The sequence below is a fragment of the Prosthecobacter fluviatilis genome (genome assembly GCF_055388355.1).
In genome coordinates this window covers 4,362,601-4,477,943 of sequence record NZ_AP043782.1, presented here as the reverse complement: position 1 = coordinate 4,477,943, position 115,343 = coordinate 4,362,601, and the positions used below count along the sequence as shown (strand labels likewise).

Sequence of the window (115,343 nt, the reverse complement as noted above, 5' to 3'; positions counted from 1 at the left end):
GCTGGATCCTCCTTGGAAACAAAGATTTCGATCCAGGGCACCAGCCGTGAGAAGCGCGGCCAGCCGGCGCATTTTGAGGTGATGCGCGAGATCTCCCGCTTCACCAAAGGCGAGGTGCTTGATGCCAGCGCCCCTGATTTGGTCCTCGCTGCCATCTCCGCCATGCCGGAGCCCGCCGTCCAGGAGCGGAGGCTGCAGATCTGGTCACACCCTGCATGGGCCGGCCTCCTGGTGCTGCTGCTAGGTCTTTTCTGGGTCGGAAGAAAGGCCGCCGGAACGTTTTAAACTCCCAATCAAAAGCTCGTCAGAGACGTTCCATCAGGATAACATTCGCCCATTATGAAAACAGCACTGCCTGTCATCCTCGAATCGAAGCTCGCGGATTTCCGCAAGCGAGTCTGGATCGTCAAGCTCACCGAGGGCCTCCTGGCGGCGGCATTCGGGATCGTGTTTTCCTACATTCTGGTCTTCGCGCTAGATCGTGTGATGGAGACGCCGGTGTGGCTGCGTGCCAGTCTGCTGACTGCAGGTGCGGCGGTGCTGGGGCTGGGCCTGCCGTTGAAATGGCACCGTTGGGTATGGCGCCAGCGCAGCCTGGAGGACGCGGCACGGCTGCTGAAGCGGACCTTTCCACGACTGGGAGATCAGCTGCTCGGCATCGTGGAGCTGGCGCACGTGGAGGCGGGTTCGGCGGGCCGCAGCGAGCGCCTGGTCCAGGCGGCGATGGATCAGGCCGCCGAGGCGGTGAAGGACAAGGACTTCAAGCATGCGGTGCCGGAGGCGAAGCATTTCCAGTGGGGCTGGGCGGCGGGGGTGATGGCGCTGCTTGCCGTAGCGGCGCTGAGCTTGGTGCCGGATGCCGCGTGGAATGCCATGGCACGCTGGGCCATGCCCTGGCGCGCTGTGGAGCGCTTCACCTTTGCGAAGATTGAGGCGCTGCCAAACCGCCTCGTGGTGCCATATGCGGAGCCGTTTGATCTGAAGGTCCTGCTCAACAAGGACACTCTTTGGTCCCCTGCCTCTGCCAAGGCGCAGATCAGCGATCAGCCTGCGGTGGTGAGCGGATTGCAAGCAGGCGCCTATCCTCTGGCATTTCCGCCACAGAAGGAGGATGCGGCCCTGTCCCTGTCACTCGGCGACGTGCGAAAGACGGTGAACGTGCTGCCTCGCACGCGCCCGGAATTGACCGCCTTGTCCGTGCGCACACGGCTGCCGGACTATTTGAAGTACCAGACGGAGCCGATGACGGAAGTGCGCGGTGGTTCGGTGAGCGTGCTGAAAGGAGCGCAGGCTTCGCTGGAGGCCACGGCATCGCGTGAACTGGCCTCGGCGGAAGTGGACGGCGAAGCAGAGAAGGTTTCAGGGGCGAAGGTGACGACGCCCTTCCACAAGATCGAGGCGGATGCTGAAAAGCATGTGATGTGGAAGGACCGCGACGGCCTCACACCACGCGAGCCGCTGGTTTTGAAGATCAATGCGATCGAAGACGAAGCACCAAGGCTGGCCGCACGACGCGAAACACAGGAGCAGGTGGTGCTCGACTCTGAAGTCGTCACTTTTGACATGGATGTACAGGATGATTTTGGCATCCAGCGCGCGGGCCTCGAATGGCACAGCGTGAATGACGACAAAACCAGGGGTGACAAAATCACTGCAGCCGGAGAGCCGGAGAAAAAGACGCTGGTAGCGAAGGCCACCTTTTGCGCGAGCCGTGACGGCGTGGCCCCACAGACCCTGGAGATCCGCGCCTGGGCGGAGGATTACCTGCCCAGCCGAAAACGAGCTTATTCGACGGCGTTCCTGCTTCACGTGCTGAACAAGTCGGATCATGCTCTATGGCTCACGGAGCAGTTTGGCAAATGGCTCGAAGCGGCTCGCGAAAGCTATGAACGCGAGCAGCAGCTTCATGCCACAAACAAGGAGCTTCGTGCACTGAGCCCGGCGGAACTGGACCGTCCGGAGAACCGACGGAAGATCGCGCAGCAGGCGAGCGCGGAAAACGCCAATGCCACGCGCCTGGGAATGCTGAACCAAAGCGGACGCAGCCTGGTGGAGCAGGCGACGCGGAATGATGAGTTTGACGCGAAGCGCCTCGAATCCTGGGCCACGATGCTGAAGTCACTTCAGGACATTTCGGCCAAACGCATGCCCAGCGTGGCGGACTTGTTGAAGCAGAGCTCGAATGCGCAGGGTGGCAAGCCGAGCCCGTCCACGGCATCCAATCCGCCTTCAAATTCCACGCAGCAGCCACCGAAGGAAGGCAAGTCCGGTGAAGGCAAAGCCGGACAGAGCAAACCCAGCGCGCCCCAGATTGCGAATGGGCCGGACCTTCCTCCGGCATCGAAAGGCGGCAAGGCCTCCACCGAGGAGCAGAAGAAGGACAACATGCCGAGCATCAGCGACAAAGAGGGCTCCATGAGCAAGGCCGAGCCGCAGCCAGCAGACCCCAATGCCAAACCTTCGCCGCCCAAGCCCAGCACAATGAAACTGCCAACGACCCAGATGGCGGCGGCACCGGGCCAGAAGAAAGACGAGAAACCTGAAGAGAAGCCGCAGGAGCCGCCAGCCTCCCAGGCACAAAAGAAAATGCAGGATGCTCTCGATGAACAGAAGCTGCTGCTGGCAGAATTTGCGCGCGTCTCGGATGAGCTGGGCTCCATCCTGGCCAGCCTGGAGGCCAGCACCTTCGTCAAGCGGCTCAAGGCCGCTTCGCGCCAGCAGCTGGTCGTTGCCAAGGATCTGAACACCAAAACGCTCAGCGCCTTCGGCCTTGAGCGCAAGCCGGTGAAGGATGCCGCGGCGATCGCTGAACACGAGAAGACGCAGAGCGAAACTGTGCGCGTGATCCAGAGCGACCTGGAGGCCTACTTCGCCCGCAAGCCAGACATGCATTTCAAAAATATCATCGGTCAGATGAAGGAGACCCAGGTCGTGAAAATGCTGACCTACCTGGGAGATCAGGCGGCGGTGAACCTGAGCGGCAACAGCATGGCAGGCGCTGAATTCTGGGCAGACACCCTCGACCGCTGGGCAGAGGAGATGGTGGCGGCCAGCGAGTGCAAATCATGCAGCAGCTGCAGCGCAGACAGCCTGCCGCCGGAGATTGTGCTCAAGGTGATGAAATCCCTGCGTGACGAGATGAAGCTGCGTGACGAAACCCGCGAGCTGGAAAATGCCAAGCCCGCCCTCGGCAAGGGCGAACATGCCAGAAAGTCCGCCGTTCTCGCATCCAAACAGTTCGGCATTCAGGCCGGCACACGCGGAGCCTTTGATGACATCCAGCAGCTCCCTCAGGGCAGCGAAAAATTTGGCAGGGAGCTCAAGCTTCTCAGCGCCGTGATGACCGTGATGGATGAAGCGGCCGGCATTCTCGACAAGCAGGAAACAGGAGCGCCGGCCATAGCTGCAGAAACGGAAGCCATCGAGCTGCTGCTGCAGGCGAAACGCCAGGGCAAAGGTGGCGGCGGAGGCGGCAGCAATCCCGGTGGAGGGGGCGGCGGAGATGCCACCGGAGAAGCAGCGCTGGCAGATCTGGGGCCCGGAGCTGATGCAGGTGCCAGTGTAAACGCACGCCCAGTCGGCCAGGCCACCGGCAAGACCGGGCGTGAGCTGCCGGAAGAATTCAAAACGGGACTGGATGCGTATTTCAACAAACTCGAAGCAGGAGGCGGTGCCAAATGATCAAGCTGATGCTGCTGGCAATTGTTCTGACAGGCTCCGGAAGCGCCCAGGCGCAGACGCCTTCGAGGTCCGAGCTGAAGAAGCCGCTTTCTGAGGCCGTCGAGAAGGTCCTGGCAGACTTTGTGCAATCGTGCGTGCCGGAAAAAAAGAAGCAGCTCACCGCCCACATGGAGGAGGTGATCAACACCATCAGTGCCAAGGTCGGGCTTTCGCCAGATGAAAAACGGACGTTGCACGAGACGGCAGGCAAAGCTGTGGAGACGACACTGAAATCCTGGCAGCCGCAGGCCGTGCTGATGATGCGCACCTACCTGTCGCGCACCTCAGACTCGGCGGCGATCCGGCACATCGGCATGTGGAAACCAGAGATCGCAGGCCCCAATGAGCCTGTGGAAGACTGGACACCGCCAGATGAAACCCCGGAATGGCTGACTGCGGTGAAATCAACGCTCGGCGAAGCACGCTACACCACCTGGCACGAGGCGGACCTGAAGAACCGTCTGCAGGTGGACAAGGAAATCTCATCACATCTCGAACGCTGGCTGCGTGAATCGCGTGGACCGATGAACGAGGACTTGCGGGCTAAAATCGAGCTGATGAAGAAAAAGCTCACTCTCACAGACGCACAGGTCACAGCCCTGGACAAGGCGGCAGACACGCTGCTCGAGCAGCTCAGCGACGCGGAAAAAAAACGCGCCACCAGCATGCTGCGCACGCTGCCCTCCTCAGCTCGTGAGAACATCATGGGCCGCAACTATTTCTACATCCGTTTCGACCGTCCGCGCGGCGAGGCCTGGGAAAAGCTTTGGGAGAAGGCTGCCGCCACCGTGCTGCCAGGAGAACAGCTTGCGCAATGGGGCAAGGCTGACAGGGAGGAGCGCAGCAAAGCGGAGTCCGATGTGGCCGACATGATCAAGCCTTCCGAGCAGCAGGCGGAGCAGCAGATGGAGATCACCATGGGCGCGGAGATCGACGGCATGGTCATGGCGCTAAACTTGGACAAGGACCGGCAAAAGGCGCTGGAGCAGCTCTCCAAAGAAGCGATTCAGGAATCTTTGCAGCAGGCCCGCAAGGGCTGGCTCCAGCAGGTCCGCAATTACTCCGCCGCCGAGCGCAAGCGCATCCGAGGAAACATTTATTTCGGCGTTAATGAAGATATGCAGGCCATCAAACTGCCTGTCTGGACCGAGGGCATCAAGAAACTGCTCACGGAAGAGGAACGCACCCGCATTGCGTCCGAAAACAAGCAGCGTGAGCAGCGTGCCGGCATGGCGATCTCGCGCATCTGCCTGGCGGAAATGGACAAGATGCTGGCACTTTCCTCCGAGCAGCGCACTCATCTAGAGCCGCTGCTGATGGAGACTCTGCACTCGCTGACAGATCAGCGTCGCCAGCAGTACTGGAGTTACAACACCTCCCAGCTGCTGCAAAACGCGGGCAAGGTGAAGGACGAGATGACGCGGGCCATTCTCGATGATGTACAGTTAAAACACTGGAAGGAGCTTGTCGTCTCCGGCAGCAGCTCGTCGCGCAACACCATGCCAGACATCAACGGCACCTTCCCGGAGGTTCCGGACATGGAAGCGGCGATTTCGCAGCACCTTTACAAGATGTTCATCGCAGAACGGAGCAGGACACTGGCGTCGATGATGCCTCATGTCGAAGAAGCCTCGCGCCTACTGTCCCTCCCCGGACCTGCTGTGGCCAGACTCACCACAGCCGCGAAAGGGGCCGTGGAAATCAGCCTGGCCTACTGGCGACAGTTCACGGAAAACTTCGTGCGCCAGAGCGTGCAGAACACCAATTCCAAGAACCTCCTGCAGGCTCTGGCAGGCACCACGCGCGCGAATTTCAGCCGCAATGAAGTCAGGCCTCAAAATACCGAGCTGTGGCAGACAGCTCTGCAGACGACGCTGAACTCAGACCAGCTGAAAAAGCTTCAGCAAGCCGCAGATCAGCGGCACGAATACCGCCTCAGGGCCATGGCTGAGATGTGTGTCTCCGAACTGGACCGCCGCCGCAAGCTCTCAGCCGACCAGTGCGTAAAAATCGAGACCGCCGTGCGGCAGGTGCTGGCTGAATACCTGCCGGACATCGAGCGCTACATGTCCTTTCAGTGGTTTCTGCAGTACTACTACGCCCTGGTGCCCCTCGCGGGTGTGCCTGAAAAAGACTTGCAGGCCATTCTCACCCCTGAGCAGTGGAAGCTGTGCAAGGAGCGTGACCTGCCGGACGCGATGCAGTACTGGGAGGGCATCAAGAACAATCACGAGCAGCGCATGAAGCAGGGAGCTCAGGCCAACGCCCCCCAGATCCTGTTCAACGGCGGCATCATGATCGACCAATGAGTGACGAAGCATCCATGAAAAACACCGCCCATGCCGGCACGGCCCGCCACTGCGTGTCCGGATTTTTGGCATTCTTGACTCTCCTTTCATCCTGCATGCTGTTTCCTGCCGGCAGCTCCGCCCAGGATCCCTCACTCCGCTTCGGGGGCGCCATTCCGCAGGAAGTTGAAACCGTGTATGAACGGGGTCTTTCATGGCTGGCCTCCAAGCAGAGCGATGCGGGCGGCTGGCAGGGCGGCCATGATGGCGCCGGGATTGATGGCATATGCCTCATGGCTTTTCTCGCGAGCGGCGAAGACCCGAACTTTGGCCGCTACGCACCAAACGTCCGCAGAGCGCTGCGCGCGATCATCCGCAGCCAGGACTCGACCAGCGGCTACCTGCCTGGCAGCATGTATCACCACGGCTTTGCCATGCTCTCGCTCTCGGAAGCATATGGCGCTGTGGACGAATCCCTCCTGTGGGAAGGAGGCAAGCCTGTGCGCACCATAGGACAGGCGCTTGATCTCGCCATCCGCTGTGCCGGCACCGCTCAAAAGGCCAACCGCTGGGGCGGCTGGCGGTACATGCCGAACTCGACTGACGCGGACACCTCGGTGACAGGTGCTGTGCTCATGGGGCTGCTCGCAGCACGTAATGCCGGCATGGCGGTTCCCGACGAAGTCATCGACAACGCCCTGAACTACATGCGGCGCAGCACTGGCAAGGACGGCAGCGTGGCCTATGCCGGTGGTTTCGGAGGCTTCGGTGAATCCATGAACCGCAGCGCCATCGCCACTCTCGTGGCAGCCGTTTCAAAGCACAAGGACAGCGAGGAGTTCAAGGCCACCCTCAAGCACATCACAGAGCGTCTGGAGCACAACGAAGGCAGTTACAAGGAGTACTTCCGCTACTACATGGCGCAGGCCTTGTTCCAGGGCGACTACGCCTCCTGGCAAAAATGGAACGCAGCCACCGCCCGTGCCCTCGGGGAGACCCAGGCTGCGGACGGCAGTTTTGGCAGCGGTGCATATGAGACGGGCATGTCCCTGCTGGCCCTGGCTCTAAACTACCGTTTCCTGCCCATTTATGAACGCTAGACACCTCATCACTGCGTTGGTGCTGCTGGCTGGCGGCGGCCGCGCTTCCGAGCTCCACTGGCAGAATGGCGAATGGGTCGGCGGACACTTCGTCGGCTTCGAAGACGGTCAGGTCATCTGGCGTACGCCCATGTTCACTGAAGACTTCAGGGTGAGCATGGATGTCGTCAGGCGCGTGAACCGCTTCAAGACCGATGCCAAAACGAATGAAGCCTTCAGCATTCGTCTCGCCGACGGCAGCCTTCTTTATGGCTCGGTGACCGGACTTGATACAAAAACGCTTAGCGTCACTTCCGCACGCTTTGGCAGCATCCAGGTGCTGCGAGACTCTGTGGTAAGCATACAACGCCTGAAAGCCGCAGGCATGCCCCTCCCGGCGCTGACGGGCACCAGCGGCTGGATCGAGTCTGGCTCTGAGAGCGCCGCTCAGCCCAAGGAAAAGCTCTGGCGCATGGTGCCTGGTGCCGCTTTGCAGCAGGTGGGCTGGAACCACCGCGCCAACCTGCCGCTCGAAACGCCCGAACAGGTGGAAATGCAGTTCACCCTCAGTTCAACTGTCAGGCCTGAGTTCAGAATCGAGCTCAAATCCTCGGACACGGAACGCTTGATCGTGGAAACGTGGGTGGATGATGTCGTGCTGCAGGGCCGCGTGTTTGAAAGCGTGCAAAAGCTCGGCGACGACACACGGCGCATCACTCTCACCCTGTTCTGGGATCGCAAAACCGGCTTTTGCTCAATCTATGGCGCAGATGGCAGAAAGCTGGCGCAAACAACCAAGCCGCCGGTGGACACAGCCAGTCCAAAGCCAGACGCGAAAGCCAAAGATAAAAAACCGGCCGGGAGAGCTGGGGGCGGAGGCCTTTTTGGTGCGTTGATAGGCCTGGTCCAGGGACAGGCCGAAGCTGCTGCAAAGGCACGCTCTCACACCAATGAGCCAAATGCCGAAGACAGCCCCACCGGCCTGACTCTTCTGAACAAGGGCCCCGACCTGACATTGGAGAGACTGCGCATTCGTGAGTGGGATGGCACGCTGCCTGATGACATTACCGATGTGAGACCTCGCATCGAACTGACTGACGGGCGCTACCTCAAGGCAAAAGCCATGCGTGCAGACACCACCTCCCTGACCGTGCGTTCGCCAGATGGTGCGGAGACCAGCCTGCCGTGGGACAAGGTGCTGGCGGTAGAGATGCCCCCCGAAGTCTCGCCTTTTTTCCAGGCATCGCCCCCGCTCACAGAGATGTGGTTCACAGATGGCGAGTGGATCAACGGCACGCTCCAGCAGGTCCGCAATGAAGTGGCTTCTTTCAAAACCACGTTTTCCGAGACGCCAGTGAATTTCAAGATCACCACGCTGCATCACCTGGAGTTCAAAGGCTTCGAGCCCGCCGGCAGGAAAGCAGACATGGCAGCGCTCGACACCCTTACCATCAAGAAAAACGTGCTGCACGGCACACTCGACGCAGGTGGGGAGGCCCAGCCGCGCTGGAGGCCCGTAGGCGCTCTCAGACCTGTCGCCATGTCCAGCACTGCAGGGATGGAAATCACCCGTGCTGTGGTGGATCAGCCAACGGGCATGCACAGCGAAGCCTTGTTTTATCTGCAGGACGGCGACGTCCTCCCCGGCAGACTGCGGGCCATCGATGCACGGCATGCGGACCTGGAATCCGACGTGGCTGCGGTGAAACAGCTGCCCGCAGACAAGCTCCTGGCGATTCAGTTCGGAGGTGCCAGCTTGAACCTGGACGGCTTCGAAGATCCAGGCTGGCGGCGGCTGCGCGGCAGCGCAGAGCAAACCCAGCGCCATGGCAAGGCGGACATCGCTTTCAACGCTGGCGGCTCATGGGGCCACCCAGCCTTCATGCAGGTCAATGAAATCAAATTCACCCTGCTCAACAACGGATTCTCCGCTCTGCGTGTTCGCTTGTTCTGCGATGGTGTCAACCCTGCCGCTCCGAGCACGAACCTCCTTTTCGGCCACATGGGGAGCGAGATTTGTTTCGGCCTCGAATCCAGCAATGACCAGATGGACCGCCAGTTTCGCCTGCGCTCGAACGAATCCATGCCCGTGCAAATCTCCATCGAGGAAAACTCAGTCGAAGTTTTCTTCAAGGGTGTCTCGGCACGCAAAATCGCACTCACTCCGAAAATGCGCTCTGGCAGCGGCATCATCATCGAGCCTTTCAGCCTCTGGGGAAACGGCGAGCGCCCCGTTCGGATCAACGCCTTCAGTGCTCGCATCGCTCCCGGACGCGTGGCGGCACCCCTCGTGGATGCCCGTGCCAAGGAGCATGCGCTCACCGTCCCGCGGTTTCTCAAGGAAGATCCGCCACGGCACGCGCTGCTTGCCGCAAACGGCGACCTTCTGCGTGGCGTCATTGAGGCGGCCACGTCAGAGCATTTCGCCATTCGCTCGGGTCTGGAAAATGTGCAGGTGCCCCGTGATCGCGTCAAGGCAGCCATCTGGCTGGTCAAGCCTGCAGACGCTGTCAGCGCAGCCTTTGAAGCCCAGGATAAAGCAGACGTCCCGCCAGTCATCACACACTGGCTCCTGCTCAACAACGGCGGACGCCTAGGATTGAAGGTGGACCGTTTTGCCGATGATGCAGTGTTTGGCACCAGTCCTGTCCTCGGGAGCTGCCGCGTACCTCTGCCGCAGATCCATGTGATCCGCACCACCACGCCGCCAGACAGCACCGCCATGCTGGCCCTGCGTGAATGGAAGCTGAAGTCCGCACCCGAGCCCGTCCTGCCCAAGTCAGGCGGACAAAGCTCGCCTCTGCTCAATCAGGACGCCAAATCCTTCAAACTGCCGCTGCTCTCCGGCGGCGACTTTGATCTGGCAAAAGAGAAAGGCAAAGTCATTGTCCTCGACTTCTGGGCCACCTGGTGTGGCCCATGCATCAAATCACTGCCTCAAATGATGGACGAAATGTCTGTCTTTGATCCAAGCAAGGTGCGCTTTGTCGGCATCAATCAGGCCGAAGATAAGGAGACCGTGAAGACCTTCCTCGAAACTCGTGCCTGGAAATTCGAAGTCGCTCTGGACGCCAGTCAGCGCATCGGTCAGAACTTCGGTGTCGAAGGCATACCGCACACAGTGGTCATCGGACCTGACGGCAAGGTCGCCTACGTAAAGTCTGGCTATGAACCCGACGGGGCCAGGGAGGTGGCGGAGATGGTTAAGAAACTGCTGAAGGAGTAAATCCGGAAAGCGCATCACATCAGCGAGGCGCAGGCTCCGCCTTCCATACTCGGCAAGATAGCAATGCACTCACGGCACATGGAGCGCATGCTCCAGTCTTTGCAGGCGGTGGAGATGGCGTCTCTGACGTGGCTGAGCATCCGCACCAGTATGTCCGGCTCATGAACCACGAATGACAAGTCTCAGACATAGAACAGGCGCGACCCCCATGAAAAGATCGCGCCTGCGTGGATTTCAAGCTGCCAGCGGCTCACCAGCCGTCTGTTTTGACGGCTGGCTGCCTCCTTGCCGCTTAAAAGTTGATGCGGATTCCAGCCTTCGCATACTGCGTGCTCTGGTTCCCGAAGTGTCCTTCGTAGCCCAGGTAGCTCGTCACTGTTTTGAACAGTTCGAAGCCCGCGTTGAACTGGATCACCGCCTGCGTGTTGCCCATTTTGGCGAAGTTCACGCCGTAGCTCGCAGATGGCACCGAGGCCACGTTGACCCCCATCTGGCTCTTCGTGTTCTGGAAGTACTGCTGCACTGAGGCTGCGAGTTCCAGGTTCAACCCATGGCCCGCAACCTCCGTGCTCCACAGTGCGGAAAGGCCCGCCTCTCCCATGAACCGGTTGTTGTGGTAGCCGCCAACGTTGAGCGCATCAACCGCCCCCGTTTCATTGAAGCCCCCGACCTGCGAGTTCGCGTAGCTCAGTGACACACGAGGAGCGATGGAAACCCCTCCCACCCGCCAGCCTTTGTACTGCACACCCAGGAAGCCCACGTAGCTCGTCACATCCGTGGATCCCGTCACCGTTCCGTTCACCGTCTGCCGGCGAAGGTCCATGCTCTGCTGGTTGAGCCCAAAGCTGCCAAACAACGTGAAGCTCTTCGCCACCGTGTAGCGCCCAAACACCATCGCACCCCAGCCGTCAGACTGCGCGCTTCCCAGCGCCGCGCTGATGCTGCCCTGGCTCAGGCTGCCGGCAACACCAAACACATACTCCTCCGATGCCAGCAGGTTGACCCCGGCATAGTAGTCGTTGCGCGCAGCCCTGGCTGCATCGGCAGTGTTCAGGCTCGCATAGGTGTAGCCCATGAACACAGACATCGTCTCAGGCACCTGGCTCAGGCTGTCTTCGTCAATCTGGCTGGGGATGTAGTTCATGGGTGACACACGGTCCTGGATGCTGCGCGCCAGCACCTGGTTGCCCATGAAGGCATAGTCGGCCAGAGAGCCGTAGTAGTCAGGCACGTATTTGGCCAGATCGGCTGCGGAGCCACCGATGTCGTCAGTGATCTGCAGGGCGAGCCTGCCTGCCGTGGTATTGGTATCAATCTGATTCTGGCCCACGAAGGCTGCATTGAAGATCGACGCAGCTGCTGCGCGCTGATTGTCATTGCTGCCAAGATCAGCAAAGGTGCTGTTGGGGGCATTGAGACCAGTCGCAGTGAGGGCGCCGGTGTTCACATCAAAGACCACCGCAGCATTGATCACGGCGGGATTCACGCCCAGGATGCCATCGGCATCAAAGGTCACTTTCGAAAAGACACCGCTGAGGTGTTTGATCGGCACTGCGCCGCCAGGCCCGGAAATGAGCTGAAACTTGTTGCCTTGAACCGGCGTGAAACCTGAATACGTGGCCACGTTGAGCTCGTTGCTGATGGTGAGTGTTGCGAGCGGTGCCAGCTGCACTTGGTCAAAGTCCGTTCCGCCCACTCCGCCGAGTCCGGCAAGTTCAGCTTTGAACGCGCCGCCAAAGACGGGATTGACACCTGCACCTGTGAGGTCCGACACACCAGGAGAGAAGCCCGGCGCGATGGTGCCGAGAATGATGACGTTGCCGGTGCCGACGAATTTGATGTTGCCGGCAATCGTGGAACCGACCGGAACGATGAAATCGTTGCCGCCGATGTTGATGATGCCACCCGTGGCATCCTTGCTGGTCAGTGTGGTGAAGATGATCGTGCCACCGCCGCTGAGATCCAGCGTGCTGCCGTTGGCAATGGTGATCGTACCGCTGTTGAGCGTCGCGCCGCTGCCGATGGTGAGACCACTGTCAATGTTGGTGCTGTCAGTGGTTGTGGTGCCACCGTTCAGAGTCAAGCCGCCACCACCACCGCCACCGCCACTGCCGCCACCTGTCGTGAGAGAGGAGCCGGGGGCGTCCAGGGTGCCTGTGAAGCTGCCGCCATCGGCCACGACCAGCGCATTGCCATTGGTGTGGATGGTGCCTGAGCCCGACAGTGTCTGAAAGGTTACCCCGCCACCGTTGAGATTCAGAGTGCCATTGACAGTGACTGCCGCCGTGTGGGAGAGCAAGTCGGCTCCGCCGAGGTTCAATGTGCCACCGCTGTTCACCGTCACCAGGCTCGCTTCCGCAGACTGGTTCAGCGCGACTGTCCCATTAACGACGATGGTGCCCGTGCCCAGCTTGGCATCAAGAACACTGCCGTTGTTCAGATTGTAGGTCGTTGCCGTCAGCGTTGCCGTGCCTGTGATGTGGCCGGTGTTGTTCAGCGTGGTGATCGTGTCGTTGGTGGACCCCAGATTCAGCGTACCCGCGTTGGTCACGGTGGAAACACCCGCCAGACCACCATTGATGCTGTTCAGTGTGGCGGTCGAAGACACATTGACACTGCTGCTGGCCAGGCTGCCGTTCAGCACCACTGTTCCGGCATTGATGTTGGTGGTGCCGGTGTAGGTGCTGGCGCCATCAAGAACCACGGCACCGTCATGATTGGCATCGTTGATGTCCAAGGCGGCTCCACCCGCCGTATCCGAGATCTTGCCGCTCAGATAGACCGTGGATCCGGTGGGAGTGCCGTCGGCATTCGTGCCAGAAGCCGCGCTGGAGGTCGTCGACAGGACTGTCGCGTTGCTGCCTTTGAGATCCATGTTGTTCTGGAAGATGACATTGTTGGTCGCCTGATCAGCGCCAAAGACCAGCGCATTGCCGCTCGATACAAAGCCATTGACTCCCCACTTCAGGGTCTGGTTGTTGCTGAGGTTCACCGTGAGATCTCCACCAACAGCTGCAAAACCGCCGCTCCCGGTCCACTGCACACGATTGCTCTGGGGGCCAACGTAGCGGGTGAAGTCAGCAACAGTCCCGTCGGACATCAGCACTGCGTTGGAGGTCAGGCTGCCGCCGAAGTTGATATTGCTGTCCCAGTAGATGCCCTCGCTATCATTGGCCTGAAGCGTGCCACCTTCGATCTTCGTCTGGCCGGAATACAGGTTCGCACCCACAAACTGGACGAGACCGCTGCGGATGATCACGTCCGCTCCGCTGCCGGAAGGGGTGTCGGAGGGGCCGCCGGAAGGAATGATGGAAGCAGCGGAGTCATCGGCAATGCCGGTCCCGTACGGGTCACCGTTGAAGGTGATCACGTTGCCGCTGCTGTATTTGTCGGCGTCAAGAATGAGAGTGGCACCCTTCATCAAGAACAAGTCGGAACCTGCCCCAATGCCACTCTGGCCTAGGGTGGCACCATCCGAGCGTGGCTGGCCGTTGCCGCTGCGGATGCCGTTGCCATCAAACAAAGTGTTGCCCGTGATGGTGAGCGAGCCGCCGGTGCGGATGAAAATCGCGCCGCCAAAGCCATTGCCCCCCTCTCCGCCAGCCTGGGGTGTGAGATTGTCGAGACCGCTGGCCCCCATGCCGCCGCCGAAGCCGCCACTGCCACCACCACCTGCTCCGCCCTGGCCGCCACCACCGGCAAGACCGGCAAAAGAGCTGCCCGGGGCTCCGCCGGCCCCACCGTTGCCACCTTGGCCACCTCCTGCGCCAAAGCCACCGATGCCACCAGGCCCGCCATCACCGCCACCTCCTCCTGAAGCACCGCCGGCTCCATCACCGCCGCTACCGCCGTCACCGCCCCGGCCGCCTCCATTAAATTCGCCGCCGTTGCCACCGACCCCGCCATTGCCACCGTCACCACCAAAACCGACATAGCCCGCTTGGTTCATGGCGATGTAAGCCGCCGCCTGCAATCCATATGTCACCGCCTGGGCACTGCTCGAAGCCGCCTCCGCGCCCGATTTCGTGGCGCCAGCAGGTTCAGTCACAGGGTTGGCGGATCCCAAGGCTTCAATCACCGCCCTGGCCGTATAAAAGGCCGCCAGCGCCGTGTTGATCGGATCGATATCCCATCCATCACCGCCAGCGCCGCCATTGCCACCATTGCCACCAGCCACCAGGGGAGCACCATTGGCCCCGTTCGAGGCATGGAAGCCGTTGCCGCCATTGCCGTCATTCATGAAAATGCGGACGCCGAGAAAGGTGTCCAGAAACTCACGACCATCCGAGCCGCTTGCAGCCTTGGTGGTGTTGCTGAACAGATTGTTCAGCGAGCCGCCGGTCGTTCCCACCCCGCCGTTGCCGCCAGCCGCATTGTTGGAGAGAAAGTTCACGTTGTTAAGCTCGACGTTTGTACCCGAGTTAATGAACAACGCGCCGCCCATGCCCGCACCGCCGCCACTGCCATCACCGCCTTTAACGGCGAAGTTTTGCAAAGTGACGTTGCTTAGGTTCAGAGTTCCTGACTGCAGGAAATAGCCGTTGCTGCCGCTGCCATTGATGATGGTACCTGCTCCGTCGTAGGAGTAGTTTACACCTGCTCCACCGTTCATGATGTTGCCATAGGTGGCTTCCACTGCGTAGGCAGGTTTCATAAACAGTGACAGGGACGTGATTGCCACCAGCGCCGCTCGCGGCGCCTTTCGGAATACTTTTCGGTATATGGGATGTTGTGTTTTCATGGGTATGCACAGTTTTGTGCATCCGGCATCCACAGCTTCCCGGCCCCCGTGTTACCTCACAGCCAAAAAAAAATTTCACCTTCCGGGTTCTGCTGCTGCCGAAAGGCCCTTTTCCACCTGCAGCAGCCGTTGTTTTGCCTTGAGCAGTACCTGCTCCGCAGATTTTGGCTCATCCACTTGCCGCTCTTCGCAGGCAGCGACGATCCTTCGCAAGATTGCCCCGGCCTCCTGAGGCCGGTCATTCTGCAAAAGCTCGTCTGCCAGCGGCAGAAACCGGGAAAAAAGTGCAAGTTCGCCAGCTGTGCGGTTCAGCAACTCAGGCAGCTGCCGCAGCAGGGGGGCGGCATCTTCTCCTCGGCCCAGTTTTAGGAGCGTGAGCGAATGCTGCACCAGCAGCCCGGCCGCATCCGCAGGCAGCAGCCCATCAATCAAACGCACCCGCTCCAGCCAAGTGCCGCCGAGTTCACGCGCCTCTCCTGGCAGATTCATCTCACGCAGCGTGGCAATCAATGACTCAGCCCTGTACAGTGTGTAGGCATGTGCCGGTCCCAGCTGCTGGTCGCACACCTTCAGCTCATTGCGCAGCAACTCCAGATTTTCGGCAAGATCTCCACGCTTCACCAAAATCTGGCTCAGGGCTTTGAGTGTGGACTTTGCCTTCAAATAATCCGGCCCCACCGTGTGCCAGTAGATGTCCAGCGCCCTGTGACCGTACCGGATCGACTCTTCAGCCAGCCCCGCCTCGCGGCAGTGCTTCGCCAGCCGGCCATAGGCACGGCCGGTGATCGAATGCCTTTCTCCAAAACCCTCCATGGCATAGTCGCAGGTCTCGCGCCCCAGCTTCAGGGCTTCCTCCTTCCTGCCCAGACCAAAGATCGCCGTCATCAGTTCAATGCGGCCCACGATGATGTCAAATTTGTCCGCCTTCTTCTCGTAGTGAGCCAGGCAGGACCGCAGCAGCATCTCGGCCTCGTTCAAAGCCTGCCTTCCCTTCACTTCCTGGACCAGCTCTTCTGCCAGCGCATATTTGGTCTTGAAGATCTGCATGTCCCCGGCTGGCAGGTTCGCCGCCTGCCAGATCATGATCCTGCGCAGCTCATCGCGTATTTCACCGCCCTTCCTTCCGGTCGCGGAAGAAAAGTGCATCTCCTTCAGCACCACCCGGTAGCGCATGCTCCAGAGCAGAGGATCATTCGGGTCCAGCTGCGGTTCCACCTCAGCCAGCACTTCGCGGTACAACTTCAGGTCTGCCGGTTTGTTCAGCAGCGTGGACAGCTCCTCCAGCATGGATGCTTTGCGTCTTGGGTCACCTTGAAATTCACTCACCCGCCGCAGCAGCTCCCGCAGCATTTGCTCTGGATCCACTTCCCGTCCCACCAAATACTCATCCATGCCATGCACCGTCTCCAGGATGATGGAGGCAATCTCGTCCGACTCCTTCTTTTGCTGCAGCGCCACGCGTTCCGCTGCGCGCGCCTTAACCGCCAGATGGACTGACACCCCTGCGCCCACGATCAGCGACGCCGCGATGCCGACTATGCCGAGCGTCGTCGCCTTGTTGCGCTGCGCCAGCTTCCACAGCCGCTCTCGCGCGCCGACCGCTCTCGACTGAATCGGCTCACCTTGGAGAAACCGGTCCAGTTCGTCCGCCAGAAATCCAGCACTCGGGAGTCTTCTTGCAGGCAGCTTCTCAAGGCAGCGCAAGATCAGTGTGGCCAGATCAGGCTGCACCCGTTGCAGGGATGCAGCCGACAAATTCTCAGGGCTTCCCTTCGCCTCCTTCGGTTTCTTCCTCACCGTCAGCTTCCCTGATGAGCTGATCTCAGGCTCTTCCTGCGTGATCCGCCTCATCACCTCCACCGCACTCCCTCCCGTAAAGGGCAGCTTGTTCGTCAGCATCTGGAACAGCATCACCCCCAGCGCCCACACATCGCTCGCCGTCGTCACTTCCTTCGCTTTCCCCGCCGCCTGCTCCGGGCTCATGTAGTGGGGTGTCCCCACATAGGCGTTGCTGCGCGTCAGTTGAAACTCAGCATCCAGCAGTTTCGCCAGCCCAAAGTCAGACAGCATCGGCCTGCCCCCCACATCCAGCAGAATGTTCGCCGGCTTCAGGTCACGGTGCAGCACCCCACGCTCATGCGCATACTGCACCGCCCTCGCAATGCGCACCATGAACTTCGCCGCCTCGCGCTCAGGCATCACTCCACGCTTTTTGAGCCTCTCCGCCAGAGACCCCCGATCAGCCAGCTTCATCGTAAAATATGGCATCCCATCCTCCTCACCGCTCTCATAGATCGGCACGATGTCTGGGTGGTCCAGCTGCGCCACCGCCTGTGTCTCCGCACGGAACCTCGCCGCCTCCTCCCGTGTCGCAAAATGCGCATTGCGCACCACCTTCATCGCCACCGCCCGCTTCAGCCTCAAATCCTCCGCCTCGTACACAATCCCCATTCCCCCGCTCGCGATCTCCCTCACCAGACGGTAGCCGGCAAACTCACACGGCAGCGTCAGCGCACGCTCCGGCGGCGCTTTCGCCAGCCCACTCGCCGCCTCCAGTCCCTCCTGCAGCAGGCACACCAGACACACACCGTCCCTCTCCAGCTTTCCGGAGCACACAGGGCACTGAGGTGGTTCAGGGAGGACGTTGCTCATTGAAAGGGTTCACACGCACATCATGCCGACACCGACAGCAGGCTCACCAGATAGCGCAGCTCGTCGTCCACCTCTTCCTCCCTGGAAACAATGTTCCTCACCTCCGCTCGCAGCAAAATCCCAAACCTCTTGCGCAGGTCGGAGGCAGCCTTCCGCACCGCCCCATGGGCCATCCCATGTCGGCTCGCCATCTCCTCCCAGTCCGGTCCCTCGGCACCGTTCGCAAAGGTCTTCTGCCGAAGCTCCAGCAAAAAAGCACTCCTCTGACGCTGCTCCAGCTCCTCCACCAGACGCTTCATCGCCTGGTCCACCAACGCACGCGCCCACCCGTGGTCAAAGGCCTTGTCAGGCGTCTGTCCCTCGATCAGTCTCGGCTCATCTTCCCGCACGCTCATCACCTCCAGCGGCAGCAGCACCGCCCCTCCGCCCCGCTTCACAGCCAGCTGCCGCTCACGCTGATTGCTCAGCCAGTTCGTGAAGCACCTCAGCAGAAAGCTCCGGAACCTTACCTCCCCGCGCTGCACATTTCTCAGCATGTCGCTCGAGATCAGGTGCTCAAAGAATCCCTGCACCTCGTCACACGCCGCATCATGCCGCGATCCTCTCTGCCTCACAAACACATAAAGCGGCCGCCAATACGCACGCGCCAGCCTCTCCAGCCCCGTCAGCACATCCTCATCCCGCTTCGCCTCCTGGATCATCGACCACAGCGTTGCAGGAAAAAGAGCGCTGTTGCCCGACTGCAGATTTTGAGTGGGACTGGAAAGATCTATGTTGGACACGTGCGGACCCATCAGCCTCGGATGATTTAACTGTCTCGGAATTTGATAACCTAAATGTAGTAAAAACTTAAACAGCAGCAGCCAATCAAAAAAGGATGCTAATGTAAAAAGAAAGCAAACAATGCCCTCTTTCACAGACCTCGCCGCCCTCGACAAGCAACACCTCTGGCACCCCTTCACCCCCATGCGCCAGTGGTGCGCCCCGGACCATGTCCCGCTCATGCTCGTCGAGGGCCACCGCTGCACCCTCCGCGACCAGTTCGGCAAAGAATACCTCGACGGCAACGCCTCCATCTGGACCAACGTCCACGGCCACGCCCACCCCGTCATCAATGCTGCCATCATCCAGCAGCTCGGCAAAGTCGCCCACACCTCCTTCCTCGGCTTCACCAACGAGCCCGCCATCCGACTCGCCAAAGAGCTCATTGACCTGCTCCCCGGCGGCAAAATCACCCGCGCCTTCTTCACAGACAACGGCTCCACCGCCATCGAATCCGCCGTCCGCATGGCCCTCCAGTACTGGAAGCAAAACGGCGGCCCGCAGCGCGATACCCTCATAGCCTTCGACCGCGCCTACCATGGCGACACCCTTGGCGCCGCCAGCCTCGGCGGCATTCCCCTCTTCAAAGGCAGCGGCAACGACTTCGGCTACCGAGTCATCACCGTCCCCAGCCTCGACGCCCTCGCCTCCTTATCCGCCGACGATCTCAGCCGCACCGCCGCCGTCATCATTGAGCCCCTTATCCAAGGAGCCGCCGGCATGCGCCTCTGGCCCCAGGGCATGCTCGGCCAGCTCGAAGCTTGGTGCCATCAGCACGACATCTTCCTCATCCTCGACGAAGTCATGACCGGCTTCGGACGCACCGGCACCATGTTTGCCTGCCAGCAGGAAGGTGTCACCCCCGACTTCCTCTGCCTCGCCAAAGGTCTCACCGGCGGTTACCTCCCCCTCGCAGCCACCCTCACCACCGAGCGCGTTTTTGAAGGCTTTCTAGGCGACCCCGCTGAAGGCCGCACCTTCTTCTACGGCCACAGCTACGCTGGCAGCCAGCTCGGCTGCGCCGCCGCTCTCGCCAGCCTCCAGCTCTTCCGCGACGAGCGCATCCTCGAACACCTCCCCGCCAAGATCGACCGTTTCCGCCAGCTCATGGCCGACCTCCCCGGCTACCGCCAGTGTGGCATGATCTCCGCCATCACCCTCGACTCTCCGGACACCAGCCTCGGCGCACGCATCTGCATCGCCGCCCGTGCCCACGGCCTCCTCACCCGCCCTATCGGCAATACCATCGTCCTCATGCCACCTCTCTGCGTCACCTTGGAGGAAATCGACCGCATGGTCACCGCCCTCCGCGCCGCCCTTGCCGATCTCGGGGCTCACACCTAGTCTGGTGCTCTCGAAAGATTGGATCTCCAATTAAAACAGCTCTGCCTACTCCTGAAGGATCGACAGTCCAGCCAAGCTCATCCCTTTGCCAAAACAGGAGCCGCCTTCCCTTTCACACATCGCATCAGCCGCTCCCCCCTCATCGTCAGAGCGCCCCTGTCCCATGTTCATCACATTCTGCTTCGCATCCGGCCGTGTCAGCACCACCCGCACCCCTTCCTCCGCCACAATCCAGATCGGCGACTCCTCCGTACCACACACTCCGATGTCCCACATCCGCTCAAAACTGTAAACACCCGCCGCGATCACGAACCTGTCCCCCGGCTGCAGAGCCGCCACCGCCCCCTTCAGCGCATCCTTGCCCGTCTCCGCACGCTTGATCGTTCGCCTCTGCACCGCTTTTCCCCAGCCCGGCACATACCTCATCTCCTCAGCCTCAGCACAGGCCGTCATCATCAGCAAGACCGTCAAAATGCATTTCATGCGCAGAAAAATCCCGGATAGTCCGACCTCGCCCGCTCCACCGCAAACGCTCTTGTCATCCCGATTTTTGCAGCCCCTCTGCCGGATCACCCCATCAAAACCTCATGCCATGCAGAAGCCACGGTGCACGCATAGGCATTCTGCAAGAGCCAGTCATCTGGATCCCTCGCGCTGCCGAAGCACTCCGCATTTCCACCCAAAACTGAAGGAAAAAGCAGTCCTTCTAGATGTCGTGGTTCAGGCGGAGTGAATGGCCAGCATTCTCAGCCACAGCATGCCTTTCGGCCGTCCTTCATTCGACCATCCGCGCTTCATCCTGTCGTTAAACATTGCCGGCCAGGAATACTTTGCCCACTGTCGCTCACTGTCCGACATCACTTCAATGCGGTGTGTGAGGCGGAAGCGTTCAATCAATGTGTTGGTGATGCCAGGCTTTAAGAAGTCATGCGTCTCCACAATCATGTCCGTCTGCAGCAGGCTGGGCACGACAGCAGGGTTCAAAAGCTCCAGCTCCGCCCCTTCTGCATCACAAAAAACCAGAGCCCCCTTCCCTGCCAGTTCCTGCAGCTTCCCGGCATCACAGAGACCGTTGACGGTGACTTTGTCCCTCACGTTGTTTAAAGCCGCCAGACGTTCCAGCATTTTCCGGGCCTCTTCGGAGATGTCAAAGCCATGCACCACTCTGGCCATGTTTTTATAAGCAAAGCCGACCGTGTAGTAGCCTTCAGCAGCGCCCACATCTACAATCCGGTCATATTGCTTTTGCGGAATCTCAGCCACCCAGCCAGCAATAGGCTCCTCATACACCCCTACCAGCTTAGGCACAATGGAGGAGCCATGGGACTCAAAATGATATTTCATCCCGGCAAAAGGCCCGGCGAGAACTTCAAGCTTCTCGCCAAATGCGCTTTTGACCGCTTCGCTCCTGCGTTTTTTTCGCCAGGCCTTGATAGATTTCAGCAACTTCCTCATGTTAATGCAGCCAGAAAAGCCGCACAGCCAGCTTAGAGCAACACATAATCTGCGGATTAGCTGCCGAAGTGCCCCATCGCCCCACCTGGCTCCAACGCTTCGACGGCCCCAGTGGCGAACACAAGCTCTTCCAGCACCTCAGCATCCTCTACAGCAAGACTTACCTCGGTTTGCTTCGCGACGAACTCACCGACCTCCGCCAGCGTGGCATGGCCCTCCTGGCCGACCAGAAAATCGAGGCTCTCAAAAAGCGCTTCTGCGATCTCTCCCTCTTCGTCAAAGAAATCAAAGAGCGTTTCAGCCGCTGGTTCAACAAGCGCCGAGGCCGGCGCGGCACCCTCTGGATGGACCGCTTCAAAAGCGTCCTCGTCGAAGGCAAAGGCGAGCCCCTGCGCACCATGGCCGCCTACATCGACCTCAACCCCGTGCGTGCTGGTCTGGCGAAAGACCCGAAAGACTACCGCTGGTGCGGCTACGCCGAAGCCCTCAGCGGCAGCCGCCGGGCCCAGCGCGGCCTCTGCAAAGCCCTGGGCAAACCGGTGGACGGCTGGAAAAGCACCGCTGCCGCCGAAGCCTACCGCTGCTTGCTGCATGCCGACGGCCGCGAAATCAAAGACGTCCGGAACGAACACGTCGTGCGCTCCGGTGTCAGCGCAGACACCGCCCGTGCCGTGCTGGCTGCGAAAGGCAAACTCAGCACCGCCGAGCTGGTGCGCCTGCGGGTGCGCTACTTCACCGATGGCCTCGCACTGGGCAGCAAAGAGTTTGTGGAAAGCATCTTCGAGGCGCAGCGCGAGCTCTCCGGCCCAAAGAAAAGACGGGGTGCCAGACGCTTGAAAGAAGCCGCATCCCCCTTCTACACCTTGCGCAGCTTGAGATTGAGCCCGCTCGATTGAGGCGCTTGGACAGTCAAATACGACGCACCCGACACCATCACGCGCACAGGCCCGCCACCACGGTTCCCGCTGCGGTTGTTACTCAACGACCGCAGCTACGGCAATAATGCCGCAAAAAGCCATCAACAGCCTCTCCAGCCTCACTTCAATGGCGTACCAAACATCCAGAACAGCACATAACCCAGCAGACCCGTGACCGGGATCGTCAGCACCCAAGCCCAAATGATACGCGACACCACTCCCCATTTGATTGCGTTCAGCCGCTTCGCCGCCCCCACCCCCATGATGCTCGTCGTGATTGCATGCGTCGTCGAAACTGGCATGCCATAAACCGCCGCCACAGAAAGCACCGTCGCCGCAGTCGTCTCTGCCGCAAAACCATGCACCGGCTGCAGTTTCACCAGCTTGTGCCCCAGCGTCTTGATAATGCGCCAGCCCCCGGCCGCCGTTCCGGCCGCCATGACGAGAGCGCACGTCACCTTGATCCACACCGGGATCTGGTCACTCTTCGCCCCGAGGGACTCGATCCTCAGAAAGCTCAGCCACTCAGGCACCTGGGAAAGGTCGCCCGCCTTTGTTCCCGCCACCAGCGCCAGTGCGATGATGCCCATCGTCTTCTGTGCGTCATTCATCCCGTGGCTGAAGCCCATGTAGCCCGCGCTCAGGATCTGCAGCTTGCCAAACACCGCCGCCACCATGCGCGGTTTCAGCCAGCCAAAAAGCGCATTCAGGCCCGAGATCAGCAGGTACAGCAGCGACATAATCGCAAAACCCAGCAACAGGCCCGCCAGCGGGGAGCTCACCATCGGCACCACCACCTTGTAGAGAATTCCGCTGCCTTCATACCAGTGCTTCCCGGCTTCGGGAGCCTTGGACCAAATAAGCACCGACCACTTGCCGCTCGCAGTAGCCAGCGTCGCACCGGTCAGCCCGCCCACAAGCGCGTGGCTGGAGCTCGATGGCAGCCCAAACCACCACGTGATCAGGTTCCAGATGATCCCCCCCAGCAACGCGCAGATGATCGTCTGTGGCGTCACGTAGGCGGAATCCACCAGCCCGGATGAAATCGTCTTCGCCACCGCCGTGCCAAACAGTGCCCCCACCAGGTTAGTCAAAGCGGCCACAACGATCGCCATGCGCGGCGTCAGCACTTTCGTGGAGACCACCGTCGCGATGGAGTTGGCGGTGTCATGGAAGCCGTTGATGTACTCAAAAATCAACGCCACCAGAACCACGGAAAGGACAAGGGTCATGCGCGGCGGGCGGTCAGGAGTTCTTCAAAACAATATGGGCCACCACGTTTCCGGCGTCACGGCAGCGGTCCACCACCTTTTCCATCAGGTCGTAGAGGTCTTTCAGGATCACCACCATCACAGCATCCTTCTCCGTCGTGTACAGCGCCCGCAGGCAGTCGATCATGAGCTTGTCAGCCTCTCCCTCCACCTGCTGGATCTTCTCGTTCAGCACCTTCACACGCTCCAGGTGCAGCTTCTTGCGCAGTTCCACCACCATCGTCAGCACGACTTCCGCCGCAGCATCCATCAGCTTCACCTGCCGGGAAAAATCCGCGCCAGCCAGACGCTCCCGGCAGATCAGCAGCCGCTCCGCGATCTTCTCCACCGTCTTCGGAATCTTGTACAGCGCGTTCGCCAGTGCTTCGATGTCTTCCCGCTCCAGCTCCGTCACGAACGTCTTGCACAGGGCCTCGTCGATCTGCTGGGTGATTTTCTTGTCTTCCCGGCGCGTGGCCGTGAAGGCATCCAGGCTTTGAGGCGCAGTAGGGTTGGAGAGCAGGTTATGAAGGGACTGAACGCTCTGCCGGGCGTGGCTTGCACTGGATTCTAACAAATCATAAAAAACATCCGATTTGCCGAAAAGTTTTTGGAAGGAAATCATGTGGGATTACCCGCAGGTGGGCGGGCCGCCAGTTAGAGCGAGCGCCAGGGGGGCTGTCAAGACCACCCCATTCGCCTAATGTGACGAAAAAGTCACATTTGATGTTTTTGACCATGACAACAAAAAACCCATCAGCGGCTTGCCGCAGATGGGTTCATTGCAGATTTGCAGCTCTGCGGAAGGAAAACTAGCTGCTGGAAACCGCGTCGGCACCACGCTCGCCGGTTCGGATGCGAATGGCATCGAGCACGGCGCTCACGAAAACCTTGCCGTCGCCGATTTTGCCGGTGTTTGCTGCTTTGACGATGGCATCAACCACTGCGTCAGAACGGCTGTCGTCCACGACGACCTCAATCTTCACCTTCGGGAGGAAATCGACGGTGTATTCACTGCCACGGTAGATCTCAGTATGGCCCTTCTGGCGGCCAAATCCTTTGACCTCCACAACAGTCATGCCTTCGACTCCGACTTCGGAAAGGGCTTCTTTGACATCCTCCAGCTTGAACGGTTTGATGATCGCTTCGACTTTTTTCATGGTTACGGCAATTAGTAGTGTGGTTCACGAATTGCAACGATCAGAACCGTGGGAAGACGATTTTCCTGGCCCAATCTTTTGCGAATATGAGTCTAAGCCGGAAGCGTGCCAACTTGAATGCCGATTTCCCAACCCCTCTGAAAACCATCACTTCTTAGAGGAGAGCCGTATTGCAAACCCACTGGCTTTCGCTTACCTCGGACCATGCTCCGCACCGCCGCGCCTCTGGCCCTTTTCCTTTTCTGCCTCCCCGTCACCGGCACCTCCCAGGACTCCCCGGTGGAGCTGAAACTGCACTGGGAGCCCGGCATGGCTTACCTCCAGGAATCTGACACCGAAACGACCAACTTCCTGACCTCCCTGGGCAAAGCCACAGACCAGAAGCTTCGTCTGCACCAGACCACCTCCATCACCGTCAGCAAGACCTCCGCAGAAATGACCGAGGCCAAGGTCCTGATCACCGCCCTGCTCGGTGAAATGTCCTTTGAGGGAAAAAATTATGTTTTCGATTCCAGAAACCCAGCCTCCTCCAGTCCTCAGCTGCAGCAGGCTTTCGGTGGCTCTGCAGGCAAAGGGTTCACCCTTGTCTATGATGCCAAGGGCAATTTTGTCGATGCCAAGGACATCGGTTCCATGGTCACTGGAGATGTCGAACCCGACCTGACCTCGATTGCCACCGCCCGCCAGCTCGCCACGCTCTACCGCCGCTCTTTGGAAATGGGGCTGCCTAAAATACCCGTCAGCCCCGGAGACAAATGGATCTCTGACGAAATAGTCCCCTTCCCCCAGGCCGGCACGGTCCAGGTAAAGCTGAATGCCAAGTTCGACGGCATTGTGGACCGCGAAGGCCACCGCCAGGCCCAGATCGCCTTTGAAGGCACCATGAAATCCAAGCCCGACAAGGACAGCACCGGCCGCGATCTCGAAACCGAGCGTCCCGTGACCTTCGGCGAAAACTCCAAGGTCAACGGCCACGTCTTCTTTGACCTGGAACGCAAAACCATCTCTCTGGCTGTGTTCTCCGCGGCCATTCAGCTCAAGGTGGAAGGCAAGCCGATGCCGGTGCATCAGCAGGTCACGACACGGCTGATCTCCATGAAGCCGGTGACGGCGGCTCCCGAAACGGTCAAACCGTGATCAACTCCCCGGTGTGGCTCGCGTCATACCCCGGCAGTTCGTCAATCAGCCGCCGATGCGATCGGCTGCGCAGCAGTCGAATGAGCGCCTGCATGCGCGGATCCCGCTCCATGGCGGCTGAAAAACACAGATCTAGCGACTCATCGCGCACCGGCAGAAAGCGCAGCCCGGCATCCTCGGCGCAGAGCCGCACGCACACACCTGCCTCAGCCCAGCCGCCACGCACGGCCTCCACCACCGCCTGGTGGCTCATCATGATGCGCTTTGAGACGTGTGGTTTTCCAAGAAGTTCATCCAGGCACTCCCGCGCAGCAGAGCCCGGCTCACGCATGGCCCAGCGGCGCACTTGCCGGGCACAAGCCGCGACGCTGCGGGTATGATCCTGCGCAGGCAGAGCGATGCCCTCCTGCCACTCTGCACTGCGCAGCAGTCGGTAGCCGCCGCCAAGCTTCTCACGCACCGTCTCAGCATTCCGCCCCGGCTGCTCCGCCGTGGAGCGGTGCAGCGCAGCCACATGCACCACACCCTGCCTCAAAAGCTCCAGAGCAGCCGCCCCGCCACGCGGAAAAGCCAGCAGCCGGAAGCCTGACGCCGCCGCATATTCCGCCGCCAGCAGGCCCGCAGCCGGGTCACACCCCGCGAGCACCAGCGTCTGCGTGGCATCCCAGTCGCCGCGTTCATGCAGCACTTTTTCACGGCAAAGGCCGTCATGTGCCCATGCGCTGCCGGGCAGCGTTTCCACAGGGTACAGCCACTTTCTTCCCCCGACCTCGGCCTCCCAGTAGCGGCCCGCCACCGGCTCCTGCCCCCAGGCCCAGGTCACACCTTGGACCGCCTTTTCTCCTCCGGAGCCAAACATTTCCTCCACACTGCACTCGAGCGCCTGCGCCACCGCCAGCGCCGCCGTGACAGATGGCGTGAGCCGCCCGGCCTCAATGGCGCTCACAGAACTGCGCGGAATCCCCGCCTTGCTCGAGAGCTCGTCCTGCGACCAGCCTAGCGCCCTGCGCCTTGCCGCGACGGGATGCTGCTGTGAATGGGCTCGTGACATGATGCTGTCATGATGTGGCCGGATCGCAGCAGAGTCAATCCAGTGGCCGGACGGCTTTTAGACTCCGCGCAGAAACCACCACACTCTGTTTTGCAGCCGCACAGACCTCGCTTAAAAGGTCACACCCTCATGAAAGTCCACATTCTTCAGCATGTCCCTTTTGAAGGAATCGGCAGCATGGAGCCCTGGCTGCGGGGGCGGTCGGCTGACATCACCAGCACGCGTTTTTTTGAGCCCTGGACGCTGCCTGAGGTCAGCAGCCTGGACCTCATCATCGCCATGGGCGGGCCCATGAGCGTGAACGACGAGGCCGAACTGCCCTGGCTGGTCGCTGAAAAGCAGTTCATCCGCACCGCCATCCATCACGGCGTCCCGCTGCTGGGGATCTGCCTGGGCGCTCAGCTGATCGCCAGTGCTCTCGGCGCACGTGTCTACCCAGGCAGGCAGCGCGAGATCGGCTGGTTTGACATCGAGGCCATGCCTCATGTCTGCAGCACTTTTGCCTTTCCCAAAACCACCAAGGTCTTTCACTGGCACGGCGAAACTTTTGACCTGCCAGCCGGCGCGGTCCACCTCGCCCGCAGCGCCGCCTGCGAGCATCAGGCGTTTCAGATCGGCTCCCATGTCATCGGTTTGCAGTTCCATCTGGAGACCACCCCTGAAAGCGCGGCTGACATCATCACACATTGCCGGGACGAACTGGTGGAAGACGCCTACGTGCAATCTGAAGCCACCCTGCGCTCCCTGCCCCTGGCGGCCTACGAGCATGTCAATGTCCTGATGGCTCGTGTGCTGGACTACCTCGCCGGCACAGCTCTCCCCCCTTGAAAGCCGGTAGCTGCTTCCAAACCGCACTCCCGGCCATGCCTGCGGACGGATGCCGTGCGTGAAACAGACGGGCTTCTCGGAGCTACCGCAGGTGCTTTTTGACTTGTGGCACTATCATGTCTTCTTATGACATGATAATGTCACAAGCCAAACTGCCGACCGCCCTCATGTCTTCACGCATTGCTTTTTTACTGCTTCTGCCAGCCATCTTTTCGCCTTCACTCCAGGCTGCGGAGCCTCAGCCGTTTGAACTGGGAGAAATTGTGATCACCGCAGACGCGGAAACGGGGGCGGACGCGATGACCAGCCGCATCAGTGCAGACAGCATCCGCAAATTTGAGCGCAAGGATCTTTCCGAGGCGCTGCGGCTCAGCCCCGGTGTAGTCACCAACAACAACGGCCCCCGCAACGAAGCCGGGGCCTATGTCCGGGGCTTTGATCTGCGGCAGACACCGATCTTCATCGACGGCATTCCAGTTTACGTGCCGTATGACGGCTATGTGGACCTGCAGCGCTTTACCACGGCCGACGTGGCGGACATCAAGGTTTCCAAAGGTTTCAGCTCAGCCACCTACGGGGCCAACACCCTCGGCGGCGCGATCAACATCGTCACGCGCAAGCCGCAGAAGGCCTTTGAGGGAGACTTGCTCGGCGGCTGGATGCAGCAGGGCGGCTATCAGTCCGCGCTGAACACCGGCTTCCGCAGCGAGCACTGGTACCTTCAGCTTGGCGGCTCCTTTGTGTCCCAGCACAGCTACCCCATGTCGAAGAGCTTTGCCCCGACACCCAACGAGAACGGCGGCAACCGTGACAACGCCTACCGTCAGGACTGGCGGGTCAGCGCCAAAATCGGCTACATGCCAAACAAGACCGACGAATACGCACTGGGCTACATTCTTCAGCGCGGGGAAAAAGGAAACCCCGTGTATGCTGGCACCCTGCCGGCAGCACAGCAGCCCCGGCGGTACTGGCAGTGGCCGGAGTGGGACAAGCAGACGATTTATTTCATCGGCCACACGCAGATCAGCAAGAACAGCTACATCAAAGAGCGCCTCTACTTCGACCGGTTCATCAACTCGCTGTTTGCCTACAACAACGGCAACTACAACACGCAGAACCCGCCCTCGGGTTTCCAAAGCTACTACGATGACTACACGCTGGGAGGCAGCCTGGAGTTTGGAACCAAACTGACGGAAAAAAACACCCTGAAGGCCGCGCTGCACGGCAAGTATGACCGCCACAAGGAGCACAATGCCGGAGCACCATACTACACCTTCGAAGACGCCACTTATTCCCTCGGCCTGGAAGACACCCACCAGTTCACCAGCCGTTTCAGTGTCACCGCCGGCGCCAGCTATGACCGCCGTAGCGTGATCAAGGCGGTGGACACCAACACAGGCAAGTCCCTTGGCGGCAAGACCTTTTCGGCACTCAATCCTCAGATCGGCTTCTTCTACAAGCTCCGGGAGCATGGCACCTTCCACTTCACCGTGGCACGCAAGAGCCGCTTCCCCACCATCAAGGACCGCTACTCCTACCGGCTCGGTGCCGCCATCCCCAACCCCGACCTGCAGCCGGAGCACGCGGTTCATTACGACATCGGCTATGATGGAGATCTCACCAAAAAGCTGTCCATCCATGCCAGCCTCTTTGCCGCCATGGTGGACAACACCATCCAGACCGTGGCCAACGTCACCCCCGGCGTGTTTCAGTTTCAAAACGTGGGCAAATCACAGAACCTCGGCACCGAGCTTGGTTTCACCTGCAAACCCTGCAGCGCGATTGAGCTTGGCACGAACTACACCTATCTCGACCGCAAGAACATCAGCCAGCCGAATGTGAAGCTGGTCGATACGCCCAAGCACGCCCTTTTTACCTGGGCGGACATACGCCCGGTGGAATGGCTCAGCATCATTCCCAGCGCCGAGTACAACAGTTCCCGTTTTTCTCTCTCCACCGGAGCTGGCGTCGGGGCTTACGCCCTGCTCAATCTCAAGATCGCCATCCGCCTGCCCGGCCAAACCACACTGAGCTTCGGAGCCAACAACCTCTGCGACCGCAACTACGCCATCACCGAAGGCTATTACCTCGCCGGACGGACGCTGTATGCAAACGTGCAGGTCAAATTTTAATCCCAAAATGAACATGAGACTGCTGCTTCTACTTCTCCTGGCCACCCAGATCTCCGCGCAAACACTGGAAGTCTCCGGCGAGGTGGAAAAACCGCTCAAGCTGTCCGCCACGGATCTCGAACTCCTCCCGCATCTGACAGTGGATGCGACAGAGCATTCAGGGGAAAAAGCAAAGTTCACCGGCGTGCCCTTGTACCAGATTCTCAAAAGCGCCGGAGTGCCGATGGGCGAGCAGATGCGCGGACCGGCTTTGTCGCTCTACATCGTGGTCATCGCGGCAGACGGCTACCAGGCCGTGTATGCCCTGCCAGAGCTTGATCCGCTGGCGAACGAAGGCCCGGTCATCCTGGCAGACCAAAAAAACGGCCAGCCTCTGGATGCTGCAACCGGCCCGCTGCGCGTGGTCATTCCCAAAGAAAAACGCCACGCACGCTGGATTCGGCAGGTCATCAAGATTGACGTGCGCCGTGCCGCCAAACCATAAAACAGCGCCGCCGACCTCAGGCGGCGACGCGGCTTCCAGCCTGGTTAATAAAAGTTACTTTGTTCCCGCTGGATCACCGCCCGTCTCGGCAGGCAGTGATTTGCCATTGAGCCAGACGTATTCCTTCCAGGCACCTTCGTAGAGGCGGACGTTGGGGTAGCCTGCCACATGCTTGAGATAGAACTGCAGCAGGCTGCCTTCGCGGGACGTGCCGCAATAGGCGATGATGTTTTTGTCGGAGGTGATGCCGGCTTTTTCGAGCTCGTCCTTCACTTCGGCGAAGGGCTTGAACTTGTGGGTGTTGTCCTTCTCCATGAGGCGGGCCCAGTGGAAGCTGATGGCACCGGGGATGTGGCCTTTGCGGAGCCAGACATCGTCCTCACCACGAAACTCGTTCATGGGGCGGGCGTCGACAAGAATGTTGCCGGGCTTGCCGATGTGGGCCTGCACGTCACTGATGCTGGCGGTGATGGTAGTGATGCCTTTCTCCGGCAGGGTGCCTTTGGGATTGCCAAAGTAGTCCTGCACCGCCACAAAGCCCTGCTTCTTCCATTCGGCGAGCCCCCCATCAACGATCTTGATGTTCTGCACGCCGAATTTTTCCAGCACGTAGACAACCATGCTGCTGCTGAGAATTTCATCATTCGGCAGCACATCTCCTGTGGCATAGACGAGATGGAGACGGTCTTTGTCCACCCCGGCTCGAATGAGCAGCGCCTGCGTCAGGTCATCCGGCAGGTACTGCACGGGCACAGCTTCGTTGGTGCCACGCAGAGTGTCGAAATTGATGTGGTGGGCGGTGGGCAGGTGACCGCGGAAGTAGTCTTTGTAGCCGCCACGGGTGTCGAGAACGATAGGGCGTTTGGAAGCGTCCGGGTTTTCGATGAGGGCCTTGGCTTCGGCGCAGGTGATGAGGCCGATCTCGGCCTGGGCCGCTGAGCTCAGCAGGGCGACGATGACGAATGAGAGGATGGATTTCATGGGTTGGTGTTTGTGAGAAAATTAGAAGGTGAAGACGTAGTTGATCTTGGCGATCCAGCTGGCCCGGTCCTTGTCGGGAAAGTTGGCCCAGGTCTCGAGCACGATGTGCTTGTTGACGAAGTACTTGGCGCCGACAGCGGCGATGTGCCCCTGCTGGTCGCGCGACTGCACGAGGTCGGCGTTGAGATTGAAATTACGCTCGAAAAGCTTCCAGGTGCGGTCCACGCCAAAGAGGTAGCTGTTGCCGTTTGTCTGCAGGCCATACCCCGCATGTACACGCACCACGTGGAAGTCATGGTGCATCATGGCGTAGGTGAAAGGATCGCCCGCACGACGGGAGTCCGTGAGCGCCACACCTGCGACACCGACGGCGATCATGCCGTCCTGCCAGGGCTGGATGCGTGCCTTGGTCTGGAAGAGAAGAGGACCGGAGTAGCCGGTGCCGAGCGCGCTGTCGAGCCCCCATTCGAGGTGGAGAGGCTTGAAGTCCCAGCCGGTCTTGAAGCCAGCCCACTGCGTGCTTTTGCCAGGTCCGCTGGTGGCGAACTGGTTGGACCCGCCAAAGCTGGTGAAGAACTGAGCCGCGACTGTGCGATGGTCGATGGTTTCTGCCGTGGGGATGTTGTTGAGACCGGTCGGAGTACCGAACACGGAGGTGACCGCTGCAAAAGCAGCAAGAGTGAGGAGGCGGGTTTTATCTTTCATGTTATGTGCGGGCGTTCTCTTCAGGGGAAAATCAGAAGAAGCGGCGGCCCAGAGCGAAGATGAGGGCCGCAAGCAACGCCGAGCACGGCAGTGTGATGACCCACGCGGCGATCACCGGGATGACGGTGCGCCATTTCACCTGCCGGGTGGTGATGCCGATGCCCAGCAGCGCACCGACAGAGACGTGCGTGGTGGAAACCGGCAGACCGTGGATGCTGGCCGTGGTGACGAGCAATGCAGTTGCCAGATTGGCTGCAAAACCCTGACCGGGATTCATTCCGGTGATTTTGTGGGCGAGGGTTTCGGCAACCTGCCTGGCGCTGATCAGCCCCCCTGCGGCCATGGCCACGGCCACAAGGATCATGCCGGTGCTGCCGTGAAACCAGCCCACTCCGAGGAGCAGGGCCGCCATTTTAGGCGTGTCATTGAGACCCCGAGCAAAGCACACGGCGCCGGCACTGAGGAAATGCAGCGCGTCCAGCGTTCGGGTGCGGTGGTCGGGCACGAGACGCAGGGGTTTTAAAATCGCATACAAGAGCATGCCTGCCGCCACGGCCAGCACGGGGCTGACCAGGAGAGGCTTGATGAAGCCCTCCCAGAGCTTGTCCACATTCACGTCTCCGGCTATCCATCCTGCTCCGAGCAGGGCACCGGTGAGCATGTGAGTGGTGGAGACAGGAAAACCGAGCCACGTGGCAAAAAAGCCCGCCACACCGGCACCTGCCGCCACGGAGAAGAGGAAAAGCGGCTGCGTGATTAGGGCCTCCGGTACGAGACCTTTGCCGGTGAAGGTTTTCAAAAGACCGACAGCCACGAACATGGCCGCCACGCATCCGGCAAAGGTGGTGACGGCGGCCCAGTTCACCGCCGTTCTGTAGCTCGTCGTGCCACTGCCAAATAGGGAGGCCACACCTTTGAAGTTGGCATTCGCCCCATTGGCATAAGCCACAACGATGACGGCAAGGGTGATGAGGAGAAGCATGCGGAAACGGCCTTATTTGCTAATTATGGCAAATAAGCAATTAAAAGGTTCCTTCTCTCAAGAAATTTTCTCGATGAGGCAAATAACTGAACGGATGTAAGGCTCAGCTTGTGGCCAGCATCTTTCTTGCTCGCTCCTGGCAAAAATAAAAGGCCAGTCCCAGTCCGGCACCCATGCCGATGCCGTAGAAGACTCCCCAGCTGAGCATAGCGGTGGTTTTATGCACTTTCATGAGCGCAGCCTCGGACTCGCCACCGATGAAGTAGCCAAGCGTGTTGCACACGAACAGCGAGAGAAAAACTTTAACCACAGAGCGCAATGCATCAAAGGCGGCCACCAGCATGCAGGCCATCACCATCGTGCCGCCAAACAAGCCGGCCAGACTTCCCGGATGTCCACGCAGTTGCATCCAGCCCGCGATCCACGCGGCGGAATAGGCGGCAAAGGAGATGCCAAAAAGCTTGTAGAAACGGGAGATGGAATCCGGACCGATGATGAGGCGATGGAGAATCGGCGAAGTAAGGGCGATGAAGACGACAGCGCAGGCGGCATACATCACAGGCTCTCCACCATGCGTGTGGAACCAGCGTCCAAAGACGGCCCAGGGGACAAAGCCCGCGACGCTGACGGCGGTGAATCCGAGAGCGCCGCGAGTTACGGATGCAGCGAGCGATGGCGCACAGGCGCCGGCGGTGCGGGCGCGATCAGCAATGCTGTGGGGATCGAGTTGAAACCAGCTCATGAGAGGGAGTGCAGTGGGGGAAGGGTTTGTGTATAGCGGTGGTGCAACAACGTTTTCATGCGACAGGTTCGTTCGGCAGAATGTACCAGGCATCTTGCGACGTTTGAGTCGCTGGCATGCAAAGCCACCAGCCCGCTGGCTTTGATCCGCCCACCTCTTCTCTGACTTCCCATGACCTCTTCACACCTCTTCTGCTGTCTGCTGACCCTGAGCCTCTGTGCCTCTGCCGCAGAACCTGCCCCCCCCGGCGTGGTCAGTAGCACACCCAAGCTGGAAATCCTGAACCGCCAGATCAAAGAGAATGCGGAGGACGCACAGGCTTATTCCAACCGCGGCTACGTGCTGGCTTTGCTGGGGCGGAAGGAGGAAGCGCGGGCCGATGTGAAAAAATCCGTGGAGCTGCGTGACAAAGCGCCGACTCACAACCGCGCAGGCTGGGCGTATTTCAACATGGGCGACTTCGCCGACAGTGTGCGTGAGTTTGAACTGGCGGCAAAGATGAGCGACCATCAGGCCCATTACGACTACTACTCCCTGGTCCTGGGCTACTGGGGCACGGGAGACACGCAGAAGGCTCTGGAGAACTACCAGCTAGCCTCAGAGAAAGACCCGCGCTTTGGCAGCTACAAGACGCTGATGGAGCGCACGCTGGAATGGACTCCGCTGGAGCAGCGTGCCATCCATGAAATCTACGTGCTCTGGAGCAAGACGTGGAAACCGTGAGGCGAGGCGCCCCGCCTCAGCAGCAGCCGGAGCCGGGTTTGCAGCCGCCCTTGGTTTCCATGACGACTTCGCCGTCGCGGTGGGTGGGCGTGGGCTTGCCAGGGCGGAAATGCTCGTGGTGGTCCAGCGTGGCCTTCAGGCCAAAGAACTGGAGCGTGGTCTCAGCGAGGCCTTCTTTCACCGCCTCCATGAGCGCGGCGGGATCGGCCTCAGCGCGGAGATTGGCGATGAGCTGGCCGCCAGTGGTGGGCTCGTCGAGCTCCATGCCGAGCTCGGCCACGTAATCACTGCGCACGAGGTTGATGCTGGCGAGCTCGCCTGCGATGCCGTCGTCGGGGCTGAAGGTCATTTTAAAATGAGCGATCTCAGCACCATCGCGCAACAGGCGTGCCTGCACGGCGGAGGCGAGCTGCTTGAGAAAGGCATTGGCGTCGAACTCATCATCCGACTTCAGCGTCACCGTGGCATTCAGCCAGCCCAGCAGGGCCTCACCATCGGCATACACTTCATAATCGACGGCCATCGGGTTCCTCCGCGCCTGCTCGTTCGTCATCAGGCTCGCAAAAAGCTCGTCGAGCCCCGTTTCCTGACGCGGCGATGCGGTGACGATCTTCGCCAGAGGAAACTCCCTGGCCAGCACCTCCCTCAGCTCCTCGCGCTGGGCTTCCTCGATGAGATCGCTTTTGCTGATGACGATGATGTCCGCCTCCTCAAGCTGCTTCTTGAAGATGTACGCCACCTTGGTGGAAAAGCTGCCTCCTTGATCCAGGCCAAAGACACGCCGCGCCCGCACCGGGTCCACCAGCACGCTGAGCGGCGCGATGGTGAAGGCATCCCCATACATGCGACGCAGCGGATACGTCACGGTCGCCACGAGATCCGTGCAGCTCCCCACCGGCTCGGCGATGAAGACGTCCGGCTTCGCCTCATTCGCCAGCTTGCTCGCCGCATCGACGAGCGTGTTAAAACGGCAGCAGAAGCAGCCGCCGGCGATCTCCTCCGTCGCGTATCCCTGGCCGCGTAGCAGCTTGGTGTCCACCAGCCCTCCGGCCTGGTCATTGGTGATGAGGCCGACCTTGAGCCCCTGGGCACTGAGATGCCTGGCCAGGCGGCCGACGGTGGTGGTCTTTCCGGCGCCGAGGAAGCCGCCGATCATGATGTAACGTGCTTTGGAGGACATGGGGAGTGTGGAAGAAAGGAGGACGTGTGCAAAAGGCTGCAACAACTCTAACGATAACGCGGCGCATTATGTTATTTGCCCGGGTTAGCAATTATTATTTTATGCCATGGCAGCTCTTCGGGGGTCTTGCGAGAAGAAACCGATCTGCTAAAGATCAAGACATGCCATCACGCACCGTGACACGCTCCTTTGACTGCCTCACCGCCATGCGCGCACTGGGGGAGCCGACTCGGCTGCGGCTGGTGCGGCACCTGATCAGCGGGCCCAAGGCGGTGACTGAGCTGTGCGAGACACTGCAGGTGACGCCCTACAATGTCTCCAAGCACCTGCGCGTGCTCAAGGAAGCAGGGCTTCTGGAGGTGGAAAAGCAGGGGCAGCAGCGGATTTACGCCTTGGCGGAGGCTTTTAGCGAGAAGCTGGCGCGAAATGCCAACACGCTGGACCTGGGCTGCTGCCAGTTTCATTTCGACAAGCTGCCGGAGTAGGGAGCAAAGGCGATTCGGGCGCACTTTTCGACAGAACGCCGCAGTTCTGGCGTCTTGAGTGCCTGATTGTTTTCTCTCCCGCCATGATTCGCCCCCTCCTCTTTCTGTTTGTTTCCAGCGCGTCGCTTCTCGCCGCGGCCAAGCCCAATGTGCTGCTCATCTGCGTGGATGACCTCAAGCCGCTGCTCGGATGCTATGGGGACCAGGTGGTGAAGTCGCCCAACATCGACCGGCTGGCCGCGCGGGGCGTTTTGTTTGAAAAGGCCTACTGCAACCAGGCCGTGTGCTCGCCTTCGCGCAATGCGCTGCTGACGGGGCTGCGGCCCCAGGCACTGGGAATCTATGAGCTGGCGACGAATTTCCGCAAAGCCGCGCCGAATGCGGTGACGCTGCCGCAGCATTTCAAGGCAAACGGCTACCGTGCCGAGGCGCTGGGAAAGATCTTCCACGTGGGACATGGCAATGTGAATGACGTGGACTCATGGAGCGTGCCGCACTACACGCCCAAGACGATCAGCTACGCGCTGAAGCAAAACGACCTGCCGCAGTCCACCCGGGAGCAGGCTCTCTTTGAGAACAAAACGGAGGCCTGGAAGCTGCCGCGCGGAGCAGCCACGGAAGCGGCGGACGTGGCCGACAACAAATACGGGGACGGCATGATCGCCGACGAGGCGATCAAACGCCTGCAGGCCGCGAAGCAGAAGCCCGACGAGCCGTTTTTCCTGGCGGTGGGCTTTTTGAAGCCCCACCTGCCCTTTGTCGCACCCAAGAAGTACTGGGACCTCTACGATCCAGCTTCCTTCAAACTGCCTGCGCTGCAAACGCCCCCGGAAGGCGCACCTGAATTTGCCCCGACTACCTGGGGGGAGCTCCGGCAGTACATGGACGTGCCAGAAAAGGGCCCGTTGACGGAGAAACAGGCCCTGCACCTCATCCACGGCTACCATGCGGCAACGAGCTACATGGACGCACAGCTGGGCAAGGTGCTGGATGCGCTGGACGCGAGCGGTCTGGCCGGCAACACGATCATTGTCTTCTGGGGAGACCATGGCTGGCATCTGGGCGACCACGGCATGTGGTGCAAGCATACGAATTATGAACAGGCCGGACACATCCCGGTGATCGTCTCGGCACCAGGGATCAAAGCAGCCCGCACGCAGGCGCTGATCGAGTCCTGCGACATCTACCCCACTCTGGCGGAGATGGCACAGCTGCCCGCACCACCCCAGGGAGACGGGCGCAGCTTTGCCAGCGTGCTGCGCGCTCCGACCACCAGCACGCGCGATCATGCGATCCATGTTTATCCGCGAGGTGGCGGGCTGATCGGGCGTGCGATCCGCACACAGCGGCACCGTCTGGTGGAGTGGAAGAAGCCGGGAGACGCACCGGAGAATGCCGTGCTGGAGCTGTATGACTACGAGGCTGATCCTGCGGAAACGAAAAACCTGGCTGCGGCGCAGCCTGAAGTGGTGGCCGGCCTGCGAAAGCTGCTCGCGCAGCACCCTGAGGCAAAGCCGCAGATCTCCGCCAAATCTGAGGCAAAAGCAGCGCCAGCGAAGAAGCCGGTGCAGGACCGCGGCAAAATGTTTGACCAGCGCGACAAGGACAAGGACGGACAGCTCACGAAGGAGGAGTTTCTCATCAATCAGCCTGATCCTGATGAGGCACCCAAGCGCTGGACCAAGTTTGACACCGATGGCAGCGGCACGCTGAGCCGGGAGGAGTTTGTCAAAGGCGGCAGGAAATAACCCCTTTCTTCCACCTGGCCCTACGGTATCTGCCTCTTCCAGATCTGGCAAAGATACCAGGCCTTGAAGGCAGCCGCCAGCTCACGGTAGTTCGAGCAGCTCTTCAGCATCGTCCCCGCAATCCCCGCGGCCAGAAACTCCGATGCAAACTCGCTGCGGTGTGCGCGTGTGACGTTTCCCTTGCGCATCTTGCCAAGGAAATGCCCCATTTCACGCAGGAGCTGCTTTTGCAGGGCCTTTCGCACAGCTTGCGGCTGCTCCAGGGAGAACTCCTTCAAAAACGCAGCCACCTTGAGATAGCTCGAGATGCGGTGGTGCACTTTGTCTGCATCGCGTGACTGCGTCAGTGAGTCGGGGTTGCTCCTGTAGCCGTAGCGTGGCGGCTGTGAAAACCCCGTTCGTTTGGCGGCCAGCGCCATTTGCACGGTCCATGGGATGTCTTCATGGATCATGTCCTGCCTGAACCGCATCTTGGCCTCTTCCATGACGCTCCTCCGGCAAAACTGCAGCCACACATAGTGGGGCCATTCACGCCGTTGGACACACTGCACGATCCAGTCGGCGCCTGTCATCACTTCATCCCATGGCTGGTGGCTGAGAATGGCCGGCGGCTGAGAATCCAGCAGCGCCTTGGGCTCCGTCCTGAAGCTGAAGCCGTTGCACACCAGAAAATCCAGATCATCCTGCTCCGCCTTCCTTTGCCAGGCCGCCAGCGCTCCTGGAGCCAGCCAGTCATCCCCATCCAGGAAAGCCACCCATTTTCCAGATGCGCGGGCCAGGCCGGCATTCCGCGCCGCAGAGACGCCCTGGTTCTCCTGCTCAATCACAATGATCCTGGGATCAGCCTTCGCATGCTCTTTGATCAGGCTCAGTGAAGCGTCCTTCGAGCCGTCGTCGATGATGATAATCTCCAGCGCCAGCCCCTCCTGGGCACGCGCCGAGGCCAAAGACTCGTTCAAAAAGAGCTCGTTGTTAAAGACTGGGATGATGAGCGAGACGTCGGGATGCATGAATTCAATGCGCGTCGTTGAAAACTTTGGTTGGTTGCCAACGCCCTGCTCATAGGAGGCCAAGCCCCCCCTTCCTTCAAACGACATCTGCACAATTCACGATCACGCGGCCTGGCCGACGCCTCTCAGCCTATATTCAGTAGGCGATACGCCTGTGTGACGGCGAAACCAGGCAGTGAAGTGAGAGGCATGGCGAAACCCCAGTGCGAACGCGATTTCTTTAAACGTGGCACCATCCGCCACAATTCGCTCGCGTGCGATCTCCAGCCGCCGTCGCTCCATAAACATTCGCAACCCGATGCCGAAATGCTGCTGCATCAGTTGCTCGGCGCGACGGCTGCCGATCGGAAAACCCGGCGGCAGAGTAGGAGTTGTCTGGTCAGGCGGCAGCGCTTGCAGCCACGCGACAATCTGGTCCACACGGCGCCTTGAACGCGGCCGGACCTCCAGCTCAACGCCCAAATCCTGCACGGCCCCCATCCACACGGCAAACCACGCGGCATAGGCAGCCTCACGCGCCACCCACTCGCTGGCGGAATACACACGTGCATCAATCGCCTGCCGATAGGTCACGGCTTTCTGAGCCCCATGAATGCTGGAGAAAAGCCTTTGTGTCGCTTTCCTCAAATCAGGCGCCTCCGCAGCGAAATTGAGCGCATTGCGGAACAACGACGTACCATCCGGCCACTGGCTGCGGAAACCGACGGAGAGCAGCCGCGTATCCGGCGCAAACCAGTGCCGCCTCATCTGGGGCGACGAAAAAAATGCCTGCCCGCGTGGGACGCGGGTCTCTTTGCCGTCCGTGCGGATGCGCACCTCACCATGCTCCACAAAAAAAACTCCCGCAGGCACCGGAATCTCCGCAGACCAGACCCCGGGCTGCGGCACCGGACTGCGGTAAACCCACAGCCACTCATGGCGCAGGCTGCGCCAGACATCGGCAGGAAGCTGCGGGATGGCCTTCGGTTTCGGCATCACCCAGCTATGCTGCGGGATGTAAGGGATTTCAATACGGCATAACTCAGCCTGGTTGCCAGCACCGCCTGCATGGCTTTGATCCGCATATGAAATCCAACTTCCTGCTGCTCGCAGCATTCGCGGGTGCTCTCACCGCACAGGAGCCTCGTCAGATCAGCGGCATCTGCCCGGCCCTCGCCATGTTCAACAATGAAGGGGAATGCGGCACTGGCGCTGTGGTTCCATGGGCTGATCGCCTCTGGGTGGTCACTTACGGCCCGCACCTGCCCTTTGGCTCCAGCGACAAACTTTACGAGATCACCTCAGACATGCGGCAGATTGTACGGCCGGAAAGCGTGGGCGGCACCCCCGCAAATCGGATGATCCATCCGGAGTCACAGCAGCTCTTCATCGGCCCTTATGTGATCAGTGCCGACCGCAAGGTGAGGGTGATCCCACCGAACAAGATGCCCGGGCGCCTCACTGGCAATGCGCGCCACCTGAGCGATCCCGACGGAAAGATCTACTACGCCACGATGGAGGAGGGCCTCTACGAGGTGGACGTGAAATCACTGGCCGTCACCTCGCTCATCCGGGACGGCAATCCGCTGAAAAAAGGCTTCACCGTCACCACCCCGCTGACCAAGCTGGAGTCTCAGCTTCCTGGCTATCATGGCAAAGGCCTTTATTCCACTCAGGGCCGCGTGATTTATGCCAACAACGGCGACCGCGACAAGCGTGTGCTCACAGACCCCACGACACCCAGCGGCGCGCTGGGAGAATGGCGCAAACCCGGCGATGACTGGCAGCTCGTCCGCCGCAATCAATTCACCGAAGTCACCGGCCCCGGCGGCATCCAGGGCAGCCCCGCAAACGCGCCGGCATGGAGCATCGGCTGGGATGCCAAGTCGCTTATTTTAATGCTGCTGGACGGCGGCAAATGGCAGTCCTTTCGCCTGCCCAAGGTCAGCCACAGCTACGACGGCGCCCACGGCTGGAACACGGAATGGCCGCGTATCCGGGACATCGGCGAAGACGACCTCCTCATGACGATGCATGGAGCCTTCTGGCGCTTTCCCCGCAGCTTTTCCGCCGCCAGCCCCGGCGGCATCCGTGTCCGCAGCGCTTACATGAAGGTCATCGGCGACTTCTGCCGCTGGAACGACCGCCTCGTCTTCGGCTGCGACGACTCGGCAAAGTCGGAGTTTCTCAACAAGCGCAAGGTCAAAGGCGGCATCGACAGCGTCGGCCAGTCTCAGTCAAACCTGTGGTTCACCAGCACCGAAACGCCCGGCAGTCTGGGCCCCGCGCATGCCAGCGGTGCCGTATGGCTTCACGAAAGCGTGAAGGCGGGAGATGTGGCAGACCCCTTTCTCGTGGCCGGCTGGAAACACCGCAGCATTTGGTGGATCGACCATACGGCAGGCACGGCGAGACGCGAGGACATCAGCGGTGACGATGAGTGGCTGAAAGCGAAAGCCGGCCAGGATGGCAGGGATGTCAGTGTGATCATCACACTCACGGATGGGGACCCACGCGGCACCGAGGCACATGCCATGTTTGATGGCCTGGCGAGGGCAGAAGATGAAAAAGTGCAGACGGGCGTGTTCCGGGCCCGCGGCGAAAACAAGCGTACGCTGAGCTATGCGGCTGATGCGGGCTACTACGAACTGGATGCGGATCTGAAGCTGAAGCGGGTGGAAGACGCAAAAACAGAAGCGTTTGTTAAGACCAAGGTGGCGGTTCCGCGAAATGTCATCACCCTGGACGAAGCCAGTGTGCTGGTGGTCGATGACCGTGGGCGGCGCTGGCGGCTGCCACGCGCCACCCGGGCGCTGGATGCAGCCACCAAAGCAGGCGAACTGCGTGTCTGCCGCGAGGTGGCGACAGAACGAGACATGCTCAGCGCCTGCGGCACCTTCTTTGAGCTGCCCGCCGAAAATGCCGACGGTTTCGCCAAAATCCGCCCCATCGCATCTCACGATCTGCGAGTGACGGACTTCGGCGGCTACCGCGGCCTGTTTCTCATGAGCGGCATCAGGCCAGACGCACCTGCCGGAGAGCACATCCTCCGCAGCGATGACGGCAAAGCGGCGCTGTGGGCCGGGGCCATTGATGACCTGTGGAAACTGGGCAGGCCACGCGGGGAAGGCGGCCCCTGGAAGAACACAAAGGTCAAATCAGGACAGCAGAGCGACCCCTACCTCATCTGGGGCTATGACAAACGCACGCTCACGCTGAGCCATGCTGCACCGCAGGCGGTGAACATGAAGGTGGAGCTTGACCTGACGGGCACTGGCTTGTGGGTGCCATTTCAGAAGGTGCAGGTGCCGGCGCAAAAGGAGCTGACTCTGGAATTTGAACCCGCTGTGCAGGCACGCTGGCTGCGCGTGACGGCGGATGCCGCATGCACGGCAACGGCACAGCTCAGGTATGAATGATCATTTTTCACCCGCCGGAAGGGGGGGAATCCAGCCCGGGTATCGTGCCATTTTAATATTTTTCGTCCCGCTCCACAAGAACGCCGGCGGTGCACCCCGGTGGTTTTTTCTGCGTTTGCTGCAGCAACTGTGTAAAAAACTCATCGCTTACACGACCGGCAGATGTCACATTCCGCGTATCCACAGCCATGCCAGCCACATTCGGCCAGTTGCTCACTGAAGCGCGCGAAAAACGCGGTTTGTCCATCGACGACGCAGCTCATGAGACACGCATACCCGCACAGCGCCTGCGTTACATGGAGTCCGACAACATCGCGGCCTTTGGCAGCCTTACGTATGCACGTTCGTTCATCCGCCAGTACAGCGAGTTCCTTGGTGTGGACTCCTCTTCCATCCTCGAGGGGCTTCCCGAGGGAGCCCTGGGCGGAGAGCGCGACTATCGTTACCTCACACAGTCTCAGGGGCCTTGGCTGCGCGAGCCTGCAGCTCACACTGCCAGTCCTGCGGCCGCTCCTGCCGGAAGCGTACGCTCCATCAAATCACCACTCCCCGCAGCTCTCGGGGTTTTTGTGTTCGTTCTTGCCTGCGTCGCCATGTGGGGGAGTCACATGGCTTACATGCACAGCCAGACAGAACCCGCCGCCCTGAAAGCTCTGCCTGTCGAGGACGATGAGCCCGCCTCCCCTGCCCCAGCCACGGTTGGAGGGACAAATGTAAAAACAAAACAGGTGGATTTTCCGGTCACCGCCCATAAAGCTGTCCCGGTTAACTGATCTGCGAATGTCTGCGCCTCAAACCATTCCCAAAAAATCTGTCTGGTGGCTCGAATCCCTCATCGGGTCGGCGGCCATCATTGCGGGTGTCGCCACCGCTGCTTATCTCAACGAGACCGCACGCGAGATCGTGACCCAGGGGCTGGCCTACTTCTTCACCTTCTTCTCCACCCCTTTTGTGCTGGAGGCCAGCACCGCCTTCATCGGATTTTGCATCGTCATGTTCATCAACAACCGGCGTGTCGAGCGTGAAGGCGACGGCTGGGTGGAAATGGAGATCACAGACACAGCGGCACCGAAAGAGCACAGCATCAGTCAAACGCCTGCTGAGAAAGCTTCCGAGGTCTGAAGTCTGACCGGCCTTCAGCACGTACATTGTTTCACCCTTCGGACCCGCCGAATGTGAACCTGCCGCCTGCATGACTTCCGCCACGCCTTCCGCCCCCCTTTTGCCAGCCGGCCACGGGCTGCGCGTAGTGGCGGCCGGCAAGTTTCTGCAGCTGGCCGATGGCACCCCACATTTCCTGCGGGGTGTCACCTATGGCCCTTTCAAACCCAACTCCCGTGGCGAGCCCTTCCCCGAAGACGCCCAGCTGGCCGCCGATCTCCGCCACATCGCTTCGCTGGGATTCAACACCCTGCGTTTGTACGAGCCACCGACAGCCGTCGTGCTGAGTGAAGTCGAGGCCCTCGGCCTGCGCCTCATCGTTGGCATCCCCTGGAGCGAGCACACCGACTTCCTTGCCAGCCGCACTCTCTGCCGTGAGATCGAAGCCCGGATCTCCGCCATCTGCAGCCAGTTGCAGGGGCACTCCTGCATCACCGCGTTTCTCGTCGGCAATGAAATCGAGAAAACCCTGGTGCGCTGGATGCAGCCCCGCAGGGTGCGGGCATACATCGAAAAACTGATCGGGACCGCCCGCCGCAGTGCGCCGCAGACGCTCGTCAGCTACGCCACGTATCCTTCCACCGGCTATCTCCTCCCGCGCAACGCAGACTTCATCGCCGTAAACGTCTATCTGGAGTCACCCGCTGCATTCAGCGCATGCCTCTCACAGTGGCAGAATCTGGCGGGCAATCAGCCCCTGATCATCACTGAATTTGGCTTGGACGTCGCCACTCACGGACCTGAGCGGCAGGCAGAGGTCATGCGCTGGCAGCATGACTGCCTGCTGCGCGGCGGCTGTGCCGGTGGCGTCTGGTTCGCCTACACCGACGAGTGGCACCGGGGTGGCAAAGAAATCACAGGCTGGCAGTTTGGTCTGGTGGACAGCGGGCGCAATGAACGCCCTGCCTGCACCCTCATCCGAAAGCTCCCCCCCGCATGGCCGCCTCCCGCCTTGCCTCCACGCATCTCTGTTGTGGTATGCACACACAACGGAGCCTCTACTCTCGGACCGTGCCTCAGCTCACTGGCGGCCCAGCGCTACCCCGATTTCGAGATCCTCTTGATCGACGATGGCTCCCGCCAGCACATTGCCGAGATCGCCGGAGATCATCCTCAGGTCCGCTATCAGTTCCAGGAGCATTCCGGGCTCAGCGCCGCACGCAATCTCGGGGCCCGGCTCGCCACCGGCTCCATCATAGCCTACACCGATGACGACTGCATCGCCCATCCAGACTGGTTGCTCCACCTGAGCCATGCCTTTGAGGACGGCAGTGTCGCTGCCGCCGGTGGGCCCAATATCCCGCCCCCGCCGCGCAATCGCATCGAACGCGTGGTGGCTGCAGCACCGGGGGCTCCCGCACATGTGCTGCTGGATGACACCGAGGCCGAGCACCTGCCGGGTTGCAATCTTGCCATCCGAAAGGATGCCCTCACTCTCATCGGCGGTTTTCAGGTCGAATTCAAAACAGCCGGTGATGATGTGGACATCTGCTGGCGCCTGCGTGAGACCGGCAGGCGTCTGGTCTTTGTTCCCGGGGCGATGGTCTGGCACCATCGGCGTTTCAGCATCCGCGCCTATTTGACTCAGCAGTTTGGCTACGGCCAGGCGGAGGCCCTTTTGATGAAAAAGCATGCTGAGCGCTTCGGCATTCTCGGCGGGGCCCGCTGGCGCGGTGGCATTTATGGAGACCAGCATCTGGCAGATTATCCGGTCGAGGGCAGCATCTTTCATGGCCCCATGGGACTCGGTGCCTTCCAGGTGATCTACTCCTCCACCAGCTTCCGCTGGTGGCAGTGGTTCACCGGCCTGCTTTGGCCCGCCCTGCTGCTGCTCGCGCTCATTTTTCAGCAGCCATGGCTGGCTCTGGCGCTGCTGGGTTTTGCCTGCTGGTCCGCCTGGCAGGTCAGCATGCGCAATGCCGCCTCGGCAGGCATCCGCCGCCTGCCGGACCGGCTGCTGCTCTGGTGGCTGTGCTTCCTGCAGCCGGTGGTGCGCGAATGGGCTCGGCTGCGCGGCATGCTGTCACTGGGGGCACGGCCCAGTCGTCATCCGCTGCTGCCGGACATCATGCCGCCGGTACGACCACATAAAATCACCTTCAGCCTCGGCACGCTGCGCTTTTGGAGTGAAGACAGCACCACCCGTGAAGCCTGGCTTCAGGAACTGCGCAAGCTCCTCAGATCCTCCCACATCATCTATCGTGAAGACGACGGATGGCGCTGGTTCGACATCGAAGCCTGGCCTTGGTCGGAAATTTCCCGCGCCTATTTGAGCGTCACTGAGTTTCATGGCGACGGACGTTGCCTCACCCGGGTGCGGCTGCTTCTGCGCATCCGCCGCAGCCTCGGGTGGAATCTGCTTTTGTGGCTAATCGTCACCTCGATTTTGATGGTGGCGGGCCTCCATGCGCTGCTCGTCATGGGACTGCTGGCAGCCATTGCCATCACCTTGCTGCTGCCGCTGGCTGTGTGGTTCATCCGCCGGGAGATGTGCCGCCTCGTGCGCGCCGCGGCCTCCAAGGCCGGGCTGGCCGAAATGCGCTAGCGCTTCAGCATGCGCGCGGCGCACAGCCAGAGCAGCACTGGCACGATCGCGCTCAGGGCAAAAGCCCAGGCGGGCTCGCTCTGCCCCAGGTGGCCGATGGCGGCGAAGACAAAACCCGTCGGCACCGCGCCGCAGGCCAGCGCTGGCAAAAACACCCGCCAGCGCATGCTCGAAAGTCCTGCCAGGCAGGCCACCGCCTCCGGCAGCACCGGCATCCAGCGGGAGAGCGCCACCAGCCAGCCCCCCCGTTGCTCAAAGATTTCCTCGCCACGGCGCAGCCCTTCTTCCCCGGCAATCCTGCGTGCCGCACCACGCCCCAGCCAGCGGCACGCCGCATACGCGATGATGCCGGAGAGCATCGACCCGGCCGTGCAAACCAGCCCCCCAACCCACCAGCCATACATCCACCCCAGTGCCGACATCACCACCGTGGACGGCACCGGCAGCGCGATGTCAGCCACCAGCAGCACCACGCCGGCAACCCAAGCCCACTCACCATAACCCTCCATCCAATGGCGCGCCCCTTCAAGGCTCAGCGTTTGGTCAAACTTCTCACCCCAGATCAGAAACGGCACGATGATCCCCGTCAGGATGACAAAGATGAGGATGAAGAGCGAGCGGCTGCCACGGGTCATACCTTAACACAGCAGGCAATCGACCCCACGGCAAGAGCGCACACGCTCTGGCAGCTCACTCACAGACTGGCACCGGCCTAGAATTTCACCTGCACCCCCACGCTGCCGCCGATCACAGGATCCTGCCCGGCGGTCGCCGTGGTCACGCTCGCAGTCAGGTTCGTGCGGTCGTTGATGGAATAAACCATGTCACCACCGAACTGCACCCAGTCCTGCTTGATACGCTGGCCGGGAACATTGAAGTTGAAAAGCCCGATGGTCTGCCCGCTTGTGGTCACTGCCGTCTGGTCAAAGCGGTGCACCCATTCCGAGCGCAGACGAATCTGCAGTTTCTCCGCGAAAAACAGGCGGGCGGCGGAAAGGCCGTAGCGCAGCTCCGTGGCCGTGTGGTTCTGCTGGTTGAAGTAGGCAGGGAACCCACCACCCTGCTCTGCATACCCGCCCATCTGCATGTTGTTGGCGGTGTACTCGATCTTGGGCGTGATGCCAAAGCCGGCCACTTTGACCACGTCCAGCCAGTGGACGCTGAAGCGGAGCGTGTTGGAGTTGATGTGCGGCCTGCCAGTCGAGGTGTCGATGTTGCCGGCGTTGAAATAGTTGCGGTCGATCTTGGCGTCCCAGTTGCCCATGGCACCGGTCAGTGTGAAGACCAGCGGCAGATTCGTGGGCTTGTAGCTCAGCTCCATCAGGTAGTACTGTCCGTTCAGCAGTGTTTTGCCGCCCAGCGCCAGGGTTTGGCTCACCCAGTTCTGGCCCACGCCCACCCCCACCAGCAGCTGCTTGTCAAAAAGGTCCACCGCACCACCCACTTCAGAAAGGTAGGAGTTCGAATTGTAGCGGTCCCAGCGGCCCGCGTCCCCCGTGAACCAGAAATGACGGCTCACACCCTTCATCATCTGCAGCGGGATGTGATGTGCCCCGTGCAAAGTCATGTTCAGCACATTGTAGCTCTGCTGGGTCACGGACCCGCTGCCGCCAAGAGTGTTGTAGAACCCGGCCGCATCGATGGAACCACTCCCCGCACGCGCGATGTAGCCCGAACCTTCAGCCATGCCCACGATCACCTTGCCGTCTTCGCTGATTGCGGTGGCCGTGTCATAATGCAGGTCTTCAGACACCGTGGCCCCCGTTTCTTGCAGCCACTGGTTGACGGTCTTCACTCCCCACGCAGGCGACGCCACAAAAGCAAGGCTGTCGTAGCACAGCCTCAGGTCGCTGTTGGCATCGAAATACCCCACCGTGGTGCCGTTGTTGCTCACCCCGAGGGCTTCGCCATGCTGTGAATAGGACGAATCAGCAGCCATGATCTGGCTCATAGGCCCGCCCAGGTATGAAATGAAAGGAGCAGAGCCATCGGCTGTGTCTGCCCAGCCCACGATGTAGGCTCCGTTGCGGCTGATGTCATTCGCTTCGCTCTGGCCTCCTGTCACCAGCGCACCCAGGGACACCGCCATGGGCGAGTCTCCCTTGAGATCCCAGTACACCGCCTGGGTGATCTCGTTGCAGCCGTTGGCCACATAGGACGCACCCACCGCACGTGTGCCGGCGGCATCCATGGCATTTGCCCACGCGCCTGTGGCATCCGCCAGCGGCTGCAGCACCGTCGGCCTCAGCCCGCTGTCCGTGGTGTCTGTCCACCACAGCGCCCTGTAGCCCCTGGAGTCCCCCGTTTCGAAATAGTCTTCACCCACCGCCATGGAGCCATCATCCGTCACGTCATAGGCCGCCGCCCATTGAGTGTTGCAGTCATAGTTTTTCAACAGCCTCAGCTCCATATCGGAGCACAGTGAGTTGCCGTACACGAAAGCCAGCCCGTCATAGCAGTCATCGCAGAGGTCAATCTCACCCGCTATCCACCCCGAACCAGAGGTGAAGCGGCTGATGCCGTAGGCACGCACCGAAGAAATGTGCAGGCACCCGTCCACCCCGTTTTGGATCGTGGACTTGAGGGACTCGGAGCAGTCATCGCCTTCAAACCAGATACGGCCGGAGCCGCGTCGGAAAGACGTGCCAATCACCACCGAGCCATCACCGCTGATGTTCACAGGGGAAAAATCAAGCGGCTGCAGGCTGGGTATCTCCTCAGGGGCGTCGGCACGCAGCAGCGCAGCGCCGGAAACAAAGGTGATTAAGGCAATGGTACGGAAACAGTTCATGGGAGTTCTTGCGTTTTTTGAGCCGATACACTTAAACAAACGACATCTGTCTCAATAAGCTTTTGCTTTATTCTATAAGCAATTATCTAGCCTATTGGATACACGATTATCAACAATTTAGCAGATCAACGTCTTTAAGCTTCCCATCCAAATCACAGAACAAAAATCACACAACTGAAAAAATCATGTTTTTGCGCAGTTTCACACAACGAAACAGCCAGTCGCCGAAATTCTGCAGGTAGCAAGCCTCAGCGCATGAGAGGCACAGCATTCTCCACCATGCCAGCCTCACGCTGCCCCGCGCCAGGGCTCTTGGCATCACCAAGATCATCACGCGCCTTTCCTGCCAGGGCGGTCAGCCGGGCCACCACCTCAGGATGCTCCGCAGACACTTCATGCGTTTCACTGACGTCGTGCCTCACGTCAAACAGGGCCAGCTTGGTGGGCTCCTGCTTTCCGCCCATGCCTTTCGCCTTGCCTGTGAGCGGCAGATAAAGCTTCCAGTCTCCCGCTCGCACCGCCTGCAGCTGCTCCATTCGGTAATAAAAGAAGCCGTCGTCATCCCATGGCGATGCCTTGTTTCCGGCATCCGCAAGCATCGCAGTCATGTCATGCCCATCTATCTTTTGCGGCGGCAGCCCGGCACCGGCGAGGCGGGCAAAGGTCGGCAGCAGGTCCATCGTCGAGCACAGAGCGTCATTCACCGTTGCGGCAGCTATCCTGCCCGGCCAGCGCATCACACAGGGCATGCGCATGGCCCCCTCAGAAGTGTCGTAGCCATGGCCTCGATAGGGCGCATTGCTGCCCTGCGGCGGCGTGCGTTTCACCGCTCCGTTGTCGGAAGTCCACACGATCAGCGTGTTGTCCGCCAGTTTCAGCCGCTCCAGCGCCGCCATGATCTCCCCCGTGCTCCAGTCGAGCTCCTCCACCGAGTCGCCATACTCACCGTTCGCACTCTTGCCGCGAAAGTTTTCGCTCGAAAAGGGATGTGCGGTTGATCCCGGCATCGTGTGCGGCAGGTAGAGAAAGAAAGGCTCCGCCTTGTGCTGTTCGATGAAGCGCACCGCCTCCTCCGTGCAGCGTTTCACCAGGTGATCACGGTCTGCAGGCGCCTCGATCACCTTCTCTCCGCGCATCAGGGGCAGCTCCGGCCACACGTCCGGCTTTTTATCCTTCGTCATGTCATCGCTGTAGGGAATCCCGAAAAAGTCATCAAACCCCTGCTTCGTCGGCAGAAACGCCAGCTGATCCCCGAGGTGCCATTTGCCGATGCACATCGTGGCATAGCCCGCGCTTTTCAAAACCTCCGCCATCGTGACCTCGCTTGGGTTGAGCCCCTTGCGCGCCACCGGCTGCAGCACCGCACCTCCGGTGTCGCTGACATGCATGCCTACTCGGCGCGGGTAGCAGCCCGTCATCAAAGCCGCGCGACTCGGCGTGCAGACCCCGCTCGCCACATAGAAGCTCGTGAACTTCATCCCCTCCGCCGCCAGCCGGTCCACATTCGGCGTGCGATGCAGCTTCGAACCGAAGCAGCCCAGATCGCCGTTCCCAAAGTTGTCGACAAAAATGACGATGATGTTCGGCTTCGCCGCGATGGCGCTGACGGACCACAGCAAAAGGAGGCAGAGTATTTTCATGGAAAAGCGGATGGCAAAAAACGATGCCGCCAAAGCCATTCTGACTACGGCGCCCATGGAAATGGATCTGCATTCAAACGGAGCCGGGCCTCGCTTTTGAGCGCGATTTTCTGAGCTCCCACGGACGGAATCACGTGCACGGACGCCACCAGCACGGCCGCACCGATGAATAGCGCCAATGCCACAAGCCAGCGGGCGGAAAGCAGCCAGCGTGAGCCCCGGCGCGTGGCAAGCAAGCGCTGCATGCGGGCGCGCAGCCCGGAGCTCCGGGCAAACGGCAGGGCAAAGGACGGCATCGGCATCTGCGTGGCATGGGCCAGCAGCATCTCGCCATACTCCTGGCGGCTGCATGCCTTCGTGGCCGCTTCGTCGCAGCAGACTTCGGATTCCGCCTCGTAGATGCTGCACAGCGCATGCATGGCAGGATTCCACCAGAAACATGCACGCACCAATGCGGCGCAGAATCGGTGCAGCCCGTCCATCTGCCGCGCATGCTGGCATTCATGACGCAAGGCGGCGTTCAGCGCCCCCTCAGGCCATGAGGCTGCGGCCACAGGCAGAAGCACGCAGGGCCGCAGCCAGCCCGTCATGCAAGGACCTGCGACATCCTCAGTGAACCTCACCTCAAAGATGCCATCTGCGCTCAGCGCGGACTTTTGGGCCTGCCTCACCAGTCTCTCGATGCCTGTGATGTCGCTCAGCACACGCAGCAAAAAAATCACACTGCCCATGACCCAGACTGTCTTGAGAACCAGCCACAGCCTGCCCGGCTCCGTGCTGCTTCCTCCTGCAACAGTGAAGGCCATGGCCGGAAGATCTGACCATGGCAGCGGCAGCCACGGCAGCACCCACAGCCCCCACATGCCCAGCAGGGCAAAACCACGCCTCACCTGCGGATGCTGCGACGGCACCACCAGCGCCGCCACGCTCATCAAACCAGCCCACAAAGTGGCTTTGAGTGCGATGGCGATCCAGCAGGCAGTCATAACGTATGGGAATTGGATCAGGAACGCGACTGCTCGTCCAGCAGTTTCCGGATCGCGGCGACTTCCTCCGGCGGCAGCTTGCGGTCTTTCGCATCCAGCAGCGAGGCCATCAGCTTGCCGGGAGAGCCGTCAAAAAACGTGCGCATGAGCTTCCGCAGCGCCGTATCACGCGCCTTTTCACGCGAGATGGCAGGCTCATACACATACCGGCGCGACTCGCGGGTGTGCTTGAGCAGCTTCTTGTCCACCAAGATGCTCAGAAGGGCGCGCACAGCAGAATAGGAAGGCTGGTCCGGCATCTCCTCTTGAATCTCCTCTGCCGTGGCCTTGCCCAGCCGATAGACGATGTCCATCGCCTGCCGCTCGCGTTTGGAGAGTTGGTCATCTTTGGCCGCCATGTGCTGAAAATGCTGCATTTAAGCAGAATGGCAAGCGGGTATTGAGGAGTATAGCCGCTGGCAGCCATCAAAAAATCACAGTTCACCGAAATGCATATTTTTCAGCATTTAGTCTTGCCAGAAATTCAAATGCTGATATTTCTGCATTTATGAACCCAGCCCAACTCCGCCGTCTGTTTGTTAGCTGCTCTGTGTCAATGGCCGTCGTCATGATGGCTTCGTGTGCTTCGGAAATGCCCGCCCCTCCGCCCCCGCCCCCAGCACCGGTGCATAAGTCCGGGTACGGGTCCTACCATTCCGATCATGCTGCAGCTCGCATCCAGGAACGGCCCGGCCTCGGCACCTCCGCAGGCCAGGAGCGCTACTCGGCTTTGGAAACCACGCGCCTGATCCGCAAGTCGGACACACCCGACGCAGTGGATTCCTTTCACTACAATGACGAGACGGGAGCAAAGACCATGGTGGAAGTCCTGGGGGGAAGCATGAACAAGCACAGCGGCCTCTTTTCAACGGCCGGGGAGCGGCTGAAGGCAGGTCTGCTTCACTATGGCAGCGCTTATCCTCACTACGAGGTCAACGACAAACGCATCGTCATCGGCGAAAACGGCGACCACTATGTGGTGAGGCTGGAGAACAGGACCAAAAAACGCATCGAAGTCGTGCTGAGTGTGGACGGCCTGAACGTCCTGACGGGGAAGGCAGCGAGTCCGAACCAGCATGGCTTTGTGCTGGAACCCAAAGCAACGTACAATGTGGACGGCTTCCGCAAAGACAGCACGACCGTTCGCTCATTCGTCTTTGGCAGCGTGGCCCGCGCCAAAGCCGCAGCCAGTGGTGGCGCCAGCAACGTGGGCGTGATCGGGCTGGCAGTTTTTGAAGAAGACGAGGCACGGGTCAAAGCCGAGCTGCTGAAGGAGCAGCAGGCACGCGAAGGCGCCAACGCTTTCCCAGGCGCGCGCTGACTCACGGTGTAGGAGCCTCCCAAACCGCCACGCCCATGTGGTAATGACCACATTCGGGTGCGGCTTTGGAGTAGTAAGCCGTGACGATCTTCCCATTCGCAAGCTGCACGCTGGAAGGATAGCCACAGTCGCTCACCTCGCTGCGCGCGAGACGGATGGGAGCGCTCCAGGTTTTGCCCTCATCGCTGCTGAATTTGGCGCAGACTCCGTGACGCCCGGCAATGCGCACTCCATAGCTCAGCAAAAGGCGTTTGTCGCCGAGTCGGGTGAGGTGGCCGTTGATCTCGTTGCGTTCCGTGACTTTCAGAGGCTGGCCCCAGGTGGCACCATCGTCATCGCTGCGGAAGAGCTCCATCTGCATGGTGCGGGCGGCGGCCAGCCAGCTTTTGCCACCGAGCGGGAAGATGTCGGTTTCATTGTGGGTGGGCCCGATGATGGACTGCGGCTTCCACGTCACCCCATCATCATCGCTGCGAAAGCACCAGGAACGCCAGCCCTTGGTCTTGGATGATTTCGCCGGATCTGCCATCTGGCCCTGATAGCATGACGTCCTCAGTGTGCCATCTTGCGCCGTCCAGATGTCGCCAAAGGGGATGTGCTCGGTCCATTCGTCAGATTCGGAGGCAGGAAAGACATCACTCTTGCTCCAGGTGCGGCCACCGTCTTTGGAGCGCATGATCCAGCTGCGCAGCACGGCATCACGAAACGCGGCCTGCTTGGGCCTGCTGGGCTGCTTCACATTCGTCCAGCCGGAGCAGAGCACGAGCAGGTCTCCGTTCTTCGCCAGCCCTGCCGCATGGTTCATGCGGATCGTGTCCGGCTCATGACGAGTCACAGTGCTTCGCTTCTCCCATTTCAAACCATCCCCACTGGCATAGCAGTCCACATCTCCCTGCATCGTGCCATGTCCGGGCTGATTGAAAAGGATGGCGATGAGGCTGCCATCCGGCATCAGCGTGAGGTTTGGCCAGGCGCAGACGTTTTCGACGGCCACCACTCGGTGCAGACCCGCAGGCTCCGCCTCCTCGGCAGCAGAGGAAGCAAACGCAAACGTGAACAGGCATGCGGCGGTGAAGATAAGTTTCATGCCTCCCTCAAACGCCGCAAATGCGGTGTTCATTGCGGACGCTCGGCCACCATCAGCCGCGTGAAGGCTCCGTCGCTGACATTGTAGTAGATACGTTTCCCATCTGCGCTGAAGATCGGATGAGGGTGGTTGCGACGCCAGGATTTGGCCCCTCCGTTTTGAGCAAAGCTGTGCAGCAGCACCCACTTGCCCCCGCGCATGTCGGCGACCATGACGCCCCACTCATCACCCTTGCCACCCGCGTTGCGGCTCATCCCATCGGTGACCATGAGCATGCCATCCGGACTTACAGACGGATGAGTGCCACTGAGGTTCGGCACATCCTTCAGGCGGGTGAATCGCGCCGGATTGTCAGCGATGTCGAAGCTGATGTTGCCTGCTTCAAAAATGTGCTGCGAGTCCGGCGTCCAGGCAGGGTGGCCCCACTGGTTGCGCTGCCAGACACACGCGCCTTTTTCAGTGTCATAGACCACCGTGCCCTGGCGATGGCTTGCCCTGCTGGACATGTAGTCGTCTCCACCGTTGCCCGCAGCGACTTTAAAAAAGGCCTTCTTCAGATCCGGACTGAGCACGGGAAAAAAGATGGAGCAGGGCTTGCCCGCAAACTCCTTCTGCAGCCACTCACCATGCTTGGCCTCCACCTCGCTGATCTTCGCCATCGTGGTGGTCTTGCCGGTGGCAGCATCCCACACCTCAAGATCTCGATACGGCCCCGGATTCCAATGGCATCCATACATGGGCAGCAGGTTTCCTTCCGGCCTGCCAAAACCTACCTGATGATCTTCCGCAACGACTGTTTTCTTCAACGTCTCCACATCGACCACGACCACGCGCCACTTTTTGTCGATCACTTCGTGAAACGCCACGCGCTTGCCGCCGGAAAGCCACTGCTGGCAGGCCACACGGTGGGCGTCCTCGGTGTGGATGTTGTCAGCCAGCACCGTCTCCTTGCCCGTGGCACGCTCGATCATGCGCACCTCCCCCAGCTGTCCCTTGAGAGTGGTCGAAGTGAAAAACAGCACATGCCTGCCATCCGGACTTTCGGGATTCGTGAGGTAGTAACTGTGCGTGGTATGGCGGCCTTCCACGGCGCACACCGGCTTGATGACAACGTCCTTGGACCACGCCGCGACGGGATCGGCGGCGGCGACTAAACGGCAGGAGAACAAACAAAGGATGGCGATGCGAAAAGACGGCATACGCGTGGAACGACGTGACTGGCGGGAGACTTGCCACTCCCCGCTCAGAAAATCTGGACGGCGGCACACCCGATTTAGGGAAATCGCGTTGAACTGCGTCTGCTTCCTGCTCTTGATAGCGGCCGATGGTTCACACTCTCCGTCGCCTCCTGCTGGGCATCTTTCTGATCATGGCCGCCGCCAGCGTGCTGCTGCTGTCCGACCTCGGGTCACGCGTGAAAAGCACGGCGGCACCCAAGCCCGGCCGGACCATGCGCGTGGCGCTGCTGCAGCATGCCTCTCAGGCCATCCTGGACCAGGGACGCGAGGGGATGATCAGAGGCCTGAAGGAGCAGGGCTGGGAACAGGACAAAAACCTGGAGCTCAAGCTCTACAATGCCGAGGGTGACAATGCCGTCTCCCAGACCATCGCCAAAGAGATGGCCGGTGGCGGCTATGATCTGCTGATGACGATCAGCACCGTGTCTCTGCAGGCGGTGGCAAACGCAAACAAGGCAGGCGGCACGCCGCATGTGTTTGCGCTGGTCTCAGATCCCTCGGTGGCAGGCGTGGGTGTGAGCAAAACGAATCCGCTGGAGCACCCGGCGCACCTCGCGGGCTTTGGCACCATGCAGCCAATCGCGCAGGCGTTTAAGGCCGCACGCGAGATGAACCCCGCCCTGAAAAAAGTGGGCGTCGTGTGGAATGCGGCGGAGGCCAACTCCGAGGCGCAGGTGAAGCTGGCGCGTGTGGTTTGCAAAGATGTGGGCATTGAGCTGATGGAATCCACCGTGGACAACTCCTCCGGCGTGGCCGAGGCGGCGGCGGCGCTGGTCGCACGCGGTGCGGAGGCCATGTGGATGGGCGGTGATGTGACGGTGATGACCGCAGCGGAGAGCCTGATCGCCACCGCAAAAAAAGGCGGCGTGCCTTCCTTTACCGTCATTCCCCCAAATGTGAAAAAGGGCGCGCTGTTTGATCTCGGCGCGGACTATCTGGAAGTGGGCCGTCTCGCAGGCAGCCTCGCGGGTGAAGTGCTCAATGGCCGCAAGCCGGGCAGCGTGCCGATCGTCAATGTGATGCCTGAAATGCTGACGGTGAATGTGCAGGCAACCGCAGGGCTGAAAGACACTTGGAAGATCCCCGAGGAAATGCAGAAGCGCGCAAAGATCGCCATCGATGCAAACGGCGTGGAGCATGTGGCAGCAGCCGCAGAAGTGCCGAATCCCACCGGCAAGAAGTGGAAGATTGCCATCGTGAACTACATCGAGTCCGGCCCCTCCGAAGACACCTCCTCCGGGATGAAGGCCGCGTGGAAGCGCAGCAAGCTCGTGGAGGGCAAGGACTACACCCTCAGCTACCGCTGTGCGCAGGGAGACATCGCCTCCCTGAGCGGCATCTTTGATGCGGTGCTGACAGAGAATGCGGACATCATCGTCCCGCTCTCGACACCCTCCCTGCAAACAGCCGTGCAAAAGGTGAAGCAAACACCCGTGGTGTTCTCGCTGATCGCCAATCCCATCGTCGCAGGCGCAGGAAAAAGCTACACAGACCACCTTCCCAACATCACCGGTGTCTCCGTGCTGGCTCCTGTGGAGGAGGCCATGGCAATGATCCTGAAAAACTTCCCGCAGTACAAAAGACTCGGCACCCTTTTCTGTCCGGCCGAGGCAAACTCCGTCGATCTGAAGGAGTCCTTTGAAAAGCTCTGCAAAGACCACGGCCTCACGCTGGAATGCGTGGCGGTGAACACTTCCAGCGACCTCGCCGATGCGGCGCTCTCGCTCGTGTCGCGACCCATCGATGCGGTGGTGCAGATCTCCGACAACCTGAGCAGCACCGGATTCAACGCGATCACCAAGGCCGCACGTCAAACACAGAAGCCGCTCATCAGCCTGAACAGCACCACCGTCCCGCTGGGCGCGGCGATTGCCATGGGCCGCGATTACTACAACACCGGCGAGGTCACCGTGGAAATGATCGAGCGCGTGATCCGCGGCGAGGATGTGTCCAAAATACCCTTCATTCTCCCGCCGCGTGTGTTTTTCAGCGCCAGCCCCGCCAATGCCGCCGCCGTGGGCATGACCCTGCCACCGGAACTGCTCAAGCAGGCTGACAAAGTGAACCAGTAACCCATGGAAATCTCCCGCCAAACATCCGGTGATCTCATCATTCTGCGCCTCGCGGGGCGGCTGGATGCCAACTGGTGCAACCACGTGGAATCCGCGCTCTCCGCCACCGTGCGCGACGGCGAGCACCGCCTGCATCTGGACATGAGCGCGGTCAGCTACATCAGCTCCGCAGGCATCCGCGTGCTTCTGGCCTGCCACAAGCAGCTCCGCGCCATCAATGGCCTCTTTGGCGTCATCCGCCCGTCTGAGGCGGTGCGCTCCGTGCTGGAACTTTCCGGCTTGCAGATGCTCATCACCTCGGAGACCGCCGCAGCAGCCACCGAGGATGCCGGTAAAAAACTGGCCTCCTCAAGCGCGGCGTATGAGCTCTTCCCGCTCGGTGGTGGCGGCATGAAAATCGAGACCGTGGGCGAGGTCGCCACGCTGGCCCGTGGCTGCACAGACACACACCCTGCCACAAGACGATTTGATTCAGCCACGGTAGCTCTGGGCATGGGCGCACTGGGCGGCAGCTTCGCCGAAAACGCCGCACGCTGTGGCGAACTGCTGGCGGTGGCAGGTGTGGCGGCCTTCCAGCCTGCGGACGGCTCCAGCCGCCCTGACTTCATGCTGAGTGAAGGTGCTCTCGTTCCAGAGGGACAGCTCGTGCTCGGCCTGTCCGCTCAGGGTTCCTTCAGTTCCCTGCTGCGCTTTGAAGCCAACGACGAAGACCGGCGCATCGGCCTGACGGAGCTGATGCAGACAGCGCTCGAATCCAGTGGTGCTAGTGCGGCGGTGGTCGTGGCGGTGACAGAGACGGCGGGCCTAGTCGGCGCCTCTTTGCGTCAGTCTCCGGCATCTGACGCAGGTGCTGCAAATGAGCGCTTCGGATTTCCGCAGATCCGCGACTGGCTCTCCTTCACCAGCGAGCGCTCATTCCGCGACAGCACCTCGCTCATGGTCGGCGTGATCTCAAAACCAGGCTCCGCCATCGATGCCCTGCTGCGCCCACTGGCGCGCGGCACCGAGCTGCTGGGGCACATCCACGCCGCCGTGTTTCCTTACCGGCCGCTGCGCAAAGGCCTCATTGATCTTCAACCCGCCGTCACGAGCCTCTTCGACGGGCAGGCTCTTCAGAGCGTTCTGCACCTGATCTCCGATCCACGCGGATTCAACGGCGCGGGCGAGAGCGAGTTCTACCGTGGCGCAGTCTGGATCGCACCCATCATCACCTAGAGCATGACCCTTCTCATTGGCGCATTGATCATCGGCCTCATCCTGGCGCTTCTGGCGCTGGGGGTTCTGGTGTCGTTCCGCATTTTCTCGATGCCGGACATCACCACGGACGGCTCCATCACACTCGGCGCGTCCATTACGGCGGTGCTGCTTGTGAAAGGCGTGAACCCGGTGTTGGCCACCGCAGCGGGAGCACTGGGCGGCGCGGCAGCGGGCGCTGTCACGGGCGTGCTGCACACCAAGTTTAAAATCAACTCGCTGCTCTCCGGCATTCTGGTGATGACGGCGCTGTATTCCGTGAACCTGCACATCATGGGCCGCAGCAATGTGCCGCTGATGCAGGCCACCACGCTGGCCAGCTACGGCGAGAGGCTGGGCGAATGGCTCGCTGGTGGGAAAACCATCCACATCCTGGGCTGGCCGGTGGCTGCGGCAGATGCTGCGGTGCTGTTCCTGGCGCTCGTTTTCAGCTCGGCCGCAGGGGCTGCGATGTTCGCCTTCTTCCGCACGCAGATCGGCACCGCCATGCGTGCCACGGGCGACAACGCCCAGATGATCCGCGCGCTGGGTGCCAATGTGGAGGGCAACATCATCCTCGGCCTGGCGCTCTCGAACGGCTTTGTGGCCCTCTCCGGCGCGCTGCTGGCGCAGTACCAGGGCTTTGCAGACGCGCAGATGGGCATCGGCATGGTGGTGTGGGGGCTGGCCAGCGTGATCATCGGCGAGGCGCTGACAGGCACACGCAGCCTCGGCATGAACATCATCGGCGCGATCATGGGCTCGGTGCTGTTCCGCCTGCTCGTCGCCATCGCGCTGCGCTGGGGTTTGAATCCGAACGACCTCAAGCTCATCACCGCGCTGTTTGTTTTTGCAGCGCTCGTGCTGCCCGGCTTCATCGAACGCTGCAAACGCAGGCCCACCTCCGCCACCTGACCCGCCATGCTCGCGCTTTCCGGCATCCGCAAAACTTTCCACCCCGGCACGGTCAATGAAGTCAGCGCGTTGCGGGGTGTGGATCTGACCATCGAGCCCGGATCGTTTGTGATCGTGCTCGGTATGAACGGCTCGGGCAAATCCACGCTGCTCAACGCAGTGGCGGGTTCCTTCTTTGTCGATGAAGGCAGGATCGAGCTCGCGGGGCATGACGTCACAAAATGGCCGGAGCATAAGCGTGCCCGGCTGATCGGCCGCGTGTTTCAAAATCCCTTCAGCGGCACCGCCCCCACAATGTCCATCGCAGAAAACTTTGCGCTGGCCTGCAGGCGCGGGCAGTCGCGTGGTCTGGGCTGGGCCCTGGCCCCCACTCTCATGCAGCCGCTGCGCGAGCGCATCGCCACACTGAAGATGGGTTTGGAAGATAGATTGGACAACGCCATCGGCTCCCTCTCTGGCGGCCAGCGTCAGGCGCTGACCCTGCTGATGGCCACCTGGCTGAAGCCCGAACTGCTGCTGCTGGATGAGCACACCGCAGCGCTCGACCCCAAAAGCGCGGACCAGGTCATCCAGCTCAGTGATGAGGTGATCCAGCGCGACAAGCTGACCACGCTGATGGTCACGCACTCGATGCAGCAGGCCGTGAGCCTGGGCGATCGCATCATCATGATGCACCGCGGCCAGGTGCTGCATGACATCCGTGGCGCCGAAAAGAAACGCCTGCGCCCCGAAGACCTGCTGGACCGCTTTGATGAAGTGCGCCGTCGCGAGCTGCTGGATGAAAGCGCCGCCGCCATGCTCAACGAGCTCTACATTTGATACCGCTGTGTCTGCGAAATCACAGAGCCTCACCATCGCCGCAAATCTCGCCGAGCTGGCGCGGGTGATGCAGATGATCGATGACTTCAGCACCCGCATGAGCATCGGCGCGGCGGATGTCTCCGCGCTGCATCTGGCGCTGGAAGAGATCGTCACCAACGTGATCACCCACGGTTATCAGGGAGACGCCACGCGCACACTGAGCGTGCAGATCGAAGCAATTGCAGCAGACCGCATACGTGCCTCCGTGACGGACGAAGCCACAGCCTACAACCCACTGGCCAGACCCGAGGTCAACACCAGCCTGCCTCTGGAAGCACGACCTGTGGGCGGCCTGGGTGTGCATCTGGTGAGAAAGCTGATGGATGTCTGCCTCTACGAGCGCCGTGAGGGGCACAATGTCTTCACCGTCGAGCGCCAGCTGGGACGTGCCGCAGGCGCGGCTGCCAGCATGAGCATCGCGGCCTCCAGGCTGGCCGCATCCGCCACCCTGACTCTCACCGGCCGTCTGGATGGTCTCTCCAGTCCTGATCTGGAGCGGCAGGTCAGCGCACTGATCACCTCAGGCGTGCGGACGCTCACGTTTGATCTGTCCGGCCTTGAATACGTGAGCAGCGCAGGGCTGCGCGTTTTCATCATCGCCGCCAAGAAGCTCAAGGCAGGCGGCGGAGAGGCACGTTTCACGCATCTCACGCCCGCCGTTTACGAGGTCTTCCACATCTCCGGACTGCTCACAGCACTCGGCGTAGTGCCACGAGCGTGATGTCATCCGCCTGCGGAGCCTCGGCCTGATGCGTGAGCACCGCCGAGACGACACTCTGCACGATCTGCGCACTGCCAGACACAGCACCTCCAGCAAGACACTGCTGGATGCCTGCGCTGCCAAAAAGCACATCCTTCGGATCCTGCGCCTCCGAAACGCCGTCTGAGTACACCAGCAGCGTCTCACGCGGCGCCAGGGTGTGGTGCTGCGTGGCATACGCGGTCTCTTCAAACACCCCCAGCGGCGCAGCACGCGGTCCATCCAGCCAGACGAGGCTGCCCGTATCTGAAATGACAGCCGCGAGCGGGTGCCCCGCATTGGCCCAGGAGAGCGCTCCGGTGGCCGGATCAAAAAACACCGCGCACGCTGTGACAAACTGCATCGTCTCATTGCGCTCGCAAAGCAGTCGGTTCACATGCGCCAGCAGCTCTCCGGGATCGCGCAACTCGCGCGCGAGAGTGCGCACCGCCATCGCCGCCAGGGCCATGAAGACAGCGGCAGGCACCCCCTTCCCTGACACATCGCCCACGAGTGTGAAGAAACGTCCGTCCGGCAGGAAGAAGCCATCATAAAGATCACCGCCAGCCTCGCGTGCCGGTTTGATGAAAGAGGCAAAATCCACACGCTGCTGTTCAGCGGTGGTGAGCGGCGGCGGCAGCAGACTGGACTGAATTTCACCCGCAATGCGCAGCTCGCTCTCGATGGCCTCACGTGCGGCGGTCTGCTGCTGCAGCGCGGTGATGTGCTCTTGCAGTCGATCCGCCAGAAACTCCATCGCCTGCGCCACCGCCCCGACCTCATCACTCCTCCTCGCTTCTTTGACCACCCCTGCACGGTCCCAGCCCGTGGAAGAAAAATCGCTGGTGGCCAGACCGCGCAGTGCATGCGCGAGACGGGCCAGCGGCTGCTTCAGCTCCATGTTGCTGAAGACCACACGCTCGGAGATGAGCGAGGCCACATGCCGGTGCAGCGCCACCGCTAGTTGCGGATGCAGCCTCTCCGCCTCTCGCAGCCGGGCCGCAGTCAGGCGCCACAGCTTGACCGCACTGACTGCCTCCACCGAGGCCGTGCGCGGCTCGGAACGATACAGCGCCATCTCTCCCAAAAACTGCCCCGGCCCCAGTCGCCTCAGCTCGGCACGCCCCGCACCCTCCACCTCCAGCACCACCGCCAGCGTGCCTGACTCGATGAGAAACATCGCATCAGCAGTATCGCCCTTGCGAAACAGCACCTCTCCAGGCGCTAGCGATAGAGTGTCCATGAACTCCATCCAGACACTCTGCCCCGAGGCATCGGGCGCAAACGCAGCCAAAGATGCGGCAAGTGTGGGAGACAGGGCGGGAGTCACACCCTTGTTTTCTCACGCCACCGGCCCCGCTGCAACTGGGATGCAGGTCTATTCACGCCAGTAGAGCGACTCCTTGGGCACGGTGTATTTGACATCCAGCTCCGGAGTCTGGATGACCTCGCCTTTGCGATAGAGAGACTCCACCGCAGCAATCAGCACCCCTGAGGTCAGCAGCGTTCGCTCCACGGGATAAGGCGCACGATTCTCCAAAATCATGTCCTCGATGTGATGAATGAGCGGATTGAAGAAGTCCGCCGTGGTCGAGCTGGAGCCCGGCATGGGCAGAAACATCTGGCAGGAGGTAATTTGCCCGGTTTCGCTGTTGAGTCCGGCGTAGTTGAAGTCACGCACCGGCAGCATGAAGAGCGTCGTATGGAAGCCGTCGCGATGCTCGATGAAGTAGGCAAAGGCATCCGGGAAAACCTTGCGCGCCCAGCCGAAGCTGACGGGCTCCAGCGGATACCCCTCCACCGGCCAGGTGTGGCTGCGGGAGAGCGCGGCGGCGAGCAGGCGCTGCGTGTTCTTGCGCGTGGCCGCATGCTCCCACATTTTTTCTCCGCGCAGGGCCAGCACGCTTTTCACTCCCGCCTCGCCACCACGGCGTCGCTCGGACATGCACTGCGCGGTTTCGAGTCCGTGATAGTCGTATTTTTCGATGCCGCCGTAGCCGACGGCCACGCTCTCAGACAGCGGCGTCCCCCACGGGATGTCCACTGCAGGCAGACGGCGTGTGACAGGCAAGGAAGAGCCCGCAAGGAAGGGAAAGCCGAGCCGTTTCGCATCGGCCACCATCTCGGTGCATTTGCTCCACTCAGTGGAGAGATGCTTGTCGTTAAAGACCGGTACGCTTCGACCGCTGGCCTCAAAGACTTTGACGATCTCTTTGAAGAACTCGTAGCGCGGGTAAAGCGTCTGCCCCTTTTCGTTTTCAGGGTAGTCACCGTGCTCACCGATGAGGACGACTCCATCCACAGCCAGCTTGCCGGTGCCGAGCGTCAGCGCATCGGCGATGCTGGAATAGATGGGGATGTGATAGCGCTCCGAGCGGCCCCGCGCGAGGTCAGTCTCAGGGAATTGTGCGACGTAGAGCGAGACGAGATCCGTGCGCGGCGGCAGCCACTGTCCGGCCCAGACATAGCCCATGGCAAGGCGGTCCACGAAATGCATCGCGTGCGAGTTCTTGAACATCACCGTGGCAATCAGCGCGATCTTTTTTCGGCCACTTGCTGGAGCAGCATGGGCAGTGGCCGCTGCTGCAGCGCCTGCCATGAGAAAGGAACGACGGGTCCAGGATAGGGTGCTCATGAGGAGGATGTGTGACGGTCGGATTTGCTTTCCCAAAACAGCCACAGCGGCAGCACCGCGATGAGCGGCAGGCAGGAGGCCAGCATCAGCCCCTGATCAAACGACTGCGTGCGATCCGCGAGCTTCCCGAAGAACTGCTGCGCCTGCGCCGGCAGCACCCACGCGACGACTCCTGCAATGCCGGTGATCTTGCCCTGATGGCGACCTGAGAGATCCTGCGTGAAGGCGTGATACAAAGGAAATACCCCCAGCGCCCCGGCTCCCGCGAGCATAAAGACCACCAGCAGCCCCCAGCCATGCGCCAGCCAGGGAGTCAGCGCGCAGGTGGCGCACAGCAGCCCGCAGACGGCAAAGACCAGGACCCGTGCGGCATGCACGGACATCCGCCCCCTCCCCAGCCAGACTGCGAGAGCCCCCGCACCTATGCAGCCAACATCCGTGGCAAGATACCACGCCGAGGTAAACCACAGCGTCTCCGCCTCCGAATAACCATTCCCCTCCTGAAGTATTTGGGGCAGCCAGGCGCGCAGGATCTGCCAGGTGGTGTTGATGCAGGCGATGACCACAAAGACAATGATCATGCGCCGGATAAAGACCGGGCTCCAAAGACCCGCACCTTCTGCTTGCGCTGACTTCTCTTCACGCCCAGGCGCGGGCAGATCCGCACTGCGCACCAGCGCAAACCACAGCACCAGCCAGCCAAATCCTGTGATGCCGACAACCTGGAACGCTGTGCGCCAGCTGCTGAGCTCGGACGTCATAAGAACCCCCATGATCAGCGGCGTGATGATGGCCCCCACCGAGGTGCCGCTTTGCAGCACGCTGTTGCCAAAAGAGCGCTCACGCGCGTCCAGCAGCGCCCGTGTGGTGCGGATGCCGCAGGGCCAGTGACCGGCTTCGAAAAAGCCGAGCGCCATGCGACACCAGACAAGCTCCTGTTCATTGTGCACAAAACCCGTGGCCAGTCCGGCCAGCGACCACATCGTCAGCACGATGGCGTAAAGCCAGCGCACGGAGAAACGATCCGCCAGCCAGCCAAAGACGATGGACCCCGCCGCAAAGGCGTAGGCGAAGACGGCCTCGATGTGACCATACTGTTCACGCGACAAATGAAACTCCTGTTTGATGCGCACCGCCGCATTCGCCAGCGTCTGGCGGTCCATGTAATTGATCGCCGAGGCAAGCAACAGCAGTCCGCAGATGGTCCACTTCCACGCCGCCGAACGATGCAATGGATTCGAGGCGGCGGCGGTCATGCTGGATGATGAGAAGTAAAAGACTAGGCCAGCAGCTGATCCACCACCTTCGCACCCTGGTTGTCCGTGAGCGAGGCGGCGAGGCCGTTGCGCTTGTAGGTGAGCTTGGTGTGGTCCAGGCCAAAGGTCTTCAGCAGCGTGGCGTGATAGTCGTAGTGCTTCACTTCATCAATGATGGCCTTGTGGCCAAATTCATCAGTCTCGCCGTGCACGTAGCCTTTCTTGAAGCCGCCGCCGGCCATCCACATGCTGAAGCCATAGGTGTTGTGGTCGCGTCCCCACTTCTCACGCCCGGCGTCGTTTTGCAGCACGGGCAGGCGTCCCATCTCGCCGCCCCAGTGGACAACGGTGGTGTCCAGCAGGCCACGCTGTTTGAGATCGATAATCAGCGCCGCGCTGGGCTGGTCGGTGGCCTCGCAGTTTTTCGGCAGCGCCGTGATGAGCGAGCCATGCTGGTCCCAGGACTGACCGGCATTGAGCACCTGCACATAACGCACGCCACGCTCCACCAGACGGCGGGCGATGATGCAGCGCGTGGCGTAATCCTTGGTGATCGGATTGTCCACCCCATAGAGTTTCCGGACGTACTCGGGCTCCTTGGAAATATCGAGCGCCTCTTTCGCAGCGACCTGCATTTTCGCCGCAAGTTCATAGCTGGAGATGCGCGCCTGCAGATCCAGCTCGCCCGGATGCAGGGCCAGATGATCTTCGTTAAAGGCCTTGAGCAGGTCCAGCTGACGCTGCTGCGGCGCACCGGCGAGCGATGCTGGCGGATCGAGATTCAAAATGCGCGGCTCTGTGGCGCGTACCAGCGTGCCCTGAAACAGGGAGGGCAGCCAGCCATTGGTGAAATGCTCGCCGCTAAAAGTGGGCAGGCCGTTGGGGTGAGACAGCACCATGTAGGAGGGCAGTTCATCCGTCTCGCTGCCCAGACCGTAGGTGAGCCAGGAGCCCAGCGCAGGGCGGCCCGCGGTGATGCGGCCCGCATTCATGGCATAGAGACCCTGCGCATGATTGCTCACACCGGAGGTCATCGAGCGGATGAGCGTGATCTCATCCACCACTTTGCTCAGGTTTGGCAGCAGCTCGCTGATCTCCATGCCGCACTGGCCGTGCTTGGCAAACTTCCACGGCGAGCCAAAGCACTTCGCCGATGCTTGCGCGAGGTTGTCATACTTGATCTCTCCGGGAAACTTTTGCCCGTGATACTTGGTGAGCATGGGCTTGGGATCAAAGAGATCCATCTGTGAAGGCCCGCCCATCATGAAGAGCGAGATCATCGCCTTCGCCGTCGGCTCAAAGTGCGGCTTCTTCGGCTTGAGGTCGTAGCGCGTCTCTCCCGTGACGCTCTCGGGCTTCACAGGGGCGGCGAGCAGACCTTCCTTCTCAAGCAGCGAGGCGAGCGCCAGCGTACCAAGGCTGTAGCCATTGGCATGCAGGAAGTGACGGCGGGAGCAGAGCTGGGGGCGGTTCATTATTCGACGTAGAGAAAGCGGTTTGAGCTGCAAAGGATCTGGCAGAAGCTGGCCATGGCCTCCTGCGGCGGATTGGGCACGACACCTTTCGGATGCTGGATGTCGTGATGATACTGCGTGAGCGCCTTGGTCTGCTCATCCAGATAAGCAATGCCACGGGCCACATCGGACTGCGTAGCGGGCTTGCCAAAGAGCAGCTCCCACACGCGCTTGATCTGCTCCACGCGGTTGCCGGGAGCCTCGGTCTGCAGGAGGTCCGCCAGACGGCGGGAGCTGTCGAGCACAAAGGTGTCATTCATGAGCAGCAGGGACTGCGGGGCCACGGTGGTCTGCGCACGCACCTCGCAGTTGGGCGTCATGATCGGCGCATCAAAGGTGTCGAGCACGGTGACGGGCTTGCTGCGCCGCACCTGCACGTAGATGGAGCGGCGGAAATCATCCGAACCGCCGGGATCAACCTTGTTCACGGTGATGGTGCTCTTGTCGATGCCGGTGACGACGCGACCCTGGGCATCGCGGCCGATGCCGCTGGGCGGGCCATAGCTGGACTGCACCAGCGTGCCGGTGACGGCCAGCATGGAGTCCCGCAGCGTCTCAGCATCGAGACGGCGCAGCTTGAAACGCGCGTAGAACCTGTTTTCGAGATCGCCGTGCAGCGAGGCCTGATTGACCGAAGACTGGCGATACGCGCTGCTCAGGAGAATGAGGCGATGCAGAGGCTTGAGCTTCCAGCCGCTTTTCACAAACTCATCCGCCAGATAGTCGAGCAGTTCAGGATGTGTGGGCAGCTCGCCCTGGCGGCCAAAATCTCCCGGTGTGTTCACGATGCCGCGCCCCATGTGGTTCATCCAGAAACGATTCACCAGCACACGTGCCGTGAGCGGGTGCTTGCCGCTGGTGAGCCACTGCGCGTAGGCCAGCCGTCGGCCGCTGGAGCCGCTGCTCACAGGCACCGGCTTGAAGGGCTCGATCTGCGGACTGGCGAGGATGCTGAGCTCTCCCGGAGTCAGCGCCTGCTTGGGCTGATCATGATCACCACGGTTGAAAAGCTTGGTCGCCGGCACCTGCCCCTTCACTTCCGTCAGCGCCATCACAAAGCCTTCCGCAGGTTTCGTCTCACGCAGCTTTTTGGCCTCGGCCATCTTGGCATCCACGATGTCCTGCTTCTTCTTGTCGTAGAGATCCAGCGAATAGGTGGCCAGCGCGGAGGGATATTTTTTGATCAGCGCCTTCTGCTCCGGCGTCTGCTTGGCCACAGGCGTGTCACGGGCCACGCGGAAGGCGGCCTGCTCGGCCTCGGGCACCTTCTTGATCTCGACCTCAAAGATCTCATCGAGGAATTTTTTGCTCATCGCGCGCGCTTCAGCCTCGATCTCCTTGGCCTTCACCTCGATCTCGGCGGCCTTGGCGCGCTCCTGAGGGGAATACAGCGAATACAGGCGCTGCGCTGGCGCACGCCACGACTCCCAGTTGTAGGCGGGATCCAGCACGGCGCGCAGGCGGTAGTAGTCCACCTGGGTGATGGGGTCATAGCGGTGATCGTGGCACTGGGCGCATGCAACCGTGAGGCCCATGAGCGACGAGGTCATGACTTTCATCTGTTCCGCAATGACCTGGTTCTTCGCCAGCTTGGCATCATCTGGCGCGTCTCCCGTGCCATCCGGCGCCATGCGCAGGAAAGCGGTGGCGATGAGCTGGTCGGTGCGGTGCGGGTCCAGCACGGCCTGCTGGTAATCCGCATGCGTGGCGCCTGCCAGTTCATCTCCGGCCAGCTGCTCCTGGATGAATTCATCCCAGGGCTTGTCCGCATTCATGGCCCGAATGACGTAGTCGCGGTAGCGCCAGGCCTGCGGGCGCACCGAGTCGGCCTCGGAGTAGCCGTTCGAGTCGGCGTAGCCCACCACGTCCAGCCAGTGGCGCGCCCAGCGCTCGCCGTAGTTTTTGGAGGCCAGCAGCCGCTCCACCAGCTGCTCATAGGCCAGCGGGGATTTGTCATTCACAAAGGCCTCCACCTCCTGCGGCGTGGGCAGCAGGCCGGTGAGGTCCAGCGTCACACGGCGGATCAGCGTGCGGCGGTCGGCCTCAGGCGCAAAGCTGAGGCCCTGCTTGGTCATCGACTTGAGCAGGAAGGCGTCCACCGGCGTGCGCACCTTGCGGTTGTCCACGTCCTTGGGCACGGCGGGGCGCTTCACCGGCTGAAAGGCCCAGTATTCACGGTCATCGTCTGAAATGATCGGCCCCGGCGCAAGCGCCAGCGGCTCCGGCTTCGCCGTCTTAGCGCCCTGCGCGATCCATTGCTCAATAATCGCCAGCTCAGCCTCGGAGAGCTGCTTGCCTTTCTTGGGCATCTCGCCGTTTTTGATCAGGCGCACCAGCTCGCTCTGCTCCGGATGCCCCGCCACGACGACCTGGCTGCCGCCATCCAGCTTCTGATCCATGAAGCGGCGCAGGCGCAGGTCCACGCCGCCTTCGGGTTTCTCCTCCTCGCCATGGCAGTGGGTGCAGTGCGCCTTGACGATGGGACGCACGTCTTTTTCAAACGTGAGCAGGCGCTCAGCGCCACGGGCGGTGACGGCGAGCGAGCAGAGGAAAACGGCAGACGGCAGCTTCATTGAGGGGGTAATGGTTTACCTACGCCCTCAGGAAGCCCGTTTTTGCCCGCGATTTACTCCACCGCCACTTTGATCACCACTTTGAACACCTGCTCCGGCTTTTCCCACTCGATGCAGGGGGCGTGCGCGTCCTGTGGGTAAAGGATGGCAAAATGGCCGCCGCTCATGTGCAGCGGAGTCACATCAGGAATGAGCTTCCACAGCGCAGCCTCCTTTTCCTCATTGTAGGCCATCGTCTCCTCCTTCATCGCCGCCAGCGGGGCCCAGAGGATGGTCTCGCGCCCGCTGTGGATGAACTGGATGTCGATGTACTTCCGGTGCGCCTCAAACTTCGCCTTGTCCAGCGTCTTGGTCTCATAGGTCTGCACCAGCGCAAAACAGTGGTCCCCGTCGATGTCAAACCGCCCCAGCGGCTGCGTGCCATCCACCGTGCGGAGATAGGCAAAGGCCTTCGCAAAACGCGAATTCAGAGACTCATAGCGGGCGGAGTTGTCGAGGGTGTCGAGGATCATGAGGCCGATAAATACCGAGTCACTTTGCGCGGAGCAACTCGACAATCGTCTCCCGCATCACCTTTTCCGACTCTGGTGCCGCAAAGGCCTGCGTCGGCTCATAGCCGCCTTCGGCAAACGATTTTTCCAGCGGGATGTACCCCGGCCCGCCGTCCCCATAGCTCGCCGTGGCGACAAATCCGCCAGGCCGTTGCTGCTGCGCAAAGAGCTGATACTCGATGAAAGTCTCCCCCGGCAGATGAAGCAGGCACACATCATCTCCCAGATGCAGGCTGGTAAACTGGACCGGCACGCCTGCGGCGCTCTGCCGGGCGAAGCCCGCACGAAACGCCGCGCTGATGCGCGTCGCGGCCGCAGCCGTGGCATTCTCACACACCTTCAGCATGCGCTCCTCGGGAAACTCAGGGTTCGCTTTCATCACCACCGGACGCGCCCGCCACTCCATCCGGGTCAGCGGCACTCGTTTCATCTCCTGCTCGGACTTCACCATCGCCGCATGGATGTTCTCACCCAGCCTCACCCGGGCCTCCTGGCTCGCATCATTGTATTTGCCCGCCCCGATGTTGCCTCCACAGCCGGTGAAGTAAAGATGCGGCACTCCATCATCCTGCGTACGCTGCTCACGTGCGGTGCCCACAAAGTCATACGTCACCATGCCATCGCCATAGTAGCTCATGGGGTGTGTCGCGTAGTAGTGCAGCACCGCGATCTTCTTCTCGCCGTTCCAAAAGCTGACCGTCTTCAGCAGCGGATCCACCAGTCCTTCCGGCAGCGCCTGCAGCGCCGCATCCTTCGTCGAGCTCAGCCGCATCTTCGCCACCTTCCCATCGTCACCCATGATGCGGCGGTTGGACGCCACCTTCTCCACCGCCGCCTCTCCATGCGCCACGTGCGTCACCGGCTCCGCATTCTTCAGCCCCGCCTCAATGCTCGCCGCCACGCCCTTCAGCGCACGCTCCGCCCACTCAAGATCCATCACACTGGGCGGCGAAGTAAAACCCGCCAGAAGCCGGTGCGACGCTGCATCGCCAATCGGCGCATTGTGCTGGTGCAGACTCTGCACCGCCACACGCTCCGGCGTCGTCCCAGCGGCCTTGGCAAGCACCTCGCGCCAGTGCACATGATCCCCTGCGCGAATCTCACACCAGTCCACCGCACACAGCACCACCGGCTTGTCATCGCTCAAAATCACCACCCCCAGCGCCAGCAACGGCTCACTCACCCCCGCCACCGGCTTCACCAGCCCCCCGCACAACGGCGCGCCGACCGGAGGCGTAACGTCCGCACGAAAGGTCGCCAGCTTCAGCGGCGCAGCAAACGCCGGGAGCGTCAGCAAGGATAGGAGGATGACGATCTTGTGCATGGATGCTGCCTACCTACGCAGCGAGGAAGGCAAGTTCACAAACAGACTGCGAATTTCATCCCGCATCGTCTGTCTGCCCGATCGATTCCGAAGGGCAGCTCTCAAGAGCCTCCAGGCAGAGCTGGATTTCCTCCTCCGTCACCGGCTGGCGGAAAACGTAGCTCTGGCCGGTGTCGTCATCGCGGCGGAAAAATTCGGGGGCATGGTCTCGGCAGAGGTCGCAGTCGATGCAGCTGCTGTCGACGTAGAAACGGCCGGGGGCGTTTTGATGGAGACGGTCTTCGATGTTGGGCATGGGTGAACGCGGGGTTGTCCGCGTCGCTGTTCTCGCACGCCCATGTATTTGCGTGAAATGCATTAAAATCAGGTATTGTTGCACTTGATGCAACAATACCTCGCCAGAAAGCCCTTCGATCTCTACGCACTGCATCTGTTTCATCTCGTCGCCAAGCACCGCAGTTTCACACGGGCCGCACGCGAAGCGGGGCTGTCTCAGAGCGCGCTCACCCGGCAGATGCAGTCATTGGAGGAGCGCCTTGGCCTGACACTGATCAACCGCACCACACGGTCTGTCGAGCTTACCGAAGCAGGCCGTTATCTCACGGCCGAAGCCACTCGGCTGATCGGCGGCGTGGCATCTGCGCTGGACGGCCTTCAGGCTGAGTTTGGCTCCGTGCGTCCTGAAGTCCGCGTCAGTGTCTCGCGCACGCTGGCCATGGCGCACATTCCGGGGCTTTTCCACGCGAACCATCAACGCCATCCCGAAGTGATATGCCGCGTGAGCTACAATGCCAGCAGCGCCATTCTCACCGCCCTGGAGGCAGGAGAGATCGACATCGGGGTCCTGTGCCATCCTTCACCGCTGCCGGACTCCGTCAAAATCACCCATCGCTTCAAAGACGCTTTTGAATTGATAGCCCCTGCTGCGCTGGCGGCCAATGCCCCCGTCAAGAGAGCCGCATCGTTCAAGCTATGGCTGGCCGCGCAGTCCTGGCTGCATATCGCCCCAGCAACAAACACCGGCAAAAATCTCCGCCGCTGGCTGAAACGCCAGCAGCTCGACCTCCATCCCGCGATGGAATTGGACAGCTTCGACCTCATCATCAACCTCGTCGCCTCCGGCTTCGGCCTCGCCTTTGTACCACGCCGTGCACTAGCCCTGTATCGAAGGAAGGAATCGATTGCCAGGCTGCCTTTTCCTGAGCGATTCGAGCGTGATGTCGTGGCTGTGACAAGACGGCATCGCAAGCTGCCCCGGCATGTGGAGCAGTTTGTGGGAAACATTCTATTTTAACCCACCAATCCCCGCACCACCTGCCCATGCACATCCGTCAGTCGGCGATCAATCCCGTTGTGCCTCACCGTAAGCTGCGTGTGGTCAATCCCCAGCAGGTGCATCATCGTGGCATGAATGTCGTAACAGGTCGTGGGATTCGCACGATCCAGTGGCTTATACCCCCACTGATCACTTTCACCCACGGTGACACCGCCCTGAATGCCGCCGCCGCAGAGCCAGTTGGTGAAGACATAGGGGTTATGATCCCGCCCTTTGCCTCCCTGCGTGCTCGGCATGCGGCCAAACTCGGTGGTCCACAGAATGATCGTTTCCTCCAGCAGCCCGCGCTGTTTCAGATCCAGAATCAGCGCTGAAACCGCCTTCGCCATGCCCCAGGCGAGCGGGCCGTGATCGCGCTCCACGTCTTCGTGGCTGTCCCAGTTTCGGCGCGGAAAGCCGTTGTCATTGCCGCTCCAGATCTGCACAAAACGCACCCCACGCTCCAGCAGGCGGCGCGCAGCCAGACACTTGCGCCCCATGTAGTCGGCTTCTTCTTCAGCGTTGATCTCGCTGGGCCAGACTTTGCGATGCTCCTGGATGCCATACATCGCCTTCATCGCGTCAGACTCCTTCGAAATGTCCAGTGCCTCCGGCGCGGCCAGCTGCATCTTGGCGGCCAGCTCGTAGCTCTGGATGCGGCTCTCCAGCCGCGAGTCCGTCTCGTGCATCGTCAGGTGCCTGCGGTTGAGCTTTTCCAGCAAATCAAAGCCCTCGCGGTCAGACTTCGCGCTGATGTACCGCCCCGCCTTGTGCGGAAACAGGTCCGCAATCGGCGTCTCCGCACCGGGATAAATGATCGTCCCCGCATGCTGCGAGGGCAAAAACGCACTGTCCCAGTTCTTCGGCCCGTTCGAGGCAAAACCGCGATGATCCGGCAGCACCACAAACGTCGGCAGGTTGTCGCTGAGAGAGCCGAGCGCATAGCTCACCCAGCAGCCCACCCCGGGAAAACCCGGCAGGTTAAATCCCGTGGCCTGCAGCAGCGTGCCCTGGGAGTGCACGCCCGTCTTGCCCACCATGCTGTGCACAAAGGCCATGTCATCCGCACACGCACCGAGCGGGGCCACGGCATCGCTCAGCATCTTGCCGCATTGGCCGTAGGGCTTGAAATCCCACACCGGTTTTTTCCAGGGGCCGAGCCCGTTCTGAAAGGCCTCCACCTTCTCGCCAAAGTCGGCATCTTCACCGTGGTGCTTGATCAGGGCGGGCTTGTAGTCAAAGAGATCGATATGGCTGGCCGCACCCGCCATGAAAAGCTGCACCACACGCTTCGCCTTCGGCGGCACCACCTGCGAGCGGTGCGTAGTCTCCGCAGCGGCCAGCGAGTGAAACGCGAGTGCGCCAAAGCCTTGTCCGGAAGTCTGCAGAAGCTGGCGGCGGGTGAGCATGGCGGAAAAGTAGCCATGAATACGGCGGCAACGAGCATGGCTTTGTCACGCAATCGCGCGAGATGTGGCAAGAAGCGGATTGCACAGTCGCGCAGCCGCGCCAAAACGTTACCTAGTTACCCATGTCCGCCTGGTCCCCGCTCCGCAATCGTGTCTTTCGTGCCATGTGGCTGGGCAGCGTGGGGTCAAACATCGGCACCACGATGAATGACACCGCCGCCGTGTGGACCATGACCACCATGACGAGCTCGCCGTACCTCGTCTCCTTGATGCAGACAATGTCCAGCCTGCCGCTTTTCCTGCTGGCCCTGCCCGCCGGAGCCATGGCGGATCTGGTGGACCGGCGCAGGCTCATCCTCTTTGCGCAGGCAGGCGCGCTTCTCACCGCAGCAGGCATGGCACTGCTGGCCTGGCATGGCGCGCTGACGCAGACACTGCTGCTGCTGGCCACGTTTCAGCTCGGCGTAGCGTCGGCTTTCACCATGCCCGCCTGGCAGGCGCTGATCCCAGAAGTGGTGGGGCGCGAGCAGCTGCCGCATGCCATCGCGCTCAACGGCGTGGGCTTCAATATTGCCCGTTCCCTCGGTCCCATCCTGGGCGGCCTGCTGCTCGCCGCATTGGGGCCTGCACCCGTGTTTGCGCTCAATGCGCTCTCCTTCATCGCGGTGATCGGCGTCATGTGCACCGGCAGCTACATCGCCACCCCGCGCAGCGCGCAGCAGGAGCAGATGCTCGGTGCCATGGCGGCGGCGATCCGCTATGCGCGGCACGCCCGCGCGATGCAGGCGGTGCTCTGCCGGGGCGGCATTCACATGTTTGCCGCCGTGGCGCCCGTGGTGCTGCTGCCCGTCATCGTTCATTCACGTCAGTGGTCGGCCTCGGACTTCGGCGTGCTCATGGGCTGCTATGGCGGCGGCGCCATCCTCATGGCACTCCTCTTCCTGCCCCGGCTGCGCGAGCGCTTTTCGTTCGACCACGTGCTGCTCGGTGCCAGCGTGGTCTCTGCGGCTATGACCGGAATCCTTGCGCTCGTGCCTGGAAAGATCGCCATGGGCCTCGTGCTCTTCGTCACAGGCGCGGCCTGGATCAGCGGCATGAACACCTTCAGCGTCGCATCCCAGAGCGTCTTCCCCAACTGGGTGCGTGCACGCAGTTCCGCGATTTATCTGGTCGTCATGCAGGGCGCCTTTGCCATCGGTGCTCTCACCTGGGGGCAGCTCACCAGCCATCTCAATGCGCCGGTCGCACTCGGCATTGCCGCGGGTTGCCTGCTCATCAGCGCGCTGCTCGCACGCCTGCTGCCCATCAGCCATGTGGAAAAGCTGGACCTCAATCCCTCCAACCACATGCTGCCGCACAGCACGCTGAGCACCGAGCCGGCACCCAGCGACGGCCCCGTCCTCATCACCATCGAGTACCACATCGACCCCAAGGATGCTCCCGCCTTCCGCGCCGCCATGTTTCACCTGCGCGAGGTCAGGCTGCGCGACGGTGCCTTTCGCTGCTCTCTTTTTGCAGACTTGGAAGACCCCACTCACTTCCGCGAAACTTTCCTCGTCGGCTCCTGGGCGGAGCATCTGCGGCAGCATGAGCGTGCCACCATGGAGGATCAGCGCATCGAGCAGGCGGTGCAGAGCTTTCACAAGGGACCTGAGGCGCCGCGCGTGCGGCATCTGCTCATGGTCAATCTGCGCGATGTGAAGCCCTGAGCACGCCCCTCATCGGGCGCCCGCCACCGTCCACGGCAGCCAGTACGCCTGCACCATCACCAGCACTCCCATGAGAATGGCCAGTGCGATGCTGTGCCAGAAGACCGCACGCAGCACCGTGCCTGCATCCGGACTGTCAGGATGCCCCCCAGTGGCCACGCTGGCCACCACGATGCTCTGGGCGTCGATCATTTTCCCCATCACACCGCCGGAGCTGTTCGCCGCCACCATGAGCGAAGGCGAGAGGTGCAGCTGCTGTGCGGTGACCTGCTGCAGATTGCCAAAAAGCACATTGGAGGACGTGTCGCTGCCTGTGAGTGCCACCCCCAGCCAGCCGATGAGCGGGGAGAAAAATGGGAACAATACGCCCGTGCCTGCCAGCATGAGGCCCATCGTGGTATCCGTGCCGGAGTAGCGCGTGGTGTATCCCAGCGCCAGCATGAGCGCGATGGTGAGCAGCGACGTGCGCACGCGCCACAGGCAGCGGAGATAGATCCCCACAAGGGACGAAAGGCTGACCCCGAGCAGCAGGCCGGACACCGTGCCTGCCAGCAGCAGCGCGGTGCCGGTGGCTGAAAGGTAGTTGAAGGTGAACGCGGCTTTTTCAGGCTCGGGCTTGGGCACAACCGGCGGCATTTTCTGAACCGCCAGATGCAGTGGCGCCACTGGCATGATGGGTGCCTGCCATGTGCTGTGCGCCTTGGTGCCGGGCCTGTAGCCATTGAGCACCTCTTTCGCAAACGGCATCGTCCACAAGCCCACAAAGAGGGAGAGCATGATCCACGGCGTCCAGGCACGGAAAGGGCGCTCGCTTTTCACCACTTGCTGTTTCTCGGCAACAGCAGAAGAATGCGGCCTCCAGAAACGCAGCAGGATCACCATGGCAGCCATAGAGAGCAGCCCTGCGGCGATGTCCACCAGCCACGGACCGTGAAAGTTGGAAACCAGGAGCTGCACGGTGCCAAAAGTACCGCCGCACACTAGGCATGCAGGCCACACCTCCACCATGCCACGCCATCCGGCCTGCGCCGCCACCAGCCAAAACGGCACGATGAAAGAAAAAATCGTCAAATGCAGACCCACGATGGCACTGAGCACATGCAGATCCAAACCGGTGACGTCTGCCAGGGTTGTGAGCGGGATGCCGAGAGAACCAAACGCCACCGGAGCCGTGTTGCCAATAAGTGCGAGCTTGGCCGCCTCCAGCGGTTTGAAACCCAGCCCGATCAGCATCGCGCCCGTAATGGCCACAGGAGCCCCAAAGCCTGCACATCCCTCGACAAACGCGCCAAAGGCAAATGCGATCAGCAGCGCCTGGATGCGCTTGTCTCCGGCCAGCCCGGCGATCTGCTTTTTCAACACCTCAAACTGTCCCGTCTCCACCGAGATCTGGTAGATGAAGATGGCATTCAGCACGATCCAGCCGATGGGAAACAGGCCAAAAACCGCCCCCAGGCCGCTGGCGGTGAGCGCCAGCTGAGCCGGCATGTGAAAGACAAAGACCGCCACCAGCAATGCCACGACCAGCCCCGCAAAGGCCGCGATGTGCGCCCGCACATGCCAGAAGGCCAGCAGGCCGAGCAACGTCACCACAGGCAGTGCAGCCACCAGCGATGAAAACACCAGATTGCCGAGAGGATCGTAGTTTTGAGACCAGGTCATTGAGTTAAGGAATGTGCATCACGGAAAATCCCCATCATATGTTTCACCTCAGTGCCAGAACCAAGCATTTTAAGCTGTTCGGGACATCTCGCTCCACCTTTTGCACGCTATCACGGCTCATTGCTGGTTAACGAGGCCCGGACCAGCTCACCACCGTTATGGATCAAAATATGGCCATTGGCATACGCAGGGGGCGGCCAGATGAGCTTGCGCCCGGCGAAGGGCTGCACGGGATCGACCACATGCACGCGGCTCAGCTCTTGGTAACCGTCACGACTGAGCCGCGCGCGGATGAGATTCCCCTGATCGGTAAAAATGAGTGTGGAGTCACCATTCGGCGTGAGTTGAATCGTGCCCCCCTGCCCTTTGCCGGTCACCTGATCGTTGTCCCACAAGATCTTGCCGTCGTTTGCGTCCAGGCACACCAGATGTCCGTTCGTTTTGCCGGAGAAAACGCAGCCATCCTGCAGCAGGGAGATGGAGCAGGCGCTCAGCACCACCTTGGTGGGAGAGCGGCCCTCCGGCCAGAGCACCGTGGCGGCGGGTTTGGCGGCATCCAGCTGAAACATCAGCCCGCTGATCAGCAGCCTGTCACCACGCTGCATGGGTGTGGCAGAGCCATATTGGTTGGTGGTGTCGATGTCCTCACGCCACCAGACTTTGCCGCTGGCGGGATCCAGCGATGTCACGGCTTTCGGTGTCCACACAATGAGCTGCCGCTGACCGCCCGCGCTGATCACCAGCGGTGAAGCGTAGGTCCACGGATCATCCAGCGCACGCCAGATTTCCTTGCCGGTCTCCAAATCAAATGCCACCACCGTGGCTCCACTGCCAGCACCAATGGGCAGGATGAGCAGGCCGCCCTCAATGAGCGGCGAGGGCGTGGTGCCGGTGAATTCCTTGGTGCCAAAGTCCTGCATCAAGTTCCGATGCCACAGCATGCCGCCTTTTTCCGCATCCAGGCAGAAGAGATCTCCCATCTGCCCCAGGGCATAGATCTTGCCGCCATGCACGATCGGTGTCGCATTGGGCCCGCTGTTCTGTTTCGAATCAAAGGCCCAGTCGGGATAGGTAACATCATAGGCATGCCGCCAGATCTCTTGGCCGGTCTTTTCGTCCAGGCAGCGCAGGCACTCATGCGCCTTGGGCTGCTGCAGCTCCGCACCGTGCAGGTACACCCTGCCGCCTGCCACCACAGGACTCGCGAGGCCGCTTCCCACGTTGATTTTCCATGTGGTTTTGAGCCCCTCCTGGGGAAAAGTCTGCATGATGCCAGTCTCACTCCAGACCGCATCGCGATTCATACCTCGAAACTGCGGCCAGTCATCCGCATGGACCGTGAACACAGCACCTGCCAGAAGGACCAGCGCATGGCATTTCATGGGGCTTTGAGGTTTGAGTCCAAATGAAGATGAAACCAGTCCGCCGCGAGCTTCGTGGCCTCTTCAAACTTTTCCTTGTACACGCCGTAATGGCCGATGCCTTCCAGCACGTGGTATTCGCTCTTCACGAGGTTTTTCTGCAGGAGCTGAAAGGCACGTCGGCCATTTTCCTCATTGCTCATGAGCTCCTCCTTTTCGGCCACGATGATCATCGTGGGAGCGGTGATCTTCCCGGCGGCTTCAACGGCGTTGTAGCCCAGCCCCTTGGCGGGATTGGCGCGCATCTGGGCATAGGTGGCCATTTTGCCGCCGAGCTTCCCGGTTTCGATCGGCACGGGCTCTGTCTCGCCGCGTGCCTGCTTCACGGCGAGTTCGTTGGCGTACTTCTGTGCGGACTGAGGGCGGCCGCCACCCATCCCGGGCACCTGGGAGACGACACATTTCACCCTCGGATCGTTTCCTGCCACCCAGACCACTAGACCGCCGCCATAGCTCGTGCCAAACAGCCCGATGCGCTCCTTGTCCACGCAGGGCTCGCCCATGAGAAAGCTGATGGCGCAGCGAATGTCGAGCGTCTGGTCCGCCATGTCCATCTGCCAGCGCACGGGCCGTGCTTTGACGGTGACGGTGCCGTCGGCGTCCGCTTTGGGCATGGGCTCGGGCAGGGTGAGCTTGCAGTCGCTTTCCCCCCAGCCGCGATAGTCAAAGGCGAGGACGACAAAGCCCTCCTTCACAAAACGCCTGGCGTAGAGCCCGCCATTGCCCTTCTTCACCCCGGCGGTGCCTGCACAAAACAGCACGGTGGCGCGCTTTTCGCCTTCTTTGAGATCACGCGGCACATACAGGTCTCCCGCCATGCGGGTGCCGTCGCTCCAGATGGTGACGTGGCGGATTTCGGCATCCGGCTGCTGCGCGTGCAGACAACAGGCAAAGGAAGCGGCAATCAGTGCAAGGAGGTGCAGTCTCATGGCGGTGGGTGCATGGAACGTCTGCGCCGCACCAGCCTATCAAGCGACTCAATCCGCAAAGCTAAATTCGTTCAGGTTCAAAATGACGCGGCAGGTGTTTTCAAGACCCTCGCGTCGGGAGTATTCGAGCAGCTGCGCGAGCTCATCCGCAGCGGGGCTGCGGGAGAGGGCCAGCGCAAATGCGCGCTCCACCTGCGCTGCCATCTCATTCCTTTCCTTGGCCACTCGTTCAGCCAGATGCCTGGCCATGACCACGACGAGCCCGTTGTTCATCATGGCCAGTGCCTGCAGCGGACTGAGCGACTCATTGCGCTTTTCCACCCGCATGGAGGGGTCGGCACAGTCGAGCGTAGTCATGAAGGGCTGCTGCTGGGAACGCACGATGAAACGGTAGATGCTGCGCCGCCAGGACTTCGGATCTTCGGGGTCGTGAAGCTGATACTCGTAATGCGGGCTGTGCTGCGGCTTTTCGATGATGAAGTCCTGAAAGCTGGGACCGCCCATGGTGAGATCCAGTTTACCGCTGACGGAGAGGATCGAATCACGAATGGATTCGGCATCGAGCTTGCGGCGGTTTTGGCGGGAGAGGAATACGTTGTTTGCGTCCGCAGGCTCCGATTTGTCGGAAGTCTGCCGGTAAGTGGCGCTCATGACGATGAGCTTGTGCAGTTGCTTCAAGCTGCCGCCGAGATCATCGCGGAAGGTGACGGCGAGCCAGTCGAGCAGTTCCGGATGGCTGGGCCTGCCGCCCATACGGCCAAAGTCATTCGCGGTATCGACCAGACCACGGCCAAAGTGATGCTGCCAGACGCGGTTCACGATGCTGCGCCAGGTCAGAGCATTGTCTTTGCTGCTGACCCAGCGCGCCAGTGCCGCACGGCGCGCTGCTTCGCCTTCTCCTGCCATCTGATACGCATCATGAAAAGCTCCGCTGAGCGCGGCGATGCTTTGCGGCCCAACCTCCTTGGCAGGCTGCTTGATGTCGCCGCGCTTGAGCACCTGGATGACGCGGGGCTTTCCACCCTCGCCGCCCGTCCCTTTGAATGCGCCAGTACCAGTGTGGATGGCACCCGCATAGACTTTGCCGGGCTTGGGGAGTTGGGCGATCTCAGAATCCACAGCCGTGCGCTTTGTGCGCAGATCCTGCAACTGGCGGCGTGTGGCTGCATCTGCCTGCGCTAGCATGAGGGCATCGCGCTCGCGGATGAGCCGTTGTTTGTCTTCCAGAGTGCGGGCCTGCGGGGCGATGCCATCGGTGAGATTGGCCTTCCGCCAGCGCGGCGGAGCCTCGATGCTGTCCAATGCAGCCACCTGCTTTCCTGCGGCGATATTGGGGCCGTTTTTGGCGGCATAGACCTCCATTTCCGAGAGTGCGAAGATGTAGTCATCTTTGCGCTCGGCCAGCTTCACGGCTGTGACTCGCACATACCTGCCTTTGGCACCGTCATCCTCCGCCGTGCCCGTTTCAAAGGGTGTGAGGCCGGGATTTTTAAAGTCGTTCATGAAGGTGGCGTCATGCTTGCGCCAGATGAGAGTGACACCTGTCTTGAACGTTGGGTCATCGCTGGCCTCAACCTTGAAGCGGACAGGGAAGCCAAAACCGGCACCGATGCCGCCGAAGTCGTCGTAGCAGGGCTTCAATACAATGCGCTGAATTTCCATGCTGTTGCCGAGGTCCACCTGCACCCACTTCACGGCGTTCTGATCCTTCACGATGGCGCTGTGATATCCAAAGTCCGGCTTGGCATTCGGATTGGTGCTGGAGGCTTTGTCAGCAGCGCCATCAATGCGCTTGGAGAGTGCGGTGTAGGCTTCACCCGCTTTCTGTTTGAGCGGCTCTTCCAGCGCCTTGATGTCTGCCACGATCTTCTGCCGCCTGCCATCCAGATCCATGAAACGACGCATGGAGTCATCATCGGGATAATAATTCACTTCCGTGCGATCGATGGCGGCAAAGACGGCCTGCAGGGAGTAATAGTCCTCCTGCGTGATGGGGTCGAACTTGTGGTTGTGGCACTGCGCGCAGCCGACAGTGAGCGAGCAGAAGGTGCCCAGAGTATTCTGCACCATGTCATCCCGGTCCAGATGGCGCGCGATTTTGCCATCCAGTTTCGTTTCCGGCACCTCCGCATGTCCGATAAGGTCCCACGGCCCGGCGGAGATGAAGCCCAAGGCGGTGATGCCATCTGTGGTGCCGGGATAGAGCGCGTCTCCGGCGATCTGCTCCTCGATGAACCGAGCGTAGGGCTTGTCGCTGTTCAGCGCACGAATGACGTAGTCGCGGTAGGGCCAGGCATTCAGACGCGGCTTGTCCTTGTCGTAGCCATGAGTTTCACCGTAGTGCACGAGATCGAGCCAATGACGAGCCCAGCGCTCGCCGTAGCGTGGAGAGGCAAGAAGGTCATCCACCAGCTTTTCATAAGGCAGTGTTTCATACCGCTTCACCTCCTCGGGTGAAGGAGGCAGGCCGGTGAGATCAAAGAACAGGCGGCGAATCAGCGTGCGAGCATCGGCCTCAGGCGCAGGCTTGAAGCCCTGCTCCTTGAGCTTTGTGTGGATGAAATCATCAACGGATCCATCCTTCTTCACCAGGGGATTGAAACTCCACCAGTCCAGACGGTTCTCCACCTCGGCCACGTCCACGCCATCGGGCCACTCCGCGCCTTCGTCGATCCAGCGCTTGAGCAGATCGATCTCAACGCTGCTCAGTTTCTCCTTCGGCGGCATGCTGGTCTTTTCATCCGCGCCGCTGACGAAATGGAAAAGAGGGCTGTCCGCGCTTTTGCCGGGAATGATGTTGGGGGCATGCTCCTCGCCGCCGGTCAGGGCGATGGCTTTGATGTCGAGCCGGTAGTCGCTCTTCTGCTTTTTGCTGCCATGACATTCATAGCAGTGCTTTTCGAAGATGGGCCGCACCTCGCGAACAAAATCGACCGCGCTGGCAGAGCTGACGGCGGAGATGACGATGAGGGCAAGGAAACGCATGTGCAGGATATACGATGCACGAGGGAGATTTTCATGCCACGCGAGCGCGGGACAGTCAGACCAGCCCCTCTTTGAGCGCCTTGGCCACGGCGCCGGTGCGTGTGTTGACCTCCAGCTTCTCGTAAATGCGTCGGAGGTAGGTGTCCACGGTGTGCACGCTGAGGCTCAACCTGTCGGCGATTTCCTTTTTGATGAGCCCTGTGGTCATGAGTTGCAGGATCTCCTTTTCACGGTCGCTGAGGCCGTAGTCGCGCTGTTTGGGTGCGAGTTTGGAAAACATGTCCAGCACACGGCGGGCGATGCGGGGATTCATGGGAGAGCCGCCTGCGAGGGCATCGCGCACGGCCTGGGTGATGTCGGCTCCGCTGCTGGTCTTGAGAAGATAGCCGGCTGCTCCGGCGCAGATGGCCTGGAAGACTTTGTCGTCGTCCTCAAAGACGGTGAGAATGACGACGAGGGTCTTGGGTGCGCGCTCTTTGATGAGACGGATGGCATCAAGGCCGCTCATGCCGGGAAGGCCGACATCGAGGAGGATCAGGTCGGGGGCGTTTGATTCAGAAAGTGCGGCGAGGAGCTTTTCGCAGGAGTCGAAGTCACAAGGGCATTGCAGGTCCGTTTCGGTGGCAAGGAGACGCACGAGAGTGCGCCGAAAAGAAGCATGGTCTTCAACGATCCAAAGTGTGCTCATGAGAAATCAGCCTCCAGGGTAATGCAGGTGCCGTGGCCGGGACTGCCAGTGATGTGCAGGGCGCCGCCGAGAACGGTGGCGCGGTGGCGGAGATTGGCGAGGCCGTTTCCTGCGGTGATGGCGGCGGAATCGAAGCCGCAGCCGTCGTCTTCAATGCGGAGATGGAAGTGTTTTGCCTTCCATTTCACCAAAATGCGCACTTTTGCAGCATGGGCATGACGGGTGATGTTGTGCACGGCTTCACGGAAGAGGAGGAAGACCTGGCGGTGGAATTCGAGCGAAGCGGTGGCGGGTTCATTGCCGTTTGGCGCATCAAGCTGCCAGTCGATGTCTTTGAGCAAGGATGCAGCGCTTTGGCGCATGGCCTCGACGAGGCTTGAAAGCGGTGGCAGATCGCCCTCACGAACAAGCCAGATGATGCCACGCATGGACTCGGCGGCCTCTCCCGCGAGGCGGTGGATTTCCTGCATGGAGTCGGAGGCGGGGCCGTCTCGCAGCGCCAGCTCTGACATGAGGCGGATGCTGCCGAGGTGGCTGCCAATTTCGTCATGGAGATCCCGGGAGATGCGATGGCGCAGAGATTCCATCTCCTGCTGACGAGAGCGGCGAGAACGCAACCATGCGAGCCAGGCGGAGAGGATGGCGATGCCTAAGACGCTGCCGCCAAGCCATGTGGTGCGCTGGTATGCGATGGCAAGCGCCTGGTTGCGCTGAGTTTCCAAGGCGGTGAGTTCATCGGTGAGCTGGCGGCGCAGGGAGAGAGCGGAGAGCCAGGTGGATTCATCCAAAAGGGCGCCGGTGCTACTGCGTGCGTCAATGAGGCCAGAGCGGGTCCATGATGCGGTGATGGTGTCGTCTGAACTCGTGACTGTGGAGTTGAGCACGATGTTGCGACCATGGTCAAAGGCCTGCAGCTCTGCGAGGGCGAAGACGAAGTCGCCGCTGCGTTCCCAGAGATGCGTGGCGGTGACGCGGATGGTCTGACAACGCAGATTGGGGCACGAGAAAGCAACCGGGGTGTCTGCGGGATTGGGGAAGTCGGTGGTGGTGGCGTCGAAGATGGTTTTGCCATCGGCTTCCACTTTGAAGCGGCGGGGGAAGCCGAAGCCGGAGCGCTCGGGGTAGTCGCGGGGGTGGGCGGGGATGAGGCGGATCTCGTCGATGGCATGAGGTGCGCCGAGATCCACCTGAATCCATTTAGTGGTCTCCGCGTTGGTGGAGATGCCGCTGTGCCAGCCGTTGCCGTTTGTTTCATCTGGATGCACTGGCAGGCCGAGAGAGTAAGCGCCGTCCACAAGATGACGAGGGGACCAGGTGGGGAGGGTTTCGACGGAGTTGGGAGCAAGGACCTGGGCGTGGAGGGCAGCGTTGCGGCCCTGGCTGAAGACGAGGAGCTCGCCGAGGCAGAAGATGTAGCGGCGGGTGCCGTGGGGCTGGGCGGCAAGGGTGGTGGCAGTGAAGCGGATGTGTCGTGCTTTGATTCCATTTCCTGCCACAAACCATGGCGCGGGTGAGGGCGCGTTATTGTCGGAGAAATGGTCCAGAAGTGTGTCGGATTCGGCAAAAAGGGGGTCGTTTGAGGCGTCGATGCGGAAGCGGCGTGGAAAACCGTAGGCTTCGACCACACCGAGCATGGCGGGAATGACAACGACTGAGTCGAGCGGGTACTCGGCACCAAGGTCGATCTGGACCCAGCGGACGGAGTCGGCATGCGGAGCGAGGCCGCTGTGGAAGCCTGCGTGCTCCAGGGGCTGGGGGGCGGGAAGAGCGGGGAGTTTTGAGAGCGCGGTCTGGAGCTCGTGCTGGCGGTGGTCCAGCGTGGTGAGCTGGGGGTTCAGCCACCCGAGGAAGGATGCGAGGATGAGCAGGGCTGGTTTCAATGAGGGAACCATTCCTGACAATGAGATGAGTGCAAGGCACGTGAAGGCGGGACAGGACTGGGAGAGGGAGGGCCGCTTGCTATGCGCAGGACTATTGCGGTGATCTAGGCCAGACCGGTGAGGCTGCCGGTGCTGGAGCCGAATTTGTCGGACTCGACGCCGAGGCGGTGGAGGAGGGAGACGAAGAGGTTGCTGAGGGGGAGGTTGTTGTCGCGTTTGAAGGCAAGGTGCTGGCCGTGTTTGAAGCCGCCGCCGGCGAGGAGGATGGGGAGGTTGGTGTTGTCGTGGGTGTTGGCGTCTCCCATGTTGCTGCCGAAGAGGACCATGGTGCGGTCGAGAAGGCGGGCGTCGTCCTCCTTTTTTAAGGCGAGGGTTTGGATGAGCTTTTTGAAGAGGCGCATCTGCTCGAGGTCGGCTTCGGCGAGCTGGCGTACTTTTTCTTCGGACTGGCCGTGATGGCTGAGGCCGTGATAGCCTTCGGTGGTGTTGTCAGCACCGGGAAGATGGAAAGCGGGTGTGGCGAAGGCATCGACCATGAGGGTGATGATGCGGGTGGAGTCGGACTCGAAGGCGAGCTGCGCCATGGAGAGCATGAGGTCGAGCTTTTCGAAGATGAGTTTTTTGTCCTGGATGTTCTTGGGCTCGGGCTGGGTGGCGACGGGCTTGGGCTTGAGCTCCCATTCACGGGCGGTGAGAAGGCGCTCTTCGACTTCGCGGACTGAGGTGAGGTATTGATCGAGGCGGGCGCGGTCGGTGCTGCCGAGGTCGCGGCTGAGGCGTTTGGTTTGGTCGAGGAGGGTGTCGAGGATGCTGCCGCGTTCATCGAGCTGCTGGAGCTGTTTTTTGACGGCGGCGGGATCGCCCTGAACGAACATGCGGCGAAAGAGGGCGGGTGCGCTGTCTTCGGCGGGAAGGAGGACGCCATCGCGAGTCCAGGAGAGGCTGCGATTGGCTTTGTCGATGTTAACGCCGAGGTTGAGCGTTGGGTAGCGGGTCTGCTGGCCGAGTTTTTCGGCGATGTATTGATCGAGGGAGATTTGATTGCGGAAGCCGCTCTTGGTGGGACCGCGTGCGGCGGTGAGGAAGCAGTTTTCGGCGCTGTGGCCGCCGTTGACGTCCGGGTGGGACATGCCGCTGAAGAGGGTGAACTCATTGCGGACTTCGGCGAGTGGCGCGAGGGTTGGTGAGAGTTCGTAGTCGCGTCCGGTGTTTTTGGGGAAGAACGGCTTTGGTAGAAAGCCGAGGTTGTTCGAGATGATCAGCAGCCGTTGCGGGGCTTTTGTCTGAGCGGCTCGGCCGAACACTGGTTTCAGACATTCCAGCAACGGAAGAGCAAGCTTCACCCCCGCGCTATGCAAGAAGCGACGGCGAGAAAGGGGTTTGGCGATGTAAGGAGCGTTCATTTCGATTGTCCGAGGAAGATGGAGCTTTGAACCAGCGCGAGTATCAGATCGCGCACACGATAGCCGTCCTTTGAGCAGGTGTTGAGGAGGGATTCGATTTGGGGGCGGTCGGAGAAGCGGACGGGGGTGCCGGTGGCGTAGAGAGTGAACTGGTGGAGGAGATTGCGGGCGAGCTGGCGGGGATTGGCGGCGAGGAGGGTTTTGAGGTCGTTGATGTTCTTGAAGGTGCGGCCGTCGAGGAGTTTTCCATTGGTGTCCACGGGGGAGGCGATGGTGTAACTGAAGGTGTGGCCGGCGCGGTCGATGCCGGTGATGCGTTCTCCTTCTTCAAGACCGCGATAGTGGGTGCGCCAGCCGCCGAGGATGTCGAAGTTTTCGAGGGCGAGGCCGACGGGATCGAAACGGGCGTGGCAGGCGGCGCAGGTTTTGGATTTGGTGTGGAGGGCGAGGAGATCGCGGATGGTTTTGGCACCACGGATGTCGGGCTCGACGGCGGGGACGCTGGCGGGTGGTGGTGGAGGTGGCTGGCCGATGAGGCGCTCCATGACCCAGGCGCCGCGAACGACGGGGGAGGTGGTGGTGCCGTTGGCGCTGACTTTTAAAACGGCGGCCTGAGTGAGGAGGCCGCCGAGGGGGCTGCCTTTGGGCACTGGAACTTTGCGCATGGCGGAGCCGGTGAGTGGTGGAAGCTGGTAGTGCTTGGAGAGGCGGTCGTTGGCGAAGACGAAGTCTGACTGCACCAGCACGCTGGCGGGGAGGTTGTCGCGGATCATCGAGGTGAAGAAGGTGCGGGTTTCGCGCTCCATGCTTTCGACGAGGTATTCGTCGAAGCGGTATTCAGGGAAGAGGCGGATGTCGGGATCATCGCGGCGGATGTGGCGGAGATTGAGCCAGCAGTCGGTGAAGTTTTTGACGAAGCGGTCAAAGGCGGGGCTGGCGATGAGGCGTTCGGTTTCGGCGCGGAGAGTCTGGGGATCGCGCAGCTTTTTGTTTTGCGCGAGGTCCATGAGCCTGGCGTCAGGACGGGAGTTGGTGAGGAAGTGAGAGAGGCGGGAGGCGATGGCAAAGTGGTCGTCTGCCTTGATGGGCTCGCGGACGTAGATGAAGTCGCCGGAGGCGAGGAAGGCCTTGTAGCCAGCGAGCATAGCCTCTGCGAAGGGCACGTTTTTGGCGAGCTGGGCCTGGATGAGGGAGTCGAAGAGTTTCAGGTCTTCTTCGGGAACGGGCTCGCGTGCGGCGAGTGTGACGAAGCGGCGGAGGAGGCGTCTGGCCTCCTGCTGCGGGTCCTGGGGTTTGGGCTGGATGCCGAGGTCATCAAAGAGGACGCGATGGGAGGCTGGCGGCCAGGTTTGGGATTCGACGGGGCCTTCGATTTCCAGCCACTGCACGGCGAGGCCGGGCTGGCCGCCCTCTGGGAACGGCGGATAGCGGTAGGAAGGAGCGGAGCCGTTGGGGTTCATGGCCAGCGGCATGGGGAGACCGAGAAGGCTGTACTCGATGGCCTCGCCTGCGCGCAGACGGACGGTGGTTTCGTAAACGCGCTTTTCGGGCTGGATGTCGATGATGCCGCCGGAGTCGTGGACTTCATTGATGATGTCCACGCCCGCAGGTTTGCGGGTGCGGAAGGTCATGGGCAGGGGCTTTGTGGCCGGGGTGATCACGTAGCCGGGCTGCTGCAGGACGGCGCGGGCGGAGAAGCGGACTTTGTAGTTGCCGGTGCGCTTTGCGGTAAAGTGTTTGGGCGTGCCGAGGTAAGGCCAGCTGGCGGAGCGGAAGAGGGCCATCTCGATGGTGTCGTCTTTGGCGAGGTCCTTTTCGGTGGGCTCGTTTTTGCCTTTGTCGTTTTTGCCTTTGAACTCCATGGCCTTGCTGTCGCGGGCGAAGAACATGGCCTCGCGATTGCCGAAGGTGCCGGTGCCGGGGAAGAGATCGGTGCCGACGGCGCGATATTTGGTTATTGGCGGCGGTGCTGGCTCGGTGGTCATGGCCGCGTGCAATGCGGCCTCTGCGGCGTCCAGGTAGGCGACGAGCTGCACGCGGGACATGTCGAGCATGTCGGTGGTTTTGTTGAAGCGGTGGCCTTCGCGGTCTTCGGGCAGGATGTCGCGAATGTCGAGGTCGGGGAGTTGAAGGAGATCGCGCAAGTTTTGTTCGTACTCGTCGCGGTTGAGGCGGCGGAGGGGGCCGCGACCGTGGGCGAGGATGTCGGCGTGATCGGCGGTGGTGATGGAGGTGGACAGAGATTTGACGAGGGCGGCGCGGTCTGGCTGCGGGAGGTCTTCGGGCTTGGGGGGCATCTCGCCTTTTTCGACGCGGTCGTAGATGCGGATCCAGCGGTCGCGGGTGGCGGGATTGGTGAGATCAAAGGGCAGAGCCGTGAGATCGAGGCTGCCTTTGGTGTTGTCCTTGTCGTGGCATTCGAGGCAGCTTTGCTGGATCTGGGGCGGGGCGGTTTGCGCGTGCGTCTGCGCCAGCATGGGAAGAGCACTGAGGCTCAGGATGGAGATGAGGTGCTTGTGGTTCATGCTGCGAGGGCGCCTCCACGCAGGGCTGTGGTGGCCATGGTGCCGGCTTGTTTTATCACGGCAGTTAGTTTGGCCATGCGCTCTTCACTCAGACGCTGGCTGGGGCCGGTGATCCAGAGGGAGGCGATGGCGTTTCCTTCGGCGTTGAAGATGGGAGCGGCGAGGCAGTGGTGGCCTTCGAGGTGTTCGCCGACGTCCACGGCAAAGCCGGTTTGGCGAACTTCATCGAGGCACTTGAGGAAGTCTTTGCGGTTTGAAATGGTCCAGGGGTGGAAGCGTTCGAACTTCATGCCGGAGATGATGTCGTCGCGCTCGGATTCGGGAGTGAATGCGAGCATGACTTTGCCGGGGCCGCTGGTGTGGAGGGGGAAGCGGGTGCCGCGCTCGACGTAGAATTTGATCATGGCGCGACCGATGACGCGCTCGAGCACGATGCCTTCGGAGCCGCTGAGGATGCCGAGGTGGGCGGCTTCGCCGGTCTGGTCGCTGAGCCAGCGCATGGCGGGCAAAGCGGCCTCGGTGAGGGGGACGTCATCGATGACGGGCTGGCAGAGTTTGAGCATGGCGGCGCCGACGCTGAAGCGTTTTTCGGCATCGCGCACAAGGTAGCCGTGGGAGACGAGTGACTGGGTGACGCGGTAGACGAAGTTGACGGAGAGTTTGAGCTGGGCGGCGATCTCGGAAAGCGAGAGGCCCTGGGGGTGGCCGCCGAGGCAGTGGAGGACGGCCAGGGCGCGGTCGAGGCTGGGGGTGCTGAAGCCGGAGTCATGGACGGGGGCCTTGGGGGTTGGCTTTGTCCTGGGCTGGCGGCGGGGTGAACTGGTGGCGGGCATTTTCTATATGCTGAAGTAGTTGCACGGGTAGAAACGTGGTGGAAGCGAGGTTTCTTGCGTGTGACAAAGGAGGGTACAAGGCCTGCCTTTTGAATCTGTCCGCGCGTGATGATTCAGCGCGCACCATGATGTATCCAAAATGCACCCAGGGGGCGTGGGAGAGGGGTTAGTGGGCTGTGGGCGAAAGGGTGTTTGTTTTTGGCAATGGAATGGAGAGCAACGTGAATGGGGAGGGGCAGAGTTGGAGAGAGGGTGGGCGGACGAAAAGGGAGCGCTGTGTTTCGGCAGAGGAATGTGTTGGCAAAGGAATGGGCGGTGGGTGATTTGATTGAGGTGTGGTGGGGCGGAGATGGGGATGTGTGCTGGTTTTTGGCGGGGTGTGTGGCGAAGTGGTGCGGCAGGGACATGCGTCCGGAGCCGATGTGGACATCGGCGCTCCCAGCAATGAGCCCCCCCTCGAGGATGAGAACGCTTCTCGCATACCTCCGGCATGCGGCCTTGGGTGGGAATGACGTCGTGGGCCTAGTCCGGTGGTTCTCGCTCGCCAAGGCTCGCTTCACCACCGGCTACCTTCCGTGCTTTGCCTTCGGCTGTCTTCGCTTCGCTACGGCTCTCCGGGAGCAAATGCCCTTCATACCTTCATTTGCGCCGCATTCACGTTCCAGAACCGGCCTGCTTGCGATGCTTAAAGCACAGCTTCAAGCGCCTCGAAATTGCGGCCTGCTGCGGACTAAAGTCCGCGCTCCTAAAGCCTTTTGCTTCCGGGCTAAGTTCTGCAATGCATGCGATTAACTGAGTGCACTTCAGGCCAGAGAGGAATCTCTGCTGCGTTGAGCAGTGAATTATTTCTTGTCTGCGGAGATCAGGATCTCTTCGAGGACGCGGCCGTCGGGCTGGGGGAGCTTGAGGGCCAGGAGTTTGGCGATGGTGGGGGCGACGTCGAGATTGGCCATGCGGTCGAGGACGATGCCTTTTTTGATGCCGCGGCCGCTGGCGATGAAGATGCCGTCGAGCTCGGGGTCGGTGTTGGGGTAGCCGTGGGTGCCGGCGTAGTTGACGGAAGGGGTGACGGTGGCGTCTCCACCGGCGTCGTTTTTGAAGGCGTAGCCAGCTTTGGGGTAGAGGATGAGATCTCCCATGCCCTGGTTTTCCTCGGGGGTGGGCATGCCGAGGGTGTGGCCGTCTTTGCCGTCGATGACGCGATCGACGCCTTCAACCTTTGAGAACATTTCTTTGAGCTTGGGGAGGAGCTCGGCTTTGCGGGCGGGATTGGTGACATAGACGAAGGCCATGCCGCCCTGGGTCATGGAGTAGGCATCGCAGGTGGTAATGGTGGGGCCGAGGCCCTGGGCGAGCCCTGCTTTCTTGAGCTCGACATTGGGGAGGATGATCTTTGTGACTTTCTTGAAGCCGTGATCGGTGGCGATGATGAAGGTGGTGCTGTCGCGCAGGCCGCTGTCTTCGACGGCTTTGACGAGATCTCCCACAAGGCGGTCGGCGTAGGCGAGGGCGGTGTGGCTGGCGGTGGATCCGGGGCCGTAGGTGTGGTGGGTGGAGTCGGTGTTGAGAGTGTGATAGAGGAGGAGGTTGGGCTTGTGGGTCTTGAAGATGTGGATGGCGGCCTTGGTCCACATGTTGTCGAGGAAGGTGACGCTTTTGCGCTGGGGGCCGAGCTGCATCCAGGTGATGTGCTCGGGCTTGATCTCGCCGGCGGCGATCATTTCCTTTTCGACCTTGCCTTCGGCTTCGGGGAGCTCGGCGAAGCTCCAGTCGATGGTTTTGGCTTTGGTGACGGCGACCCAGTCTGACTCGGCGGTGGTGAGGCCGACGTCGTGAGCGACATCGTAGAGAGTGGGGGCATGGACGAGCCTGGTTTTGTCTGCCCACTGCTCAATCTTGGGGGGCTTGTTGTCGCCCTGGCGGACGAGGAGGCCATTGAAGAGGACGCCGTGCTTGCGGGGTTCGACGCCGGTGACGAGGGTGGTGTGATTGATCCAGGTGATGGAGGGATTGCTGACGGTCATGGCCTTGGTGCTGGCACCTTCGGCGGCGAGCTTGCGGAGATTGGGGATCTGGAGGGATTCATCGTTCCAGAGCCAGGCGGGGAAGCCATCGAGACTGATGAGGATGACGTGCTGGTCTTTGGGGTCGGCGGACGGTGACTTGGAGCAGGAAGTCAGCGTGCGGACGATGATGATGCTGATGACGAGCAGGAAACAAAATTTCATTTGGGGCGAATGGTTACGGATGCTTGTGCCGTTTGCTTTCTCCCTCATGAAGTCTGCCGTCTTTTTCCTTCTCGCCGCCATGTCTGCCAACGCTGTCGAAATCGTCGCTCATCGCGGTTTTTCCGCGCGTGCCCCGGAGAACACGCTGGGTGCGTTTGAGCTGGCGTGGAAGAACGGGACGGATGCGTGCGAGCTGGATGTGTACCTGACCGCCGACGGCAAGACGGCGGTGATTCATGACAAGGACACGAAGCGCACCACAGGCGTGAAGATGGATGTGGCGACGACGAAACAGGCGGAGCTGACGGCGCTGGATGCGGGAACGTGGAAGGGCAAGGAGTGGGCGAGTGAGAAGATCCCGACGCTGGAGCAGGCGCTGGCGACGATGCCGAAGGGGAAGCAGCGTTTCTTCATTGAGGTGAAGTGCGGGGCGGAGATCGTGCCGGAGCTGAAGCGGATTTTGGAACCGATGAAGGACCGTGCGGCGCAGCTGGCGATCATTGCCTTTAACCGTGGGGCGGCAGCGGAGTCGAAGAAGGCGATGCCGTGGATGAAGGTGTACCGGCTGGCCTCAGGGAAGACGAAGGAGAAGAAGCCGACGGATCTGACGCAGCTGATCGCGGATACGAAGGCGGACAAGCTGGACGGGCTGGACCTGGGGATGACGGATTTTCCGTGGGATGCAGCAATGGTGAAGCAGGTGCGCGATGCAGGCTTTGGGCTTTATGTGTGGACGGTGAACAAGCCTGCGGATGTGAAGCGGTTTGCGGCGCTGGGGGTGGACGGGATCACGACGGATGATCCGGTGATGGTGAGGGAAACGCTGGGGAAGTGAGAGTTTGTGGTGGAGTGAAAGGAAATGCTGTTTTTTGGCAGAGGAATAGTTGGCCAAGGAATGATTTTGAGGTGTGGCTGGGGAGCGTTGGGTGAGCGGGAGGTTGAAAAATGGGAACTGAAAACTGAGAATTGTAAATTGGGCGGGCGGCGTGGAGATGGTGAGGGGGCTTGTGTGCGTAGTGACAGAGGCGGTGGCGGAGTGGCGTGAAATACGCTGCTGGTGGTCGCGGTGTGCGGCGAAAGCGCTGGGGTTGCTTCCCGGATTGGCTGGCTGAACCCAGGGGAGCACTCGCTAAAGCTCGGCACCCCTGGGCTGAAAGACGGAAGGCCGTTGGCCTTCATGGCAAGGATGCCGGTCTGTTGTACAAGGCGCTAACTTGGTGAGGCGAAATTGGAGGATTTGAGGTGTAATCTTTCGCAGTGAGTGGGAGATGATGCTATCTCAACGGCCCCCTTTATGTCTCCGATCACTCCTGCTGTTATTTCTGCCAAAGACCTGCGCCTGCAATTTGGGCTGCAGCAGGTGTTTATTGATGCGACGATGAGCATCCATGAAGGGGAGAAGCTGGGGCTGGTCGGGCGGAATGGGTCGGGAAAGACGAGCCTGATGCGCATCCTGGCGGGGACGGAGAAGCCGGACAGCGGGACGATCTCGCGGAGGAACGGGATCATTGTGAGCCACCTGGCGCAGGAGTTTACGCTGGATGAGGAGGCGAGCGTGCTGGACAACGTGCGCTCCGGAGCGGCGGCGCTGCTGGAGATGGTGGCGCGCTATGAGTCGGGGGATTACAAGGGGGACCAGGAGGCGGAGCTGCTGCACCAGATCCAACTGCATGATGGCTGGGGTGTGGAGACGAGGATCAGCACGGCGATGAATGAGCTGGGGGTGCCTGCGGCGGACCGGACTGTGAAGGGGCTCTCGGGTGGTGAGAAGAGGCGCGTGGCACTGGCGCGTGCGCTGGTGGCGCAGCCGGATCTGCTGCTGCTGGATGAGCCGACGAACCATCTGGATGCAGAGTCGATCGAGTGGCTGGAGATTTTCCTGCGCGAGTTTACCGGGGCGGTGCTGTTTGTGACGCATGACCGGTACTTTCTGGACCGGGTGGCGACGCGGATCATCGAGATCGATGACAGCCGGATTTACAGTCATCCGGGGAACTACAGTGACTTTCTGGAGAGCAAGGCGATCCGCGAGAGTGTGGAGGCGAACTCGGAGAGGCGGCGGCAGAGCTTTCTGCGGCATGAGCTGGAGTTTGTGCGGGCGGGTGTGAGCGCGCGGCGGACGAAGCAACGCTCGAGACTGGATGAGTATGCGCGTGTGGCGGCGATGGATGCGCCTGAGGAGGAGCTGGTGATGGATTTGATTATTCCGCCGGCGGCGCCGCTGGCGAACACGATCATCGATGCGACGGACATCGGGGCGTGTGTGAATGACCGGTGGCTTTTCAGCCACCTGAACCTGAGTTTTGAGGCGGGGACGTGCACGGGGATCATCGGCCGCAACGGGCTGGGCAAGACGACGCTGCTGCGGATGCTGATGGGCGAGCAGGAGCCGACCGAGGGCAAGGTCACGATCGGCAAGCGGACGGTGTTTAACTATGTGGACCAGCAGCGGCTGCTGCTGGACCCGGAGAAGAGCGTGATGGAGGAGGTGGCGGGGCCGAACTCTGACTTTGTGCAGTTTGGCCCAGAGAAGCTGCATGTGCGGACGTACCTGCGGCGCTTCCTTTTCACCGATGAGCGCGCGACGATGCGGGTGAAGGAGCTGAGCGGTGGGGAGCAGAGCCGGGTGCTGCTGGCGAAGATCCTGCGGCGCGGGGGCAATTTTTTGATTTTGGATGAGCCGACGAATGATCTGGACCTGCAGACGATGCGGGTGCTGGAGGAGGCGATTCTTTCTTTTAAAGGATGCGTGCTGGTGGTGAGCCATGACCGGTACTTCCTGGACCGGGTGTGCGACCGGCTGATCGCGTTTGAGGGGCAGGGGCGCATCCATGAATGCGCGGGGAACTACAGCTACTACCAGGAGAAGCGGGCGGCGAAGGCTGCGGCGGAGCTGGCGATGGTGCAGGCGCCGGTGAAGAAGGAGAAGCCGGCGGCGGCGGGAAATGCGAAGCCGAAGAAGATGTCGCAGAAGGAGCAGCGTGAGCTGGCGGAGGTGGAGGCGGCGATGGCGACGCTGGAGGGAGAGATCGCGGCGATGGAGGCGGAGCTGAGCAACCCGGAGACGTTTGTGAAGCTGGGGGCGGGAACGAATGACTACCTGGCGAAGCTGGAGGCGAAGAAGACGGAGCTGGAGGGGAAGTTTGCGAGGTGGGCGGAGCTGGAGGAGATCAAGGCGGCGTGCGGGTAATCCGATTGAGGTCTTTTTAGGTTCGCGGTTGTTAGTTTCACGCTTGTTAAGAGTCAGGGTGGAAACGGGGGCTTCCTTGTTCCGCAGGAACAAGGCTACTTTGCTGCGCCGGAAGCAGCCAGATTTCGGGATTATCGATCGAGTGTCTCGACCATTTCCCGGGTGGCCTTGGTCGCCCAATCGTCGATGGCGTCATAGTTCCTCGCAGCCATGAAGTCGAAGAGCTGATCCAGCCTGCGAAGCTTTTGTGGGGATACTACCTGTGCAAGCTCATCATATGAGACCTCTGAGGTGGTCGTATCCAAATGCCACCAAAGTCGCATGAGATAGCGACATTCTTCCTGATCGCGGACGTCTGCGAATCTCGAATGCAGGGCCGCTCTTACATGGTCCAGCTGATCCTCATTTCGAAACCAGTCGGGGCGGCTGGGAGACCACTCGGAAAGCAGTGCTGTCATGGCTTTGACCGAGTGGTCGGGAAGTGCGCTAGGTTTTACTCCAGCACCTTGATTTTCATGTTGCGGTAGTAGACGGGGGCCTGGGCTTTGCCGTGGAGGCCCTGGAGGCCGATGGGGCCGGAGCGGGCGAAGTCTTTGAGGGCTTTTTTGAATTTGTTGGGGGTGCCGTCGGGGTTTTTGCCGACTTCGGGCCAGTTGTCGAGGTTGGCATTGATGACTTCGACGCCGTTGAAGAGGACGGTGACGAGGGGGCCTTTGCAGGTGATGGTGTAGTGATTCCACTCGCCGACGGGCTTGGCCGCGCTCTGGCTGGGGGGCATGGCATCGTAGATGGCGGCGACCATGCCGTATTTGCTGCCGTCTGCGGAGTCGTGGACCTGGATCTCGAGGGCGGAGAGGACGTCTTTGATATTTCCTGAGCGGAGGAAGATGCCGCTGTTGGATTCTTTTTCGACCTTGAACTCGAGGTCGAGGATGAAGTCGCCGTAGGAGGCCTTGGTCCAGAGGGTGTCGTGGGTGGTGGCGACGAGTTCACCGCCTTTGATGACCCAGCCTGCGGGATCGACTGCGTTGGAGAAGTCGGAGGGGAAGAGGTCCTGCCAGCCGGTGGTGTCGGGGTGGTCGGCGGCCAAGGTGACGGAAGCGGCGGCGAGGAGGGCGAGAAGCGTGCGTTTCATGGGGTGAGGGGTAACGTGGAATGAGAGGGGGAGATTCAAGAAATTTGGGCCAACCCGGAGGGGCCTGAGCCTTCGCTGAAGAGGGAACGGTGATTTTTTAGGGGACGAAGGGGCCGAGGAAGCGAGGAGGTGGATTTATAGGATTGCTTTTTTCGCCGGGTTGGCCAATTCTCAACAATAATTGCCAGTCTCAATCCTATCAGCTCCATGAAATCCGCTCACTCCTTGGTTCTCGTTTCGGTTCTTGCCGCTTTGTCCCTCACCTCCTGTGGTCATGACTGGAGCTGGAGCGGTGGTGGCTACAAGCCTGTGAAGCTCGGCGGCACCTATTACGGCAGCAACTTCAACGGAGCTCCGAGCTTTGGCGGTCATGGCGGTGGCTATGGCAACGGCTACAGCGTGTGGCCGCAGCCCACGATCAACTACGGCGAGAACTTCACGTATGAAGATGTCCCGACGCTGGTGGGCAACAGCTGGGAACACTAAGAGTGACCTGCCTGTGATGCAGGCGCGTCTGACACCCAATCTTTAAGAGAGGCCTCCTGCAGAACGCAGGAGGCTTTTTTGTGGGGTGCTGGGTGGGCGATATCGTTTCCCCCAACTGATTTCCGGCAGCGCTTGTGTCGAGACGCTGGGCGGAGGCTGGAGGACCAGCCTCCCTGCCTCGAGCTGGGCACGTGTGTGAACGTGAGGTGGGCTTTGCATAAGCGAAGCGGGCGCTTCATAATTGAGGGATGAATTTGAATCTTGCGGGACAGTCGGTGGCGGTGTTTGGAGCGGCGCGTGGCATTGGCCGGGCGATTGCGGATGGTTTTGTGGCGGAGGGGTGCGTGGTGCGTGGATTTGACCGGGAGAAGACGGCGGAGTTTGTGACGGTGGGGGATGTGACGGATTATGAAGGGGTGAAGAGGTTTGCGGGTGAGTTTGAGGCGGTGGATCACGTTGTTTTTTGCGTGGGCATTGGCTCGGGGAAGTTTGGGTTTCCGTTTTGGAATCTGGAGCCTGGGGACTGGGCGCGGGTGCTGGAGGTGAACCTCATTGGCGCGGTGAATGTGGCGCATGCATTTGCGCCGAGGCTGATCGAGAGCGGCGGGGGATCGATGCTGTTTCTCGTTTCCGTGGCGGGACAGATGGGGTCGCAGACGGATCCGCCGTACAGCGCGTCGAAGGCGGGGCTGATCAATTTTACGCAGTGCGCGGCGAAGGATCTGGGGCCGCATAATGTGCGGGTGAATGCGCTGGCGCCGGGGATGGTGAAGACGGAGCTGAATCAGAGCATCTGGGCGGCGGGGCAGAAGAAGCTGCCGGAGAGCCAGCGGCAGAGCTTTGACGCGTGGGCGGCGGAGAAGATCCAGAAGGTGTCCCACCTGGGCCGCTGGCAGATGCCGGACGAGTATGCGGCGATGGCGACGTTTCTGGCGTCAGATCATGCGAAGAACATCACCGGGCAGACCATCAATATTGATGGGGGGCAGGTGATGCATGCGTGAGGCTTTCAAACTTCTGCTTTCCCCACCATGAGTGACCAAGCCGCCCAGCCTATACGGTCTTCCAATTTTAAACTTCTATGGCTGCCGTTCGTGGTTGCCTTTGCAGGTTTATGCGTTGCATTCTACCCCTACCCCATAAGCCGGTCCTTCCGATGGGTTGGCGAAGCATTTGGATTCATTTATTTGGGGGGACTGCTCTGGTTTTTCGGCCTTTCCATCGTCAGCTTTTTTCAAAAGCGCACGCGCAGAGGCTTTGGCGCACTCGGGCTGCTGTTTCTGCTGGGGATTGCGTTGTTTATTGCCATTGGAGTCAGCCTTTTCTCCGGAATGTTTGGTGACTCGAAAGATGGCTTCGCGGACAATTTGAAGCTGCCGGAAGGGGTCGCTCTCTCAGAGCCTGACAACTCATCCGATTTCGAGATTGAAGAGGGAAACTCGGCCGATACTTTTCAAGCCGCGATCAGAAAGTCCATGGAACGACCCGGCAATGACAAGGCAGATGCGATTTTTCACCTGTCGTCGCTGGCGCGATTGAGAAAGGATCATCCGGTGTTGCTAGATCGCTATCTTGCAGCGCATCCGGGCTGGAGGGTTTACGAAGAACATGGCAATCGTTTTGCCACGAGGCGCTGGATGAAGGGAGACAAATGGCAGATTACACTTCACGGCTACTATTCTCGTTTTGACAGAGATACCTCGCGATTCCAGTCACGCACCACCATGGGCTTTTCAGGAGAAGCGTGGGCACGGGGTGCCCAACGCATTGCGCCCGATGTACTGACGCCTGTCGAGATTCAGCGCGGGAACGAACTCTGGCAAAGTCATGTGATCATTCCTGTGGAAGATGTGCTGGTGGAGTTGTTTGAACAAAGCGATGCGCGGGAGCGGCGGATAAGCACGGCAGCGGCGGCAGAACTCGATCGAGAATTCAAAACGCTGCTCGACGCTCCAGATTGGAGTCATGGGCGCGAGATTTTGCCTGTGGGATCTATCTTGAAAGGCGCTGCTTCCATCGAGCTGTCAGGACAAGGAGGTATCTACAATGCCCTAATTCGCTGCAATCCAGGAGCGCCAGGAAGAGTCTATCTCAAAGCATTTGAGATCACCCGAAACTACCGTCTATCCGAAGATCGGTTAAAGACGGCCACCAACGAGTGGATCGGCTGGTCGGACGACCCTTCCGAGCAGTTTTTGTCAGAGACTCACTTCACCATTTATGAAGGCGACTGGGAGCAATATTACGGCGCGCGATTCGAGGTTTGGTTTGAACCCGATGATCACAGCGGTGAACGCAAGCTGCTGGAGCGCAACTTTAAGATTGAAGGCTGGATGCGCTGATCATTGCTCGATGGGGACAGGTGATGCATTTCGCTCACACGGTTTTGCGCTTTGAAATCCAGGGATGATGTGATGCGGTGACTTCTGACCTGGGCAGGATGGCGGCGCGGATGGTTTGGAGGACTTGTGTGGGATCGCAGCCGTAGAGGCCGGCACCCCAGCATGGGTTTGACTCGATGATGGCCCAGGTGCCGTCGCTGGTTTTACCGACATCCAGAGTGCAGGCGGGTGGGAGTGGGACGGTTGGGTCTGACAAGATGCGTTCAGCGAACGTGCGGGCCTCGGTTTCTTCGTGAAGGAGGCACGGCCATTGGTCGTCTGCGGATCGGGCGAGCTCCCCTTCCCTCCAGTAAGGGCTCATGGTCATGAGCTTGCGATTCAAAACGAAGCAACGAACTTCGAGCCGGAAGTCCATGATGCCGGAACGGAGGACGGGGATGTCTTGATCTACCTGCTCTTCGGAGGGTAGGTCGCTGCCAGAAGCATAGACGCGAGGCTCGAAGATCTTGCCGTCGGCAGGTTTGACAAAGGCCGGTGAGTCCAAGAGGCGAGCGCTGCCGAGTGTCATGAACTCGATCTGACGAGAGAGGTATTTCTGAGGGACGGTGGTGAGCCAGTCGATGGAAGGTTCCAGGAGGGCGAGGTCCATTTGATCGGCGACGGCCTCTGCGAAAAGGGGCTCGCCGTAGATGATGATGCTGTTTGGACAGGAGCGCAGTTCTTCGGGAACGCGCCAGGCCTGGATGCGGTGGACAGGCCAATGATTGGCAACGCAGACGCGCCAGATGGCTACGGAGTCATCCGTGGCGCGGGGACCGAGGAGGACCGTGATTGGACGGTCATCTTTGACTAGCTCACTCATACAACCTGAAGAGGCCGGAGTGATCGAGGTCGCCGAGGTGTTTTTCGTGGACGAATTTTTCCCACTGGGCGAGAGAGTTTTTGAGGGTGGGGGAGTCGAGGCCGACGGAGTCGGCGAGCTGGGACATGAGGCGGACGTCCTTGAGCTGGAGGGTGGCGCGGCCGCCGGGGGCGAAGTCGCGGCGGACCATGCGGTCGCCGTGGAGATCGAGGATGCGGCTTTCGGCGAAGCCGCCGAGGAGGGCTTTTCTTACCAGGGCGGGATCGACGCCGGAGAGTTCGGCGAGGCGGAGGGCCTGGGCGACGGCGTCGATGGTCTGGGCGACGATGAGCTGATTGGCGAGTTTTGTCACCTGACCGCTGCCGACGGGGCCGAGGTGGGTGATGTTTTTGCCGACGGCCTGGAAGATGGGGAGGGCGCGCTGGAAATTGGCCTCACTGCCGCCGGCCATGATGGTGAGGGTGCCGGCCTCGGCGCCGACCTGGCCGCCGGAGACGGGGGAGTCGACCCAGTTCACACGCTCGGCGAATTTTTTGGTCTCGGGGACGCCGGTGGTGCCGAAGTCGATGATGAGGGCGTCTGGGTGCAGGCCTTCGATGAGGCCGCCGGGGCCGAAGACGACCTGCTCGACGACGTCGGTCATGGTGAGATTGATGCAGATGATGCCGGGGCCGACCTCGCGGGCGAGCTCGGGGAGGGAGGCGGCGCGGCGCATGCCGAGGGCGACGGCGGCCTCTGCGGGGGCGGGGCTGCGATTCCAGACGACGACGTCGGCTCCGGCTTCATGGAGGTGGCGTGCATTGGCGCGGCCCATGTTGCCGAGTCCGACGAATCCGATCTTGTGTCCTGCGAGTGGCTTGCTCATGTCGGGGCGAACTCACATCAGGCGGTGCCTGATGGCAAACCCTTCCCTACTCAACCATGAAAATCATCATCACCGGCGGCGGCGGCTTCCTTGGATCTCAGCTGGCACAGAAACTCCTGGAACGCGGCACGTGGTGCGGGCAGGCGATCACGGAGATGGTGCTGCTGGATGCGTTTTTTCGTGGAGAGCCGACGGATGCGCGGGTGAAGCACATCACAGGTGACATTGGCGACCGTGCGACGGTGCTGGCGGCGACGGGGGCGAAGTTTGACGTGATCTTTCACCTGGCCTCGATGGTGAGCGGGGAGTGCGAGGAGCGCTTTGATGATGCGATGCGAGTGAACCTGGAAGGCGGGCGCAATGTGTTTGAGGCGGCGCGTGTGGCGGAAGGGCGGCCGAGGGTGGTGTTTGCGAGCAGTGTGGCGGTGTATGGCGGGCTGGACATGTCGCAGCTGATGTCTGACCTGACGAAGCAACTGCCGCAGACGACCTACGGGATGACGAAGGCGATGTGTGAGATGATGGTGAACGACCACACGCGCAAAGGGCACTTTGACGGGCGCAGTGTGCGACTGCCGACGGTGATCGTGCGGCCGGGCAAGCCGAATGCGGCGGCTTCGAGCTGGGCGAGCGGGATGTTTCGTGAGCCGCTGAATGGTGAGCCGTGCATGCTGCCGATCCGGCGGGACCAGCCGCACCCGATGACGGGGTACCGGACGGTGATCGAGTCGTTCATCTTTTTGAGCGAGGTGCCTGAGGAGAAGCTGGGCAAGGACCGTGCGTATGTGCTGCCTGCGCACCGGGTGACGCCGAACATTGCGGAGAAGGTGATCCAGGAAGTGGCGGCGGAGAAAGGCATCAAGCTGGGACCGATCGTGGATGCGTTTGATGCGCGGATTCAGGGGATCGTGGACAACTGGCCGCAGCAGGTGGATGGGGCGCGCGCGGAGGCGATTGGCCTGCCGAAGCCGCCGGAGCTGAAGGTGATCGTGGAACAATATGTGGCGGACTTTGGAATGAAGTAGGCTTTGCCGTGACGGGGGAATGCGGTAGCCTCGTGGCATGAGCGAGGTACGACCTTTTCCCAATGCGCCGCAGATACGCATCAATCCGCGCCTGATCCTCTCGGGGCTGGTGGGGCTGTTTGTGGCTGTCGGCATTTTCTCGGGGGTGTACCAGGTGCCGGCGGAGTCGGTGGCGGTGGTGCAGCGTTTTGGGGGCTACCTGAAGACGGAGAACCCGGGGCTGCATTTCAAGCTGCCGTGGGGGATCGACACGATGACGCTGGTGGAGATTTTGCGGCAGCAGAAGCTGGAGTTTGGCTTTTCCACGAGAGGCGCGACGAATCCGTACCAGTATGCGGACTACGGTGATCAGGAGGGTGAGAAGACAATGGTAACGGGTGACCTGAACACGGCGCTGGTGGAGTGGGTGGTGCAGTACCATATCAGCGATCCGGTGGCGTATGTGTTCAACTTCCGCGAGCCGCTGCCGACGCTGCGAGACCTCTCCCAGGCGGTGATGCGCGAGGTGGTGGGGGACCGCACGGTGGACGAGGTGCTGACGATCGGGCGGCAGGAGATGGAGGCGAAGTGTGCCGAACGGCTGCGCGAGCTGGTGGCGGCGCTGAACATGGGTGTGCACATCGACCAGATCCAGCTGGGGAACATCAACCCGCCTGCGGATGTGCAGGCGAGCTTCAGCGATGTGAACCGCGCGAAGCAGGAGAAGGAGTCCGCGATCAACACGGCGAGCGGGAACTACAACCAGATCATCCCGAAGGCGCGCGGCGAGGCGGAGCAGAAGATCAAGGGCGCAGAGGGCTATGCGGCGAAGCGTGTGAACGAGGCCGAGGGTGATGCGGCGCGCTTCAAGGCGGTGCTGACGGAATACCTGAAGGCACCGGAGGTGACGAAGAAGCGCCTGTACCTGGAGACGATGAGCGATGTGCTGTCCCAGGTGCCGGGCAAGGTGATCCTAGATGACAAGGCCTCGTCTTTCCTGCCGCTGATGAATCTGCGCCAAACAACCCCTGCCAAATAATGAAAGCGTCTCTGATTTTGATTGTTGTCCTAGCGCTGGGCATCGTCGCGGGCTCCGGATTTTACACGGTGAGCGAGACGGAGCAGGTGGTGATCACGCAGTTTGGCATGCCAGTGGGCGAGCCGGTGAAGAAGGCCGGGCTGCACTGGAAGACGCCCTTTATCCAAACGGTGAACCGGCTGGACAAGCGGGTGCTGGAGTGGGACGGCCCCTCGGCGAACATGACGACGAAGGACAAGGTGATCGTGGTAGTGGATGTGTTTGGGCGGTGGGAGATCAGTGATCCGCTGGTGTTTTTCCGGCAACTGACGGATGAGCGGCGGGCGCTTTCAAGGCTGGATGACATCCTGGCGAGCGAGACGCGCATCGTGATCGCGAAGCATGATTTCATCGAGGCGGTGAGGACGACGAAGGACCGCAAGGCGGTGCGTGATGTGTCGAACACGAGCAGCGGAAGCGGGACGGTGCCGTCCACGGCGGACCTGCGGATCGGGGTGCTGCCACCGATCACGCACGGGCGGGTGGAGCTGGAGGCGGAGGTGCTGAAGAATGCGATCCCGAAGATCGAAGGGTATGGGATCAAGCTGCTGGATGTGAGGTTCAAGCGGATCGACTACGACCCCTCGGTGAGCCAGTCGATTCATCAGCGGATGATTTCTGAGCGCGAGCAGATCGCAAAGCTGCACCGTGCGGAAGGCGAGGGCGAGGCGGCGAAGATCAACGGGGAGCGGGAGCGTGACCTAGCGACAATCGAGTCTGAAGCGTACCGCAAGGTGCAGGAGCTGGAAGGCGCGGCGGATGCGAAGGCGACGGAGATCTATGCGAAGGCGTACAACCAGACGCCGGAGGCGGCGCAGCTGTTTGAGTTTCTGAAGACGATGGAGACGTACAAGACGCTGATCACGGCGGACACGACGATGATTTTCACGACGGAGAGCGAGCTGTTCCGCTTTTTGAAATCGAGTGATCCGAAGGCGGTGAAAGCGGCGGCGGGGGGCACGGCGAATGAGTTTACGCCGCTGCACAAGCTGCCGACGCTGATGGAAGTAGGGCGGTGATGAGTGTGGGGATGATCTTGATCCCTCCGTTTGGAGCGACTGAGATGTTCGCGCCCTCTGGACGATGTGAAAGCGTGAGGGATCGGGACGATCCCTCTCCTCCAGAGCCCTGATGTGATCGCAAAACACCTGCGGAGCATCACGTTCATTGGCTGCACGCAGCCTGGACTCTTTTTCAACTGCATGTGGCATCATCAAGCTGACCGGCCTGCGGAAAGCGGTGGCTGCGCTCGTTCCCCGCTGCGCAACCGCAGTCCAAATGGGGCGGGCGACATGCTATCAAACCGCCACTGGAATCAGATGGATTTGCGGCGGCGGAGCAGGAGGGTGGAGAGGCCGAGGAAGAGGAGGAGGATGCGGGAGGGCTCGGGGACGACGACGATGACGCCGTAGGTGGTGAAGGCGCTGGTGTCCCAGGAGAGGCCGGAGCCGGGCGAGATGCCGATGAGGTTGAGATCCGCGAGGGTGAAGCCGCCGCTGCCGGCGAGGGAGTCGGCGGTGCCCACGGTGGACCAGTCGAGCAGCTTGAAGATGCTGCCTGCAGTGAGGGTGGCGGAGTTGCCGATGACGGTGACGGTGCCTGAGGCGGTGACGCCGAGATTGAAGGTGCCGTTGGTGAGCCTGATGCTGTCGTAGTCTCCGGACTGGTTCCAGATGGTGGTGTAAGCGGTGCCGGAAGCACCGCCGTGGGTATTCAGATAGGTGAGGGCGGTGGTGGAGAAGTCGAAGGCGGCATCGACCTGCGAACTGGAGGTGATGCTGAGCTGAATCTGGCCGCCGTTTTGCACGTCCAGGGCTGTACCGGCGGCTGTGAAAGTGAGGGTTTGATTGCTGGTGTCTGTGGCACCAACGCCGGGGGCAAGAACGGCGCCGCTGGTGATGACGGTGGCCCCGGCGATGCTGGCGGAGCCGGAGAGTGTGGCAGCGGAGCTGACCGTGACGGTGCCGGAGCCTGCGAGAGCGCCGCCGGAGCCATCTCCCACCTGCAAGGTGCCTGCGGCGACGGTGGTGGCGCCGGTGTAGGTGCTGGTCTGGGTGAGGACGAGGGTGTTGGCACCGAGTTTTTTGAGACCCACGCTGTTCGCGCCGCTGTTGGTGTCTGCAATGACGCCGTCATAGGTGAAGCTGCCGCCGGTGGCGTTGGTGGTGTCGAGGCCGATGGCGGAGCCGTTGAGGAAACCGCCGGTGCCGGTGCCGAGGGATTTGATGACATCGACGTCCGAGGCGGTGAACTCACCGGTGCCGCCGACGTTGAAGGCGGCGGTGGCTCCGCTGCTGACGGTGAAGTTGGTGGCCGTCCAGCTTGCCTGGGTGTTGTTGTAGAATGCGGTTTCCAGAAGGAACTGCAGGGTGCCGGCGCTGACGGTGGTGCTGCCGGTGTAGGAGTTTGCACCTCCCATGTAGAGGGTGCCGGAGGTGGTCTTGGTGAAGGCTCCGCCACCATTGAGCTCGGCGAGATTTTTGAGGGTGCCGGAGCTGGTGACAAACGAGACTGCCGCAGCCGAGGTGCCGATGGTGCTGCCACTCATGTCAAGGGTGCCGCCGTCGAGAGTGACGGTGGCAGACCCCGCGCCGGCGCCGGTCCCTTTGATCACTTTGCCGGCAATGGTCACGCTGCCGCCGGTGATGTTCAGGCTGCCAGTGGTGGTCAGGCCGGTGGCAATGGAGTTGCTGGCGATCCGCACCGCCGCGCCGAGGCCGGCGCTGTCTGCGATGGTGACGGTGCCGCCGCTGATATTGACGACGCCCACGAGGGCATCCGTCCCGGTGACAGCGGTGTCTCCGCGTGCGATCTCCAGACCACCGCTGCCGATGGTGGTGGTGCCGCCGCCAATATTCAGGGTGCTGGTCCAGGTGTTGCTGGCGGCCGACGCGTTTGCCGTGCCTCCGTTGTCACCCACGACAACCGCAGTGGCATCCAGTGTGCCGGTGTCAAAGATGAAGGTGTCTGAGCGGTCGGTGTTACGATTCTGTCCGCCGATGGTCAGAGTGCTAACCAGGAGGTCGGCAGTGTGTCCGGAAAGATCCACCCGGTTTCCAGTCTGAACGGCGACGCCGGTGTTGGCGGAGCCTGTTCCCATATTGAACGCCACACGGCCGGTGCCGTCCGCAGCACGCAGGACGAGCGTGCCGGTGACGCCGCCGAAGGAGATGGAGCCGATGTCACGGCCGCCAGTGCCGACGTTGACGGTGTTGACGTTAAAGGCATTGGAGCCAGACCCCAGAACGAGCTGATTGACCTGGCCGACGGAATTGTTGTTCTGCGAGCTGTCACCGACATTGAGGAGACTGGCGGTGATGGTGGTGGAACCGGCGCCGGTGGAGGGAAGGATCAGGACGGAATATTTGTCACTGACATTGTTACCATTGGTGGGGTTGACGCGAACGACACCGGTGAGCGGGTCCAGGGAGATGATCAGACTGCCCAGGCCGCTGAGGTCTGCGACGGCCCTGTTTCCGACACTGGCGACGGATGTGGCACCGCCGACGGCAAAAACGCCGTTGGTGAGGGAATTGCTGACGACGAGGGAGCCGCCGCCGCTGGCGGTGAAGAGCGTGTTGGTCGAAGCGGCGCGGGCGGTGCCGATGGTGACGTTGCCATTGACTGTCAGGACTTCGGAGGCTCCGAGCAGCAGACGGCTGATGGCGGAGGGGGAGTCCGTCTGCACGAGCATGTTCCCGCCAAAGGTGGCGCTGGCGGTGGAGAGATCCAGGGTGCCTGCGGTAGTGATGGAATTGGTGCTGCCGAAGTTGAGCGCGCCCGAGAGATTCTGGTCTGCGGTGAAGCGCAGGATGCCGTCATTGATGCTGGTGGCGCCGGAGTAGGAACTGGCAGCGCCGAGGACCCAGGTGTTTGTGTCCGACTTGACCAAGGTCAGCACGCCAAGGCCGTATTCGCTGATGCTTCCCAGGGTGTTGGCGAGCGAGGAGTCCGAAAGGCCCCTGAGGGTGAGAGTCTTGTTTCCGGCGGTTTCAAAATGAACGCCGCCAAGGACGAGGGCACCGGTGCCGGAGGCGTCCAAGGTGACAGCGCCGGTGGTGCCCTGCATGCCGATGGTGCGATCACTGATGCTGCCGCCGCCATTGTAGATGAGCGTGGTGGCGGCGGTGGAAAGGCCCATGTGGATGACGCCGTCCTTTGCGGTGGCGGCGCTGCCGAGTGAGCTGGGACCACCGCCAACGCTGGTGATGGAAGCAAAGCTGAGAGTGCCGGCCTGGACTTCCACCGAGCCGGTGAAGGTGCTGAGGCCGGTGAGGGTCAGGGTGTTGGTCTGCGTCTTGATGAGGCCACCAGCCCCGGCCAGACTGGTGTCAATGCTGATGTCACCGGTGTTGACGAAGAAGAAGCCGGAGCTGGCGGTGATCGTGCCGGAGCCGAGAATCAGGGGACTGTCCCCATAAAAGGAGACCAAGCCCGCGGAAATGCGGTAAACGACCATGTCGAGCGTGGCACCGCCGAAGATATTGAGATCCCCGCCGAGGCCGGTGGCATTGTCCGCACCGAGGGTGAGCGTGCCGCCATAGACATTGGTGGCGCCGGTGTAAGTGGCGGCCGCATTGAGCGTGAGATTTCCAGCGCCTGCTTTGGTCAGGCCACCGAGGCCCGAACCGACCGACTGAGAAAGCGAGAGGTCGTTGCCATTGGTGTCGATGATGGCACCGCCCTGAAGGAAGGTGATGGTGCGGAGGGAAATGTCGTCTGTGAACCCGGCAGCGAGGCGCAGCGTGCCGCCGGCAAAGACCAGAGCGCCCGAAGACCCCCCAATGCTGCTGAGGGAGGAGATCTGGAGGACGCCCTCATTGAGGGTGGTCCTGCGGGCGCCGCCACCTGCCGTATTGGCGCCACTGAGGATGAGGGTGCCGCGACCCGACTTGGTGATGTCTGCGACGGAAGCGAGCGGAGAGCTGATGACTGCGGTGAGGTTTTCGAGAGTGGCGTACTGATAGGTCTGGCTGCTGGTGCTCAAAGTGGAGGGGATGCTCATGACGAAACGCGTGGCATCCGTGACGCTGAGGACAACGGCACCGGGGGCGATGCCGGCACCGAAGACCGGCATGCCTGGCTGCAGCCCGGCAGTGCTGGCCACGGTGACGACCGAACTGCCCAGGGTGGTGGAACCGGTGGTCAGGCTGTTGGAGGAGCTGGGATTGATGACGCTGAAGACATACTCGTTGGTGCTGCCCACGGTGATGCCGCCGTCGAAGCCGCCGAGGGTGGTGGTGTAGGCGGTGTTTGCGGTGGCCCCCGTGACAGTGAAGAGCAGCGCGCCGCTGGTGACGCCGAGCGTCTGGCCGGAGCCGGAACCGGTGACATTGAGAGCGGCTGTGGCGGCGTTGTTCAAGACGAGCGCATTGATGGCCCTGCCACTGAGCCCGGTGAGGTCTGCGGAGAGTGATTCGCGGACATTGCTGGTGGCAGCAGAGGAGGAGAAGGTGGTGTACTCGGTGGCGAAATCGAGCGGACGGAAACCCGCGCCGCTGACGTAGGTGACGAGCGAGTTGCCCATATTGGCGGCGGTGAGGGCTCCGGTGGTGGTCTCTCCGACAGCCCAGGGCACGATGCTGATGCTGGTGCTGCCTGCGAGGCCTCCGCCCCCGACGAGGGTGCCGATGAAGGCGGTCTGGTTTGCGGCGTTGCCGATCAGGAACTGGTTGCGGCTGCCGGTGGTGAGGCCCAAGGAACGCCCACGGACGCTGACGGTGGCATTGTTTAGACGGACGAAGTCTTCAGCGGTGATGGAGGCAATGCCCGTGCCGGTGGAGTTGGTGGTTTCACCGCTGAGGTAGTTTGCGCCAGAGGCGAAATTGAGATTGCCGATGGTCTCGCTGGTCGTGGCGCCCTGGTCGGTGCGAATGGCGAGGCCGCGCACGATGGTCTGGCCGCTGAAGGTGCCATCTGCGGAGTCGAGCGTGATGCCGGTGGTGTCCAGAATGCGAGTGCCGGAGCGGGTGGTGCCGTTGTTGTCGAGCAGCAGAGCGCCGCCTTTGCCCAGACGGAAGGTGGAGGCATTGACCTGACCGATGCCGCTGAGCTGAAGGGTGCCGCCAGCCACGGTGAAGACGCCTGAGAAGCCGGTGCTGATGTTGGTCAGATTGAGATTGCCCGCGCCGAGCCTGACGATGCCACCGGAGCCGGTGAAGAAGCCCGCGTAGGTGGTGCTGGAGACTTCATTGATGGTGAGCGTGTGGGTGCCCACGGCGACGGTGCCGTTGTCGGAATTGGTGGCGCGCTGGCCGCCGGAAAGGCGGCCGATGGTCTCGTCATCGAGGAGCTGCAGGGTGGTGTCGAGATAGGCGCTGAGGGAGACGAGGGAGCTGTCGCCAATGGCGTTGCCGCCAGCCACCTGAAGAACGCCCTGGAGGATTTCGGTTTCATCGGTGTAAACGTTGTTACCGGTGAGGAGAAGGGTGCCGGTGCCGGACTTGGTCACGGCCTGATTGGTGCGGATGTCCGAGCTGATGGTGAATGTCTGGGCGCTGTCCTGGGTGATGATGAGCTCGGTGACGCCCGAGGCGAGGATGCCGCCCTGAATGCTGGGTGTGCCGCCAACGCTGGAGGTGACGAGGATGCCGCCGCTGGCGATACTGAGGACACCGGTGGAGGTGATCTGAAGATCCGAACCCGACGCGGCGTTGAAGCGGAGGCTGTTGATGGAGAGCCCTTGGACGGAGCCGCTGAAGCCGGTGGTGTCATCGGTGACGTGGTCGCCAACGGCCCAGGTGGTGACGTCGTTTTTGACGGTGGAGATGAGGGCGACGATGTTGCCGCCGATGGTGTTGGTGGCGTTGGTGGCGAACCAGACGCCGGTGCCATCGTCCACGGTGGCAAAGCCGCTGGTGCCGAGGAGCCCCTGGGTGCCATTGGTCGTGGAGGTGATGAACCCATTGGTGGCGGTCTGTGCGCCGGTGGGGAGGATGAAACGGATGGTGCCATCCCGGTTGGTGGAAGTGCGGGTGATGGCGCCGAGGTTCAGCAGGATGTCCTGCCCGGAGGCGGGACTGAGCGTGATGGTGGCGGCACCTGCGTTGTCGCTGGTGGCGCTGCCGTCGAGAGTGGTGCCGCCCACGGTCTGGCTGGTGGCCGAAGTGGCATTGCCGACGAGAACCAGATTGCCGCCGAGGATTTCGAGGGTGGAGGCGGCGCGAAGCTTGGTGGTGTTGCTGGCGGTGTAGTCGAGAACGAGGGTGCCTTCATAGAGAATGGAGCTGCCCGTGGAGGCGAGTCCGCTGTTGTTGCCTTTGAGAGTGACGGTGCCGAGGCCGAATTTTTCGAGCGCGGTCGAGCCGGTGCTGGCGAGGCTGGCGCTGACGGTGCCGTTGTAGAGGTTGATGTCGCCACCAAGGACGGTGACGGTGCCGGTGCCGTCGATCTGGCCGACCTGGCCGTCAGCACGCTGGCCGACGTCGAGACGCGGCGTGGAGATGCCGAAGGTGTTGGTATTGAGGACCGCAGCCTGAGGACCGCCGGTGTCACCGAGGATGATGAAGTCGAGGCCGCCGCTGTTGGCGATGCCGTTGACATCATTGGCATAGAGATTGATGACCGCCCCGGTGCGGGCATAGAGGCCGCTGCTGGTGCCAGCCGGATTGGAGGCGGCGAGCACGCCGGTGGTGCTCAGATTCAGGACTGTGCCGACGCCGGTGACGATGACGTCATCGGCAATGGTGGCGGTGCTGCCCTGAAGGGTCCAGATGCCGGAGTTGACATTGATGTCCGCCACTGAGGTGCCGACAGGCTGAGAGATGCCGCCGCTGATGACGCCCTCTCCGGTGCCGGTGAGATTGAGGCTGTTGTCGGTGCCTTGTGTGATGGCGCCGGCATAGGTGATGACAGCGCCCGAGGTGCCGCTGGCGTCCAGAGTCACGCTGGCGGTGGTGGAGATGAGGCGGTCTGTATACTGGCTGGTGTCTCCGATGAAGCGGAGGGTGGAGGCACCGATGAAGCTGATGGAACTCCCCTGCCCCAGGCTGCTGGGACCGCCGCCGATGGCGGAGACGGTGTTGTATTCAAGAGTGCCCTCCTTGAGGGAAATGCCGCCGCCGAAGGTGCTGAGACCTGTGAGACGGACGGTCTGGCTGGTCACATTCCAGACACCAAGCTCGTCATTGATGGCGAGGCTGTAGCCCATGCCGCCGTCTGAGATGGCGGCGGAGATGATGAGAGGCCTGACGGCGGAGCCCTGGTAGCTGATGCTGGCGTTGTTGCCGAGGACGATGGCGTTGCTGATGCTGATGATGCTGAAGTTGTCGGAGGCCTGGGTGATGCGGAGGGCATTGTTTGCATTGGCGGCGCTGCCGATGGTGATGGTGCCGGTGAGGTTCACGATCATGTCGCTGACGGGAGTGCCGGAGGCGTCTGCGCTGAGCTCGAGAATGCCGCCGGGAGCGTCCAAGGTGATGTTTTGACCGAGGTTGTAAGTGGTGCCGCCGGCGGTGACAAACTGGATCCTGCCCATGCTGGCGGTGATGTTTCCGGTGCCGAGGCCGGTGACGGTCTGAGTCTGAATGGTTCCGCGGATGAGATTGATGCCGCCGGACCAGGCGCTGTTGTCTGCCTGGAAGTAGAGAGTGCCGGTGAGCTGATTGCCGGAGGAGAGGGTGGTGATGCTGTCCACGGTGAGGCTGCCCGGGCCGCTGACGGCACCGCTGAGCACCACATTGCCCTGGGTGGCGGTGAGCAGGGCTGAATTGGAGCCGCGCATGTTGATGAAGGATGCGGCGCTGACATTCACCGTGCCGGTGTAGTAGTTGTTTCCGGCATTGCCACCTGCGGAGAGAGTGCCGCCAGCGAGGGTGAGACTGTTGGCCACACCGGTGGCGGCGCTGTTGGCGGCACCGTTGTAATAGAAAGCACCGCCGGTGCCGATGGTGATGGTGGCGAGGTTGCTGTTGATCCTGCTGCCGAGGGCGGTGGCATCGAGGATTTCCAAAGCGCCCGCGTTGATGGTGATCGCCGCAGTGGCGGTGCTGTTGAAGGCGAGATCGGCGGCGGAGGTGAGCGTGACTTTGCCAGCGCCGTTTTTGGTGACATTGGCCTCGCCGGTGAGAGAGCCGAGCGAGAGGACGGAGGCGGCGTCTGCGACGGTCCAGGTCTGGTTTGCGACCATGCGAACGGAAGCGGTGATATTCACCGAAGCAGGACCGCCTGCGGTGATTTTGATGCCATCTGTCGCGACCTGGGGGGCGATGCTGAGGCGGTAGGAGGTGTCTGCGCCGGAGCCGATGGTGACGGAGACGGGTGTGTTTGCGCTGTTTGTGGCGGCTTCGAAGGTGAGCGAGTTGATCTTGAAGCTTTGCTCAAGGGTGGTGGAGACGGCGGCGCTGGTGGGTGCGTCCCATTGGAAGATGACGTCGGTGCCCTGCCCCGGAGTGGAAAGGGCGGCAATGGTGCCGGCTTTGTCCTGAGACCAGTTGCTGACGCTGCCATTCCAGGTGGTGTCTGAGAGCCCTCGCCAGTAGGAGGTGCCGGTGATGAGGGTGCCGGTGGTGATGGAGATGAGGGTGTCCGTCTGATGGATGGTGATGGAGCTGAAGCCACCCGGGGTGAGCCCGAGGATCCAGTCGCTGGCGCCAAGGGGTCCGGTGATGAGGCCGCCGTCTGCGGAGGAGATGAGATTGTAGGTCTGCAGGGGATTGAGACCGGTGTCGCTGAGATTGAGGGTGATCTTGCTGCCAGCGAAGAGCTGAAGAGTGCCGCCTGAGAGGAGGCCGAGGAGGTCGGTGCTGGCGTTGTCTCCTGCGACAAGGCCGTCTCCCACATTCAACCGGAGGGTGGTCATGGTGCCGCCGGCGGACCCAAGGGAGAGAAGGGTGAGGTGATTGAGCTGGCTGCCAGCGCCGTCGAGGAGGTTGAGGGTGGAACCGCTGTCCACCACCACGCTGGTGACTGCTGCGGGAGCGGCGATGCCGCCGGTGATGGCGAGGGTGGATGCGTTTGTGACGCTGAGGCCTGTGGTGCCATTGAGCGATGAGCCGATGGTGAAGGATCCGCCATTTACACTGGTGGTACCGGTGTAGGTGAGGGAGACGCCGTTGGAAATGGTGGCGCTGCCGGCACCTGTCTTGGTGATGGAAAGGGCGCCGCCGCCGCTGTTTTGGATGGCGTAGGTGCCGACACCCCCGCCGTAGATGACCGCCGAGTCGGCGGCACCGAAGGTGAGGGAGGCGGAGGAGGCAGAGGTGTTGTCGATGACGGTGGTGCCGTCGGTGCTGGCGGTGAGGCCGTTGACGGTCTGGGAGGTGCCGTTGAGATCGAAGGTGGCGGTGTCGCCATTGGCGAGCTCGGGGCTGAGCACGAGGCTGCCGAAGCCTACGCCGGATGGGAGGGCATTGTCCGCCCCCATGCGGAGAGTGCCGCGGTCAACATCGACGGTGGCGTTGTTTTGACTGAAATTTGAACCGGTGCCGCCGAGCTGGAGGACGCCATCTCCGGTCTTGGTGAGCTGGATGCCGAACGCGGTGGTGGTGGTGAAGGCGCCGCTGATGATGGTGGTGCCGGAGCCGTCGACGGTCCAGACGCGGTTGGCGTTGAGGGCGTTGGCGGTAATACCGGCAAAGGTCAGCGCCTTGCCGGAGGCGACGTTGTTGTTGAGGCCGGAGTTGTTGGCGGAGTTGAGCAGCTGAAAGGCGCTGGTGGTGGTGAGGCTGTAATCCCCAGCAAAGGCGGTGGTGGTGTTGTTGATGAGACGGACGGCGTTTGCGATGGTGCGGTCTGCACCGTAGGCAAAGAGGGTGCCGTTGCTCCAGTCGAGGGTGCTGGTGCCGAGGGCGCGGTCGTCGCCGATGCCGAGGGAGCCGGCGGTGAAGGTGGTGGTGCCGGAGTAGCTGTTGGCGGAGTTGGTGAGGATCCACATGGCAGAGCTGTCCACCTGAATGCCAAGGGTGCCGCCGAAGTCTGACAACTGACTGGTGATCATGTTGCCGGAGGCGTTGACGCCACGCAGGAGGAGGACCTTGTTGCCGGCGACCATGTCGTTGGCGACGTTGGTGAGGATGAGAGCGCCAACGCCATCGGCGTGGATCTGAGCGCTGCCGGTGGTGGTGTTGAGGCGGATTTTGCGGTCCGAGGTTTCGCCCAGGCCGACATATTCGAGGATGGCAGCGCCGGTGCCGCCGTTGCCGATGGTGATGGCGTTGGAATTCAGGCTGGCGTTGACCTCGGTGCCGACACTGGTGGCGCCGGTGCCGGTGCTGGAGCCGAGAGAGTCAACGACGAGGGTTCCCTGGTTTACATTGGTCTCGCCGCTGTAGGTGTTGGCGCCGCTGAGCACGAGGATGCCGGAGCCGAGCTTGCGTATGCCGGTGCCGGCGTCGCCAGAGATGACGCCACTGATGGTGGCGAAGTCGGCGCCGATGCTGGTGTTGTCATCCACACGGATGGCACGGAGAGCGGAGGCGTAGATCTGGCCGTCGGTGTAGGAGCCAGCGATGCCGCTGGTGTTGGCGGTGTTGGCGCTGATGGTGAAGGTGGTGGCGCTGTTGATGCTGACGATGTAAGCGCCTGATGGAACATTGGTGCCAGTGATGGACTGGCCCACGACAAGGCCGGCGGTGGAGGCCACGGTGACGGTGGAACTGTTTTGCGCGAGGGTATAACTCAAGCCGGGACCGAACCCGGCACCCGAGGCGGTGCCGAGGGAGAAGCCGCTGGCGAGGAGGACGTCGGACTTGGCCACCGGGGTCTGGCCGACGGCGGCGCCAAAGATGAGGCCGTCCCGGTTGTCGAGGAAGCCCGGGGTGCTGCCCCAGACGGGGGTGGAGCCCCAGTCGATGATGAGCTGAGAGCCGCCTGCGGCGAAGCCGCCACGGAAGGCTGCGGTATTGGCGGCAGGGGCGGCGAAGCTCATCTGACCTGCAGCCGTGCCAATGGTGCGGGAAAACGTGCCGGTGGAGGCGAAGATGCCGCCGTTGAAGACGAGGTTGGAAGCCGTGGGGAGGGAGATGCCGTCCTGCGCGTAGAGAACGCCGCCGCGGAGCTCGGTGACGCCGGAATAGCCGTTGGTGGCCTCGAGATACCAGACGCCGGCATCGGCCTTGTAAAGGGAGGTGCGGGCGGCACCGTTGTCGTTGATGATGGGGAAGAAGCGGTTGTCGCCGGAAGAGGCACCGCCAAGAACGAGGCCCTGGGCATTGCCTGTGGCTGCTGAGCCGAAGGCCAGGGCGCCGGTGTTGGTGAAGCTGAGCGTTGCGTTGTTCACGCCATTGGCCTGGATGCGGGCGCCGCCGTCCGCGCCGCCGTTGAAGGTGAAGAGGTGGTCGGTGAAATCATTGGTGGTACCGGCGAAGCTGAGACCGCCGTAGGCCTGGGTGCTGCTGGTGCCGGTGAAGACGAGATTGGCGGCGTCGCTGGTGGCGGCGCCGAAGCCGCTGGCGAAGCCGCCGTCCGCGACATTGTTCACGGTGACGATCCCGGTGGAGCCGATGGTGGTGACGCCGGTGTAAGTGCTGAGGCCGCTCCATGACATGGCTCCGGTGCCGAGCTTGGTGAGGCTGATGACGCCGTTGGTCTGGTCGATGATGCCAAATGAGGCGCCTGTGCCATTGCCGCCGCCAATGGTGAGGGTGACGGCTGCGGCGCTGGTGTTGGTAATGGTGCCGTTGTTGTTGAAGTCATCGATGCCTGTGATGACGTTCACGCCGTTGAGATCGAAGAC

At 61.3% G+C, this 115,343-nt stretch carries 81 protein-coding genes (2 of these 81 only partly in view); 34 read left to right on the top strand and 47 right to left on the bottom strand.

The window, feature by feature from the left end:
• From ACZ5WW_RS17415 to ACZ5WW_RS17395, 5 genes are all read left to right on the top strand, one after another.
• Positions 1-285, top strand: partial view of a hypothetical protein gene (locus ACZ5WW_RS17415; RefSeq protein ID WP_377165916.1) — the 3' end only. 1,920 nt of this gene lie to the left of the window's left edge; only the last 285 of its 2,205 coding nucleotides appear in the window; its start codon lies beyond the left edge, outside the window; its stop codon occupies positions 283-285.
• 54 nt (positions 286-339) lie between these two features.
• Positions 340-3,681 (top strand): hypothetical protein, encoded by a 3,342-nt coding sequence (locus tag ACZ5WW_RS17410; protein WP_377165918.1) that lies wholly within the window; start codon positions 340-342, stop codon positions 3,679-3,681.
• Positions 3,678-6,029, top strand: a complete 2,352-nt coding sequence (locus ACZ5WW_RS17405; RefSeq protein WP_377165920.1) for a coiled-coil domain-containing protein — start codon at positions 3,678-3,680, stop codon at positions 6,027-6,029. The genes ACZ5WW_RS17410 and ACZ5WW_RS17405 overlap by 4 nt, the downstream gene beginning before the upstream one ends.
• A gap of 95 nt (positions 6,030-6,124) precedes the next feature.
• Positions 6,125-7,108, top strand: coding sequence for a squalene--hopene cyclase (locus ACZ5WW_RS17400; protein ID WP_377165922.1), 984 nt, complete (start codon positions 6,125-6,127; stop codon positions 7,106-7,108).
• The gene (locus tag ACZ5WW_RS17395) at positions 7,098-10,313 is read left to right on the top strand and encodes a TlpA family protein disulfide reductase (protein ID WP_377165924.1); all 3,216 of its coding nucleotides are present in this window, start codon (positions 7,098-7,100) and stop codon (positions 10,311-10,313) included. The genes ACZ5WW_RS17400 and ACZ5WW_RS17395 overlap by 11 nt, the downstream gene beginning before the upstream one ends.
• A 292-nt stretch (positions 10,314-10,605) precedes the next feature.
• Here ACZ5WW_RS17395 and ACZ5WW_RS17390 read toward each other — a convergent pair whose 3' ends face one another.
• The 3 genes from ACZ5WW_RS17390 to ACZ5WW_RS17380 form a co-directional block, all read right to left on the bottom strand.
• A complete protein-coding gene (locus ACZ5WW_RS17390) occupies positions 10,606-14,967 on the bottom strand; it encodes a hypothetical protein (RefSeq protein ID WP_377165926.1) in 4,362 nt (1,453 codons plus the stop codon).
• A gap of 162 nt (positions 14,968-15,129) precedes the next feature.
• Positions 15,130-17,706: a serine/threonine-protein kinase gene (locus ACZ5WW_RS17385; RefSeq protein ID WP_377165928.1), complete on the bottom strand. Its 2,577-nt coding sequence runs from the start codon at positions 17,704-17,706 to the stop codon at positions 15,130-15,132.
• A 20-nt stretch (positions 17,707-17,726) separates the two neighbouring features.
• Positions 17,727-18,488 (bottom strand): RNA polymerase sigma factor, encoded by a 762-nt coding sequence (locus tag ACZ5WW_RS17380; protein WP_377165930.1) that lies wholly within the window; start codon positions 18,486-18,488, stop codon positions 17,727-17,729.
• Positions 18,489-18,609: 121 nt separating this feature from the next.
• Between ACZ5WW_RS17380 and bioA the strand changes: the two genes are divergently transcribed.
• Positions 18,610-19,872, top strand: a complete 1,263-nt coding sequence (bioA, locus tag ACZ5WW_RS17375; protein WP_377165932.1) for an adenosylmethionine--8-amino-7-oxononanoate transaminase — start codon at positions 18,610-18,612, stop codon at positions 19,870-19,872.
• 45 nt (positions 19,873-19,917) lie between these two features.
• On the opposite strand, the gene ACZ5WW_RS17370 is transcribed toward bioA, so the two are convergent.
• Both ACZ5WW_RS17370 and ACZ5WW_RS17365 read right to left on the bottom strand, forming a co-directional pair.
• A complete protein-coding gene (locus ACZ5WW_RS17370; protein ID WP_377165934.1) occupies positions 19,918-20,355 on the bottom strand; it encodes a hypothetical protein in 438 nt (145 codons plus the stop codon).
• A gap of 237 nt (positions 20,356-20,592) precedes the next feature.
• On the bottom strand, positions 20,593-21,327 hold the full coding sequence (locus ACZ5WW_RS17365) for a class I SAM-dependent methyltransferase (protein WP_377165936.1): 735 nt from the start codon (positions 21,325-21,327) through the stop codon (positions 20,593-20,595).
• 68 nt (positions 21,328-21,395) lie between these two features.
• Between ACZ5WW_RS17365 and ACZ5WW_RS17360 the strand changes: the two genes are divergently transcribed.
• A complete protein-coding gene (locus tag ACZ5WW_RS17360; RefSeq protein WP_377165938.1) occupies positions 21,396-22,223 on the top strand; it encodes a transposase in 828 nt (275 codons plus the stop codon).
• Between the two features lie 140 nt (positions 22,224-22,363).
• Here the strand turns inward: ACZ5WW_RS17360 and ACZ5WW_RS17355 are convergent, their stop codons facing one another.
• The 3 genes from ACZ5WW_RS17355 to ACZ5WW_RS17345 all read right to left on the bottom strand — a co-directional run bounded on the left by ACZ5WW_RS17355 (position 22,364) and on the right by ACZ5WW_RS17345 (position 24,654).
• On the bottom strand, positions 22,364-23,476 hold the full coding sequence (locus ACZ5WW_RS17355; RefSeq protein WP_377165940.1) for an inorganic phosphate transporter: 1,113 nt from the start codon (positions 23,474-23,476) through the stop codon (positions 22,364-22,366).
• Positions 23,477-23,489: 13 nt separating this feature from the next.
• A complete protein-coding gene (locus tag ACZ5WW_RS17350) occupies positions 23,490-24,119 on the bottom strand; it encodes a DUF47 domain-containing protein (protein ID WP_377165942.1) in 630 nt (209 codons plus the stop codon).
• Between the two features lie 187 nt (positions 24,120-24,306).
• Positions 24,307-24,654 (bottom strand): P-II family nitrogen regulator, encoded by a 348-nt coding sequence (locus tag ACZ5WW_RS17345; RefSeq protein WP_294404234.1) that lies wholly within the window; start codon positions 24,652-24,654, stop codon positions 24,307-24,309.
• 204 nt (positions 24,655-24,858) lie between these two features.
• Between ACZ5WW_RS17345 and ACZ5WW_RS17340 the strand changes: the two genes are divergently transcribed.
• Entirely contained in the window at positions 24,859-25,791 is a 933-nt protein-coding gene (locus ACZ5WW_RS17340) for a hypothetical protein (protein WP_377165945.1), read from the top strand.
• Here ACZ5WW_RS17340 and ACZ5WW_RS17335 read toward each other — a convergent pair.
• On the bottom strand, positions 25,781-26,842 hold the full coding sequence (locus tag ACZ5WW_RS17335; protein ID WP_377165947.1) for a substrate-binding domain-containing protein: 1,062 nt from the start codon (positions 26,840-26,842) through the stop codon (positions 25,781-25,783). The two genes, ACZ5WW_RS17340 and ACZ5WW_RS17335, sit on opposite strands and share 11 nt — an antisense overlap.
• 129 nt (positions 26,843-26,971) lie before the next feature.
• Here ACZ5WW_RS17335 and ACZ5WW_RS17330 point away from each other — a divergent pair, with 129 nt between their 5' ends.
• The 3 genes from ACZ5WW_RS17330 to ACZ5WW_RS17320 all read left to right on the top strand — a co-directional run bounded on the left by ACZ5WW_RS17330 (position 26,972) and on the right by ACZ5WW_RS17320 (position 30,286).
• Positions 26,972-27,670: a type 1 glutamine amidotransferase gene (locus ACZ5WW_RS17330; RefSeq protein ID WP_377165949.1), complete on the top strand. Its 699-nt coding sequence runs from the start codon at positions 26,972-26,974 to the stop codon at positions 27,668-27,670.
• Positions 27,671-27,807: 137 nt separating this feature from the next.
• Positions 27,808-29,802: a TonB-dependent receptor plug domain-containing protein gene (locus ACZ5WW_RS17325; protein ID WP_377165951.1), complete on the top strand. Its 1,995-nt coding sequence runs from the start codon at positions 27,808-27,810 to the stop codon at positions 29,800-29,802.
• 13 nt (positions 29,803-29,815) lie between these two features.
• A complete protein-coding gene (locus tag ACZ5WW_RS17320; protein WP_377165953.1) occupies positions 29,816-30,286 on the top strand; it encodes a molybdopterin-dependent oxidoreductase in 471 nt (156 codons plus the stop codon).
• Between the two features lie 54 nt (positions 30,287-30,340).
• Here ACZ5WW_RS17320 and ACZ5WW_RS17315 read toward each other — a convergent pair whose 3' ends face one another.
• The 4 genes from ACZ5WW_RS17315 to ACZ5WW_RS17300 all read right to left on the bottom strand — a co-directional run bounded on the left by ACZ5WW_RS17315 (position 30,341) and on the right by ACZ5WW_RS17300 (position 33,696).
• On the bottom strand, positions 30,341-31,267 hold the full coding sequence (locus ACZ5WW_RS17315; RefSeq protein WP_377165955.1) for a sulfurtransferase: 927 nt from the start codon (positions 31,265-31,267) through the stop codon (positions 30,341-30,343).
• A 21-nt stretch (positions 31,268-31,288) separates the two neighbouring features.
• Positions 31,289-31,972, bottom strand: a complete 684-nt coding sequence (locus ACZ5WW_RS17310) for a hypothetical protein (protein ID WP_377165957.1) — start codon at positions 31,970-31,972, stop codon at positions 31,289-31,291.
• Positions 31,973-32,003: 31 nt separating this feature from the next.
• A complete protein-coding gene (locus ACZ5WW_RS17305) occupies positions 32,004-32,954 on the bottom strand; it encodes an inorganic phosphate transporter (RefSeq protein ID WP_377165959.1) in 951 nt (316 codons plus the stop codon).
• Positions 32,955-33,057: 103 nt separating this feature from the next.
• Positions 33,058-33,696 carry a hypothetical protein gene (locus tag ACZ5WW_RS17300; protein ID WP_377165961.1) on the bottom strand — a complete coding sequence of 213 codons (639 nt, stop codon included), beginning with the start codon at positions 33,694-33,696 and terminating at the stop codon, positions 33,058-33,060.
• A gap of 171 nt (positions 33,697-33,867) precedes the next feature.
• On the opposite strand from ACZ5WW_RS17300, the gene ACZ5WW_RS17295 reads away from it, so the two are divergent.
• Positions 33,868-34,419 (top strand): tetratricopeptide repeat protein, encoded by a 552-nt coding sequence (locus ACZ5WW_RS17295; RefSeq protein WP_377165963.1) that lies wholly within the window; start codon positions 33,868-33,870, stop codon positions 34,417-34,419.
• A 16-nt stretch (positions 34,420-34,435) separates the two neighbouring features.
• Here ACZ5WW_RS17295 and ACZ5WW_RS17290 read toward each other — a convergent pair whose 3' ends face one another.
• Positions 34,436-35,641, bottom strand: coding sequence for a GTP-binding protein (locus ACZ5WW_RS17290; RefSeq protein WP_464694167.1), 1,206 nt, complete (start codon positions 35,639-35,641; stop codon positions 34,436-34,438).
• 119 nt (positions 35,642-35,760) lie between these two features.
• Between ACZ5WW_RS17290 and ACZ5WW_RS17285 the strand changes: the two genes are divergently transcribed.
• The gene (locus tag ACZ5WW_RS17285) at positions 35,761-36,084 is read left to right on the top strand and encodes an ArsR/SmtB family transcription factor (protein ID WP_184341237.1); all 324 of its coding nucleotides are present in this window, start codon (positions 35,761-35,763) and stop codon (positions 36,082-36,084) included.
• A gap of 83 nt (positions 36,085-36,167) precedes the next feature.
• The gene (locus tag ACZ5WW_RS17280; protein ID WP_377165968.1) at positions 36,168-37,832 is read left to right on the top strand and encodes a sulfatase-like hydrolase/transferase; all 1,665 of its coding nucleotides are present in this window, start codon (positions 36,168-36,170) and stop codon (positions 37,830-37,832) included.
• 20 nt (positions 37,833-37,852) lie between these two features.
• Here the strand turns inward: ACZ5WW_RS17280 and ACZ5WW_RS17275 are convergent, their stop codons facing one another.
• A complete protein-coding gene (locus tag ACZ5WW_RS17275) occupies positions 37,853-38,842 on the bottom strand; it encodes a glycosyltransferase (protein ID WP_377165970.1) in 990 nt (329 codons plus the stop codon).
• 102 nt (positions 38,843-38,944) lie between these two features.
• Positions 38,945-39,817, bottom strand: a complete 873-nt coding sequence (locus tag ACZ5WW_RS17270; protein WP_377165972.1) for a helix-turn-helix domain-containing protein — start codon at positions 39,815-39,817, stop codon at positions 38,945-38,947.
• A gap of 89 nt (positions 39,818-39,906) precedes the next feature.
• Here ACZ5WW_RS17270 and ACZ5WW_RS17265 point away from each other — a divergent pair, with 89 nt between their 5' ends.
• From ACZ5WW_RS17265 to ACZ5WW_RS17250, 4 genes are all read left to right on the top strand, one after another.
• Positions 39,907-42,240, top strand: a complete 2,334-nt coding sequence (locus tag ACZ5WW_RS17265) for a hypothetical protein (protein WP_377165974.1) — start codon at positions 39,907-39,909, stop codon at positions 42,238-42,240.
• Between the two features lie 188 nt (positions 42,241-42,428).
• Positions 42,429-43,013, top strand: coding sequence for a helix-turn-helix domain-containing protein (locus tag ACZ5WW_RS17260; protein ID WP_377165976.1), 585 nt, complete (start codon positions 42,429-42,431; stop codon positions 43,011-43,013).
• 7 nt (positions 43,014-43,020) lie between these two features.
• Positions 43,021-43,362 carry a hypothetical protein gene (locus ACZ5WW_RS17255; protein WP_377165978.1) on the top strand — a complete coding sequence of 114 codons (342 nt, stop codon included), beginning with the start codon at positions 43,021-43,023 and terminating at the stop codon, positions 43,360-43,362.
• A gap of 70 nt (positions 43,363-43,432) precedes the next feature.
• Positions 43,433-45,946, top strand: coding sequence for a glycosyltransferase (locus ACZ5WW_RS17250; protein WP_377165980.1), 2,514 nt, complete (start codon positions 43,433-43,435; stop codon positions 45,944-45,946).
• On the opposite strand, the gene ACZ5WW_RS17245 is transcribed toward ACZ5WW_RS17250, so the two are convergent.
• The 5 genes from ACZ5WW_RS17245 to ACZ5WW_RS17225 form a co-directional block, all read right to left on the bottom strand.
• Positions 45,943-46,581, bottom strand: a complete 639-nt coding sequence (locus ACZ5WW_RS17245) for a TVP38/TMEM64 family protein (protein ID WP_377165982.1) — start codon at positions 46,579-46,581, stop codon at positions 45,943-45,945. The two genes, ACZ5WW_RS17250 and ACZ5WW_RS17245, sit on opposite strands and share 4 nt — an antisense overlap.
• Positions 46,582-46,658: 77 nt before the next feature.
• Positions 46,659-48,737 carry an autotransporter domain-containing protein gene (locus ACZ5WW_RS17240; protein WP_377165984.1) on the bottom strand — a complete coding sequence of 693 codons (2,079 nt, stop codon included), beginning with the start codon at positions 48,735-48,737 and terminating at the stop codon, positions 46,659-46,661.
• Positions 48,738-48,985: 248 nt separating this feature from the next.
• A complete protein-coding gene (locus ACZ5WW_RS17235) occupies positions 48,986-50,377 on the bottom strand; it encodes a sulfatase family protein (protein WP_377165986.1) in 1,392 nt (463 codons plus the stop codon).
• Positions 50,378-50,421: 44 nt separating this feature from the next.
• Positions 50,422-51,363, bottom strand: a complete 942-nt coding sequence (locus ACZ5WW_RS17230) for a M56 family metallopeptidase (RefSeq protein WP_377165988.1) — start codon at positions 51,361-51,363, stop codon at positions 50,422-50,424.
• Positions 51,364-51,380: 17 nt separating this feature from the next.
• Positions 51,381-51,761: a BlaI/MecI/CopY family transcriptional regulator gene (locus tag ACZ5WW_RS17225; protein WP_377165990.1), complete on the bottom strand. Its 381-nt coding sequence runs from the start codon at positions 51,759-51,761 to the stop codon at positions 51,381-51,383.
• Positions 51,762-51,994: 233 nt separating this feature from the next.
• Here ACZ5WW_RS17225 and ACZ5WW_RS17220 point away from each other — a divergent pair, with 233 nt between their 5' ends.
• Positions 51,995-52,723 (top strand): hypothetical protein, encoded by a 729-nt coding sequence (locus ACZ5WW_RS17220; RefSeq protein ID WP_377165992.1) that lies wholly within the window; start codon positions 51,995-51,997, stop codon positions 52,721-52,723.
• A 1-nt stretch (position 52,724) separates the two neighbouring features.
• Here ACZ5WW_RS17220 and ACZ5WW_RS17215 read toward each other — a convergent pair whose 3' ends face one another.
• Positions 52,725-53,810 (bottom strand): sialidase family protein, encoded by a 1,086-nt coding sequence (locus tag ACZ5WW_RS17215; RefSeq protein ID WP_377165994.1) that lies wholly within the window; start codon positions 53,808-53,810, stop codon positions 52,725-52,727.
• A 29-nt stretch (positions 53,811-53,839) separates the two neighbouring features.
• Positions 53,840-55,009, bottom strand: a complete 1,170-nt coding sequence (locus ACZ5WW_RS17210) for a TolB-like translocation protein (protein WP_377165996.1) — start codon at positions 55,007-55,009, stop codon at positions 53,840-53,842.
• Between the two features lie 125 nt (positions 55,010-55,134).
• Here ACZ5WW_RS17210 and ACZ5WW_RS17205 point away from each other — a divergent pair, with 125 nt between their 5' ends.
• The 5 genes from ACZ5WW_RS17205 to ACZ5WW_RS17185 are packed head-to-tail and all read left to right on the top strand — an operon-like array spanning position 55,135 to position 60,850.
• Entirely contained in the window at positions 55,135-57,120 is a 1,986-nt protein-coding gene (locus ACZ5WW_RS17205; RefSeq protein WP_377165998.1) for an ABC transporter substrate-binding protein, read from the top strand.
• A gap of 3 nt (positions 57,121-57,123) precedes the next feature.
• Positions 57,124-58,335, top strand: coding sequence for an STAS domain-containing protein (locus ACZ5WW_RS17200; RefSeq protein WP_377166000.1), 1,212 nt, complete (start codon positions 57,124-57,126; stop codon positions 58,333-58,335).
• Positions 58,336-58,338: 3 nt separating this feature from the next.
• Positions 58,339-59,268: an ABC transporter permease gene (locus tag ACZ5WW_RS17195; protein WP_377166002.1), complete on the top strand. Its 930-nt coding sequence runs from the start codon at positions 58,339-58,341 to the stop codon at positions 59,266-59,268.
• Positions 59,269-59,274: 6 nt separating this feature from the next.
• Complete coding sequence (locus ACZ5WW_RS17190) at positions 59,275-60,087, top strand: ABC transporter ATP-binding protein (RefSeq protein WP_377166004.1); 813 nt, start codon at positions 59,275-59,277, stop codon at positions 60,085-60,087.
• A 7-nt stretch (positions 60,088-60,094) separates the two neighbouring features.
• The gene (locus ACZ5WW_RS17185) at positions 60,095-60,850 is read left to right on the top strand and encodes an anti-sigma factor antagonist (RefSeq protein WP_377166006.1); all 756 of its coding nucleotides are present in this window, start codon (positions 60,095-60,097) and stop codon (positions 60,848-60,850) included.
• On the opposite strand, the gene ACZ5WW_RS17180 is transcribed toward ACZ5WW_RS17185, so the two are convergent.
• From ACZ5WW_RS17180 to ACZ5WW_RS17145, 8 genes are all read right to left on the bottom strand, one after another.
• Positions 60,819-62,111, bottom strand: a complete 1,293-nt coding sequence (locus tag ACZ5WW_RS17180; protein ID WP_464694166.1) for a PP2C family protein-serine/threonine phosphatase — start codon at positions 62,109-62,111, stop codon at positions 60,819-60,821. The two genes, ACZ5WW_RS17185 and ACZ5WW_RS17180, sit on opposite strands and share 32 nt — an antisense overlap.
• Before the next feature lie 135 nt (positions 62,112-62,246).
• Complete coding sequence (locus ACZ5WW_RS17175) at positions 62,247-63,503, bottom strand: hypothetical protein (protein WP_377166010.1); 1,257 nt, start codon at positions 63,501-63,503, stop codon at positions 62,247-62,249.
• Entirely contained in the window at positions 63,500-64,759 is a 1,260-nt protein-coding gene (locus tag ACZ5WW_RS17170) for an MFS transporter (RefSeq protein ID WP_377166012.1), read from the bottom strand. The genes ACZ5WW_RS17175 and ACZ5WW_RS17170 overlap by 4 nt, the downstream gene beginning before the upstream one ends.
• Positions 64,760-64,782: 23 nt before the next feature.
• Complete coding sequence (locus ACZ5WW_RS17165; protein ID WP_377166014.1) at positions 64,783-66,234, bottom strand: DUF1501 domain-containing protein; 1,452 nt, start codon at positions 66,232-66,234, stop codon at positions 64,783-64,785.
• Positions 66,234-68,846: a PSD1 and planctomycete cytochrome C domain-containing protein gene (locus ACZ5WW_RS17160; protein WP_377166016.1), complete on the bottom strand. Its 2,613-nt coding sequence runs from the start codon at positions 68,844-68,846 to the stop codon at positions 66,234-66,236. The genes ACZ5WW_RS17165 and ACZ5WW_RS17160 overlap by 1 nt, the downstream gene beginning before the upstream one ends.
• Positions 68,847-68,899: 53 nt before the next feature.
• Positions 68,900-69,358, bottom strand: a complete 459-nt coding sequence (locus ACZ5WW_RS17155; protein ID WP_377166017.1) for a NanQ anomerase/TabA/YiaL family protein — start codon at positions 69,356-69,358, stop codon at positions 68,900-68,902.
• 19 nt (positions 69,359-69,377) lie between these two features.
• On the bottom strand, positions 69,378-70,721 hold the full coding sequence (locus tag ACZ5WW_RS17150) for a hypothetical protein (RefSeq protein ID WP_377166019.1): 1,344 nt from the start codon (positions 70,719-70,721) through the stop codon (positions 69,378-69,380).
• A gap of 55 nt (positions 70,722-70,776) precedes the next feature.
• Positions 70,777-71,016: a ferredoxin gene (locus ACZ5WW_RS17145; RefSeq protein WP_377166022.1), complete on the bottom strand. Its 240-nt coding sequence runs from the start codon at positions 71,014-71,016 to the stop codon at positions 70,777-70,779.
• Positions 71,017-71,103: 87 nt separating this feature from the next.
• On the opposite strand from ACZ5WW_RS17145, the gene ACZ5WW_RS17140 reads away from it, so the two are divergent.
• Positions 71,104-72,015 carry a LysR family transcriptional regulator gene (locus ACZ5WW_RS17140; protein WP_377166023.1) on the top strand — a complete coding sequence of 304 codons (912 nt, stop codon included), beginning with the start codon at positions 71,104-71,106 and terminating at the stop codon, positions 72,013-72,015.
• Here the strand turns inward: ACZ5WW_RS17140 and ACZ5WW_RS17135 are convergent.
• Positions 72,012-73,445, bottom strand: a complete 1,434-nt coding sequence (locus ACZ5WW_RS17135; RefSeq protein ID WP_377166025.1) for a DUF1501 domain-containing protein — start codon at positions 73,443-73,445, stop codon at positions 72,012-72,014. The genes ACZ5WW_RS17140 and ACZ5WW_RS17135 overlap by 4 nt on opposite strands.
• Positions 73,446-73,567: 122 nt before the next feature.
• Between ACZ5WW_RS17135 and ACZ5WW_RS17130 the strand changes: the two genes are divergently transcribed.
• On the top strand, positions 73,568-75,154 hold the full coding sequence (locus ACZ5WW_RS17130) for an MFS transporter (RefSeq protein WP_377166027.1): 1,587 nt from the start codon (positions 73,568-73,570) through the stop codon (positions 75,152-75,154).
• A 9-nt stretch (positions 75,155-75,163) separates the two neighbouring features.
• On the opposite strand, the gene ACZ5WW_RS17125 is transcribed toward ACZ5WW_RS17130, so the two are convergent.
• The 10 genes from ACZ5WW_RS17125 to ACZ5WW_RS17080 all read right to left on the bottom strand — a co-directional run bounded on the left by ACZ5WW_RS17125 (position 75,164) and on the right by ACZ5WW_RS17080 (position 91,708).
• On the bottom strand, positions 75,164-76,816 hold the full coding sequence (locus tag ACZ5WW_RS17125; RefSeq protein WP_377166030.1) for an L-lactate permease: 1,653 nt from the start codon (positions 76,814-76,816) through the stop codon (positions 75,164-75,166).
• Positions 76,817-76,926: 110 nt separating this feature from the next.
• Positions 76,927-78,198 carry a PQQ-binding-like beta-propeller repeat protein gene (locus tag ACZ5WW_RS17120; RefSeq protein ID WP_377166033.1) on the bottom strand — a complete coding sequence of 424 codons (1,272 nt, stop codon included), beginning with the start codon at positions 78,196-78,198 and terminating at the stop codon, positions 76,927-76,929.
• Positions 78,195-79,166, bottom strand: coding sequence for an alpha/beta hydrolase (locus tag ACZ5WW_RS17115; RefSeq protein ID WP_377166035.1), 972 nt, complete (start codon positions 79,164-79,166; stop codon positions 78,195-78,197). The genes ACZ5WW_RS17120 and ACZ5WW_RS17115 overlap by 4 nt, the downstream gene beginning before the upstream one ends.
• Positions 79,167-79,214: 48 nt before the next feature.
• Complete coding sequence (locus ACZ5WW_RS17110) at positions 79,215-82,151, bottom strand: DUF1553 domain-containing protein (protein WP_377166038.1); 2,937 nt, start codon at positions 82,149-82,151, stop codon at positions 79,215-79,217.
• 55 nt (positions 82,152-82,206) lie between these two features.
• A complete protein-coding gene (locus ACZ5WW_RS17105) occupies positions 82,207-82,839 on the bottom strand; it encodes a response regulator (protein ID WP_377166040.1) in 633 nt (210 codons plus the stop codon).
• Positions 82,836-84,731, bottom strand: coding sequence for a discoidin domain-containing protein (locus ACZ5WW_RS17100; RefSeq protein ID WP_377166042.1), 1,896 nt, complete (start codon positions 84,729-84,731; stop codon positions 82,836-82,838). Before ACZ5WW_RS17100 ends, ACZ5WW_RS17105 begins: the two co-directional genes overlap by 4 nt.
• 92 nt (positions 84,732-84,823) lie before the next feature.
• Positions 84,824-86,023, bottom strand: coding sequence for a DUF1552 domain-containing protein (locus tag ACZ5WW_RS17095; RefSeq protein WP_377166044.1), 1,200 nt, complete (start codon positions 86,021-86,023; stop codon positions 84,824-84,826).
• A 95-nt stretch (positions 86,024-86,118) separates the two neighbouring features.
• On the bottom strand, positions 86,119-88,647 hold the full coding sequence (locus ACZ5WW_RS17090) for a DUF1592 domain-containing protein (RefSeq protein ID WP_377166046.1): 2,529 nt from the start codon (positions 88,645-88,647) through the stop codon (positions 86,119-86,121).
• Complete coding sequence (locus ACZ5WW_RS17085) at positions 88,644-89,480, bottom strand: IclR family transcriptional regulator (protein ID WP_377166048.1); 837 nt, start codon at positions 89,478-89,480, stop codon at positions 88,644-88,646. Before ACZ5WW_RS17085 ends, ACZ5WW_RS17090 begins: the two co-directional genes overlap by 4 nt.
• A gap of 842 nt (positions 89,481-90,322) precedes the next feature.
• Entirely contained in the window at positions 90,323-91,708 is a 1,386-nt protein-coding gene (locus ACZ5WW_RS17080; RefSeq protein WP_377166050.1) for an alkaline phosphatase family protein, read from the bottom strand.
• A gap of 46 nt (positions 91,709-91,754) precedes the next feature.
• On the opposite strand from ACZ5WW_RS17080, the gene ACZ5WW_RS17075 reads away from it, so the two are divergent.
• Positions 91,755-92,543, top strand: a complete 789-nt coding sequence (locus ACZ5WW_RS17075; protein ID WP_377166052.1) for a glycerophosphodiester phosphodiesterase — start codon at positions 91,755-91,757, stop codon at positions 92,541-92,543.
• Between the two features lie 459 nt (positions 92,544-93,002).
• Positions 93,003-94,898, top strand: coding sequence for an ABC-F family ATP-binding cassette domain-containing protein (locus ACZ5WW_RS17070; RefSeq protein ID WP_377166054.1), 1,896 nt, complete (start codon positions 93,003-93,005; stop codon positions 94,896-94,898).
• Positions 94,899-95,029: 131 nt separating this feature from the next.
• Here ACZ5WW_RS17070 and ACZ5WW_RS17065 read toward each other — a convergent pair whose 3' ends face one another.
• The gene (locus ACZ5WW_RS17065) at positions 95,030-95,356 is read right to left on the bottom strand and encodes a hypothetical protein (RefSeq protein WP_377166056.1); all 327 of its coding nucleotides are present in this window, start codon (positions 95,354-95,356) and stop codon (positions 95,030-95,032) included.
• A gap of 35 nt (positions 95,357-95,391) precedes the next feature.
• The gene (locus tag ACZ5WW_RS17060; RefSeq protein WP_377166058.1) at positions 95,392-96,033 is read right to left on the bottom strand and encodes a 3-keto-disaccharide hydrolase; all 642 of its coding nucleotides are present in this window, start codon (positions 96,031-96,033) and stop codon (positions 95,392-95,394) included.
• Positions 96,034-96,240: 207 nt separating this feature from the next.
• Here ACZ5WW_RS17060 and ACZ5WW_RS17055 point away from each other — a divergent pair, with 207 nt between their 5' ends.
• The 3 genes from ACZ5WW_RS17055 (at position 96,241) to ACZ5WW_RS17045 (ending at position 98,861) form a co-directional block, all read left to right on the top strand.
• Complete coding sequence (locus ACZ5WW_RS17055; RefSeq protein WP_377166060.1) at positions 96,241-96,519, top strand: hypothetical protein; 279 nt, start codon at positions 96,241-96,243, stop codon at positions 96,517-96,519.
• 248 nt (positions 96,520-96,767) lie between these two features.
• The gene (locus tag ACZ5WW_RS17050) at positions 96,768-97,523 is read left to right on the top strand and encodes an SDR family NAD(P)-dependent oxidoreductase (protein ID WP_377166062.1); all 756 of its coding nucleotides are present in this window, start codon (positions 96,768-96,770) and stop codon (positions 97,521-97,523) included.
• A gap of 27 nt (positions 97,524-97,550) precedes the next feature.
• Positions 97,551-98,861 (top strand): hypothetical protein, encoded by a 1,311-nt coding sequence (locus ACZ5WW_RS17045; protein ID WP_377166064.1) that lies wholly within the window; start codon positions 97,551-97,553, stop codon positions 98,859-98,861.
• A gap of 34 nt (positions 98,862-98,895) precedes the next feature.
• Here ACZ5WW_RS17045 and ACZ5WW_RS17040 read toward each other — a convergent pair whose 3' ends face one another.
• Complete coding sequence (locus ACZ5WW_RS17040) at positions 98,896-99,723, bottom strand: ATP-grasp domain-containing protein (protein WP_377166066.1); 828 nt, start codon at positions 99,721-99,723, stop codon at positions 98,896-98,898.
• Positions 99,716-100,588 (bottom strand): NAD(P)-dependent oxidoreductase, encoded by an 873-nt coding sequence (locus ACZ5WW_RS17035; protein ID WP_377166068.1) that lies wholly within the window; start codon positions 100,586-100,588, stop codon positions 99,716-99,718. The genes ACZ5WW_RS17040 and ACZ5WW_RS17035 overlap by 8 nt, the downstream gene beginning before the upstream one ends.
• Positions 100,589-100,644: 56 nt before the next feature.
• On the opposite strand from ACZ5WW_RS17035, the gene ACZ5WW_RS17030 reads away from it, so the two are divergent.
• From ACZ5WW_RS17030 to hflC, 3 genes are read left to right on the top strand one after another with little or no spacing between them, the layout of a single operon-like run.
• Positions 100,645-101,613 carry an NAD-dependent epimerase/dehydratase family protein gene (locus ACZ5WW_RS17030; protein ID WP_377166070.1) on the top strand — a complete coding sequence of 323 codons (969 nt, stop codon included), beginning with the start codon at positions 100,645-100,647 and terminating at the stop codon, positions 101,611-101,613.
• A 37-nt stretch (positions 101,614-101,650) separates the two neighbouring features.
• Complete coding sequence (gene hflK, locus ACZ5WW_RS17025; RefSeq protein ID WP_377166072.1) at positions 101,651-102,631, top strand: FtsH protease activity modulator HflK; 981 nt, start codon at positions 101,651-101,653, stop codon at positions 102,629-102,631.
• Positions 102,631-103,689 carry a protease modulator HflC gene (hflC, locus tag ACZ5WW_RS17020; RefSeq protein ID WP_377166074.1) on the top strand — a complete coding sequence of 353 codons (1,059 nt, stop codon included), beginning with the start codon at positions 102,631-102,633 and terminating at the stop codon, positions 103,687-103,689. Before hflK ends, hflC begins: the two co-directional genes overlap by 1 nt.
• Positions 103,690-103,985: 296 nt before the next feature.
• On the opposite strand, the gene ACZ5WW_RS17015 is transcribed toward hflC, so the two are convergent.
• Positions 103,986-115,343, bottom strand: the 3' portion of a protein-coding gene (locus ACZ5WW_RS17015; protein WP_377166076.1) for a beta strand repeat-containing protein. 2,931 nt of this gene lie beyond the right edge of the window; the window shows 11,358 of its 14,289 coding nt (coding positions 2,932-14,289); its start codon lies beyond the right edge, outside the window — the gene reads right to left on this strand; it ends in the stop codon at positions 103,986-103,988.

What these genes read in the sequence shown, in the direction of transcription:
- ACZ5WW_RS17355 (WP_377165940.1), bottom strand. Translation starts at nt 23,476, where the DNA reads ATGACCCTTGTCCTTTCCGTGGTTCTGGTGGCGTTGATTTTTGAGTAC.
- ACZ5WW_RS17140 (WP_377166023.1), top strand. Translation starts at nt 71,104, where the DNA reads ATGCAACAATACCTCGCCAGAAAGCCCTTCGATCTCTACGCACTGCAT.
- ACZ5WW_RS17045 (WP_377166064.1), top strand. Translation starts at nt 97,551, where the DNA reads ATGAGTGACCAAGCCGCCCAGCCTATACGGTCTTCCAATTTTAAACTT.
- ACZ5WW_RS17205 (WP_377165998.1), top strand. Translation starts at nt 55,135, where the DNA reads ATGGTTCACACTCTCCGTCGCCTCCTGCTGGGCATCTTTCTGATCATG.
- ACZ5WW_RS17195 (WP_377166002.1), top strand. Translation starts at nt 58,339, where the DNA reads ATGACCCTTCTCATTGGCGCATTGATCATCGGCCTCATCCTGGCGCTT.
- ACZ5WW_RS17120 (WP_377166033.1), bottom strand. Translation starts at nt 78,198, where the DNA reads ATGAAATGCCATGCGCTGGTCCTTCTGGCAGGTGCTGTGTTCACGGTC.
- ACZ5WW_RS17155 (WP_377166017.1), bottom strand. Translation starts at nt 69,358, where the DNA reads ATGATCCTCGACACCCTCGACAACTCCGCCCGCTATGAGTCTCTGAAT.
- ACZ5WW_RS17100 (WP_377166042.1), bottom strand. Translation starts at nt 84,731, where the DNA reads ATGGTTCCCTCATTGAAACCAGCCCTGCTCATCCTCGCATCCTTCCTC.
- ACZ5WW_RS17110 (WP_377166038.1), bottom strand. Translation starts at nt 82,151, where the DNA reads ATGCGTTTCCTTGCCCTCATCGTCATCTCCGCCGTCAGCTCTGCCAGC.
- ACZ5WW_RS17065 (WP_377166056.1), bottom strand. Translation starts at nt 95,356, where the DNA reads ATGACAGCACTGCTTTCCGAGTGGTCTCCCAGCCGCCCCGACTGGTTT.
- ACZ5WW_RS17170 (WP_377166012.1), bottom strand. Translation starts at nt 64,759, where the DNA reads ATGACCGCCGCCGCCTCGAATCCATTGCATCGTTCGGCGGCGTGGAAG.
- ACZ5WW_RS17285 (WP_184341237.1), top strand. Translation starts at nt 35,761, where the DNA reads ATGCCATCACGCACCGTGACACGCTCCTTTGACTGCCTCACCGCCATG.
- ACZ5WW_RS17030 (WP_377166070.1), top strand. Translation starts at nt 100,645, where the DNA reads ATGAAAATCATCATCACCGGCGGCGGCGGCTTCCTTGGATCTCAGCTG.
- ACZ5WW_RS17080 (WP_377166050.1), bottom strand. Translation starts at nt 91,708, where the DNA reads ATGAAATTTTGTTTCCTGCTCGTCATCAGCATCATCATCGTCCGCACG.
- ACZ5WW_RS17145 (WP_377166022.1), bottom strand. Translation starts at nt 71,016, where the DNA reads ATGCCCAACATCGAAGACCGTCTCCATCAAAACGCCCCCGGCCGTTTC.
- ACZ5WW_RS17125 (WP_377166030.1), bottom strand. Translation starts at nt 76,816, where the DNA reads ATGACCTGGTCTCAAAACTACGATCCTCTCGGCAATCTGGTGTTTTCA.
- ACZ5WW_RS17035 (WP_377166068.1), bottom strand. Translation starts at nt 100,588, where the DNA reads ATGAGCAAGCCACTCGCAGGACACAAGATCGGATTCGTCGGACTCGGC.
- ACZ5WW_RS17240 (WP_377165984.1), bottom strand. Translation starts at nt 48,737, where the DNA reads ATGAACTGTTTCCGTACCATTGCCTTAATCACCTTTGTTTCCGGCGCT.
- ACZ5WW_RS17235 (WP_377165986.1), bottom strand. Translation starts at nt 50,377, where the DNA reads ATGAAAATACTCTGCCTCCTTTTGCTGTGGTCCGTCAGCGCCATCGCG.
- ACZ5WW_RS17160 (WP_377166016.1), bottom strand. Translation starts at nt 68,846, where the DNA reads ATGAAGCTGCCGTCTGCCGTTTTCCTCTGCTCGCTCGCCGTCACCGCC.
- ACZ5WW_RS17410 (WP_377165918.1), top strand. Translation starts at nt 340, where the DNA reads ATGAAAACAGCACTGCCTGTCATCCTCGAATCGAAGCTCGCGGATTTC.
- ACZ5WW_RS17385 (WP_377165928.1), bottom strand. Translation starts at nt 17,706, where the DNA reads ATGAGCAACGTCCTCCCTGAACCACCTCAGTGCCCTGTGTGCTCCGGA.
- ACZ5WW_RS17270 (WP_377165972.1), bottom strand. Translation starts at nt 39,817, where the DNA reads ATGCCGAAACCGAAGGCCATCCCGCAGCTTCCTGCCGATGTCTGGCGC.
- ACZ5WW_RS17400 (WP_377165922.1), top strand. Translation starts at nt 6,125, where the DNA reads ATGCTGTTTCCTGCCGGCAGCTCCGCCCAGGATCCCTCACTCCGCTTC.
- ACZ5WW_RS17220 (WP_377165992.1), top strand. Translation starts at nt 51,995, where the DNA reads ATGCCCGCCCCTCCGCCCCCGCCCCCAGCACCGGTGCATAAGTCCGGG.
- ACZ5WW_RS17200 (WP_377166000.1), top strand. Translation starts at nt 57,124, where the DNA reads ATGGAAATCTCCCGCCAAACATCCGGTGATCTCATCATTCTGCGCCTC.
- ACZ5WW_RS17300 (WP_377165961.1), bottom strand. Translation starts at nt 33,696, where the DNA reads ATGAGCTGGTTTCAACTCGATCCCCACAGCATTGCTGATCGCGCCCGC.
- ACZ5WW_RS17275 (WP_377165970.1), bottom strand. Translation starts at nt 38,842, where the DNA reads ATGCATCCCGACGTCTCGCTCATCATCCCAGTCTTTAACAACGAGCTC.
- ACZ5WW_RS17395 (WP_377165924.1), top strand. Translation starts at nt 7,098, where the DNA reads ATGAACGCTAGACACCTCATCACTGCGTTGGTGCTGCTGGCTGGCGGC.
- ACZ5WW_RS17390 (WP_377165926.1), bottom strand. Translation starts at nt 14,967, where the DNA reads ATGAAACCTGCCTACGCAGTGGAAGCCACCTATGGCAACATCATGAAC.
- ACZ5WW_RS17350 (WP_377165942.1), bottom strand. Translation starts at nt 24,119, where the DNA reads ATGATTTCCTTCCAAAAACTTTTCGGCAAATCGGATGTTTTTTATGAT.
- ACZ5WW_RS17085 (WP_377166048.1), bottom strand. Translation starts at nt 89,480, where the DNA reads ATGCCCGCCACCAGTTCACCCCGCCGCCAGCCCAGGACAAAGCCAACC.
- ACZ5WW_RS17280 (WP_377165968.1), top strand. Translation starts at nt 36,168, where the DNA reads ATGATTCGCCCCCTCCTCTTTCTGTTTGTTTCCAGCGCGTCGCTTCTC.
- ACZ5WW_RS17305 (WP_377165959.1), bottom strand. Translation starts at nt 32,954, where the DNA reads ATGCTTCTCCTCATCACCCTTGCCGTCATCGTTGTGGCTTATGCCAAT.
- ACZ5WW_RS17250 (WP_377165980.1), top strand. Translation starts at nt 43,433, where the DNA reads ATGACTTCCGCCACGCCTTCCGCCCCCCTTTTGCCAGCCGGCCACGGG.
- ACZ5WW_RS17295 (WP_377165963.1), top strand. Translation starts at nt 33,868, where the DNA reads ATGACCTCTTCACACCTCTTCTGCTGTCTGCTGACCCTGAGCCTCTGT.
- ACZ5WW_RS17315 (WP_377165955.1), bottom strand. Translation starts at nt 31,267, where the DNA reads ATGAAATCCATCCTCTCATTCGTCATCGTCGCCCTGCTGAGCTCAGCG.
- ACZ5WW_RS17175 (WP_377166010.1), bottom strand. Translation starts at nt 63,503, where the DNA reads ATGAGCACCCTATCCTGGACCCGTCGTTCCTTTCTCATGGCAGGCGCT.
- ACZ5WW_RS17180 (WP_464694166.1), bottom strand. Translation starts at nt 62,111, where the DNA reads ATGGACACTCTATCGCTAGCGCCTGGAGAGGTGCTGTTTCGCAAGGGC.
- ACZ5WW_RS17190 (WP_377166004.1), top strand. Translation starts at nt 59,275, where the DNA reads ATGCTCGCGCTTTCCGGCATCCGCAAAACTTTCCACCCCGGCACGGTC.
- ACZ5WW_RS17060 (WP_377166058.1), bottom strand. Translation starts at nt 96,033, where the DNA reads ATGAAACGCACGCTTCTCGCCCTCCTCGCCGCCGCTTCCGTCACCTTG.
- ACZ5WW_RS17225 (WP_377165990.1), bottom strand. Translation starts at nt 51,761, where the DNA reads ATGGCGGCCAAAGATGACCAACTCTCCAAACGCGAGCGGCAGGCGATG.
- ACZ5WW_RS17330 (WP_377165949.1), top strand. Translation starts at nt 26,972, where the DNA reads ATGAAAGTCCACATTCTTCAGCATGTCCCTTTTGAAGGAATCGGCAGC.
- ACZ5WW_RS17135 (WP_377166025.1), bottom strand. Translation starts at nt 73,445, where the DNA reads ATGCTCACCCGCCGCCAGCTTCTGCAGACTTCCGGACAAGGCTTTGGC.
- ACZ5WW_RS17055 (WP_377166060.1), top strand. Translation starts at nt 96,241, where the DNA reads ATGAAATCCGCTCACTCCTTGGTTCTCGTTTCGGTTCTTGCCGCTTTG.
- ACZ5WW_RS17340 (WP_377165945.1), top strand. Translation starts at nt 24,859, where the DNA reads ATGCTCCGCACCGCCGCGCCTCTGGCCCTTTTCCTTTTCTGCCTCCCC.
- ACZ5WW_RS17255 (WP_377165978.1), top strand. Translation starts at nt 43,021, where the DNA reads ATGTCTGCGCCTCAAACCATTCCCAAAAAATCTGTCTGGTGGCTCGAA.
- ACZ5WW_RS17335 (WP_377165947.1), bottom strand. Translation starts at nt 26,842, where the DNA reads ATGTCACGAGCCCATTCACAGCAGCATCCCGTCGCGGCAAGGCGCAGG.
- bioA (WP_377165932.1), top strand. Translation starts at nt 18,610, where the DNA reads ATGCCCTCTTTCACAGACCTCGCCGCCCTCGACAAGCAACACCTCTGG.
- ACZ5WW_RS17165 (WP_377166014.1), bottom strand. Translation starts at nt 66,234, where the DNA reads ATGAACCGCCCCCAGCTCTGCTCCCGCCGTCACTTCCTGCATGCCAAT.
- ACZ5WW_RS17070 (WP_377166054.1), top strand. Translation starts at nt 93,003, where the DNA reads ATGTCTCCGATCACTCCTGCTGTTATTTCTGCCAAAGACCTGCGCCTG.
- ACZ5WW_RS17260 (WP_377165976.1), top strand. Translation starts at nt 42,429, where the DNA reads ATGCCAGCCACATTCGGCCAGTTGCTCACTGAAGCGCGCGAAAAACGC.
- ACZ5WW_RS17050 (WP_377166062.1), top strand. Translation starts at nt 96,768, where the DNA reads ATGAATTTGAATCTTGCGGGACAGTCGGTGGCGGTGTTTGGAGCGGCG.
- ACZ5WW_RS17325 (WP_377165951.1), top strand. Translation starts at nt 27,808, where the DNA reads ATGTCACAAGCCAAACTGCCGACCGCCCTCATGTCTTCACGCATTGCT.
- ACZ5WW_RS17090 (WP_377166046.1), bottom strand. Translation starts at nt 88,647, where the DNA reads ATGAACCACAAGCACCTCATCTCCATCCTGAGCCTCAGTGCTCTTCCC.
- ACZ5WW_RS17365 (WP_377165936.1), bottom strand. Translation starts at nt 21,327, where the DNA reads ATGAGGAAGTTGCTGAAATCTATCAAGGCCTGGCGAAAAAAACGCAGG.
- ACZ5WW_RS17310 (WP_377165957.1), bottom strand. Translation starts at nt 31,972, where the DNA reads ATGAAAGATAAAACCCGCCTCCTCACTCTTGCTGCTTTTGCAGCGGTC.
- ACZ5WW_RS17230 (WP_377165988.1), bottom strand. Translation starts at nt 51,363, where the DNA reads ATGACTGCCTGCTGGATCGCCATCGCACTCAAAGCCACTTTGTGGGCT.
- ACZ5WW_RS17075 (WP_377166052.1), top strand. Translation starts at nt 91,755, where the DNA reads ATGAAGTCTGCCGTCTTTTTCCTTCTCGCCGCCATGTCTGCCAACGCT.
- ACZ5WW_RS17370 (WP_377165934.1), bottom strand. Translation starts at nt 20,355, where the DNA reads ATGAAATGCATTTTGACGGTCTTGCTGATGATGACGGCCTGTGCTGAG.
- ACZ5WW_RS17150 (WP_377166019.1), bottom strand. Translation starts at nt 70,721, where the DNA reads ATGCACAAGATCGTCATCCTCCTATCCTTGCTGACGCTCCCGGCGTTT.
- ACZ5WW_RS17345 (WP_294404234.1), bottom strand. Translation starts at nt 24,654, where the DNA reads ATGAAAAAAGTCGAAGCGATCATCAAACCGTTCAAGCTGGAGGATGTC.
- ACZ5WW_RS17040 (WP_377166066.1), bottom strand. Translation starts at nt 99,723, where the DNA reads ATGAGTGAGCTAGTCAAAGATGACCGTCCAATCACGGTCCTCCTCGGT.
- ACZ5WW_RS17105 (WP_377166040.1), bottom strand. Translation starts at nt 82,839, where the DNA reads ATGAGCACACTTTGGATCGTTGAAGACCATGCTTCTTTTCGGCGCACT.
- hflC (WP_377166074.1), top strand. Translation starts at nt 102,631, where the DNA reads ATGAAAGCGTCTCTGATTTTGATTGTTGTCCTAGCGCTGGGCATCGTC.
- ACZ5WW_RS17265 (WP_377165974.1), top strand. Translation starts at nt 39,907, where the DNA reads ATGAAATCCAACTTCCTGCTGCTCGCAGCATTCGCGGGTGCTCTCACC.
- hflK (WP_377166072.1), top strand. Translation starts at nt 101,651, where the DNA reads ATGAGCGAGGTACGACCTTTTCCCAATGCGCCGCAGATACGCATCAAT.
- ACZ5WW_RS17115 (WP_377166035.1), bottom strand. Translation starts at nt 79,166, where the DNA reads ATGAGACTGCACCTCCTTGCACTGATTGCCGCTTCCTTTGCCTGTTGT.
- ACZ5WW_RS17215 (WP_377165994.1), bottom strand. Translation starts at nt 53,810, where the DNA reads ATGAAACTTATCTTCACCGCCGCATGCCTGTTCACGTTTGCGTTTGCT.
- ACZ5WW_RS17245 (WP_377165982.1), bottom strand. Translation starts at nt 46,581, where the DNA reads ATGACCCGTGGCAGCCGCTCGCTCTTCATCCTCATCTTTGTCATCCTG.
- ACZ5WW_RS17320 (WP_377165953.1), top strand. Translation starts at nt 29,816, where the DNA reads ATGAGACTGCTGCTTCTACTTCTCCTGGCCACCCAGATCTCCGCGCAA.
- ACZ5WW_RS17405 (WP_377165920.1), top strand. Translation starts at nt 3,678, where the DNA reads ATGATCAAGCTGATGCTGCTGGCAATTGTTCTGACAGGCTCCGGAAGC.
- ACZ5WW_RS17210 (WP_377165996.1), bottom strand. Translation starts at nt 55,009, where the DNA reads ATGCCGTCTTTTCGCATCGCCATCCTTTGTTTGTTCTCCTGCCGTTTA.
- ACZ5WW_RS17130 (WP_377166027.1), top strand. Translation starts at nt 73,568, where the DNA reads ATGTCCGCCTGGTCCCCGCTCCGCAATCGTGTCTTTCGTGCCATGTGG.